This window comes from Flavobacterium melibiosi, from assembly GCF_048158545.1.
Classification (GTDB): Bacteria; Bacteroidota; Bacteroidia; order Flavobacteriales; family Flavobacteriaceae; genus Flavobacterium; species Flavobacterium melibiosi.
The window spans coordinates 115,344-230,686 of sequence record NZ_JBLNKU010000001.1 but is presented as its reverse complement, the minus strand read 5'-3'; the positions used below and the strand labels follow the sequence as shown (position 1 = coordinate 230,686).

Below are 115,343 nucleotides of genomic sequence, written 5' to 3'. Positions count from 1 at the left end.
TTCCAAGAATGGTCGCTTTTTCATTTTTAATAGTCACAAAACCAATCCCATTTCCCCAACCTCTCGAAATTCCATCAGCATAACCTATGGGAATTGTTGCAATTTTTGTTGGTTTCTCCGCCATAAATCGTCTGCCATACCCCACACTTTCACCGGCAGGAATGGTTCTGATTTGAGAAATTACTGATTTGAGTGTGCCTACATTTTCTAAATATTTCTGCTCTTCACTGTCATTTGAAACACCGTAAAGTCCAATTCCAAGGCGAACCATATCATATTGTGAATCCGGATAATTACTGATTCCCGAAGTATTTAAAATATGCCGAATGGGGTTTATTTGCAATTCTGACATTAATTTTGAGGATAATTTCTCAAACAAATCAATTTGTGAATGTGCAAAATCCTTGTGTTCTAAATCGTCACTGGTAGCCATATGAGACAAAACACTTTGCACTTTAACAGCTTGATTTCCTTTTAAAGTCGCTATTAAATCATCAATTGTATTGTTCTCAAAACCCAATCGATGCATTCCTGTATCAAGCTTAATATGAATAGGAAAATGTTTCAATTTCTTTTGCTCTGCAATTTTCAAGAAAGCACGAAGTCCTTTCAAGCTATAAATTTCGGGCTCCAATTGATGTTGTATAATTGCCGAAAAACTGGTAGTTTCCGGATTCAATACCATAATTGGCAGGTTAATCCCGCCATTTTTCAACGAGATTCCCTCATCGGCGAAAGCCACGCCCAAATAATCCACTTTATGATGTTCCAGCAATTTGGCTATTTCAAGACCACCACTACCATAACCAAAAGCTTTAACCATTACCATTATTTTAGTGTTTGCTTTCAGCTTTGATTTAAAGAAACTCAAGTTATGACTGATGGCATTCAGGTTAATTTCAAGAACGGTCTCATGTGTTTTCTCTTCTAATAAAGCTACTATTTCTTCAAAATGAAACGTGCGTGCTCCTTTAATCAAAATCGTTTCATTGTTAAAATTTAAATCATCAAAACCAGCAATAAAAGCTTCTGTATTTTTAAAAGTAACACAATTTGTAAATTTATTTTCGAATGACGAAATGGTTTCTCCAATCCCGATAATCCTTATAATTTTATTTGAGATTACCAATTCAGCGACTTTCGAGTACAATTCATCATTGGACAAACCACTTTGAAAAATATCCGATAATATTAGCGTCTTTTTTTGACGTTTATTTTGACTTTCAAGAAAATCCAAAGCGATTTTCAGCGATTGGAAATCGGAACTGTAACTGTCATCAATTATACTGCAATTGTTGATTCCGTTTTTCACTTTCAGACGCATTTCAACGGGATACAATAATTCCATTCGGTTTTGAATCGTCTTTTCGTCATATTTAAAATACAACAAAACCATCAGACACGAAATCGCATTTTCAATGGAAGCCTTATCCTGAAAAGGTATTGTCAATTCGAATGAATCTCCTTTATATTTGTATTGAATGCTTGTACTGTCGTTTTTAATTGCAGCATGAAAGACAAAAACATCAGCATCTTTAGAATCAAAACTCCATGTAAATGCTCTTGTTTTTTTTGAAATAAAGGAATCAACAGTATCATTTTTTTGATAAATGACTACTTCTGAATCTTCAAAAAGCAGCATTTTCTCTTTAACTTTTTCTTCTAAACTTGTAAAACCTTCATTGTGGGCAGAACCAATATTAGTTAAAATCCCAATCGTCGGCTTGATAATGGGTTTCAATTTTTTCATTTCTGAACCGGTAGAAATCCCAGCTTCAAAAATCCCGAGATTGTGTTGCTCATTAATTGCCAAAACAGACAAAGGAACTCCAACCTGTGAGTTGTAACTTTTTGGACTTCGAATAATATTATAATCGGGACTCAGGAGAAAGTTCAACCATTCCTTTACTATCGTTTTACCATTACTTCCAGTCAATCCGATAATAGGAAAATGGAAAAGATCACGATAGTATTCAGCCATTTTCTGCAACGCTTCGACTGTATTTTTGACAATCAGAAAATTGGCTTTGGTCTCGAAATCTTGAGGAATATGAGTAACTACAAAGTTTTGAACACCTTTTTCAATTAAATCTTTTATGTAAAAGTGCGCATCATTATTGGCCCCAACCAAAGCAAAAAACAAGGTTCGTGGACCATTTTGCAACGAGCGACTATCGATAGAAATCGCATCAATTGAAACGGTATTTTTGTTGCCTACAAATCGGGCCTGAATTTGAGGAATTATATTTTGGATTTTTAAACTCATTGATTTGCTGCGTGAATGACGCCTATTTAATTGTTGACACGAATTATTATATCGAGAAAAAGCATCGTAACTTTTGCGAAAGCGCAGCAATAAATTGATTCTCTTTCTAAAACTTGCTCAAAAATAACACTTCTTTTCAAAATGAAGACTTCGAAACGTTACAATTTACAGCTATTCCTTGTTTATTAAAACTCGAACGAAATCCCTTTTTAAAGCATTGCAAAAGTTAAAAACACTATAAACTTACACTAACTATTTTATCAGAATCGTTATATTTGTTAGTACAAACAACACTAGAAATCTTGAAAAAAATCCTGCCAATATTCTCTTATATTTTTCATCCAATATTCATACCGATAATGGCAGCCTTGGTTTACCTTTTTTTCAACCTTTCCCTTTTTGTGAATCAGGAAAAACTTTTCGTATTATTCCAAATCTTAATTGTTACGGTAATCATTCCCATTCTACTTTTTTTACTATTACGTGCTGCGGGAAGAATTGATTCAATCATGGTCGCCGAAGTATCACAGCGCAAAATCCCATTGATAATTCACTGTTTTCTCCTTATTTTACTAGTTCGAAAAAGCATCACTTTAGACCGATATCCTGAATTACATTTTTTCTTTTTGGGGGCATTGATGAGTACTTTACAGGCATTAGTATTGTCGTTTTTTAAGACAAAAGCCAGCTTTCACATGATGGGTATAAGCTCCTTAACCGTTTTTGTAATGGGATTAAGCATGCATTATCAAATCCAGAATAGCTTTATGATTACATTTCTAATACTAATGAACGGTTTTGTGGCTTCATCCCGTTTAGAAATGAAAGCCCATACCCCTTCAGAATTGATTCTTGGTTTTCTTTTAGGAAGTGTGCCTCAACTGCTTTTGTTGTATTTATGGTTATAAAATGTAGAAAATAATCCCAATATTAAAGGATTTCATATCGATGGGCTGACCATCAATTTTTGCAGATTTGAATAGTGAGTTCAAACCGTAATAGGCATATACATTAATCGTATTATAACCTGATGAAATATAAACACCATATAGAAATTTATTAAAATCCTTATTTCCCGTAACAATTATTTTACCCTGATCATCACTAAAAAGGGATCGATCATAAATCAAATAACTGAATTTAACCCCTCCATAAATTCTCCAAAACTTATAACTCTCATAGGTCGATGTTCTCCATCTGAACTCAATAGGGACATCCACTAATAGTTGTGAAAACTTATTCTTACTAAAGACTGTTTCTGCATTGATAATTGAATAAACAAAGGTTTGATCCGATTTATAAATAGCAAGATTTTGATTGTAATTATTATAAGAAAGGCCTATTCCGGATGCTATTGCAATGGTTCTATTTTTATTTATGGGCATATCCCTAAGAAAACCAGCAGAAAAACCGGTTGACAATTTACTCTGGGATAAACCATCCGGTTTGTTCGTTAAAGTATTGTAAGTAAATCCAAAATAAAACTGATCTTCTCTATAAAGGGAATCAATTTTTACTTTTGGATCATTTTCAGCAATCACATTTTCTTGGGAAAAAAGATTGAAAACGGATAAGAAAAGAAAACAACTAAGAAATAATCGCATATTGTTTTTGGGTTTAAAATTACTTAATGATTGTTCCGAACCTATTCATAGGTTTCTATTTCTCATTATGACTTTACAAATATAGGATTTTGATACTTTTCTTATACGTATTGCTGACAAATAAAGCTTATAATAAACTAAACACAGAAAAAATTAAATGAACTTATATTTCTCTTATATGTCTAGAAACATAAACCATGTAATAACCATAAGTTTATTTAAAAAATTGTGTAGTAATTAAAATCTGCTCCATCAAAAACCAATTAATTAACATATTGATTTAAGCTATTTAAATATTTCTTGAATAAATTGCTTGTTAAAAAATTAAAACCAATATTTTTACTAGAAAAATTTTTGAAAGGATACTCAAAAACAACTACAAATTACACTTAAAAATAAACAGTTATGCAAATTGGAATTATAGGATTAGGAAAAATGGGCTTCAACCTTGCCCTGAATTTACAACGAAATGGTTATGAAGTAGTAGCCCAAGACGTAAACACTGACTTTGTAAATAAAATAAGCCAGGAAGGAATTAATACTGCATATTCTGCACAAGAATTATGTCAGAAACTAAATGATCGAAAAGTGATTTGGTTAATGGTGCCTGCTGGCGAAATTGTAGATACAGTTATCACTTCATTAATTCCCTTTTTAGAAAAAAATGATATTATCATTGACGGAGGAAACTCTAACTATAAAGATTCTAAACGTCGCTATTCTCTACTCAAAGAATTGGGTATTGACTTTTTGGACTGCGGAACTTCGGGAGGAACTTCGGGAGCATTAAATGGTGCTTGTACCATGATTGGCGGAGATGCAGCCGTATTTGAATATGTGGCTAAAGTTTTCAAGGATATTTCTGTTGAAAATGGTCACTTATATACCGGTGCAGCAGGAAGTGGTCATTTTACCAAAATGGTTCACAACGGAATCGAATATGGAATGATGCAATCCATTGCCGAAGGTTTTGAGGTTTTTGAACACTCGGAATTTGATATTGATTTCGAAAAAACAGCTAAATTATTCAATCACGGTTCTGTAGTGCGCAGTTGGTTAATGGAACTCACCGAAAATGCTTTTTCGAAAGACCCAAAATTAGACAGCATCAAAGGAATCATGCATTCTTCAGGTGAAGGAAAATGGACACTCGAAACTGCATTAGACTTAGGCGTCCCAACTCCTGTAATCGCACTTTCAATCATGATGCGGTACCGTTCCCAAATGCAGGATACTTTCTCCGGAAAAGTAGTAGCAGCACTTCGTAATGAATTTGGTGGTCATGCAGTCGAGAAAAATGAGTAACCAAAAGACAGTCATTTTTAAACAACTCGAAGTGTAATTTCAAATTCAAGAATATGTCTATATTGATTTTAATTGCAAGTATACTTTTATTACTTGTCTTGATTTCCGCAGTAAAACTGAATGCTTTCATCTCATTAATAATTGCTTCTTTGTTTGTGGGAATTGCCAAAGGGATGCTCTTTCCCGATATTATTAATTCGCTCCAACTAGGAATAGGAAGCACGTTAGGATCTCTGATAGTGATTATCGCTTTTGGCGTTATTCTGGGAAATATTCTTTCGGATAGTGGTGCCGCTCAACGAATTAGTTCGGCAATGATTAATGCTTTTGGAATCAAGCATATTAAATGGGCCATGTTACTGACTGGCTTTGCGGTAGGAATTTCAATGTTCTATAATGCTGGTTTTGTGATCTTGATTCCAATGGTTTTCGCTGTCGCAAAAAGCACTAAACAGCCTATAATTTATCTTGGAATCGCCATGGCTTCGGCATTATCAGTAACGCACGGTTTTTTGCCACCTCATCCCGGACCAACTGCCATTGCCGTAATTTTTAAAGCTGACATTGGACAAACTTTACTGTACGGATTAGTAATAGCAATTCCTACTTTGCTGATTGCCGGAATTATTTTTCCTGAGTTCATTAAGAAAATCGTTGCCAATCCTCCCAAAGGATTATTCGAAAGCAAAACATTCGCTGAAAACGAAATGCCATCTTTCGGCATCAGTTTTCTAGCTGCATTAATTCCTGTAATCTTGATGGGATTAGCCACAATAAGCGAATTAAGCCTACCCGAAGCATCTACTTTACGTCATATACTTGGATTTATTGGAAATCCAACCACCTCCATGCTTATTGCAGTATTGTTTGCCATAGTTTTTTTGGGCATTAATCGCGGTCGGAAGATGCAAGATATTATGGATAAATCCAGTTCGGCGATGAGTTCCGCCACCATGATTATCATGATTATTGCAGCCGGCGGTGCTTTCAAACAATTGCTGATTGACAGTGGCATCGGTACTGATTTAGCTGTTTTTTTCGAAACATCAACACTTTCTCCTTTAGTATTGGGCTGGCTTATCGCAACAATTATTCGAATTGCATTAGGTTCAGCAACTGTCGCAGGATTAACTGCTGCAGGGATTGTACAGCCGTTAGTGGCTACTTCAGGAATAAACCCCGAACTTATGGTACTGTCTATTGGAGCAGGGAGTTTAATGTGTTCTCATGTAAATGACACTGGTTTTTGGATGTTTAAAGAATATTTTGGGATTAGCATTTCGGATACTTTCAAAACATGGACCGTGATGGAAACCATCATTGGAATCATGGGATTAATAGGCGTGTTGTTACTGAATTTATTTGTGGGATAATAATTTATCTAATTAAAAATGGAACAGTTTTACATAGGAATAGATATTGGCACCACGGCAACCAAAGCAGTGTGTTTTGACAAGACAGGAAAAGTGATTCGGGAATTTAGCCTGTCCTACCCATTGTATCATCCTGAAGTGAATTGGAGCATCCAAAAACCCAATGAAATAGTAGCTGCTGTTTTAAAATGCATTCAGCAAATCACAAAAGAAATTCAGCCTGAATTTATCAGTTTTAGTTCGGCGATGCAAAGCATCATAGCAATCGACAATGCAGGAAACCCTCTCACCGATGCAATTATTTGGGCAGATAATAGAGCCCATTCATTAGCCGAAGCGTTAAAAGAATCAGAGCAAGGTAAAAACTTCTATCAAAAAACAGGGATTCCTATTCATACTTTTTCACCCATGACCAAAATTGCTTGGCTGAAAGAACATGATGCAACAACGTTTTTAAAAGCCTTTAAATTTATCAGTCTCAAAGAATACATTTGGCACCATCTTACGGGAGAATATGTAATTGATTCTTCCATGGCATCGGGTACCGGACTAATGAATATTCATGCGCTACAATGGGAAACAGAAATCCTTGATTATTTAAAAATTGACGAGTCCCAACTATCCACAATTGTGAGTCCTATGCATCAAAGTAAAGGGTTATCCGATGGTTTTCAATATATACTTGGTGGCGGTGACGGCGTATTGGCAAATTTAGGAACCGGAGCAATGGAAGCCGGCCGCATGGCTTTATCCATTGGAACAAGCGGTGCTGTACGCTTGCCTTCTGACACGCCTTTTATTGATTCCCAAATGCGAACACAGTGTTACCATTTGATGGACAATCAATATTTGAAATTAGGCGCTGTTAATAATGGTGCAATTGTTTTGCAATGGCTGAAAGAATCCATCCTAAAAACAGACGAATCTTTTGAGGAACTTTTCGAACAAGCCAAAACAATTCCTGCCGGATCTGAAGGTTTACTTTTTGTTCCTTATTTATTAGGGGAAAGAGCTCCAATTTGGGATGCTTCCGCTCAGGGAACTCTTTTGGGAATCCGCATTATACATACTCAGGCACATTTAATTCGGGCTACACTTGAAGGTATTTTATTTGGACTATTAAGCATTACTGAAATCTTACTTCCTGATTTCGAAAAAAGACATCAAACGTCAATAATGGCGAGTGGTGGTTTTGGAAAAAGCGACCTTTGGTTACAAATAGTCGCTGATATTTTTCAAATGAAAGTAATCGTAGCCGAAACAATTGAAGCTTCTGCATGGGGCGCCGTTTTAATCGGATTTAAAGCTACCGGTATTTCCGTTCCAAAGGAATCTAAAATTGGAAAAATTTTTCTACCAAATAAAGACTCCAAAGAAATCTACGAACAGGGTTTTGAGAAATTCAAACGGGTTTATCCTTTGTTGAAAGATATTTAAAAATGAACTTTTTAAATTAATCTTAAATGTCTGCTGTAACAAAAAAGTTTGTCACACTATAGACCCTTTTCAATTAGGGATTAACTTCGTTGATCCCTAGAGGGGCGTCTCACAAAGAAATTAATGCTTGGCATTTAATTCCTGATCCTTTTTTGTTTTATACGCTTAGACAAACAAAAAGTTTGTCACGCTATAAATAGAGATTACCTACGGTGATCCCTGAAAGGGGCGTCTCACAAAGAAATCAATGCTTGGCATTTCATGCCTGATCCTTTTTTGTTTTATAGCTTAGACAAACAAAAAGTTTGTCACGCTATAAAACAAAAAATGCTCCCCTTTCAGGAAGCATTAATTTTTTTTGCAGAGAGGATGGGATTCGAACCCACGATGCAGTTACCCACATACTAGCTTTCCAGGCTAGCTCCTTCAACCACTCGGACACCTCTCTATTTTGGTTTGCAAAGAACACAAAAAAAACTGACTTAGAAAAGTAAAATCTGAATATTATACCATTTCTCCCCGTAAAGCCGTTTCAAAGATAGTTTTGAAGTCTTTTGGAGCTATTTTTTGGCTTAATAAATACATTAATTTTGTGATTGCCGCTTCGGTAGTGATGTCTTTGCCTGAAATCACTCCTATTTTTTTCATTCCTGTACTAGTTTCATAATGTCCCATGCTAACACTTCCTCCAGAACATTGGGTAACATTGACGATATACAATCCTTTTTCAATCGATTTTCTTAAAAGTGCTATAAACCATTCTTCGGTAGGAGCATTTCCGGCTCCGTAGGTTTCTAAGACAATCCCCTTAAGATTTTGAATATTAAAAATGGCTGACAGAACGGTTTCGTTTATTCCGGGAAACATTTTTATGATGACCACATTATTATCTAAAATTTTATGAACCTTTAATTTTCTGACCCTTGGTATCGGTAAAAATAATTCGGGATTCATATTTAAATGCACGCCAGATTCTACCAAAGAAGGATAATTAGGAGATGTAAATGCTTTGAAATTTTCTGCATTTATTTTTGTCGTTCTGTTACCACGGTATAATTTGTATTCAAAATAAAGACAAACTTCTCTTATGACCGATTTTCCATTTTCACGTAAAGAAGCAATTTGGATAGCCGTAATCAGATTCTCTTTAGCATCCGTACGCAAATCTCCAATAGGCAATTGTGATCCGGTAAAAATGACTGGTTTTGATAAGCTTTCGAGCATAAAACTCAATGCTGATGCCGAATATGACATGGTATCCGAACCATGGAGCACCACAAATCCATCAAATTCAGCATAATTTTCTTCGATAATCGAAGCAATTTTAGCCCACTCTTGAGGATTCATGTTGGAGGAATCGATGGGATTTTCGAAAGAAATTGTTTCGATCTCGCAATCCAATTGTTTCAATTCCGGGATTCTCTGTAATAATTTACTAAAATTGAAGGCCTTGAGCGCACCTGTTTCAAAATCTTTCCTCATACCAATGGTTCCACCAGTATAAATTAGTAGTATTTTGGCTTTAGATTGCATTTTGGTATTTCAATTTATTCACTACGGGATTTGCATACATCGCAAGAAAACCATCTAAAGCTATTGGATTATCATGGTCAATTCGCATTTCTAGTCTACGCTCAAAAAGTGATTTCTCATTTTCTGTGTACAAATGCGAATAGGTATTGACTTTATTAACAATATCATACGCGATATAATTAGTTGGCCACAACTTGTAATTACTTAATATCGCATCATCAATAACTTGTGCTAATGCAACAATTTGCTTGTTTGAATTGTCATTTTCAGCAATAATCCCATCTATTTCTGTGTCTAAAACTTTCCCTACGTGAATGTGGATTTTTTTCTTCTGTCCCAAAGCGCCACTAAGAATTGTCATGAAATCTTCATTTTTTTCCTTAATGTAAACCTCATTATTCGCTTCAGCCATCAATTGAGGCATTTTCAAAGCATCCGTTGGGTCGTATTCATAGGAAATGGAAACGGGTACGATTTTGAGTTTCTTGAAATAATCCATCAAATTCATTTCATCAGAAGCCATTCCCAGCATTTTCAAAACACCTGGATTTGTGGCATCATTACCATCTTTTGTTCTTCCTTCCCGTTGCGCAATCCAAACGGAACGGTTTTCATGAAGTAACAAATGACCTATATATTCTGACAACAGCTTTGAACTCTGTAACATTTCCCTTGGCGTTAAGCCACGTTGTACCAGAAAATTACGGTTTAATTTCGCCAAAGTCTTCAGAAAAGATTTTTTTACTAAATTATCTCCTATCGCTGATGCGGTCATCACTAATCCATGCTCAAATAAAGAAGCATTTAATAATGTTGTATCTAAAAGAATATCACGATGATTCGAAATAAACAAATACGAAGTGTTCTTATTTAACTTTTCAAAACCAGAAGTTGTTAATCCTTCAGAGCTTTTTTCTAATACTTTCTGAACGGATTGGTAAATAAAATTACATTGAAAATCACGAATAGAATGCGTTTTCCTGAGTTGCTCTTTCCAAACTTCGTCAGCAACATCCGGAAAAGAAAAATTCATTAATGCCTTCATCATTGGATGATGAATCACATCTTGAAGAGCCTCGTTTATTTCGGAATCATAAAATGGCCGAATAGCGTCAAATTTCTGCATTGTTAGTTTTCTATGTTTGTCTGGGCAAAAGAACAAAAAAAAAGTTAAAATAAAATAAATTTGTTTTAAATCCCAAAAATTGCTTTAGAATTCTCCGTTGTTATTGTCGCAATTTCTTTTGGCGTCAGACCATAAATTTCGGACAACTTATTTATAACATTTACCAGATAGCTGCTTTCGTTCCTTTTTCCTCTATAAGGAATAGGCGCTAAATAAGGGGAATCTGTTTCCAAAACGATGTGTTTCAAATCTATTTGATTCAGAAATTGATCTATTTTCCCGTTTTTGAAAGTTACCACTCCTCCTATTCCAAGTTTCATATTATACGAAATGACACGTAATGCCTGCTCATAAGTCCCCGAAAAACAATGAAAAATTCCGAATAAATCGGCTGATTTTTCTTCCTCCAAAATTTCGAATATTTCATCAAAAGCTTCCCGACAATGAATCACGATTGGTAATTTATACTGTTTTGCCAGTTGGATTTGCCTTCTGAAAGCAATTTGTTGCTGTGGCAAATGGGTTTTATCCCAATACAAATCAATTCCAATTTCGCCAATCGCATAGAATTTTCTTTTGGCTAATTCGTTTTCCACATGTTGTAATTCCTGTAGATAATTTTCTTTCACATACGTTGGATGCAAACCCATCATCAGAAAAACGTTATTTGGATATTTATTCTCTAAATCATACATAGATTCCGTACAAGTAGAATCGATTGCAGGAATAAAAAATCGGGAAACGCCCGCATCAATTGCTCTTTGAATCATTTCGTTTCTATCCTGATCAAATTCCTCAGAATATAAATGTGTGTGTGTATCGGTGATTATTGTCGTTGTTTCCAAGTGTAAAGTTTAAGGCTACAAAGTTGCGAAGTTTTTTAAAATTTAACCACAAAAGTCACAAAAGAAAAAAAGATACTCCAGAAAATTCTTTTGTTCTTTTTGTTGTGCTAATAAAGTGCTTCTTTTGTGACTTTTGTGTTAAAAAATTTAATCCAGTTCCTTCAACAATTCCTGAGCTTGGTCATAATCCTCGTAATCTGAAGGAATCGTCAGCAGGATTTCCTTACATGATTTATAGTCTTTCTGTTTTAATTTAGACAAGGCGAGATTCCAAATGGCTTTATTTTTATAGATGGAAGTTCCTGCTTTCAGTTCATTAAAAACTGCTTCAGCTTCTTGAATTTTATTGGTTTCCAACAATGAAATCCCATAAAAATATTGAATTTCAGGAGTTTTTTTCTCTTTTAGAACTGTTTCAAAAAACGGAACAGCGGCTGTATAATTTTTGGCATTGAAAGCCTCTTCTGCTTGTTTCAAATTAGCATCAATAGTGCCTCTTTCGATAAAATAAGCACCCTCATGTTGGTTGAAATCTTCAAAATTTGGATTTGGATTAAAAAGAAACAACCCCGCCAAAATAGCAACTGATGCGGCAACTAAATATATCCAAGGTTTGAATGCTATCACTTTTGCTTTCGGCTTAGAATCTTTAAAATGATTATTAGAAATCGTTTTTAAATTTTCTTTGAAAGCATCAAACGCATCAGCGTTGCCAAATTTATTTTCCAAGTGAAGATTCAATTCCTTGAAAGTGTCAAATGCTGAAGCCAATTCTGGATCTTCAGCCAATTGGTTCTCGAACTTTACTTTATCCTCGGCAGACAATTCGTCCTGAAGATATTGGTCGAATAGTATATAATGTTCCTCGTTCATGGCTAGGTGATTTTTAAAGATTTAAAACGACTCGTTTCCTGAATCCACTGGGTTAATTGCCCCGTACACAATGATTTTTTCTTGCGGACATACCCGTAAGTCACATTGAGTTTCTCGGCTACTTCTTCCATTGATTTAATGGTAAAACTCAGTTTGAGCAACTCTTGGCATTTTTCGCCCAGTTTCTGGAACATCGCATCAAAAAGCTGTTGTTTTTCCTCGAATGCTTCGGTTTCTGTAACCATCTCGGCTGTGGGTTCATTATTAGATGTAAAATCTTCATCAATTGTTACCCCTTTATTTGATGTTTTTTTCAATTCATTCAACCATTTCCTTTTACACAATAAAAAAAAGTAGGCATCAAACGGGCAGGTGAGTTGCAATTTATTGGCTTTAGCCTGATTAAAAAGCAAAATCATAATTTCCTGTACCACATCTTGAGCCTGATCTTCATCACCGGAATTATTCCTTATATAGGAAACCACTTTGGGAACAAACTTCTTATAAATAGATTGAATGATTGCCGAATTATTACTGGCAAGTCCGTCTATATACATTTGGTCTGCATGAATCGCATTGTTAGCCATAAAAAAACATTTTATGGCTAATGTAAAAAAGAATCTGAAATAAATTCAGATTAGAGGGGTAACAATTATAAAACCAATTTGATATAGCTATGTAAACGTTCTTTAAACAACTTGAAATTATCCAACCTCTGAAAAAAGTTTAAAATTTAAGGGTAACAAAATAACAAGAGAGTTGATATAAGAATGAAGCCAAAAGAATCTGAAATAAATTTAGATTAAAGAGGGGTAACAATTACAAAACAAAAAGTATCTACTAAAAAAACAATTAGAAAAAACAATTTAAAAAATTAGAAATCATGAAATCAACGATTCACGCACACCAAAAAAACAATTTGAAACTTGTAAGTAAAACAAATTTTAAAAACATCGGATTATTATTCTTAGCAACAATTTCATTAGTAAGCTGTAACAATGATGGTGACGACACCACTATTTCACCGGCATCAGCAGCAGAGTTTGCAGCTGTTAAAAAAGCGGCTTTAGACGGACAAACACAAAAATTCACTATGACAGCGGCAACAGGCATAATCACACTAACATCAGCCAAAGGCGTTAAAATAAACATTAACGGTGATTGTTTGACCAAAGCAGGAAATCCGGTAACAGGAGCTGTAGATATTGAGTTTGTAGAACTTTTTGACAAAGGTAAAATGTTAGTGACTAACAAACCTACCATGGGAATAATGGGCGATGGAAATAGAAATTTATTGATTTCCGGCGGAGAATTCTTTATCAAGGCAACACAAGGTGGAGTTGAACTGGCAACCACCTGTAACATTAATCTAATGGTTCCCGCAAGTTTAACTGACGGTATAGATGCTGCCATGACATTTTGGACTGGAGTTATAGATGCTAATGGAGACTTGGCTTGGAAAGATGCCAGAGATGCAGCTGGAACAAACGGAGGAAAAGGCGGCGTACAAGCAGAAGGAAACAACTATTATGTTTCTTTTGGGAACTTTGGATGGACCAATGTGGATAAATTCTACAGCGATCCAAGACCAAGAACCACTATTCTTGCTGATGCTCCTGACGGTTATGACAACACCAATAGTGCGATTTATTTATCTTACGATGGCGAAGGGCAAAATGCACTTGCAAAATTAGATACCTACACTGCAGCCGGCTTATTCAGCGAACATTACGGCCAAATTCCAGTAGGATTAGCGTGTCACGTAATTTTTGCAACCGAAGACAACGGACAATGGAGATACGCCATCAAAGCCGTTACCGTTCAGGCAAACGATGTGTATACGTTCACTCTTGCTGAAACTACGCTAGGTACCGAAGCTCAATTAGTAGCCGCAATCAATGCTATTCAGTAGCTTACAAATAAATTTAATAAAAAAGTGGTGATTTGCTCATCACTTTTTTTTACATTTAAAAATATTTTCAAACTTATCCTGAGTCATTGCGAGAAGGAACGACGTGGCAATCAGGAGCTAATCCTGCTATCCGTTTCAATCTTTCCAGTCCTGAACTTGTTTCAGGATCCTGAAACAAGTTCAGGACTGGAAAGGATTTTCACTGCTATCAGGGCTAAAAACCACCCCGACTATGAAACAACTTTTAGCATTCTTCATTTGCATTTCGTCAACACTACTATTTTCCCAAACAAAAGTAAAAGACACCATTACCCGAAGAGCTAATATTGGATACAATCAAAAAGGGAATCTAGTCACTTTCAAGCCTGAAACGCCACCGCTTATCCCAATCGCCGGCGCACCAAAACCCAGTTATTCCTACTTATGGGAAATGGGTGACGGACACTACAGCAAGGAAGCGGAACCCAAACACGTTTACAAAACCAAAGGAACCTATACCGCCCGACTTACCGTCACCAATAATTACGATAACGGAAAACCACCGGCAACAAGACCAAAAAAAGTAGCGATAAACGAAGTTTCAGAAGAAGTTTACAAAGACATTGCTTCCATCGAAGACCAAAACGGATTCTCCATTCAAAAAAATTGTGACCCCATTCCGGAACAGGAAATGGTTGTTATTTTAAGTTACCAAAACATGGTAAACTATGTGAGCAGTGGTAAATTGTATCTTTTCTACAATGAAAAACAATTCAAAAACAACAACTTCGAATTGGTTGATTTTAGAACACATGCCGGAGAAAGAGAAATCAAGGAAAACACCATTGCATCCATAAATGACCTGGACGCTTCTGATTCGTATTTGGCCTCCAATGAAACTTTGGCTCCAGCCAAAAAATACAAAACCACAACCACCGAAGAGGATTTAGACGCCACCCTTTTAGAAGCAAATAAAACATATAAAAACGTTTCCATTCTGGAATTTGACGACAGCAATCCAAGTGAAACCCGAAATGTTTTTTACACCTTCAAAACTACTCCAGAAATGATTAAAGATACCAGCGCAACTGTAACCATGCGAGGCATATTTGTTCCCAACCGAAGCTTCAAAAACCACAAAATAAAAAATCTGGAAATGGAAATCGTTACTTCTCACGATCCAAACAAAATGGGTTCTAACGGAAGTTTCCTGAATTACAGATTGGTGCGTTTCAAGAGAGTTAACTTCAAAACCCGCTTCCAGAACAATGGCGAAGGCCCGGCTAGAATGATTCGGCTAGAAACTGATATTCCGAATATGTTCGACAAAACAACATTTCAAGTTGAAGATATGTACCCTAAATGTCCGATTTGTCCCAAAGGCGAAATCCCAACAACAAGTTGTTTAGACACGATTATCAAGCAAAAACAGATTTTCTTTACTTTCAAAAACATTTATTTACCCGGAAGCAACCAAAAAAATGTAAAAGAAATTGACAGTACCAAAGGCTTCGTAAAATACTCCATGAAATTCAATAAAGACTTTCACAAAACAAAAACCAAAAGTAGAACTGCGATAATTTTCGACAAAAACGAACCTATTATTACCAATTATACCACTACCCGATTCTTACCCGGGATCTCCATTGGCGCCAAAGCCGGGTATAATTTGTATCCCGATTTAGAAAATTCCAAAAGCTATTTTGTTGGCGCAACCATTTCTCCCTTCAAATCCTATCGGTATTACTGGCAGGCTGAATTTGTAAACAGTCTTCATTCCTTTGACAATTCAATTGCTGCAGAGGAAACAATCGTCACAACTGCTAATGGTGTTCGACAACTGCAACGCACCACAAAAGCTACCAGCAACCAAAATGTCAATTGGGAAATCCCAGTTCTGGTTCGATACAATATCAATAATTACATTGGTATTGGAGCCGGATTACAAGCGAACATCAATATTTCGGAAAAACAGGAACAAAGACAAAAAGTCGAAACCTATGAAGGAATAACCGATAAATTTTTAATTAGCACAACCAAACAATCCAACTCGGTTTCCGACTCTTTTACCAATTTAAAAACAGGTTTGCTTTTTGATTTAACGCTAGGCGCAGCTCGAATTGGCCCAAGTCTGGGAGCTCGATATGTGATGAATTTCAAGGAGAATTTCAATTATTTTCAGTTTTATGGGATATGGAAGTTCTGAGTTAGTTTAACCATATAAGGAATTTAAGTTCATTTAAGCCTATAATTATAAACTCATAACTAAAAATCATTCTTTTTTATTTATTCAACACAAAGCTTATATGAACTTAAATTCCTTGTATGTTTTATTTTTTTTTCTTTTAAATCTAAATACTTTTGGACAAAATACTATTTCTAAAGAAGATAAAATTTACAATGCAATTGATGTTTTTGTAGCAAATCCATCCGCTGAAAACTTACAAAACCTTACCAAAAACGAAAAGGAATTTTACAAAAGTCCAAATCCAAAATCTAAGAATGAACTATTGGCGCTTGTAGTATTAAATTGCAATATCGCTTTCTATCAAAACCAATTTGGCAAAACCAATCAAGCGATTTCAAGCTACGAAAAAGCATGGCAAATATATGAGAAAAACAATCCCGACACTTCGGGACAGGATTATGACATCATCGAATATTGCCTGAAGCCATTAGGAAATTTATATACGATTTTAGGTGATTATGACAATGCCGAAAACACCATAAAACAGTATTATTTCATTGCCAATGCCGGGAAAAACCAATCGCAAAAAATAGCGGCCATTCTCAATTTATCGAACGTGTATCAAAGTTCCGGCAAGAGTGTATTGGCTATAGAATTATTAGAAAAAACCATTAAGATTGAAAAACTCTCAAACGCCCAAAAAGGAATTTTACTCAATAACTTGGGAGCCAATTATAGCATTAGCAGTCACGCAACAAGTATAAATCCTGATGCGTATCGAAAAGCTCAAAACGCATTCGAAATGTCTAAAAAATTATTAGAAAAAGAAAAAAATCAATCTGAAACACTATCTAATGTTTACCGAAACTTAGTCTCGATTTATAGTCAGCAACAAGACTTTGAACGTGCCAATTCGTATTTTGAAAAGGCAATAAAACTGTTTTTGGAAACCAACAGTAAAGAACCCAGAAAAATAGCCAAACTCGATTATGAAAACGCTTTACTGCTATTTGAACAGAAAAAATACACTGAAGCAACTGTGTTAATTTCGAATGTTTTCAGAACTCTAATTCCAAATTACTCCAATAAAAAAAACATTCTGCCCAATCAAAGTTCACTTTATTCCGAAACCGTTTTACTGGACGCGCTGGATTTACAAGCTACTATTTTTCAAAGACAAAATCAACCCAAAAAAGCATTGGAAGCCTATGCGCTTTCATTCCATATCGAAGATTTATTTGCCAATCTTTTAGTTTATGAAAACTCTAAAATTATCAATCAAACCCGAGTTAGAAACCGCACCGAAAAATGTATCGCCATTTATGATTTACTCTATCAAAAGGAGAAAAAAAGCAGCTATATAGAAAGCGCTTTCCAATTAGCTGAACGAACAAAATCAGGTGTTTTAAAAAGTTATCTTACCCAAAACAAAACCATTTCAAAGGCCGAAAAATTACATTTAGAACAATTGCAAAACTGGAGTAATGCCATCATCAAAGAACAGCAAAAAGGATCTTTAGCCGATATTTCAAAAATAAACGAAGCCATCAAAAAGCAAAATGAACTAATGCTTTCGCTTAAAAAAATTCGTTTAAAAAACCCCAAATTTATTCCGGAAAATTTAGATCTAAAAGCTTTATTTTCAAAGCTCGAAAAAGACAAAACCATTATGGTTTATTATTTCTCGGGGTTTGAAAAGATGTATTATTTTACTTTGGAAAACGAACAAATAAAATTAAACTCTTTTAGTAATAATGCACATTCCATTGTTAAAATTTGGCAATTCCTGGACTATTTTACTGATGCCAATACCATTACAAATGATATAAAAGGCTACAATAGACAGGGAAAAATCGCTTTTGATTTACTCAAATTACCCAAAAATGCAATCCATAAAAACCTACTGATTATTCCTGATGGAATCCTCAATTTCCTCTCATTTGAAGCTTTAATCACAAAAGAAACGGCCACGAGTAATTTTGCCAAAATGCGCTATTTACTGAATGATTTCAAGATTGCCTATAGCAATTCGGCTACATTTTATTTGAATGCAAAACCACTTTCGGCAGAGCAGCAAACTGTTCTAGGGATATTTCCTGTTTTTGAAAAAACTGATTATGCATTGACTTTTTCGAAGACCGAATTGCAATCCATAAAAAAGAATTTTGAGGGTCGGTTTTTTGAAAATGCAACGGCAACATTCGATAATTTTAAAAGAAATGCCAGTAACTATTCTATTTTGCATTTGTCTACGCATGCTTCCGCAGGCGATATTGAAACGCCAGCCAGCATTAAATTCTACGATCAGGAAATCTTGTATTCGGAGTTATATAATTTGAAAATCAATCCGGAATTAGTGGTATTGAGCGCCTGCGAAACTGGAATAGGAAAACTCTACAAATCCGAAGGAGCGATGAGTATTGCCAGAGGTTTTCAATTTGCCGGAGCACAAAATTTATTATTTTCATTGTGGAAGGTGAATGATTATACAACATCCGTTTTTATGGATAATTTTTATAAAAACTACAAAAAGAGTCAATCTTATTTTGAAGCTAATGCCAATACAAAACTTGATTTTTTAAAGAACAAAAGCATTTCAAATGCCAAAAAATCGCCTTATTACTGGAGTGCTTTTGTGTATTACGGCGGAATTGAAACTCCAAAAAACAATAGTTACTTAATCTATTTGTTAGTGTTTTTGGGTTGTATCGGATTATTTTTCCTGTTGAAAAAATTGTTTTCCAAAGTAAAAAAGAAGATTAGCAAAGTTCCTTAAACAACGAATCCTTCGTGTATCTTTGTAAAAACCCTTTGCCTGACATAAAACTAGATACTGAAATAAATTCAGCATAAATGAAAAACCTCCACGATATTCTTAAGAAAGAAAACTATAAAAAAGTAAAATTTAAGATTACCAAAACACAGCATTTATTAATAAAAGCAAAGATTAACGGCGTACTTGGCAACTTTATCCTTGACACAGGTGCTTCAAATAGTTGTGTAGGATTTGAGAGTATTGATTTGTTTTCATTGGAGGCCAAAAAATCTAAAACGAAAGCGTCTGGTGCGGGAGCAAACGGAATGTTCACGCAAATTGCTTTTAAAAATCAACTGCAACTGGGCAACTGGAAAGATGTAGCGTTTGATCTCGTAATTTTCGATTTATCCCATGTGAATGAAGCCCTCATCCAACACAAATCAAAACCTGTACATGGAATAATAGGTGCCGATGTTTTAATGAAAGGAAAAGCGATCGTAGACTATTTTAATTATTGCTTATATTTACAATAATAACCGTCCTTTAAACCTCAAGAAATATGAAAACTATTTTCAAAAAATTATTGATATTTATGGCACTACTTTTATTTTCTTGTTCTCCCGATAACTTAACTAACGAAAATGAAACAATAACCAATTCAGATTCCAACAATCCCAGTATTTTGAAAACCAGCACTTCAAAAATTCCAAATACTACTACTTCAAAAATTTGGAACTTCGATAATTTAACGGAATGGGTAGATGCTACCCAAGTTGGCAATCCAAATTACTGGATTGAAAATGGAAATTTGCGCATTTTTACCAATCCAAATACTTGGGAAAGATCAAAAATAAAAACGATTACAAGTTTTGCCGCAGGAACATACCGTTGGACTGTTTTTGTGCCTGAAATGGGTGTTGGCGACATGGCAAGCATTGGAGCTTTTTTATACAATAACGATACACGCGAACTTGATTTTGAGATTGGTTACGGAAAGCAGGCCATCCGAGATCAATTGGAAGCAGAACCAGACGATCTTATCGTATATATGACCTCACAGGGCTATCCGTTCCAATCTGTCCAAAAGAAGGTCAAAAGAGGACAATGGTATAATCTTACGCTACAATTAACACTAACCTCAAACGGGCGTTATAATGTAAGTTGGAAAATCAATGATGCAATTATGGCAACTGTTCAACTTAGTTATGGCAAAACCACCAAATTTAAGATCTATTGCAGTGTCGAGAATTTACAATTTATAGGCGACCACATTCCGCAAAACCAAAACTATGCTCTTTTTGATGCTGTGGAATTTAAGGAGAATTAAAAAAAATCCCGTTTAGTAAAACTAAACGGGATAGAGATTCTTCCTTCGTCAGAATGACAAAGTATAGGTATTACAATTCTAATGCTTTTTTAGGATTGTTATCCAACAATAATTCTAATGGATTTTCTAAAGCTTCTTTTACAGCTACCAAGAAACCCACAGACTCACGACCATCAATAATTCTATGATCATAAGAAAGTGCTACATACATCATAGGATGAATTTCCACTTTTCCGTTTACGGCAATAGGACGCTCAATAATGTTGTGCATTCCAAGAATTCCAGATTGTGGAGGATTGATAATTGGAGTACTCAACATACTTCCAAAAACACCACCATTAGTAATCGTGAACGTTCCACCAGTCATATCATCAACCGTAATTTGTCCGTCACGTGCTTTTAATGCTAATCTTTTAATATCTGCTTCAACACCACGGAAAGTCAAGTTTTCAGCATTACGAACTACAGGAACCATTAATCCTTTTGGTCCTGAAACCGCAATTGAAATGTCGCAAAAATCGAAAGCAATCTTATGATCACCATCCATCATTGAATTTACATCTGGGAATAATTTTAATGCTCTGGTTACTGCTTTTGTAAAGAAAGACATATATCCTAAACCAATTCCACCATGTTTTGCTTTGAACGCATCTTTGTATTCATTACGAATCAAGTTGATTGGCGTCATGTTTACCTCGTTGAAAGTAGTCAACATCGCTGTTTCATTTTTGGCAGCAACTAATCTTTCTGCTACTTTACGACGTAACATAGATAATTTAGTTCTTTCCGTTCCACGAGATCCACCTGTAGGAGTTCCCATAGATGGAACTGCATTTACGGCATCATCTTTAGTGATTCTTCCGTCTTTTCCAGTTCCTGTTACTGAAGCTGGTGCTATATTTTTCTCGTCTAATATTTTTCTTGCTGCTGGAGATGGTGTTCCTGAAGCGTAAGTTGCTGCTGGGGCTGCTGCTACTGGAGCCGCTTTTGGGGCTGCTGCTCTAACTTCAGCTTTTGGTTCTTCAACTGCTACCGCTGGTGCAGCACCAGATGGTTTAGCAGCACTAGTGTCAATTAAACAAACTACTGCTCCTACTGCAACTGCATCACCTTCTTCTGCTTTTAATGTAATGATTCCGCTTGCTTCTGCAGGCAATTCTAATGTTGCTTTATCAGAATCAACCTCAGCAATCGCTTGGTCTTTCTCTACATAGTCTCCGTCTTTTACCAACCAAGTTGCAATTTCAACTTCTTTTATAGATTCCCCTGGTGATGGGACTTTCATTTCTAAAATCATGTTCTATTATTTTAAATTATGAATTTTAAATTTTAAATTGTTCAAAAACAATCTATGTGTTTATTGTGTGAACTGTTTTTTAGCCCTGATTGCAGTGAAAATCCTTTTTATTTTTTTTTAAAATAAAAAGATTACTTCACTTAACTTTCATTTTAAGCGGAGTTCAGTGAACTTCGTTTGCAACGTAAAGCAGGTTCCTGGCTCCTAAAAATACTTATTTTAGTGAGATTGCTTCGTTCCTCGCAATGACTATCTATATAAATTTTTATCGAATACCATTCGTATCGCATCGGCCTGACGACGTTTTGCTCTTGTATAACTTCCCGCTGCTGGTGCTGAATATGCTTTTAATGAAGCCAATCTCCATTTTACTAAATCAAAATTCATCAACATATAACTGTAAGCTCCCATATTTTTTGGCTCTTCTTGTGCCCAAACATAATCATCGGCATTTGAATATTTAGCAATAATGGCGCTTAATTGCTCCACTGGCAATGGGAACAATTGTTCGATTCTTACTACGGCTACATCATTACGTCCGTTGTTCTCTCTTTCGGCTGTGATGTCATAATAGAATTTTCCGGTACAAAAAACTAATGTCTTCACATCGGCTTTATTAACTGTCTCATCATCAAATGTTTCTTGGAAACTTCCTGATGCAAAATCTTCTACAGGCGACAAGACTCTTGGATCACGCAATAAACTCTTTGGCGTAAATACAATAAGCGGTTTACGGAAAGTCGTTTTCATTTGTCTTCTCAACAAGTGGAAGAAGTTGGCAGGCGTTGTACAATCGGCAACATACATATTATGTCTGGCGCAAAGTTGTAAATAACGCTCCATTCTAGCTGACGAATGCTCCGCTCCTTGTCCTTCATATCCATGAGGCAATAATAAAACGATTCCGTTTTGATTGTTCCATTTATCTTCTCCACAAGAAATGTATTGGTCAATCATAATTTGGGCTCCATTACTGAAATCTCCAAATTGTGCTTCCCATATAGTCAATGTATTTGGATTTGTTAAAGCATAGCCATAATCAAAACCTAAAACACCATATTCAGATAAAAGGGAATTAAAAATATTGAATTTCCCTACTTTACCTTCCAAATTATTTATCAAAACTACTTCTTCTTCTGAATCTTCAACTTTTACAACGGCATGACGATGAGAAAAAGTACCTCTTTCGACATCTTGTCCAGAAATACGAACATCATATCCTTCTTTTAATAATGACCCATAAGCTAAATGTTCGGCCATTGCCCAGTCCAACTTATTGGTTTCAAAAAACATTGTTTTTCTGTCATTAATCAGTTTTTGGATTTTACTGATAAACTTTTTATCCGCTGGCAAATTACAAATTGCGTTTGCAACTTCCGTAAGTCCTGCTACAGAATAAGCAGTATCCACTTTTTCTAGCATTTGCGTATCAGTAACTTGCTCAAAACCTTTCCATTCATTTTTCATAAACGGAGTGATGATTGTCAAGTCTTTTTTACGAGACGCTTCAAGGTTTACTTCAAGATTAGATTTGTATTCTTTTTCTAATCCGTTCACATAAGTAGCATCAATAACTCCTTCAGACAATAACTTTTCAGCATAAATATCTCTTGGGTTTTGATGTTTTGCTATAATTTTATACAATACCGGCTGCGTGAAACGAGGTTCATCTCCTTCATTATGTCCGTATTTTCTATATCCTAATAAATCGATAAATACATCACGACCAAATTGCATTCTGAAATCTAAAGCGAACGACATGGCATGTACTACAGCTTCAGCATCATCTGCATTCACGTGCAATACCGGTGAAAGCGTTACTTTGGCAACATCAGTACAATAGGTTGAGGAACGGGCATCAAGGTAATTAGTTGTAAAACCTACCTGATTGTTGATTACAATGTGAATTGTACCCCCAGTTTTATAACCGTCCAATTGCGCCATTTGCACAATTTCATAAAGAATTCCCTGACCAGCAATCGCGGCATCACCGTGAACGGCGATTGGTAAAACTTTAGAAAAATCATTGGGAAAATATTTATCTTGTTTTGCTCTTGTAATTCCTTCAATTACTGCACCTACTGTTTCAAGGTGAGAAGGATTTGGAGCCAAATTAATATTTATGTTTTTTCCAGTACTTGTAATTTTATCAGCTGTAAGACCTAAATGGTACTTTACATCTCCGTCAAAATATTCCTGGTCATAATCTTTACCGTCAAATTCTCCAAAAATGTCTTGGGTAGATTTGCCAAAAATATTGGCCAAAACATTCAAACGACCTCTATGTGCCATTCCCATTACAAATTGTTCTACTCCTTTTTCAGCAGCTTTTTCAATCAAGGCATCCAAAGCAGGAATTACAGATTCCCCTCCTTCAAGAGAAAATCGTTTTTGACCAACGTATTTTGTATGTAAAAAATTCTCAAAAGAAACTGCTTCGTTTAATTTATTAAGAATCGATTTCTTTTCATCAGCAGAAAAACTAGGCTGATTGTCATTTTTTCCCAGTTTTTTCTGAATCCATTCCACCACTTCAGGTTTACGAATATACATATACTCGACCCCAATGTGCTGACAATAAATAGCATCAAGATGCATTATAATCTCCTGAAGCGTACAAGGCTGAATACCTATAACCTTTGCCGCATCAAAAACAGTATTTAAATCTGTTCCAGAAAGTCCAAAATTTACGATGTCTAAAGTAGGTGAAGAAGTTCTTCTGTCTCTCACGGGATTTGTTTTTGTAAACAAATGTCCACGGGAACGGTACCCATCAATCAATTTCAGTACGTTGAATTCTTTTTGAAGTTTATCCGAAACAATAGTACAATCAGAGTTATTAACGGCAAAATCTGCCATCTGCTCCACTTTACTTTCACCATTGTAGCTAGCCATCCCAAAGTCGAAACCTTGAAAAAAACTTCTCCAACTTGGCTCAACGCTGTCTGGATTTTCTAAATATTGATCGTATAATTGTGCGAAAAATTCGGTATGTGCTGCGTTTAAAAATGAAAACCTATCCATAATGTTAGTGAATGTACTTTTTGTTAAATAGTTTGACAAAAGTACAATAATCCAGTATATCTAAATTAATTTTTTACGTACTTTTACGTAAAAATTTGTTAAAAAAACCCTTAAAACATGAAAAAAAATCATCATTTAGTCATTTTAAGATCTTTTTTAATTTTGACAACCTTATTCTCTTCCCATTTTTTATTAGCACAACAACAAACGATTGATCCCCAATCGCAAAGTGATTTTTGGAAGAAAGTTCAATTTGGAGGCGGAATCGGATTGGGTTTTGGCTCTGGTTATACTAATATTTCACTGGCTCCTAGTGCTATTTACAACTTCAATGAATATGTAGCTTTGGGTCTTGGTGCCCAATATACTTATGCAAAGCAAAAAAATTATTACGCCTCCCATTTATATGGAGGCAGTATTATAGGACTCTTTAGTCCTATTAACGAAATTCAACTTTCGGCAGAATTAGAACAATTAAGAGTCAATGTAGATTTAGATGGTTCCAATAGCAATTCACAAGATTACTGGAACACCGGTTTGTTTCTTGGTGCCGGTTATAGATCCGGAAATGTGACGATTGGTGCTCGTTACAATGTATTAAATGACAATAACAACATTTACGGTAGCCCTTTTATGCCTTTTGTTAGGGTTTATTTTTAGAAATTAAAAGCTATCACAAAAATCGGGAAAATCGCCACCCCCTTGTCATTGCTAAAAAACATTGAAAATCTATTTTTATTTATTTTTTAACTTCAAACAAAAACGTTAGTTAGAATTAGTTTTTGATGATAATCTTCTTCAGCTTGAGTAATGATCTCCCGAAGCTTCGGGAAGAAAATTGTTCAAGAACTAGAAAATTAGCGTTAAAATGGTCTCGATACACGTCACTTCGAGTGCGAAGCGTATCGAGAAGTTTTGTTCCGTTTTATAACACAAAATCCAGAAGCGTCGGCACGAACTGGCGTTTTGAATAATTGACACAACAGGTAATTGATATAATTATTTAATGTGATTTCAAATCAAATTTTCAAGTTTTATAACTTTTTCTATATAGATTTCCTTTAAGTTACTTTTACTTACTTTAAAAACAATAATAAAAGAAGAATCATTTATAAGGGTATCTTGTTCAAAATCTCTTTTGTTTTGAATTGTTTTCCAGTTCTTACAGAAATAACTTGTAATAGCTTGTGTAGCTTTGTTTCCAATGCCACAGAAAAAATAACTATTTAATATTTCTTGGGAGAATTTTATAGGTAGTTTTATTAAGAAACCGATATCATACTGATCATTCATTTCATAGTAGTCAGTCCAACAACTTTGTTGCAATTGTTGGTTAAAATATCTAACTCTAAAACGTAATGGCTTTTCTGTAAAATCAATATATTGAGTTGCATGCTTTGTCAGAGCCCAAAGTGTAAAATAGTTAGAATAAAAACCTATAGAAAACACACAATTTGTTTTGTTTTGTTTTAAAATTGTTTCGTCAAACTTATAATTTCCATTTTCAAACGTAACAATATCTTGGTCATGAATCCGCTTAGGAAGTATTTGATTATAATCTTGGAAAAGAGTAATAAGTTCTAATACACATTCTGTATCTCTTGAATCATGCGTTTGTTCATTTGCAAGGGCAAACTTACCAATCATATCATTCATTGGAACTAGTTTATTAATCTCAAAAATAGGTTGAACAATAACCGCTTTACCTTCTGCTTTAATTCCTAAAAAATTGTTTAACGTCAGTGAATACTCATTTATATATTGATGCGTATTAGCGTAACCCAAAAATTTTATAAATACAAAGAGATAATCTTCCCTAAAATTAATAACCTCTTTTTGTTTAATTTCATTACGTTTTCTCCAGAGATACATATTGTTAAAAGTGGTAGAAAATGATGTTTGTGAAGTCTCTTCAAGAATTTGCTGAAAATAAGTCTTATTGTTTTTTGGGTTTTCTAACTTCCAAATAGATGTTTCTGAACCTCTATAAGTCATGCCACGCATCATAAATTCTTCTTGAAGTTTGTTTTTAACTTCCATATATAATTTTTCGCAGACGTATTTAGTAAGATTCATAAAGCAAAATATTTTGTTTCAAAGCATTTCAAAAGTATTCCAAAATAACGAATTATTTTTAATAAAAAAAGAATAAAAAAAATAATTAAATGCATTTCATAACTTATAAGTTTGTGGTTTATCCTCTATTTAATAATAGCATGTAAGTTTAAAATAATATAAAAATGGAAAATCAACAAAAACCTAAATTATCGCTTGGGCAAATTTGGAATATGTGTTTCGGGTTTCTCGGTATTCAGTTCGGTATGGGCTTACAATTAGCCAATATGAGTCCTATTTTTCGCTATTTGGGAGCCAATGAACACAGCTTACCGCTTCTTTGGCTGGCGGGACCCGTTACTGGACTTGTGATTCAGCCGATTATAGGGGCAATGAGCGATAATACTTGGAATCGTTTTGGTCGTCGTCGCCCTTATTTCTTGACAGGAGCTATTATTGCCAGTATCATTTTGATTTTGATGCCTTATTCTTCGGCTATTTGGATGGCGGCAGGTTTTATGTGGATTTTAGATGCGGCTGTCAATAGTTCAATGGAGCCCTTTAGAGCAATGGTGGGTGATATTTTACCCAAAGAACAACAAGCGAAAGGCTTTTCAGTTCAAGCATTTTTGATTGGTGTAGGGCAATTATTTTCTAGCATTTTACCTTATTTATTGACACTTTTAGGGCTTTCTACCCTAACAACAGGAGAAAATATACCCGATTTTGTAAAATATGCCTTTCTAATGGGAGCAGCAATTATTATAGGTTCTATACTTTGGACGAGTTACACCACCAAAGAATATCCCCCTTCAGACATGGATGCCTTCCGAAAAAAGCAAGCGGAAAGTGGTGGTCTTTTCGGGGCTTTCAAAGAAATTTTTGTGGCAGTAAAAGAAATGCCTTTGGCAATGCGTCAAATGTGGTGGGTCAAACTTGCTTGTTGGTACGGTCTGCCTTTGATGTGGCAATATTATTCACTTTCGATTGCCCGCCATGTGTATAATGCTCCAACAGTAGAGTCGGCAGGTTTTGCTGATGGGGTTAAAATGGGGGGTGTAGCTATTGCTTTTTATTGCGTTGCACCTATATTAATGTCTTTTGTGTTTACTCCTTTGATTAAGCGTATCGGCATGCGTAAGGTTTTTGCCTTATTCCTAACTATTGGAGCGATTGGTTTCATCGGCACACTATTCACCACTAATATAATGGCTGTTTTTGCACTATGTTTCTTGACAGGCATCGGTTTTTCAGCGATTTGTACCGTCCCATACATCATGCTTTCGACGACTGTGCAACCTGCAAGAATGGGTGTTTATATGGGTATTTTGAACGCTTTTATCTGTATTCCGCAAATTATCAGCATGTTAACAGTTCCTCTTTATTATGATTCTTTGTTGGCTGGCGACCCACGTAATGCGATTATTTTGGCGGGTATTTGTTGGTTAATTGCGGCAGCTTTATGTATGCGCATTACACCGACTGTTGAAAATATCGAAAGGTAAATGTACCCAATAGTGGGCATTGATGGAGAACGTTTAGAATTTAATTAAATCTTTTAAAAAATGAATAAAATAGAAAAAACATGGTGGAAAGAGGCTGTTGTCTATCAAATTTACCCACGCAGTTTTAAAGATAGTAATGGCGATGGTATCGGCGACTTACAAGGAATAATTTCAAAATTAGATTATATCAAAAGTTTAGGTATTGATGTCGTTTGGCTCAATCCTGTTTACAGTTCACCGAATGATGATAATGGCTATGATATATCGGATTATCAAAATATTATGTCGGAGTTTGGCACAATGGAAGATTTCGATGAGTTGCTTAAGGGTATGCACGAACGAGGAATAAAACTCGTCATGGATTTGGTTGTCAATCATTCGAGCGATGAACATTTTTGGTTCAAAGAATCTCGAAAATCAAGGGAAAACCCTTATCGGGATTATTATCATTGGGTTAATGCCGAGGACGGAAAACCTGCCCCTCGTTGGAGTTTTTTCGACCCCGAAGGCGATGCTTGGAAATATGATGAAGCGACAAATGCCTATTATTTACACTATTTTTCGCAAAAACAACCCGATTTGAAATGGGAAAACCCAAAATTGAGACATGAAATATATGACATGATGCACTATTGGTTCAAAAAAGGGATTGATGGTTTCCGAATGGATGTTATTACATTTATTTCAAAAGACCTTTCATACCCACCAATTCCCGAAAAATACCAAGGCAAAATGTGGGATTATTTCTATGCTTCGGGCGAGCGTTTACACGAATACTTGCATGAAATGAACCGTGAAGTATTAAGTAAATATGATATAATGTCTGTTGCTGAAGGACCTGGAACAAGCATAGAAAATGTTTTAGATTTTGTAGATGCAGACCGTAACGAATTGAATATGTCCTATCATTTCGACCATGCTTATTTGGGACTTTTACCTCGAAAAGTGGCTGCTGAGGAAGGTTGGAAATTGGTCGATTTGAAAGCAATATTTACTCGTTGGGATAAGGCTTTGGCTGAAAAAGGTTGGGGAACAATCTATTTTGGGAATCATGACCAACCACGAATGGTATCTCGTTGGGGTAATGATAGTCCCGAATGGCGTGCATTGTCTTCAAAAATGCTCACCACTTTCTTACTCTCAATGCGAGGAACGCCTTATTATTATCAAGGCGATGAAATAGGAATGTCAAATATCAAATTTGATACTATCGAAGACTATCGAGATATTGAAACCATTAATTGGTATAATTTGACTAAAAAAGAAGGGGGAGATTTAGAACAATTTTTATCTTCACATAAAATTACTGCCCGTGACAATGGACGTACTCCTATTCAGTGGGATAATTCATCTAATGGGGGATTTTCAAATACAACACCTTGGATAAAGGTAAATCCAAATTATGAAACCGTAAATGTTGCGAACCAAGAAAACGACCCTGATTCGGTTTTAAATTATTTTAGAAAAATTACAAAACTGAGAAAACTAAATCCAGTATTGATTTATGGTAAATATACCCTTTTGGACCAAGATAATCCAGACACCTATTGTTATACTAGAGAATTGGATGATACTAAAGTAGTAGTAATGTTGAATTTTAAACCAAAAAAGGCTTTAGTTGACTTGGGTATAAATATTTCAAAAACAGAAATTTTAATATCTAATTACAATGAAACTATTACTCAGAAAAGTAATGGAGAAATCGTATTGAATCCATTTCATGCAGTTATTTTAGAATTGAATTAAAATAGCTATAGCAGAGTTCTAATTTGAAAAAAAATGAATAAAAAAACTTTAAATATTGTCGCTTTTGGAGAAGTTTTATTTGATGTTTTCCTGACACATAGAAAAATTGGCGGAGCACCTTTGAATGTGGCTTCGAGATTGACTTCGTTAGGAATTAACGCCCAAATTATTAGCCGAATTGGAAAGGATGAAATCGGGAAAGAATTATTGGAATATATTCAGGCAAATAATATTCCAACTGACACGATTCAAATAGATGAGACTTATTCAACAGGTGAAGTACTCGTTCAATTAGACAAAAAAGGTTCTGCCTCTTACACCATTAATTATCCAGTAGCTTGGGATAAAATCGAAATTACCACCGAAGCAAAAAATTGTGTGGAAAATGCTGACGCTTTAGTTTTTGGAAGTTTAGCTTGCAGAGATGAAAGGTCTTATAATTCCTTGCTAAGCCTTATCCAAAAGGCAAAATACAAAATATTTGATGTCAATTTGAGAGCGCCTTTTTACGCCAAAGAATTGCTTATTAATCTAATGAGGCAGTCTGATTTCATCAAGTTTAATGATGATGAATTGTATGAAATAAGCGAATATCTAAATTCCCCTTTTCATTCAATGGAACAAAACATACTTTTTATCGCTGAACAAACCAATGCAAAAAGCATATGCGTGACAAAAGGAAGTCATGGAGCTGTTTTGTATACCCATGGAAAAATGTATTACAATAGTGGTTATAAAATTAATGTTGCCGATACAGTTGGCGCAGGAGATTCTTTTCTTGCTGGATTATTAAGCAAATTATTTATGAATAAGGAACCACAAAAAGCAATAGATTTTGCTTGTGCATTAGGCGCATTGGTTGCAAGTAATGAAGGTGCAAATCCTAAAATTACAAATGAAGTAATCACAAATTTTATGAATAATAAAGTAATCTTATAAATCATGTATTTAAAAATAAATCACATTCAACTTATTGCATTCCAGTTGCTGATTTACTAAAATTGGAATTACCACACATCTGAGTGTACTGGAATTTACATTATATCATTTGAATCCTAAATATTTTGAATTAGTTAAGCAGATATTAAAGATGAAAATAACATGAATGTTAATGTATAATTATACTCCCTTAATTTACACAAACGTAAAAGTTAAATGAATAATTGTTGTTGAATTTTGTTGTAAAAGCAGGATTTTCTATCCTGCTTTTTTATTGTAAGCAGAATTGTTAAAGAGTTTGAAATTTATCTTGCTATATGGTAAATTTTATTTCAATGTTAATTATTACATTCAACAAGTATTTAGTACTTATTCCTGAACCACACTTTTTGCCATTCTCTTTTTAGAATTAGAAAAGCTACTTGTTCAGAAAGAATTACTAAATCGGAGCCGTCCAGCTTTTTTATTTGTTCTTCAGAAACATCAATTATATAAAGTAGATTAAGATATTCGGCAAATTTATATTGAATTAATCTGTAGATTTTTTCATGTAATTGTATCTTCAATTCATTGGGAGAGATACTCAACGGAAAATCAATTCCTTCATTCGCAAGATTGAAATCCTTATTCATTTGTTCAATTAATTTCAAATATAAGTTTTCTCCTTCCGCCTCGGTAAGTAGTAAATCCGTATTTTTTGGAGCTATAAACATTTAATTTTAGATTAAGGATTAATGAATTTAGATTTTTGATTTTAAGAAACTGCTCTAAATGTTTGATTTTTTTAAATTATACTGATTTTTGAAATAAACCATTATTTATCCGAAGTAAAACTTCTGCAATCAAAAATCGTAACTCTTCAGGTTCGTTTTACCACTAAAAAATAAAACAATATTGTCGCAAAGTCACAAAGAAAAAATAAGTTTTTGAACATATTAAATAATTAAATTATCTCAAAAATAGCTTCTTTGATTTGAAATTTGTGCCTTTGCGTCTTTGTGGCAGAAATTAGCCTAGTGTTTGTACTACTGAATGGTTACCAAAAATCTAAACTTTTCGTCCCATTAAATTTTCACCAAAAGCTCTTAGCATTGCTTTTTTATCAGCACTGACATTCATTTTATCTAATGTTTGGAAAGCTTTAAATGTAAAATCCTGAATGGCGTCTTGTGTTGCTTTTGAGGCACCGGAGCTATTAAAAATCTCTTTCACCGCCTTGATTTTATCTGAATTATCATCTGGTTGAACAGAAAACAAATCCATCAATTGTTGTTGCTGTTCTTTTTCTGAAAAAGCAACGGCTTTTAGATATAAATAGGTTTTTTTGTTTTCAATAATATCACCTCCCACTTGTTTTCCAAAAGTTTCCGGATCACCAAAAGCATCTAAATAATCATCCTGCAACTGAAAAGCCAATCCTAAATTCAGACCAAAATCATAAATTAAATTCGCATTTTCCTTAGAAGTTTCGGCAATAATTGCACCCATTTTCATTGCTGCAGCAACTAAAACAGCCGTTTTATATTCGATCATTTTAAGATATTCCGGAATGGTAACGTCATTTCTAACTTCAAAATCCACATCCCATTGCTGTCCTTCGCAAACTTCGAGAGCAGTTTTGCTAAACAATTTAGCCAGTTTACGAAATATTTTTGGCCGGTATTTTTCAAAATATTGATATGCCAAAATCAACATCGCATCACCAGATAAAATTCCGGTATTTATATTCCATTTCTCATGAACCGTTTCCTTCCCTCTTCGCAAAGGCGCATCATCCATAATATCATCATGAACTAACGAAAAATTGTGAAAAACCTCAACTGCTAAAGCTGCTGGCAACGCTTTTTTATAATCTGCATCAAAAACTTCAGCACTCATAAGTGTAAGTACCGGACGCATTCTTTTTCCTCCAAGATCTAAAATATAATGTATCGGATCGTACAAATTCTTAGGCTCTTTGGCTTCATATTGTGATTGCAAATATTCCGAAATGAACTCCTGATACTGATAAATGGTATGCATAAATTAATTTTTGGCTAATTTACAGTATTCACTCTTTATTCCAAACTACGTTTCTTAATGAAATGTTAAATAATCATAAATACATTGGAAACTATTTTGGTATTCAAAGTTTCCTATCTACATTTGCATCGAAATTTAACATTTCAATTACAGTCATTTCAAACCATTATGAAATGAAAATCAAACCTAAATAAACCCAAAATATTATGACAACAACTTGGACAATTGATTCCACACAATCTGATGTTCTGATTAAAATAAGACATTCTATAATCGCCTATTTAGCAGGAACCATTAACAAATTTAAAGGACATATAGACATTCTGAATAATGAAATTGAAGATGCTTCGATCGAATTTTCTTTAAATGTAAACAACACCGATACGAAACTGGAACAAATTGATTCTCATCTAAAATTGAATGATTTTTTTGACATCAATGAATATCCAATTATAAGTTTTAAATCTACGTCTTTTCAAAAAGTGAACAAGAATATTAATTTTTTGAAAGGAAATTTAACTATCAAAAATATCACAAAAGTTGTTGAGCTTGACGCAGAATTCATTGGAATCAACGCTTATAATGGCGATCAAAAAGCTGCATTTGAAATAACGGGAGACATCAATCGCAAAGATTTTGGATTAACATCAAATGCATTTACTCAAACTGGCGGAATAACTACTGGGCAAGACATCAAACTTATTGCAAATTTAGAATTCACAGTTTAAGTCGTTTTATGTAAATGTTAAATAATTACAAAATAACTGGAAACTATTTTGGTGTTCAAAGTTTCCTTATTACATTTGCACTCGAAATTTAACCTATTTCTATAAATTAAATAAACCGTAACAGGTTAAGAATAAACAAAATGAAAGAGAAAATTATATCAAAAGCAAGTGAGATGTTCTTAAAGCTAGGTTTTAAGAGCATTACCATGGATGATATTGCCGGAGAAATGTGCATTTCTAAAAAAACGATTTACAAGTATTTTTGTAATAAGGAAATACTCATTGAGGAAAGCACTGCAACAATTCATAAAGAAATACACCAGATTATTGACGATGTTATTTTAAAAAATTACAATGCAATTCAGGAAAATTTCGAGATAAGAAAATTGTTTAAAGAAATGTTTAAATCATCGGATACTTCTCCGGTATACCAATTAAAAAAGCATTACCCAGAAATATATGAAAAGGTAATGTCCAGAGAGATTAACGAATGCAACACTATTTTCAAGCAAAATATTGAGAAAGGGATTAAACAAGGATTGTATCGCGAAAATGTAAATATTGAAAGCTATATCCGATTTTATTATCTCTTGGTTTTTAGCATTAAAGAAACCACAAGTTCTGAAAAAGAAGCTCAAAAATTAGAACTTGAAATTTTAGAATACCACACCAGAGCTTTGGCAACGCCAACTGGAATTATTGAACTTGAAAAACACATACTAAAACCTAATATATAATGAAGAATATAATTTTAACCACTTTCTTGATTTTTGCAATCACTGCAAAATCACAAGAAATTAAATCGTTAACGCTAAAAGATGCGATTACCTATGCTTTAGAAAATAAAGCAGATGCTAAAAAAGCCAAACTTAAAGTAGAAAATAGCGAATACCAGATTCAAGAAGTACGTTCCAGAGCATTGCCTGAAATTTCTGCAAACGGAGGATTGACTTACAATCCTATTTTACAAACCACTTTCCTTGATGGAGGGTCTTTTGGTGGTGAGCCCGGATCTACAGTTAAACTCAATTTTGGACAAAAATGGAATTCAACAGCTGGTGTTTCTTTGACACAAACCCTTTTTGACCAATCTGTTTTTACAGGTTTAAAAGCAGCAAGATCAACCAGAGAATTCTATCAGATAAATGATCAGTTGACAGAAGAGCAAGTAATTGAAAGAGTGGCGAATAATTATTATCAAGTATACGTTCAACGCCAAAGATTAAATGTTCTGGACAGTAATTATGTTAACACAAACAAAGTGAAAAACATAATCAAAGGACAATTTGATAACGGTCTGGCAAAAAAAATTGACTTGGATAGAATTTTAGTGAAAATTTCGAATATCAACACACAGCGTCAACAAGTTTTGAATGCAGTTCAGTTGCAGGAAAATGCTTTGAAGTTTTATATAGGAATGCCAATTGAAACAAAAATCATTATTCCCCAAACAGAATTTCAAGTTACGCCTCAAGCATTCTCTGAAGCACCAAATACAGCAAACAGAACAGAATATCTGCTTTTGAAAAAACAAGAACAATTATTAACGTATCAAAAGAAAGCAGATGAAGCGGCTTATTACCCAACGCTTTCATTTTCGGCAGGTTATAATTATATTGGTCAGGGCCCGGAAATACCTTGGGGAGGAAAACCTTCTGATGGCGTTTATTGGTCTGATTTCTCTTCTGTTGGTTTGAACTTAAAAGTTCCCATTTTTAAAGGATTTGGAACTCGAGCAAAAGTAAGACAGGCAGATGTTAATTTGAGATCATTGAAAGAAGACATAAATGATACGAAATTAAGCCTTGATTTAGCTTATGAAAACGCAAAAATACAAATTGACAACAGTGTAATTACGATCAGCAACCAAAAAACAAATGCACAATTAGCACAAGATGTTTTAGACAACACCAGAAATAATTACATACAAGGACTAGCTTCTTTAACTGATTTATTGGATGCTGAAAATTCATTGACCGAAGCTCAAAACAACTACACAACGGCAATATTAGATTACAAACTGGCAGAAATTCAATTAATCAAATCAAAAGGAGAATTAAAAACATTACTAAACAACTAAGAACATGAAAAAAAATATAATAACCGGAATAATCATTTTAGGCGCAATAGCAATCATAGCAGTAGTTTTAACAAACAACAAAAAAGAAAACGAAGCAAAAACAGCTCTTGTAGCTGAAAAAAATGCAAGTGTTTCCGTTAAAGTTGAAACGGTAAAAACAGAAGAAATTTCACTTGATTTTTCGGCAAATGGAAATTTTGAACCACTACAAGAATTGAGTTTTTCAGCAGAAAAACCAGGAAGAGTGGTACGTGTTTTAGTTGATGAAGGATCAACGGTACGTATTGGTCAAACCTTAGCCATTGTAAGAAGCGAACAAATTATATCGGACTTACAAACAGCACAAGCTTCCTATCAAAATGCATTAAGTGATTATAATCGTTTTGAAAATGCATTCAAAACAGGAGGAGTTACAAAACAACAATTAGATCAGGCAAAATTAGGGTTAGTAACTGCAAAATCAAGATTACAGCAAGCTAAAGTTAATATTGGCGATACTAATATCAAATCTACCATTAACGGCATTGTAAATAAAAAATATATTGAGCCAGGATCAGTTCTTGGTGCTGCAACACAAATGTTTGACATAGTAAATGTGTCCAGATTGAAATTAAAAGTTACAGTTAATGAAAATCAAGTAGCCAGCTTAAAATTAGGAAACAATGTGAATGTTAAAGCAAGTGTTTATCCTGATGCTAATTTTTCAGGTAAAATTACTTTTATCGCTCCAAAAGCTGATTCCCGTTTAAACTTTCCTGTAGAAATAGAAATTGCTAATAACTCCTCTAATGATTTGAAAGCAGGAATGTATGGAACAGCTGAATTCGCTTCAAACCAACAAAAACAATCGTTGATGATTGTTCCTAGAAATGCATTTGTAGGAAGTGTAAGCAGCAACCAAGTATTTGTAGCAGAAAACGGAATTGCTAAACTAAAAACGGTTACTGCAGGTAGAATACTTGGCGACAAAGTAGAAATTTTAAATGGTCTTTCTGATGGTGAAACTGTAATTGTTACAGGGCAAATCAACCTTCAAGACGGATATAAAGTAGATATTATTAAATAATTTATTAATGGAAATGGTTCGTTATAAAAAATGATTGACCTTAAAAACTACACAGACCATTAATACTTAATAATCAACAATAAAATATATGAAATTAGCAGAAATATCTATAAAGCGTCCCTCCTTAGTAATTGTATTGTTTACAATGCTAATTTTAGGCGGACTGTTTAGCTACAGTCAACTAGGATACGAATTAATTCCTAAATTCGAAACTAATGTTATTACGATAGCGACTGTATATCCTGGAGCTTCCCCGAGTGAAGTTGAGAATACGGTAACCAAAAAAATTGAAGATGCGGTCGCTTCTTTAGAAAATATCAAAAAATTAGACTCTAAATCATACGAAAGTTTGTCAACGGTTTCTATCACTTTAACCTCAGATGCTGATGTTGATATTTCCATGAATGATGCGCAACGTAAGATAAATGCCATCATTAGTGATTTACCGGATGATGCCAAAACCCCCTCTTTAAGTAAATTCTCCCTAAGTGATTTACCAATCATGACCATTGGTGCCAATGGAAAGATGGATGAAGCTGCCTTCTATGATTTAATTGATAAAAAAATAGCACCCGTTTTATCTCGTGTAGCCGGTGTAGCTCAAGTAAGTATTATCGGGGGACAAGAACGTGAAATTCAAGTCAATCTTGATGCCGTAAAAATGCAGGGATATGGACTTTCTGTTCCTCAAGTGCAACAAAACATTTTGAGTTCCAATCTTGATTTCCCAACAGGAAATATTCAAACACGTGAACAAAAAATATTAATTCGTTTAGCTGGAAAATACAAAAATGTTGAAGAATTAAAAAACCTGATTGTTTCATCAAATAATGGAATTCAAGTTCGCTTGGGTGATATTGCCGATGTTCAGGATACACAAAAAATTGCCGAAAAAGTAGCTCGTATTGATCAAAAAAGTGCGATTATTTTACAAATCGTAAAACAATCTGACGCCAATGCAGTTGCAGTAAGTGAAGAATTATTAAAAACAGTTACTAAACTGGAAAGTGATTACAAAGTAAATCAACTGAAACTAGAAGTCGCAAAAGACAGTACCGTTTTCACATTAGAAGCTGCTGATTCTGTAGTACACGATTTATTGATTGCCGTGTTTTTGGTTGCCTTTGTAATGTTGTTTTTCTTACATAGTATTAGAAACTCATTGATTGTAATGGTTTCTATACCTGCTTCGTTGATTTCAACATTTATTGGAATTTACTTGCTGGGCTATACACTAAACTTAATGAGTTTACTAGGATTATCACTTGTTGTTGGTATTTTGGTGGATGATGCAATTGTAGTATTGGAAAACATTTACCGACACATGGAAATGGGTAAAAACAGAGTACGTGCTTCTTATGATGGAACTGCCGAAATTGGAGGAACTGTAACTTCAATTACCTTAGTAATTGTTGTTGTATTCTTACCAATTGCGATGAGTTCTGGTATGGTTTCAAACATTATTACACAATTTTGTGTTACCGTAATTATCTCAACCTTACTGTCACTTTTAGCTTCGTTTACAATTATTCCTTGGTTGTCTTCCCGTTATGGAAAATTAGAACACATTGAAGGTAAAAATCTTTTTGGAAGAATTATTCTTGGGTTCGAAAGCTACTTAACTCGTTTTATCAACTGGATTACTCACTTGTTAACTTGGTGTTTAGATCATTACAAGACTACCTTAGCGATTGTATTATTGTTGTTTTTTAGTTCGATAGCACTAATTCCTGCAGGATTTATTGGTGGAGAGTTTTTTGCAGCATCAGATAGTGGCGAATTTTTAGTTCAAATAGAAATGCCAAAAGATGCGTCATTAGAACAAACCAACTTTATGACTCAAAAAGCAGAAGCCTTTTTGAAAACTGAAGAATATGTAAAAAGTCAAATCACAACCGTTGGGCAAACCAGCGAAGGTTTAGGAGCATCACAAGCTACCGCTTACAAATCAGAGATTGACGTAAAAATGGTTGATAAAAAAGATCGTTCAGATGAGGCCTCTGTATATTCAGCTAAAATAAAACGTAAATTAGAAAAAGTATTGGTTGGAGCAAAAGTAAAAACCGCCCCTGTTGGTATTTTAGGAACTGCCGAAGATGCTACCTTAGGATTAATCGTAACTGGTTCTTCACTAGAAAGCGCGATGGCTTTTGCCAAACAAGCTGAAGCTGAATTGTATAAAATCCCAGGAGCAACAGAGATCAAATTATCTGTAGAAGATGGAAATCCAGAAATCAATGTCAAAGTAGATAGAGATAAAATGGCAGCACTTGGATTGAGTCTTCAAACTGTTGGTTTAACCATGCAAACGGCGTACAGCGGAAATACAGATGGGAAATTTAGAGCAGGAGAATACGAATATGACATCAATATCAAATACAACAGTTTTGACAGAAAAAGCATTGATGATGTGAGCAACTTGATTTTTATAAATGAAAGAGGCGAACAAATCAAATTATCACAATTTGCCACTGTACAAGAAGGTTCTGGACCAAGTCAATTAGAGCGTAGAGATAAAACAGCATCGGTTACTGTAAAAGGGCAAAATATTGGTGTACCAGCAGGAACTATTGTTAATCAATGGCAAGAAAAATTGGATAAACTGAAAAAACCAACAGGTGTAAATTATATCTGGGGTGGAGATCAGGAAAACCAATCGGAAGGTTTTGGAACATTAGGAATTGCATTGTTAGCGGCTATTATATTAGTTTACCTTGTAATGGTTGGATTGTATGACAGTTTTGCGCATCCATTTGTAGTATTATTTGCTATTCCACTTTCATTTATTGGAGCCTTATTAGCTTTGGCATTGACGAACAAAACCTTGAATATATTTACCATTCTTGGTATGATTATGCTAATTGGTTTGGTTTGTAAAAATGCGATTATGCTGGTAGATTATACGAATCAAAGAAGGGCTGCGGGAGAATCGATAAGAAATGCTTTAATTCAAGCTAATCATGCGAGACTTCGTCCAATTTTGATGACGACTATTGCAATGGTATTTGGTATGTTCCCGATTGCATTAGCATCTGGAGCCGGAGCAGAATGGAAAAATGGGTTGGCTTGGGTAATTATCGGAGGATTAATTTCTTCGTTATTTTTAACCTTGATTGTCGTTCCTGTGATATACGAAATTATGGAGAAATTAATTTCCAAATTTAGTAAAGGAGAAAAAACAGATTACGAAGCTGAAATGGTTGCAGATTATGACCATAAAGAATTGAGTGAGGATGGTTTTAATCCAAAACATACATTGTAAAACTACATTGTTTTAAAACACAAAACCTGTTCAATTCGTTTGAACAGGTTTTTTTTATGGTTAAAAAATTCCTTTTTTCAAGTGAATTGTAACGGTTAAACTTTCTTTATAACATACGTTACAATTCCCCAAATAATCAATTGATTTTCTTCAGTAACTTTTATGGGAGAATAATTAGGGTTTTCAGGCATAAGAAACAAGCAATTTTTCTCTAACTGAATGCGTTTTACGGTAAATTCCCCGTCGATAAAACAAATAGCTATTTTGTTGTTTTGTGGCTCCAAGCTTCGATCCACGACCAAAACATCTTTGTCATTTATACCGGCATCAATCATTGAATTTCCTTTGACTTTGATATAAAAAGTAGCCAATGGATTTTCGCTTAACTGTTTGTTCAAATCAATACTACTTTCCATAAAATCCGCGGCCGGCGAAGGAAATCCGGCAGAAACACCTTCAGACATGAAAGGAATTTTTAAGTCACTTTCAAAGTCGGGCAGAAAGAAAGTGAGTTTTTGATTTTTGTTTAGTGGCATTTTATTTCGAGAATATGGTTGAAATTAGTGGTATATTTAGGAGATAAATGATTCTGATTCATATTCCAGGTCAAACTTAAATTTTGTGTGGCCAACTTTACTTTTTTATCTCCAATTTTGTTATTGAGACGATCCATTACTTTCATTAACTCTAAATGTTTCGGGTTTTCCTCATCAAATAACTGCAATTGTTTTCTATTTTCATCAATAAGTTCCGTAACAATAACCCCGGCTTTCTTGAATTTTATATTTTCATTTCCCTCATATATTTTTTTCAAAATATCAATTGCCGTATTTGAAATTGTCAAAGTAGAATTGGTCGCGAAAGGCAAGGTAACCGCCATATTAAAATAGTATTTGGAAGTTTGCACGGTATGTTTATCAATAACCAACATTACAATAATGGTATGACAACAAGAGTTTTGTTTTCGTAATTTCTCTGCACAAACTGATGCAAAAGTGGCAATACGTTCCCGCAACAAATCAAAATCAGAAATCTGTTTTGGAAAGCTTCTGGTAATAGCAATACTTTTCTTTTGGTCCGCAATAGGTTCTAAATCCAAAACTGATTTTCCTTCTAATTCATATTTCAACCGAAGCCCAGTTACTCCCATTTCTTTCTTAATCCAAGCTTCGTGTTGTGGTGCTATAAAATCTAAAGCAGTGGTAATATTTCGAGCTTTCATCTTTTTATTCATTCGATAACCAATACCCCAAACATCTTCAATCTTTGTCCATTTCAAAGCTTTGATTCGTTTTTCATCACTGTCTATCACATAAACACCATTGGTTCTGTCTTGAAATTTTTTGGCGATTTTATTGGCTACTTTTGATAAAGCTTTGGTTGGAGCAAAACCAATACAAACGGGAATTCCCACCCATTTTTGTATGCGGGTTTTCATTTGAATACCATAATCATGGTAATCTAAAACCTGTAAACCATTAAAATTAAGAAAAGCTTCGTCAATGCTGTAAATTTCGACATTAGGCGTAAATTGGCCTAAAATTGACATCACCCGATTACTCAAATCACCATAAAGGGCATAATTCGAAGAAAATAACGTTACCCCTTTTTCTTTTACCAGCTCCTTGATTTTAAATGCCGGCGCACCCATTGGAATTCCAGCCGCTTTAGCTTCACTGCTTCTGGAAATTACACAACCATCATTATTTGACAATATTGCAATAGGTTTTCCTGCGAATTGAGGTTGAAAAACCCTTTCGCAAGAAGCGTAGAAATTGTTACAGTCGACTAAAGCATACATCGTACAAAATTACTCAATATGCTTTTATGCGAGTAAGTAACATAAGTTAATTTTCGGATTTGTTGATAAGTAAAACAGATTGGCTTTTAAGAAATAAATTAGATTAAAACTCGAAATTGAACCCTTTTTGAGTTAATTTTTCATAAATTTCAGGGTCGAATTTATACAATTGTGCAGCTCGATGGGAAACATCTTGTTGTTTTTCATCCAATAGGACTAGTAATTTCATCTGTAGAATCTTTCTGTGGAAATTGGATTTGTCTAATGTGATTCCTAATATTTCCTCGTAAAGATGTATGAGTTGCAATAAAGTGAATTTTTCGGGCAATAAGTTAAAACCTATTGGAGCTTGACGTACTCTGTTGCGTAATTGCATCAAACTAAAGTCTAAAATTTCGTTGTGGTCAAAAATTAAATTTGGTATGTCGTTAATTTTATACCATTTAGCTTCCTTTAAGGTAAGACTGGCTTTTATATTATAATCTTCTCGGTTTACCAATGTGTAGTAGGCAATGGTTACAACCCTTCTTTCACTTACACGATTTGGATTGGTAAAAGCTTTTTATTGCTCTAAATAGATGTTGTCAAGACTAGTTAGTTCATGCAATATTCGTTGAGCAGCCTCATCTCTTCGTAACCAACCTCCAAGAAGCTCCCCATTTTCCTACACTTTCTCCTTCTGCATGTTGCACTAAAAGAATTTCAAGACTTTCTTTGTTAAATCCAAATATAACACAGTCAATAGAAATTCCATCAATAGCTGGCCAATGCTTCTAGAACGACTTTAGAAATAAAAGGCGATGAAACAACGGGTTGGTCAAAAAGCTGGCGCATCAATCTTTGGGCAAGACTTTGGGACGGCAATCATGCTTATAAAATGTTCCGTGAACTACTTCGCTATGTAGATCCTGATGGAAAGAAAACAGAGAAGTCAAGAAGAGGTGGCGGAACGTATACCAATTTATTTGATGCACATCCTCCGTTTCAGATAAACGGAAATTTTGGCGGTGCCGCTGCAGTTGCAGAAATGTTGGTTCAGTCTAATGAAAACGAAATCAGATTACTCCCTGCCCTACCCGATGCTTGGGAAAGTGGTGTCGTAAAAGGAATTTGTGCCAGAGGAGGATTTGTAATTTCGATGGAATGGAATGATAAAATTTTGAAGAAAGTAACTGTTTTTTCTAAAAAAGGTGGAAATACAACACTTATTAATGGAGACAAAAACCAAAATATTACTTTGAAAAAAGGACAGAAAACAGAATTAATCTGGTAACATTTAATTTTAAGACATTTTAACTTACTGTTGAAATTCTTTATTTAAGCACAGAACTAAGTTCCTGACGGTATTGCGAAGCACTTTTACCCGTAAACTCCTTGAATGATTTATTGAAATAGCTAAAATTATTGAAACCACTTTCAAAACAGATTTCAGTAATGCTTATGGGTTTTTCTGCCAGTAGTTTAGACGCGTGGACCAAACGATAATCATTTACAAAATGAGTAAATGTTTTATTGGTGATTTTTTTAAAATAACGGCAAAAAGAAGGTACAGTCATGCTTACCAATACAGCCACTTCTTCTAGCGTAATATGTTCCTGAAAATTATCTTTCACATAATTAAAAACCGCATTAATACGATCATTATCCTGCATCTGCATTTCCATCCTAAATCCATCAGCATTCAAAACGGTATATTCATTGGATAATTCCAGTTCATTGAGAATGCTTAACATGGTCAGCAACTTTTCAAAATGTGACTGTTTTTCCATAGATTCAATTTTCTTCCCAATATTCTTTTTAGTTTCTCCTTCAAAAGCAATTCCAGCTTTGGCTTGACTAAAAAGATTCCGAATATTCTTCATTTCGGAAATATCAAAAAAATCATTCCCCAGAAAATCCGGTTTCATCTGTATAACCGTTTCATTTTTATTCCCTGTTTCTTCATTGGTAAACCCACAATGAGGCAAGTTACTTCCTATAAGTATTAGATCTCCATCAGTATAATAGGATATATGGCTCCCTATTTGTCGCTTCCCGGATCCTCCATTTACAAAAACCAATTCGATTTCTGGATGATAATGCCATAAATGTGCCTTACTGTTGGCATTTTCAACATATTGAGAAAAGTAAAAGGAACTCCCAAAGGATGGTGCTATAATTTCAAAGGCAGGCGGTACTATTTTCATCGACTACGTATTTAGAATTAGTACAAAATTACCTAAAACAGACACACAATTATCTTTTTTAACCTTAATCGATTTCGTAAAAGGTAAAATAGCACATAAATTAGAAAATCCTGTACTACTTCATAATGAATCTCTTAGGGTAATTTAGCATCAGATAAATAATCAATTATAAATCTAAACATTTACATTATGAAAAAGATTTTAAAATTTAGTTTAGTCTTAGCCGCAGTAGCATTAACTGCCGTAGAAGCACATGCAGGGAACGCTGATTTCTCATTAGATTTAAAAAAAGAAGAAGGAAAGACTGTAAGTTTTACTTTAAGAGAGATCAAGAAAATCGACTTGTCGATTTATGACACCAGTGACAATTTAATTTATCAAGAAAATGTTACTTCTGACGACGATATTAACAGAACATATGATTTAACGGCTTTCCCTGACGGAGTATACTATTTACAAGCTGAAAGCGACCTTAAAATCTCAAAGTATAAAATTGAGGTTGTTGGTAAAGTAGCTAAATTATCTGCTGATGCTGTTTCTGAGGTTTATAAACCTTCTTTAACAACTAAAAATGGAATAATAACACTTAACATGTTAAACGTTTCTCAAACTCCAGTTACTGTTAAAATTTACAACTCAAATGATATAGAGGTATATAAAGAAACCTTACCTTCTGAAATAAATGTGGGTAAACTATTTGATGTAAGTAACATTGAAGGAGACAGATGCACTTTTGTGATAACTTCTAACGGGAAAACTTTTATAGAAACCGTTGATGCTAAATAGTGATTAAATAAATTGTAGTAATTTGAGAAGGCTGTCTTTTTGGGATAGCCTTTTTTTGTTTTGAACTATTTTAAATTGCTAAAGGTTTCCTATAATTTTATCCATAACCCAACTAGTATGAGCACCGGTTAATCCTGTTGAAGGATGTTTACTATTCCCAAGAAGATGTTCCCGCATTTGCTTTGCATGATACAACTGAATATTTTCTGGATGTTCAACAAAGACTTCGGTTTTTCCTTGCTCATTAGAAAGCACTAAAGGCTCATTTTCAAAGACAGAGAATGTAATTTTTCCTTTACTTCCAAAAATTTCGACTTTATCTTCCCGCTCATAACAACCAAAGTTCCAACTTCCAGTTCCAGTGATTCCAGATTCATGAACCCAACAAGCTGTAGCGGCATCTTTGGCAGAATACAATCCCTGTTGATTAAGACTTATACCAGAAACCTCTTTTATATTCCCTAAAAGATGAATAAACAAATCCAGTCCATGACTCGCCAAATCATCAAAGTATCCACCAGTAGCAATCTCAGAGTCAGTTCTCCAATTATATTCTCCAGATAAATCTTGAGTCGTTGTAGCTTTACTCAAATGCCATCTTATATGTCTGACTTCACCAATGCTATTATAATCTAGCCATGTTTTTATCTGTTCAAAACGAGGTAAAGTGCGCCTGTAATACGCAACGAACAAAGGTATATTTTTTGCTGCAAAGGCTTCATAAATTGCGAGACTATCCTGATAATTGGGTGCCAAAGGTTTTTCGATACAGCAAATTTTTCCGGCTTGAGCCACCTTAAGTCCGTAATATTTATGAGTATCCGGAGGTGTCGCAATGTAAATCGCATCAATTTCTGGGTCATTAATTAAGTCATCACCATTAGTGTAAAATTTATCTATTCCATGTCTTTTAGCATAATCGGAGGCTTTACCAGCATCTCTTCGCATTACTGCTTCAATTTTAAACCCATCTGTTTTCTGGTACGCAGGACCACTTTTCATTTCGGTAACATCACCACATCCTAATATTCCCCAACGAATCACTTTTGTTTTTTCAATCATACTAATCATTTTACATTGATGCTGGCCTCCCGATTTTATCGACCCAATTCCTTAATTCTGCAAGAAAACAAATTAATTAGGCTGAGAGTAAATTTAAATATTTATTGTGAAAGACAAAACCTTCATAAAGGTTATTTAACAACCATTGGAAATAAAACAACTTTTCGTTTTTGCCAAATTCATTGGTATAGTACCTATTTTGATAGTTGTATTCAGTAAAATGGTAAGAAAAAAATATCGTAAAAATAGAAATTGTATTTAAAAAATACTAAATATTCATTCTATCATAAATTATTATATTCTATTTTTAAAAATAGTAACTTACTGATTTAAAATTACTTACACTTATCCAACCAAGTAACAACCTACAAGTACAAAACCGTGATTCTAATTTTTGGCACGCTACTTGAATATCCCTAATCCAATAAGTAAAAAGCGAAAGCCGAAAAGCTCAAGAGTAGGCAAAACACAAAATAAATTCGATTATGAAAAAAATTACCCTTTTAGTAGCTAGTATCTTCCTTATTGGAGGTGGTGTAGCGAATGCAACAGAAAAAACCAATTTTTCTCTTGAGAGAAGATTGCCTGTTGATTTTAGAAATGCGGAACCAATTGTGTTCATCGAAAGAGGAATCGAATTTTTTGTATTCCCTGACGGACAATTAGATTTTAATACACGTCCTTCAACTGGCGGTTATAAGTACAATAAATCTAACAAAAGAGGCTCATTAAATAAAACGTATGGCGCACAGACAAATACCCGAAACAAAAATTACGGTGTAAAAGTGGAACACGATAATATGGGCAGAGTGAGAAGAATTGGAAATGTCTCTATCAACTATGATTCGAATGATAGAATTAAACGAGTTGGTACTGTCTATATGGCCTACAACCGTTATGCCTTGGAAAGAGTAGGTGGATTAGAAATTATCTACAACCGTCGTGGTCAGATTGTTGATATTGTTGGATCTGTAAAAGGAGGTAGAGCTTATGAATACAGCCAAAACGATTATGACAATACCGATTATGAATATGGAAATAACCAAAATTCAAATGATCAGGATGACTACTATTATAAAACTAATGGGCCTAAAGCCAAAAAAGAAAACACTAGAGTAGTAGGTAGTGTAGATATCAGAATAGATAAAAGATTTTAGTTGATTTTAAATGGTTGGTTTGAAAAATCCCGTTGGTATTCTTATCAACGGGATTTTTGTTTGAAGCTATTTCCTGCTATCCGCTGTATCTTTTTAAAAGGCTAAAAAAGCCTTATAAAAAGGATGCCACTCCTATCAGGGCTAAACCTTTAAAAATAGATATTTAGGAATCAACACAACTCCAAATAGCAGAGCTAAAATAAGAAGAATTTTTATCTATTGAACACTCCGCTCTAACTGTTTTAATTACAACCATCAACTCCACAGCTATCTCCATCAGTAGTATTCAATACAGTTACTTTCGAATCAAATTTACCTTCTTCCCATACTTTTTCAAGTGTTTTTACAAACGTTTCAACATGTTGCGCACCCGAAACTGCATATTTACTATCGAAAACAAAAAAAGGAACACCTTGAACACCGACAGATTGCGCTGCTGCAATATCCTGCTGTACATCACTTGCGTAGGCATCGGAATGCAGTACTTCATCAATCATTTCGACATTCAGCCCTACTTCCAGTCCCAATTCTTTCAATGTGTTCAAATCATTAATGTTCTTGCCATCGGTTAAATACGCTTTGAAAAGTAATTCTTCTAAGTCATTTACCAAATTATACTTTTTAGCCAAATGCAACAAGCGATGTGCATGCAATGAATTCGCCATAACTGCTTTTTCAAAATGAAAATCCAGTCCTGAATTCTTAGCATTTTGAGTCATATTATCAAGCATTTCTTGTGCCCAATCGGTATCTTTTCTATATTTTTCTGCCAAATGTTCTACCATATTGTCTTCCGGAGAAGCTACAAAGCCAGCGTCCAACTGAAAACTTTTCCATTCAATTTCAACCGCATCTTTATGTTCGAAATTTTGTAATGCATCTTCTATTCTTCTTTTTCCGATATAACAAAACGGACACATGATATCCGACCAGATTTGTATTTTTAATGTATTTGCCATCTTCCTTTATTTAGTAAACGATTAAATCATTTGTATATACAAATTTAATAAAAGTAGTTTGAAATCAATTCGACATTATGCTTTTATTAGGAATTGAGAGATTGGTTTTATTCGAAATAATTCATAAAAAAACCATCAAAATTGCTCTTGATGGTTTTCTGTATATTTTTAAAGCTTTAGTTTATGCCAATAAATCCAACACAAATGAAGGGAACAAACCTAATGCGATATTCAATACAATCGCTATAACGGCAACTGCATAAATAATAACCGGAGTTCCTTTTCGTTCTTCATTCGGTTCTTTAGTATACATCGCCAAAATCAATTTGAAGTAGTAACCAACGCTTATAATAGAATTCACAACTGCTACGATTACTAAAGCCAAATAACCGGCTTGAATCGTTTGATTGAACAAAACCAACTTAGCAAAGAATCCGGCAAAAATTGGAATACCTGCCATGGAAAGTAAAGCTGCAGTAAGAATCGCTGCTAACAATGGGTTGGTTTTTCCTAATCCGTGGAAATTCACAATATCTTCGTTGTCTCTATTTTTACAAACGTATAATATCACACTAAAAGCAGCGATTCCTGATAAAGAATACGCTGAGGCATAATACAATAAACTTCCTGCTGATGTAGACAAACTCAACAAAGTCATCAACATAAAACCGGCGTGGGAAACCCCTGAAAAAGCCAACATACGTTTTACGTTTGTTTGTCTCAATGCCATAATATTACCAACAGTCATCGAAGCCATAGAAATCACGACCACAATAATTTTGAATGACTCAGAAATATCAGCATTCATTACTGATAACAATTTGTATAAAGTCGCCATAGCAACTACTTTCGCTAAAGTGCTCATCAATGCCGTTGTCAACGCCGGAGAACCTTCGTAAACGTCCGGTGCCCAGAAATGAAATGGAACTGCAGCCACTTTAAACAACATTCCGATTGTTACCAATACAATTCCTATTGGGAACCAAACTGGCAATTCTGCTGATTGTGATAATTCACTGATTTCTGTAACATCAAAACTTCCCATGGCTCCATAAATTAAACAGATACCAAACAGAATGATTCCCGAAGCAAAAGATCCCATTAAGAAATACTTCATTCCCGCTTCGTTACTTTTTAAATTCATACGATCACTTGCCGCAAGAATATAAAGTGCAATAGACAATACTTCGATTCCTAAAAAGAACATCGCTAAGTTCCCAAAAGAAACCATCGCCACTGCTCCTGCCAATAAAAATATTTTTATGGCAATATAATCAGAGATTTTAGATTGATGATTTTCGTAAAAATTATGTCCTAAAGCCACCAAGAAAATGGTAAGCACAATAAACAATGATGAAAAAGTACTTGAAAATTTACTGACAACAATCATGTTGTTATAGTAACTCTCCGTTGAATTAAATTCAGATATGGTTAAGCCCAACACTCCCAATAATCCAAGTATTGTTATTGGAACAATGGCTTTCCTTAAATTAAATATTTCAAATAAAAGGCATAAAACACCTAATCCTATTATAGCTATTAATGTATTCATTTTTTGATTGTTTGATTTAGGATTTACGAATTAGGATTTAACAAACCGACTAATTCTTTATATCTGAAACCTAATTTATTTGTATTAATAATATATTTTTATTGTACTAATTTTTTTACTTTGAACAGAATCATTTTTAATATCTCACAAAAATCTGAAATCAAAAATCGTTAATCTTCATTCTAAAATCAAAATCCTAATTTCTATTGATAACTTTAAGAATTTCTTCCAGACTTGGGGTAATCAAATCGGTAATTGGTTTTGGATACATCCCAAAAAAGAATAAAACACCAATTATTAGTACCAAAGTTATTCCTTCATTAACTGTTACATCAATAAAAACTTTAGAATTGGTTTCTCCTAACATTGCATGTTGAAACATTTTCAACATATAATACGCTCCTAAAATTATCGTTATTCCTCCTAGAATGGCAAACCAAATATTAATTTGTGAAAGACTGTATAAAACGGTGAATTCTCCAATAAAGTTGAAAGTAGTAGGCAAAGCAACCGATGCTAATACCAAAATCAAAAACATCGAAGTGAATTTTGGTGATTGCGTACGAATACCGCCCATTTCAGCAATCGCTCTGGTTTCATATCTTCTGAAAATAATTTCAGCTGCATAAAACAATCCAACAACTACAAATCCGTGTGCAATCATTTGTAAAACTGCTCCACGCAATCCGTCTAATGTCAAAGTATACGTTCCAGCTGCTATTAATCCAACGTGAGCCAAAGAAGAATACGCTAGTAATTTCTTTAAATCTTTTTGTTTCAATGCAACAATAGATCCGTAAATCACACCCGCAACTCCAAGTCCGATAAAAATGTACATGTATTCCTTAGCAGCCAATGGCGCCAATGGCAATTGCCAACGGATAACACTGTACAATCCCATTTTTAGCATGATACCAGACAAAAGCATTGTCCCAACAGTTGGTGCTTTTTGGTACACATTTGCTTGCCAAGTATGAAAAGGAATTAATGGAATCTTAATCGCATACGCCAAGAAGAAAGCCAGGAATATCCAAAATTGTTCCGTTGCTGTTAAATTCAATTTGTATAAATCTTCTAATAAAAGACTTCCCGCTTGTTGGTACATATAAACAAAAGCCACCAACATAAATAGAGAACCTGCCAATGTGTAGATAAAGAATTTAACAACTGCTTTTTTGCGTTCTTCTGCGTCTCCGTTACCCCAAATTAAAGCGATAAAGTAAATAGGAATTAATGATAATTCCCAGAAAATATAATACAACAAACCATCTGATGCCAAGAAAGTTCCTGCCATTGCAAACGCCATAAACAAGATTAAAGCATAAAATGATTTTGAATTTTTATAGTCATTCCCAAAAGAGGAAAATATAATTATTGGAGTCAAAACTGTGGTCAATAAAAGCATTGCCATTGATAATCCGTCTGCTTTTAGAGCAAAAGAAATATTAGGTTGGGTAATCCACTGGTTGATGAAACTGATATTTTCACCTAAATTATAGTGATTTAATAATACAATAAAAGCGCCTGCAGCAGCTAACCCAAAGAACAAAGCCACTTTTGAAGCCAGTTTATCGCCTGCAAGAAAAGTTGCAAACGCACCAACCAAAAGTATAATTAATATTAGAGATACATTCATAGTGTAAGATTATTGAGCTAAAAATAAATAAGAAACAATGGCACAAAGCCCTAATACGAAAACAAAAAGATAAAGACCAATGCTTCCATTTTGTATTTTCTTTCCTTGGTAACTTATTTCGTTGGTAACTTTTGCGAATCCAAAAACTAAAGCTGACAAACCTGTTTCTATAGTATCTCTGAAAAAACGAGACAAGAAATTAATTGGTTTAACAAAAATAGCGTCATAAAATTCATCAACATAATATTTATTGTAAAGCACTTTAGAAAACCCTGTAATTTCAGCATCTTCTGTAGGAACTGTATTTTGTTTGATGTATTTAGCGTAAGCAATACCAATTCCTACTAATCCACCCACAACGGCAATAGCCATCAAGATATATTCAGTAGTGCCTAAATGGTGTTCAGCGGTTGCTAATTTTGGCAAAATAGGAGTCAAATAGCCATTCAACCAACTGTTTCCAGGCAAACTAATCAAACCACCAATAGTAGCCAAAATTGCTAAAACAATCAAAGGAATGGTAATCAAAGAAGGACTTTCGTGCAAATGGTGTTTTTGTTCTGCAGTTCCTCTAAATTCTTGAAAGAATGTCAAGAACATCAAACGGAACATATAAAAAGCAGTCATTATGGAAGCAACCGAAGCCACAACCCATAATGGAATATTATGATGGAAAGCCACTAATAAAATTTCGTCTTTCGAGAAAAACCCTGAAAACAATGGAACTCCTGAAATCGCTAAAGAAGCAATTAACATCGTGATAAAAGTAATTGGCATGGCCTTTTTCAAACCACCCATTTTACGCATATCCTGTTCCCCGTGCAAAGCGTGAATTACAGAACCTGAACCTAAGAACAAACAAGCTTTAAAGAAAGCATGTGTGATTACGTGGAAAACAGCCACTTCATAAGCCCCTAAACCTAAAGCCAAAAACATTAATCCCAATTGAGAAACAGTTGAATAAGCCAATACTTTTTTGATATCATTTTGAACCAGTCCAATTGTTGCGGCTACCAAAGCAGTAACGGCTCCAACTATCGCGATTATAGATTGAACGCTTGGAACCAAATCAAACAAGAAATTTAATCTGGTAATCATAAAAATACCAGCGGTAACCATCGTAGCTGCATGAATCAAGGCCGAAACAGGAGTTGGCCCAGCCATTGCATCCGGTAACCAAGTATACAATGGAATTTGTGCCGATTTACCACAAGCTCCAATAAACAGAGCTAAAGCAGCAACCGCAACCCAAAAGTCATTATAATCTGGCGCAGTAGTTATAACTGTTTTTAATGTTGTAAAATCTACAGTTGAAAATAAAGATCCAAGAATGAAAATACCAATTAATAATCCTAAATCCCCGATTCTGTTCATGATGAATGCTTTCTTAGCTGCATCATTAAATTCTTGGTTTTTATGCCAAAATCCAATTAACAAATACGAACAAAGACCTACGCCTTCCCATCCGATGAACATTACTAATAGGTTACTTCCTATTACCAAGGTAATCATGAAGAATATAAACAGATTCAAATACGCGAAAAACTTGTGCATATTTTCATCATCGTGCATGTAACTGATCGAATATAAATGAATCAAAGATCCAATTCCAGTTACGAAAAGCAACCACAAAATTGACAATTGGTCCAATTGAAATCCAAAATCAACTTTGAAATTACTGATTTGGATCCAGTCAAAAAGAGCAATACGAATTCCTTCCGGTTGCGCTGCAATTCCACTGAAGAAATAAGCAGTCGCAATAAAAGAAACCACAACTGATACGGTTCCAATTATTCCTGAAAGTGATTTTCCAAGGCTTTTACCAAAGAAAACATTGATTAAAAATCCTAAAAAAGGAGCAAGAACTAAAACTAAAGCTATATTGGTATTCATTTCCATTTATCCTTTTAAGTTTTTTAAATTATCGATAGTAATTGAGCCTAAATTTCTAAAAATAGAAACCAAAATTGCCAATCCTACCGCAACTTCTGCCGCAGCAACAGCCATCGAAAAGAACACAAAAACTTGTCCTTGCGCATCTTGATGATAGGTCGAAAATGCTACAAACAATAAGTTTACTGCATTCAGCATAATTTCAATTGACATAAATACGATAATGGCATTTCGTCTGTACAACACTCCGAAAACACCAATACAAAAAAGTATTACGCTCAGGAATATATAATTTTCAATACCAATGTGGTTTAAAATATTGTTCATCTTATTTTTGCAATTTTTCTTTTTTAGACAATAACACAGTTCCAATCATAGCAACCAAAAGTAATATAGAGGCAAATTCAAACGGAACCATATATTCATTCAACAGTATTTTACCCAATACTTTTATAGATTGATAATCTTCGCCGGTTGTTACATATTCTCCAACAATAGGTTTTGAATTGATGAAAATGGCAATCAAAACCAAACAAATCAAACAGAAAGAAACAATAGCTCCTAATCGCGTAATTCTAGGTCGGTGTACTTCTCTTTCTTCGTTTAAATTCATCAACATGATGGTGAACAAAAACAAAATCATAATTGCTCCAGAATACACAATAATGTGAACTATCGCCAAGAATTGAGAATTCAATAATAGATAATGACCCGCAATCGAAAAGAAACAAATCACTAAATAAATAGCGCTGTGAATCGGATTTTTGCTAAAAATTGTCAAAAATGCGGTTGCTAATGTGATAGCAGCCAATACACAAAAAATTATAAGTATCGTAGACATTAGTTAGCGTTTTTAAGTTGAGCGTTTTTCATTGCCATTTCAAGCGGCATGACCAATTTGTCTTTTCCAAAGATAAAATCTTCTCTCTCATAGCTCGAAGGAACTAAAACTTTAGAAGTTGTCAGGTAAATGGCGTCTTTTGGACAAGCCTCTTCACACAATCCACAAAAAATACAACGCAACATATTAATTTCATATATCGACGCATATTTTTCTTCCCTGTACAAATGTTTTTCATCTGCTCTGCGTTCTTCAGCCTTCATCGTAATCGCTTCTGCAGGACAAGACAACGCACATAAACCACAAGCCGTACAGTTTTCTCGACCTTCCTCATCACGCTTCAACATGTGCTGACCGCGATACACCGGACTCATCTCACGTACTTGCTCCGGATATTGAATCGTTACTTTTCTTTTAAACAAATGCTGAATCGTAATTATCAAACCTTTGACAATCGCAACAAGATACATTCTTTCCCAAAAAGTCATCTCCTTGTTAGAGACTTGCTTTTTTCTTCCCGATAAGGATATACTTTCTATTGACATTTTTTATTTTTATTTGAAGCTTAATCCTGCTATTCGCTGTATCTTTTATTTTTTAAAGAAAAAAACAAAAGGATGCCGCTACTATCAGGGCTAGGGCTTTTTCTATATAAATTATATTTAATTCTAATTTACTCCCCTTTAGGGGCTAGGAGGCTTAAAATCCTAAATAAGTAGCAATTTCTGCTCTCAAAATTACAATTCCGGTAATTATAATATTAATGATCGACAATGGAATTAATATTCTCCAACCCAAATGCATCAATTGATCGTATCTGAATCTTGGAATAGTCCAACGAACCCACATATACAAAAAGATGAATCCACATAATTTTATAAACAAAGCACCGAATCCTAAAACATTGGCAATATTTACACCCCAATTTTCAACAACCCAACTCATTCCAGGATAATTATATCCTCCAAAGAATAAAACCGCTAAAATCGTAGAAGAAATAAACATATTCGCATATTCAGCAAATAAATAGAATCCCATTTTCATCGATGAATATTCGGTGTGGTATCCTCCAATTAATTCACTTTCGCATTCCGCTAAGTCAAAAGGAGTTCTGTTCGTTTCTGCAAAAGCACAAATTAAGAATATAATAAAAGATAACGGTTGATAAAACACATTCCAATTCATTCCAGCTTGTTGCGCCGAAATCTCTCTTAAACTCAACGTTCCGGTCATCATCAACAAAGCAATCATCGAAAGTCCCATCGCAACTTCATAAGATACCATTTGCGAAGCAGCACGAACCGCACCCATCAAAGAGAACTTATTATTAGATGCCCAACCACCAATCATGATTCCGTAAACACCTACTGAAACAACTCCAAAAAAGTATAACAATCCAATGTTCAAATCAGTAGCCTGCAATAAAATATCTCTTCCAAACAAATGCAGTTTGTCTCCCCAAGGAATTACGGCACTGGTCATTAAAGCGGTACTCATTGCAATTGCCGGACCTACAAAAAACAAAAATCTGTTCGGTGTATTAGGCTCAAATTCTTCTTTCGAGAATAATTTTAAACCATCGGCAAGCGGTTGAAATAATCCAAAAGGACCCGCTCTGTTTGGTCCAACACGATCTTGAAGCCAAGCGGCAACTTTTCGTTCAGCCCAAGTCGAATACATTGCCATCAACATTGTCAAAGCAAAAACTGCAATAATAATGACACTTTTTTCTATGATAATAGTACTATCCATTATTGCCCAAGCTTTTTTGATTAATAATGTCTTCTTCGGTCAATGGAATTTCGACCATGCTTATTTTCTTACGGTCTTCTTCTCTACCTAAAAGGATATGATCTTCGGTAGCAATCTCCACTTTTTGTAATTTTCTGTTGTATTTATTTTGGTTGATAACCGAATCTTTTTCGAATGCTCTCGGTCCTTCAATAGTCCAATCTGCAATATCTTTGTGGTCAAAACGACATCCATTACAAATAAATTCGTCTACTTCATGGTACTCGTCTTTTCTTCCGGTAACACGTTGGATTTCGTCACCAAACATCCAAACTGTAGTTTTTCCAGAGCAAGTAGGGCAATTTCTGTGTGCGTTATAAGGCTTGCTGAACCAAACTCTAGATTTAAATCTGAACGTTTTGTCTGTTAAAGCTCCTACCGGACAAACATCAATCATATTCCCAGAGAACTCATTATCAACCGCTTTTGAGATACAAGTCGATATATTAGAATGATCTCCTCTATCCATTACTCCATGTACACGATCGTCAGTCAATTGGTCTGCAACCATTACACAACGGTAACAAAGAATACAACGGTTCATGTGCAATTGAATATTTAGACCAATGTTTTCTGGCTCAAATGTTCTTTTTTCTTCGATAAAACGACTTTCTGATTTTCCGTGCTCAAAGCTTAAATTTTGCAAATCACATTCTCCTGCTTGGTCACAAACTGGACAATCTAATGGGTGATTGATCAATAAAAACTCTGTTACTGATTTTCTGGCTTCGGTTACTCTTGGTGAAGATTTACTGTTCACTTCCATTCCGTCCATACAACCTGTTACACAAGATGCCATTAATTTAGGCATTGGCCTTGGATCAGCTTCACTTCCTTTTGCAACTTCCACTAAACAACAACGGCATTTTCCACCGCTACCTTTTAGTTTAGAATAATAGCACATTGCCGGCGGAACTACTTCTCCACCTATCATACGTGCTGCCTGCAGGATTGTTGTTCCTGGTTCTACTTCTATGCTTTGACCGTCTATGGTTACTTTCATTTTCTGAAATTCTTGACTTTATACGATTACTTTAGAAACTAAATGCTTTACTTTTTCAAAAGGTTCAGCAACAAAATGATCTCTATTTTTTATTTTTTCCGGGAAACGAATATGGTATTCAAATTCTTCTCTAAAGTGACGAATTGCTGCTGCGACTGGCCAAGCTGCTGCGTCACCTAAAGGACAAATTGTATTTCCTTCAATTTTACTCTGAATACTCAAAAGCAAATCGATATCTTCTTCACGACCGTGACCATTTTCGATTCGGTGCAATACTTTTTCCATCCATCCTGTTCCTTCACGACAAGGGGAACATTGCCCACAACTTTCATGGTGGTAAAAACGAGAGAAATTCCAAGTATTACGAACAATACAAGACGTATCATTGTAAACAATAAATCCACCTGACCCTAACATAGATCCAGTTGCAAATCCACCGTCACTTAACGATTCGTATGACATCAAACGATCTTCACCGTTTGCCGTTTTATAAATTAAATGGGCTGGTAAAACGGGAACAGAACTTCCTCCCGGTACAAATGCTTTCAAAGGTCTATCAGAACTCATTCCACCTAAATATTCATCAGAATTCATGAATTCGTAAACACTTAAACCCAATTCAATTTCGTAAACACCTGGGTTTTTGATATGCCCAGAAGCCGAAATTAATTTGGTTCCTGTAGAACGTCCAATACCAATTTTAGCATATTCTGCGCCTGTATTATTGATAATCCAAGGCACAGCGGCAATAGTTTCTACGTTATTTACAACCGTTGGATTTGCCCAAAGTCCTGAAATAGCAGGAAAGGGTGGCTTGATGCGAGGATTTCCTCTTTTCCCTTCCAAGGATTCAATCAATGCAGTTTCTTCACCACAAATGTAAGCTCCGGCACCACAATGAACATAAAGTTCTAAATCGTATCCTGAACCTAATATATTTTTACCCAAAAATCCAGCAGCTTTTGCTTCGTTAATGGCTCTCTCTAATATTTTATAAACCCACATATATTCTCCACGAATGTAGATGTATGAAAGGTTTGCACCCAATGCATAACTGGAAGTAATCATTCCTTCAATCAATAAATGAGGAATAAATTCCATCAAATAACGGTCTTTGAAAGTTCCTGGTTCTGATTCATCCGCATTACAAACTAAATGTCTTGGTTTTCCTGATTTTTTATCAATAAAGCTCCATTTCATTCCTGCCGGGAATCCAGCTCCACCACGACCACGCAATCCTGAAGTTTTCACTTCCTCAACCACTTCATCCGGTGTTAATGTTTTTAGGGCTTTTTCTACTGAAGCATAACCCCCGTTTTGACGGTATACTTCATACGTTTTAATTCCTGGAATATTTATTTTATCTAATAATATTTTTTGTGACATATTATTTATCGTGTAATATTATTGTATCGTTTTTGCAATCTTCAATTAACTGGTCGATTTTTGCTGCCGTCAAGTGTTCTTTGTAAAAATCGCCTAATTGCATCATTGGAGCGTAACCACAAGCACCTAAACATTCAACTCCTCTAACTTCAAAAAGACCGTCTGGAGTAGGTTCACCCACTTTTACACCTAATTTTTCACAGGTATAATCCATTAAATCCTCCACCCCATTCAAACAACAAGGAGAAGTTTGACAAAACTCGAACATGTATTTTCCAATTGGTCTTTGGTTGTACATCGTATAAAACGACACTACTTCGTAAACTTCAATTGGTTTAATCAAAAGGATTTCGGCTACTTTATTCATTAATTCAATACTCAACCAATTCTCGTGAGCATCTTGAACTTCATGCAAAACAGGCAATAACGCCGATTTTCTTTTGTCTTCAGGATAATGACTAATCAATTCATTGATGCGGGACATCAATGCTTCGGTCATATTTATTTCTTGTTTGTGATACGTTCTTTCCATTTTTATTTTTTTTGCCACGAAGGCGCAAAGTCACAAAGTTTTATTTTAAAATCTAAAATCGTTAATCAATACTCTTTATGCGTCTAATTCTCCGGCAATAACATTTAAACTTGACAAAATAACAATTGCATCCGACAGTAATGAACCTTTGATCATTTCTGGATACGCTTGATAGTAAATAAAACAAGGTCTGCGGAAATGCAATCTATAAGGCGTTCGACTTCCGTCAGTAACCAAATAAAAACCTAGCTCTCCGTTTCCACCTTCAACAGGATGGTATATTTCGGCAACTGGAACAGGAACTTCTCCCATAACAATTTTGAAATGGTAAATCAACGATTCCATACTCGTGTAAACATCTTCTTTTGGAGGAAGGTAATAATCCGGAACATCAGCATGAAAGTCATTCCCTTCGGGCATTTTTGCCAATGCTTGACGAATGATGCTCAAACTTTCCCAAACTTCGGCATTACGAACACAAAAACGATCGTAAGTATCCCCAGATTTTCCAACAGGAATAATAAAATCAAAATCTTCGTAAGAAGAATACGGTTGCGCTACACGAACATCATAATCAACACCTGCGGCACGTAAATTTGGACCAGTAAATCCGTAAGCCATTGCTTGTTCAGCTGTTATAGCTCCAACGTTTACAGTTCTGTCAATAAAGATTCTATTTCTTTCGAATAAGTTTTCAAATTCTTTCCAAGCTGCTGGAAATTCCGCTAAAAACACATCTAATTTTCTAAAAGCTTCTGGCGACCAATCTCTTTCGAACCCACCGATTCTTCCCATATTAGTAGTTAAACGGGCACCACAAATTTCTTCGTAGATTTCGTATACTTTTTCTCTAAATTGGAACACATATAAAAATCCGGTATAGGCTCCGGTATCCACCCCAAGGATTGAATTACAGATAATATGATCTGTGATTCTTGCTAATTCCATTACAATAACTCTTAAATATTGTGCTCTTTTAGGAACTTCAATATCCAACAATTTTTCTAATGTCATCCACCAACCCATATTGTTTATAGGAGATGAACAGTAGTTCATTCTATCAGTAAGAGGGGTGATTTGGTAAAAAGGACGGTTTTCAGCTATTTTTTCGAAAGCTCTGTGAATGTAACCAATGGTTGGTTCCGCTTCCAGAATTCTTTCTCCATCCATCAACAGGATATTTTGAAAAATACCGTGTGTAGCTGGGTGAGTAGGTCCTAAATTAAGAATCGAAAGCTCGCTTCCATCTTCGTTTAGTTGGGCTGCAATTCTTTTAGCATAGCGATGCTCTGGTGGTAATAATAGTTCTGACATTTAGTTAATGTGAAAAATTATAATAGTGTGTGTTTTTAATAATTGTCGGTTGTTCTTCCAAAGAAACGGTCATCTTTATCAGTTCTTCCGCTATCTTCCATTGGGAATTCTTTTCGCATTGGAAAAGAAATCATTTCATCCATATTCAAAATACGTTTCAATTGTGGATGACCAATGAAGTTTATCCCATAAAAATCATACGTTTCTCTTTCCATCCAGTTAGAACTTAAGAAAATGTTTGATATCGTTTTTATTTCTGGGTTTTCACCGTTGATAAATGCCTTAATTTTAATCCTTTTGTTTTCGTACCAATTGTGCAAATGATACACCACTGCAAATTGATGATCCACATCATTGTCAGGATAGTGAATCCCACACAAATCAGTTAAAAAATGAAAACGTAATGTCGGGTCATTTTTCAAAAAAAGAATCACCGCCGTAATTTTATCAGCAGCGACTTCAAATGAAAATATATCCTTTTCCTGCTTGAATTCAAAAACAGCCGAATCAAATGTTTCAACTAATTTTTCTTGGATTTGTATTGTTTCTAGCGCCATTATTTTATTTGATATTATAAGAAGCCAATAATTCTTGGTATTCTGGAGAACTTCTTCTTCTTACAGATTCATTTCTTACTAATTCCTGCAATTTCATAACACCATCAACAATTTGCTCTGGTCTTGGTGGACAACCCGGAACATAAACATCAACCGGAATTACTTTATCAATTCCTTGCAAAACAGAATAGGTATCAAAAATTCCACCTGAACATGCACAAGCACCAACAGCAATAACCCAACGAGGTTCCGACATTTGTTCGTAAACCTGACGTAAAATTGGCGCCATTTTTTTCGAAATAGTCCCCATTACCATCAACATATCCGCTTGACGAGGAGAAAAACTCACTCTTTCAGAACCAAATCGTGCCAAATCATAATGCGAAGCCATTGTTGCCATAAATTCAATCCCGCAACAAGACGTTGCAAAAGGCAAAGGCCACAATGAATTTGCACGAGCCAATCCCACAACATCATTCAGTTTTGTAGCAAAGAAACCTTCACCAACAACACCTTCTGGAGGGGCAACCATATTTATACTTGAATCACTCATCTTTATAAAATTGTGAATTATCAATTATGAATTATGAGTTCATAATTTAAACTTTAAAAACATTCTTTTAAATACTTTAATTGAAATTTTTACAATTCGTAATTTCTAATTAATTTTTATTCCCACTCTAATGCTTTCTTTTTGATGATGTAGAAAAACCCCACCAAAAGCAAAAGCATAAAAATTACCATTTTAACCATTCCTTCCATTCCCAATTCCTTGAAGTTGATCGCCCATGGATACAAGAAAATTACCTCAACGTCAAACAAAACAAACAAGATGGCAACAAGAAAATATTTTACTGAAAATGGTATTCTCGCATTTCCTACGGATTCTATCCCACATTCGAAGTTTTTATCTTTGATTTCAGAAGATCTTTTAGGGCCTAATTTCCCAGAAACTAATATAGTTCCTACAACAAATCCTACAGCTAGGATAAACTGCATTAAAATTGGTATATAATTTAATTGATCGGATTGCATATTATCGATTTTTTTGAATAAAAATAAGCCACAAAGATAACTTTCAAATTATTAAATAACAATAAAAACTCAAAAATACATCGCAACTACAACGTTGTAAATCTACAATTTTTATTAATTATAAATAAGAAAAAAAATTATCTTAAGATGTGTTTAACGTTTAAGAATATAACAATCTTAAACAAAGGTGTGTTAATTTCAAAAATAAGAAAGATTTAAGACCAAAAAAAAACGTTCCGAATAAATCGGAACGTTTTACCATTCGTAGGCAAAAAAAATTAATTTTTTTATGCTTAGATCACCGCTACTTTCGCAGCAACTTTTCCTTTTCTTCCTTCTTCTTCTTCATAGCTAACTCTGTCACCTTCGCGTAATTCTTCCGCGTTGATTCCTGATGCATGAACAAAAATGTCTTTTCCTGTTTCTTCGTCTGTAATGAATCCGTAACCTTTAGATTCATTGAAAAATTTAACTGTACCTGTACGCATTGTAATAGTAATAATAATTTATAATGGAGCAAATGTAATATTTAATATAATACGAAATGCTATCTTCTGTTTTTATTTTGTAAAAATATTGATATTCAACGTTTTCTAACAAATTTTATCGACAAACTACATTTAGTCAATTTTTATGTGTAGCTCTTTTAACTGCGATTCGTCAATTGTAGATGGCGCATCAATCATAACATCTCTTCCAGAATTATTTTTTGGGAAAGCAATGAAGTCACGAATCGTTTCCTGACCCCCAAGAATTGCCACTAATCTATCCAATCCAAAAGCCAGACCTCCGTGTGGTGGCGCACCAAACTGGAATGCATCCATCAAGAATCCGAACTGCGCCTTAGCTTCTTCTTCAGTAAAACCTAAATATTTAAACATCAATTGTTGTGTCGCTTTATCGTGAATACGAATTGAACCTCCACCAATTTCATTTCCATTCAAAACCATATCATACGCATTAGCACGAACTTTCCCTGGATTAGTTTCCAATAAGTGCATGTCCTCTGGTTTTGGAGATGTAAACGGATGATGCATCGCATGGTAACGACCACTATCCTCATCAAATTCCAATAATGGAAAATCAACAACCCAAAGCGGAGCAAATTCAGTCGGGATTCTCAATCCTAAACGAGTTGCTAATTCCATACGCAAAGCACTTAACTGCCCACGAGTTTTATCAGCTGGACCAGAAAGCACAAAAATCATATCGCCCGGCTGAGCACCGGTGGTTTTTGCCCAATTGCTCAAATCATTTTGATCATAGAATTTATCTACGGATGATTTATAGGTTCCGTCTTCATTGCATTTCACATACACCATTCCCGATGCTCCAACCTGAGGACGTTTAACCCAGTCAATCAAAGCGTCAATTTCTTTACGAGTATAATTTCCTACTCCGGGAGCAGCAATACCTACTACTAATTCCGCAGCATTAAAAACTGGGAATTCTTTGCTTTTTGCCACTTCGTTTAACTCTCCAAATTCCATCCCAAAACGAATGTCCGGTTTGTCATTTCCGTATGTTTTCATCGCATGTTCATAGGTCATTCTAGGGAATTTCTCTACTTCGATGCCTTTTATTTCTTTCAATAAATGTCTTGTCAATCCTTCGAAAACATTCAAAATATCTTCTTGTTCCACAAAAGCCATTTCGCAATCGATTTGTGTGAATTCTGGCTGTCTGTCTGCACGTAAATCTTCATCACGGAAACATTTCACGATTTGGAAATATTTATCCATTCCACCCACCATCAACAATTGCTTAAAAGTTTGAGGTGATTGTGGTAAAGCGTAAAATTGCCCTTCATTCATTCGGGAAGGAACAACAAAATCTCTAGCTCCTTCTGGAGTAGATTTAATCAAATAAGGTGTTTCTACTTCGCAAAAATCCAAATCCGAAAGATACTTGCGCACTTCCATGGCTACTTTATGACGAAAAAGCAAGCTGTTTTTCACAGGATTTCTTCGAATGTCAAGGTAACGGTATTTCATTCTGATATCTTCTCCACCATCTGTTTCATCTTCAATTGTGAAAGGAGGTGTAAGCGAAGCATTAAGAATATTCAGTTCAGTAACTAAAATTTCTATCTCGCCTGTAGGAATATTTTTATTTTTGGCTTCACGCTCAATAACAGTACCTTTTACCTGAATTACAAATTCACGACCAAGCGTTTTCGCTAATTCGAAAACTGTTTTATCAGAACGACCTTCGTCAAAAATTAATTGCGTAATTCCATAACGATCACGTAAATCAACCCAATTCATAAATCCTTTATCACGTGATTTCTGAACCCAACCAGCAAGTGTAACTTCAGTATTAATATGTGAGGCGTTCAATTCGCCACAATTATGACTTCTATACATGATCCAAATTTTAGATTATTTAGCCCTTTGGGCCCGGGTGCAAATTTAGGACTAATTATGAATAATGAATTGAGAATAGTAAATTTTTACACTATTGTTTTTTATCGCAATTTATTTCCCAATGTTAAGCTTTTGTCCAATGTTACTAAATTGTTACCAAAAAGTTTTTTTAATGTAAAGTATTTGTTAATTTTGATGAAGAAATACGAAACATTAATAACTCAAGATATGAAAAAGTGTATTATTTTAGTTGCAATATTGTTCTCAGGGATAATTTTTGCACAAAAAGGGGAACCAGTATTGGAGCCTTTTGGTAAAAAGGTTAAAGCAACTTATTTTTTTGAAAACGGTCAAGTGCAGCAAGAAGGTTTTTTCGAAAATGGAAAATTAGAAGGAGTTTGGGTTTCTTTTGACGAAAAAGGAAACAAAACTTCATCTGGTGAATACCAAAATGGTCGTAAAACCGGAAAATGGTTTTTTTGGTCTGAAAAAAGCGACAATGGCTTTAGTAATTTAAGTGAAGTTGATTATTCCAACAACAGAATAGCTTCAGTTAAAAACTGGAAACAAGAAGTAGTAGTTAGTATAGACTAAAGACTATTCTTTACTTTATAAAAAAAGCTTTCGCCTAAAACGAAAGCTTTTTTAGCTTTTTTCTCTTTTCACAAAAATATTATTCATTACTATATTGACTGGAAACAAAATTTAAAAAGGTTTTAAACCAGCACTATATTTTTTTAAATTTACAGTGTAATAAAACGCTCCTTTTTTGTGAATTGAGCATATCTTTATCTTCCAACTTCTCCAACAATTTTGTAGACAACAACTTCCTATTGAAATTTCCTTGATTAAATTCCATATTATAAACAGCCTCATAAAGGCTCTGTAATTGTGGCATGGTAAACTTATCCGGCAACAATTCAAACAATCCATGGATGTCGCGCCACCTGTAACACAATTTTTACTTGGCTAGTTCGGCAATAGCCGAATGGTCAAAAATTAATTCGGGTAATTGATTGATAGAAAACCAAGCGGGATGATAATCTTCATTGATTTGTTGATTGTATTTTTGAATATCAATCAAAGTAAAGAATGTAACAGAAATGATTCGCTCCACACCACCTCTTTTGGGGTCTGAAAAACAATCCAGCTGCTCCATATAAAGCCATCCAAACCGGTAAGTCCTTTAAGTACCGAACCGCCGCTTCTTCGGCACTTTCATCATCTTCTAAAAACCTCCTACTAAACTCCATTTCCCTTTAAATGGCTCAAAACTTCGCTTTATGACCAACAATTTCAAATCCTGTCCATCATATCCGAATATGATACAATCAACCGCAAATGAAAAATTATTATTTTTTTTAAATTCCACTCCATACCAATTAAACTTTACATATACCTCTTTAAAATCAAAAGCCCTTTAGTTAAACATTTCAATTAATTAATCACTAACTGAAAAAGCTTAACTAAACGGCATTGATCTGATTACAATAGTAATCAAAAAAACTAGGTTTTTTTTAAAATAATATTACCAAAACTTAGCGTACAAAGCAAAAATAATCAATAATGTGATTACGATTAATACTGTTGTTTGAGGTTTTACCTTGAACATTTCAGTATCTAACTCAAAGGCTTTTGGATTCACTTTTGGTCCAGCAAAACTCACTGCAATCATAATAAGCATGGTGAACATAAATGACAATCCCATACAGATGTGAAATGGTATTTCATATCCGCCTTTTCCATTGGTGTAAGCGGTGTATAATAATGTTTCCGTTCCAAATAATGCTGGTGCAAATTCGTTAAACAAAACCGACAATAAGAAACCGGAAATCACCCCTATTATTGCAGCAGTACCTGTAGTTCTTTTCCAGAACATCCCAAGGAAAAACATAGCAAAAACTCCAGGACTAATAAACCCTGTATATTTTTGGATATAGGTAAATCCACCTACACCACCAATTCCTAATATATCATTCCAAGTAAATAAAACAGCAAGAAGCATGGCTGCAAAAACAGCATATCTTCCTATGTTCACCTGACTTCTGTCACTCGCATCTTTTTGAATGTATTTTTTATGCACATCTAATGTATAAATAGTAGAAATACTATTCACTTTTCCAGCCAAAGAAGCAACAATTGCAGCAGTTAAAGCCGCTACAGACAACCCTTTTAAACCAGTTGGCAAGAACGTTAACACCGCAGAATAAGCACCATCTTTACCACCTACCAATTGAGGTAAATGTCCATTTTCATATAAAACATAAGCAGCAATACCTGGCAACATAACAATAAGCGGCATTAATAATTTCAAAATACCTGCAAACAAAATACCGGTACGCGCCGTTTGTAAATCGGCACCCAAAGCTCTCTGCGTAATGTATTGGTTACAACCCCAATAATTAAGATTAATAATCCAGATACCCGCCAAATAGGACATCATTCCTGGAAACGTTAAGTATTTATTAATATCATTTTGAGAAGAAGTTGCCGTTGGTTCCGGGATAATCATTTTGAAATGCTCCGGAGCTTCTCTCATTAATACCTTGAAACCTGCAATAGCATTTTCGCCAACTCCAAAATATTGTCCAACTGTAGTCAAAGCAATGTAAGACGTAACCAGTCCACCGATTATTAAAACAGCAACCTGAATTACATCCGTATAAGCAACCACTTTCATACCCCCTAAAGAGATCACTAAAGCAAAAACGGCAAGCCCGATCATAATAGCGTGTAAATATTCACCGCCAGCTAATCCATTAATGGCAACAGCACCTAAATATAAAATAGAAGTCAGGTTTACAAATACATATAAGAACAACCAGAAAACGGCCATAATTAAAGCAGTTGATTCGTTATACCTTGTTTTTAAAAACTGAGGCATCGTGTAAATCTTGTTTTTTAAATAAACAGGAATAAACCAAACGGCTACAATAATCAAAGCAATAGCAGCAATCCACTCATAAGCGGCAACTGCAATTCCTAAAAAGAATCCTTCCCCACTCATTCCAATAAACTGTTCAGCGGAAATATTAGAAGCAATCAAAGAGGCTCCAATAGCCCACCATGTCAATGTTCCCTCAGCAAGGAAATAAGCTTTGGCATCATGTTCGTTTTTCTCACGTTTGCGATAAACGGTATATCCGTAAGTGGATACCACGATAAAATAGATAATAAATACTGCGTAATCAGCAAAAGCAAGGTTCTGGTTCATGAGTAATTTGTTTTTTAGAAATTAATATAAATGAATGAGATTATTGTCTTGTATTATATATTGTTTTTATAAGTGTAATTATACTGCTTTTTTTAAATAAATCACACTTAACTTAGCTTAAAATCATTTAATTCCATTAAAGAATGGATTATAAAATATGATATGTATTTTAATTTTATTGTTTTTTTATGAATTATGAAAGTCAAAAGTAAAATAAAAATATTTATTTACATCATTTATAAATGTATTTTTTACATTTATTATTATCATATAAGTTAAGTCTTATAAAAATAACCTTTAACCTACCTATTTTACAACCCAATTTTATAAGCATTTCATAACAAAAATTGATTTAAAAAATTTTAACGACTGTTTCTGACCTTCTGCTCCCATTTCCATGCACTGGCAATAGCTTCTTCGAGTGTTGATTGAGTTTTCCAATCAAGAATGGTATTCGCTTTATCCGTATTGGCATAAGCCGAAGTCACATCTCCTTCTCTTCTAGGAACAATCGTGTAAGGTAATTTTTGTCCGCTTACTTTTTCGAAAGCTTGAATCACTTCCAAAACAGAACTTCCTGTCCCGGTTCCCAGATTAAAAGTTTCTAATTTATCTGAATTCTTTTTGTTTACTAATCGTTGTAAAGCAATAACATGGGCTTTCGCCAAATCGACTACATGTATATAATCGCGAACACAGGTTCCGTCAACAGTAGGGTAATCATTCCCATAAACCGATAATACTGCACGTAATCCCATTCCGGTTTGGGTAATAAAAGGAACCAAATTTTGTGGTACTCCCATAGGCAATTCTCCAATTTCAGCTGATGGATGCGAACCAATAGGATTAAAATAACGCAACAAAATAGCGTTTATACTACTTACTTTTGTAACATCAGCAATGATTTCTTCGCCAATTTGTTTGGTATTCCCATAAGGTGACATTGCCGTTTGAACAGGTGTAGTTTCGGCAATTGGCATCACTTCGGCTTGACCATAAACAGTGCAAGAAGAACTGAAAATAAAATGAGCATCTGGTTTTTGTTGTAATTCCTGAAGCAAATAAACCAATGTATTAATGTTATTTTCATAATATAATAATGGATTCCCCACACTCTCTCCAACTGCCTTAGAAGCTGCAAAATGAATTACACCAGAAACATCAGAATGTCTTTTGAAAAAATCCTGTACCGAAGCTTTCTCTCTCAAATCCAGCTTTTCAAAAACAGGCGTTTTTCCTGTTATAGCAGCTATTCCTTTTAAAACTTCTTCAGAAGAATTAGAAAGATTATCAATAATTACAACCTCAAAACCTTCATTTTGTAATTCAACTACCGTGTGCGAACCTATAAAACCTAGACCGCCCGTAACTAGTATTTTCATATTTTATAATTTTTACAATGTGCTTAATGTGCTTTTTGAAACTTTATTTCACCTCCGTTATTTCAAGTACCACACTAGTTCTCAACAAATTTACATTCGGATTAATTCCTACCTTCATAAGAAAATCACCTGAAAAAACATCTTCAGAAGACATCGTAGAACTGGCTCCTGGATATATATTTAATTCTTTTACTGCATATTTTTTATTTGGATCTAATCCTTTCAAAACGACCGGAAGTGGAGTTGCTGTCAACATAAATCGATTGTTAACCAAATAATTAAAAACAACTGCCTTACTCTTGTCTTTATCAACATACATTAATGCCGAAATATCATTTTCATGCGGATTCACTAAACGATACAAATCACCATGCCAAACAATATCTTTGAATGAACTATAATTTTTTATCGCTTCTTTGCAGAACAACTTATCCTTATCGCTTAAATGACTAACCACAATATCAAACCCTAATTTCCCCATACTCGCTACATCAACTCTGAATTTCAACGGCTGTTTTCCCCAGTCAGTGACATGGTTATCCGTTGTAATGGAAGGGAAGAAATAAGAATAATCCCATTGCATAAATATTCTTTCAATAGGCTCCGTATCATCACTCGGCCAGAATTCTGTAAAGTATTTTAATAGTTCATAATCTCCACGTCCTCCTCCACCTGAGCATAACATCATAGGAACTTTAGGATATTTAACCCGAATTCTTTCCAGTACTTTATACAAACCTCTTATATAATCAACATATAAATTAGATTGTGGAATGCCTTTTTTATTAAGATAGGCTGAATACGCGTTGTAAATAACCGCATTACAATCCCATTTTATAAATGCCAATTCCGGATTTTTCACAAAAAGGTCGTCTACAATTCCAAATACAAAATCCTGCACTTCTGGATTTGACAAATCAAGCACTAATTGGTTTCTATAATATACTTCCGGTCTTTCCGGTTGGCGAATTACCCAGTCCAAGTGCTTTTCATATAACTCACTTTTAGGATTTACCATTTCAGGTTCAATCCAAATTCCAAATTTAACTCCTTCTTTTTTGGCTTCTTTTACTAAATAACCTAATCCATGAGGCAACTTCTTTGCATTTTCTTTCCAATCTCCAAGACCCGCTTTATCATCATTTCTAGGATATTTATTTCCAAACCATCCATCATCTAACAAGAACATATCTACTCCAATGTCTTTAGCATCTTTAAATAAATCAGCAATTTTATTTTCATCAAAATCAAAATAAGTTGCTTCCCAGTTATTTAACAAAGTAAGACGTTCTCCTTCGCCATCTAAAACTCTATATTTTCTTGCCCAATCATGAAGATTTCTACTTGCTTCACCAGTACCATTATTAGACAAAGCATATATCAAAGACGGTGTTTTAAAAACTTGATTCGCAGGCAAAAGATATTCAGAAGCAAATGGATTAACTCCTGCAATAAGACGAAGATTCTTATACGAGTCAACCTCAAAATCTAATTTAAAATTACTACTCCAAGCCAATTGTCCAAGCATAACTGTACCTTCAGTTTCTGAAGCAGGCTTCCCAAAAGATAAAATAAAATTAGGATTTTGAAGCAACATCGCTCTTGTGCCCAGTTTAGAATCTACTGTTCTAATTCCCTGCAAAAGCTTTGACTCAATAGGCTGCATTTCCTTTAAATACTGCCCTTGAAAACTAGTCAAGTAAAAATCTTTATTGGTGAAATACAAATTGGCCGAAGCAAATTTCTGTAACAGAACTGCCTTTTTTTCATTATGCTTTATTTCTGACCATTGTTCGATTACATTCTCCTTTGCCCAAATTTTATAAAACAAAGTTACCTCAAATGGGTAAACAGGATCTTTTAAAACGATACTTGTAAGGGATGAATTAGCGTCAACCTTTTCTGTTTTATGACTTACATATTTAAGTTCCAAAGATGGATTTCCGTCAGCATGCTTTACTTGAATAGCTGGTTCCGAAAGATTCCAAGTTCCCGCAGGAGTATAGACTCCATTATAAATTCCGGCATTTTCATCCTTGAAATTATAAGCCCCAGAAGCTGATGGATATTCACTGACATTTGTCAGAGGTTTCCCAAAATAGACTGTCATCAAACGATTATTACTATCTGTCTGCAACAACATCATATTGCTATTGGTTACAATAGGTATTGTAACTTTTTGCGCCCATAAACTGATTACACTAAACATAAAAAACAATGTAAAAACACCCTTTTTATTGAAACAGAATTTTAGTTTTTCTTTCATAATAATTAATTTTAACAGCTTCATTTGTATCAGCTCAATTTATTTCACCCCTATTTATAAATAATAAAAAGGAGTGAAATTTTAATTTTTTATTTCTTTTTAGGTTTAATAACAAAGCCATAACTATACTCTTTGTCTTTCAATTGGTACTGTTCGTGCGGCATAGCACCCCAACTATTGTCTCCACCAACTCCTCTTTGCGCTAAATCGACACAAATCACTACTTCATTTCGTGGTGTAATATCACTAGTATGACGGTACTTTTTTGTCAAACCTGGATCAAAATCTTCAGGATAATTATGTAATGCACTTACTCCTAATGGCTGTAAACCTTCTATTTCAATTCCATTTCCTGAATTATTTGTAAGTGTTAACCAACGAACATCTGTTTTATATCCATTCTCTTGAGGACGTGTGTAAGGAACATATTGATCAGCAACCTTACTTTGGTAAATTCCCTTCAGAGATGATGTGTTTCTATCTTGATAATTCTCCCAAGGTCCTCTTCCGTAGTAACTAAAATTATCCAACTCTTTTTTGAGAGAGAACAACATTCCAAAACGAGGCATTTCGGCCAATGGATTGTTTCCTGCTTTGAATGAATTCTGTACTGTTAAACTACCGTCAGAGTCCATTGTGTAAGTAATGGTATAATAAGACGCTACATCTTTTAAGAAAAGGTGAGCTACTACTATTGTTTTACCTGCTACTTCTTTAACCTCCATAGTATCCAAACTACTAAATCTTCCTACTGTTCTCCATACATTACTGCTTACTTGCATATAATTCCCAAAATCATTATCCGTAGGTGCTCGCCAAAAATTAGGAACCGGCATTTGATTAAAAAAATACTCCCCATTAGATTTATATTGTTGCATCAAACCCGTTTTCTTATTTATTGTCACCTCAACACCTGCAGCGCTAAGGGTGATAGCATCTTTAGTTTCTTTAACAACAGGACTTATCCCTTTTGCTGCTGATTTAACAAAATAGTTACTCTCGCTAATTGAAAACTGTTCTCTGGCAACTTCAAAATTTTGCGGTAAAACTTCGGTACCCTCTTTTGTGTAAGCGTAAATATTCAAAAGATATTCAACTCCATCTATTGATGCTAATTTTGGTAATTCAAGTTGTATTTGTTTCTTGGATTGTGGCACAAGATTTATATCAACTGCACCCGTCTTAATGACCAACCCGTTTTCTAAAACCTCATATTTGAAAAGGTATTTATCCAAATTTGTATAACCAAATCCGTTTTCTACCTGAATAAGACCTTGTTTCAAATCAACCCCTGTGAACAGAATATCCTGATACACTTTTTTTACTTCAAAAGCACCTGGGTGTGGCGTACGATCTGGCCAAACTAATCCGTTATGACAGAAATTTTCATCGTTGGTGTAATTTTGGCTTCCCATATCTCCACCATACGACCAATATTTGCGTCCTACTTCATCTGTCATCTCGAATCCCTGATCTACCCAATCCCAGATAAATCCTCCCTGCATGTTATTGCTGCTGCGAATAATATCCCAGTATTCCTGAAAATTACCACTACTATTCCCCATGGCATGTGAGTATTCACACATAATAAACGGACGTTTCACCTCTTTGCGTTTAGCATACTCTTTCATATAATCCATACTAGGATACATAGGACAAACTACATCGGTATTTTCTTCTTCACCAGCTTGCTCAAATTGAACCAATTGCGTTTTATCCCTGTTTTTTATCCAATTATAAGCCTCTTGAAAAACAGGTCCGTTTCCACACTCATTACCCAAAGACCAAAGAATAACAGAAGGTTGGTTTTTGTCTCGTTCTACCAAACTGTAAATACGATCCATGTGAGCTGCTTTCCACTCTGGCAGATAAGCAGGATGCTTTGTTTTATCGAAAGAACCTTGCAATTCAGCACCCATACCATGAGTTTCAATGTTAGCCTCATCTACCAAGAACAAACCATATTGATTACACAACTTCACCCATTCCAGATTAGAGGGATAATGACTACTTCGCACCGCATTGATGTTTAATTGCTTCATCATGCGAATGTCCTTCATCATGGTTTCTTTATTTTGATAATGACCCGTTTTAGGATTATGTTCATGGATATTTACACCATGCACCATGATTCGGATGCCGTTAACCAATAACTGTCCGTTCTTTAATTCTACTTTTCGGAAACCGATTTGAGTAGAAACCGTTTCCACGGACTTTCCAGTATCATCTTTAAGCGTAAGCAATAAAGTATATAAATAAGGATTTTCATTGTTCCATAAAAGTGGTGCATCTACTTTTTCATTAAAGCTAGCTGATTCCGTTGAATTTGCTTTTAAATTTATTTTTATCGTTTTTGTAAAAACTTCCTTTCCTGTTGCATCCACCAATTTAGCCTCTACAGTTTGGTTGTTTTTTGCAACCTTGTTCATGTTCTTAAGTTTAACATCAACGGAGAGACTTCCGTTTTTATAAGAATCATCAAGATCAGGACGAGCAAAGAAATCTGCAATACGAGTATTAGCCGTACTATAAAGATAAACGTCACGATCTATTCCTGACAAACGCCAAAAATCTTGATCTTCTAAATAAGAACCATCACTCCAACGATACACCTCAACAGCTACCTGATTTTTACCGGCTTTTACATATTTAGTAATATCAAATTCTGTTGGACTTTTCGTATTTTCACTATACCCTACTTTTTCTCCATTTACCCAAATATACATCGCTGAAGTTCCTGCTTCAAAATGAAGGTAAACACGACGTCCGTTCCAGTTTTCTGGCAACTCGAAAGCACGTCGGTAAGACCCTACTGGATTATCTGCATGATCAATGAACGGTGGATTTTTAACGAATGGATAGATTATATTAGTGTAAATAGGAATTCCATACCCACCTAATTCCCAGTTTGAAGGCACAGAAATTTCTTTCCAGTTGGTTGTATTAAAATCTGTTTTGAAGAAATCTTTAGGACGCTGATCGGGTGTTGGTGCCCAATTAAATTTCCATTTTCCGTCTAAGGTAAGAAACCAAGGAGAACGGGTATAATCATCAGCAATAGCAGATGATTCATCAGCATAAGGTAAAAATGCAGCTCTTGCAGGTTCTCTATTAATCTGAAATATTGCTGGATTTTCCCAATCATTAGTCATTGGCTTTTCTTGTGCGAACACAACCAAAGAAATAATGGTAAAAATGCAGGATAAAATTGTTGCTTTTTTCATGTTTAATGAATTTTTAAGATCGAAATACTTTTATCTGATAAACTTAAAGCTATCGGATGTTTTTATAAGAGATGACAAATGATTAATTCACTATGATATAGCTCATTAACCATTTGTCAAATTCTTATTTTAACCTTTTATTAATTAAAATGTATGGACCTTATTACCAATTGGCATTTTGTGTCATTTTTGGGTTGTTATTCAACTCACTTTCCGGAATAGGAAAGTAGTTGTATTTAGCCGAGTAATTAAGATAACCGCCAACTTGACTTTCTTTAATTACTTTTTCTAAAGTACCCCATCTTCTTAAATCATACCAGTGAATCCCTTCACGAGCAAATTCAACATTTCTTTGATGCATAATCTCATCCATCATTTGGGTTTGACTCCACCCTGTCATTGTGATAGTAGCCAACTTCGCTCTGTCTCTTATTCTTTTAACTAAAGGTATTGCTTCACCAACTTTTCCTTGCATCGTTTTTGCTTCAGCAAGCATTAAAAGAACATCAGCATAACGCATTGCATATTCATTCAATTCTGATTTCCAATCCCCTTCGTCATTATTCCACCAGTTTTGATTTTTTCTTATCCATATATCAGTCGCCTTAAATTTAGTTGTGAAATTATAATTATAATAAACACTTCCCGGATAATCCCATGCCAAAGTAGCAAGTGCTCTTGGATCAAAACTACCATCCGTAGTTTTCTCTTTAGTCATCGCATCTAATAATTTTTTAGTAGGCAACAGCTCAAACCATCCTCCAACTTCTCCTGGCGCTAATTCTTGAGCCATAGTAGTTGCTCTTGTTCTTTCGGATGGATTTCCACCCCAAATAGTAGCACCACCTTGTCTGCTGAATTGAATTTCAAACACTGATTCCTTACTATTTTCATGCTTACCATCAAATAATTGTGCGTAATCATCCAAAAGACCAAACCCATTTGCGGTTTCGTTATTTACCAGTTTAGAAAATTGCTCTTCGGCTTTTGCCCAATCTTTTAAATACAAATACGATTTTCCAAGGTAAGCGATTGCAGTATTTTTTGTCACTCTGCCTTTTAAAGCTGAAGGATAAATTTCAGGTAGCGGACTTGTTGCTGCAGACTCAAAATCAGCAATAACTTGTTTCCATACCTCTTCTTCTGTCGATTTTTCTTTGAAATAATCTGCTGATTCCTTTACTAAATCTGTAAAAATCGGAACACTACCAAATTCATTCACTAAATTAAAATAATTCAATCCTCTAAGAAAAGTAGCTTCAGCAACTATTTGTGCTCTTTTTGTTTCATCAATATTTTTGATTTGAGGAGCATAATTGATTACTTGATTCGCACGAAATATCCCAATATACATTGCTTTATACATTCCAGTAGTTTCATTTGTACTAGGTGTATTCTTATAGGTAGAAACAGCATAACGACCAGGGACATCATTTCTTGCAACGAAATTTTCTGTTCTGTTTTCTTTCAACTGCATTGCTTGTATTTCCCAATAACCTGCGTTATTGTTATCTACTAAAACATTGTAAACAGTCGCTAATCCAGACTCCAAATCCTCAGGAGTTTGCCAGAAAGAACCGGTTGTTACTTTACTAGGGTTTTGTAATTCTAAGTTATCAGAACAAGAACTTAGCAAAGCCAGTCCTCCCATAAAATATAATATAATTAATTTCTTTTTCATTTTTCGTTGATTTAAAAGTTAAGTTGCATACCAAAAATAATAGTCTTGCTTAATGGATACGATTTATAATCTATTCCTCTACCTCCAAGTCCATCAGCCGAAACATCAGGATTGTATCCTGTATATTTAGTAGAAGTGAAAAGATTATCTCCTGCAACATAGAATCGACATCTGTCAATTGCTATTTTTTTACTTAAGTCATTAGGAAACGTATATCCTAATTGAATCGTTTTTATTCTCAGATAAGAACCATTTTCAAGAAAACGGTCTGAATAATCAGCTCCATTATCATTTGGATCATCAATATTTAATCTTGGGAAATTAGAGTTTGAATTAAAAGTAAATGAATCTAAAGTTGAAGCAGCATAATTCGTATTTGCTTTTACTGTTGCTAAATCCGTATTATTTCCATTATATATTTCATTCCCTTGAACCCCTTGAGCGGCAACTGTCAAATCAATTCCTTTCCAATCTGCTTGAATACGTAGCCCATATTCGAAATCAGGAAAAGCACTTCCTCTAAATTGTCTGTCTCCAGCATCAATTTTTCCATCTCCATTAAAATCAACATATCTTATGTCTCCTATTTGTGCTCTAGGTTGAATAGGACTTCCATTTACATTATGCGCATCCAGTTCTTCTTGTGTTCTGAATAATCCATCAGTCTTAACAAGGAAAAAAGAATAAATAGGATACCCTACCTTACTGTAAGTAACAGCAGACCCGTGAAATGACCCACTAGAACCTGCAAGAATCTGACTTCCTGTGCTCAATTCTTCAACACGGTTTTTTACACTTGAAATATTAGAAGTTATAGAGAAATTAACATCTCCTACTTTTTGATTAAGCGTTAACCCCATCTCAAAACCTTTATTTGAAACCTTACCTGCATTAGTATAAGGGTCATTACTAGAACCAACTGACAAAGGAATTGGCACACGTAAAAGTAAATCTGATGTGTTTTTTTGAAAGTAGTCAAAAGTATAATCTAATTTACCATTCCATAAACCTAAATCAAAACCAACATTGGCAGTTGTAGTTGATTCCCATTTTAATCCAATCGCAGGATATTCTGTTTGAATATTACCGATCCAAAGTGTATTTGGTTCTCCTGTACCATAGCTTATTCCTGATGTAATCGATCCAAGATATTGGTAATCTCCAATTTCTTGATTTCCTAATATACCATAACTTGTACGTAACTTGAATTCAGATACAGGTAAGTCTAGGTTTTTAAAAAATTCTTCTTTTCCTATTCCCCATGCTGCAGAAATTGACGGGAAATTCCCCCATTTATTTTCTGGACTAAAACGAGAGGAACCATCACGTCTAAAAGTTGCCGTAAGGATGTATTTATTATCGTAAGAATATATCGCACGTCCAAGATAAGAAATCAATTTACTCTCAGTAGCAATCCCTGAAATAGCGGGTTGTTCAGCACCAGCCAGAACAAATATACCATCTGGCATTCCTTGTACAGAACCTAAAATAGAACGAAAATTATTTTGATAAACAGTATGCCCTGCTAATAAATTTACAGAATGCTTACCGAATTTTTTTGAGTAATTTAAAGTATTTTCGATTTGATAATACTGGTTTAAATCACTTCCTTCCGCTAAAGTATTTTTTAAATTCTTGAAGAATCCACCTACTTCATAACGTGGCGTATAGTTATAACTCTTATGCTCAGAAAGCGTTACCCCTACATTTAATTTATATTTAAAGCCATCAAAGAAACTTGCCTCAGCATAGGTATTAATCAATGCTTGGTAGTAATCATTTTTAACATCAAAAAGATTCAAAGCCGCTACTGGATTGAATATATCGGTAACCGCACCTGACGCTCCACCATATCCGCCTATAGCATCTTCATTATAAATTGCAAATCCAGGAATCATAGATATAGCAGCCCCAAGAATATTTCTTCCTTGACCTGGCATGCCTGGCAAATCATTTCTTTTTTCTTTGGTCAACATTACTGTTTCTCCAATTTTAAAAATCCCTTTTTTGTAATCCGATTTAACTCTTAAGTTAACACGGTCATAATTTGTTTCTTTTATAACTCCTTCTTGATTAAAGTAGCTTAATGACATATTATATTTTAAATTATCCGATCCTCCAGAAAGCCCTAATGAATAATTTTGTGTTGGGGCATCTCTAAATATTTCATTCTGCCAATTAATTCCCGCTCCAGGAACTTGAGGATTTAGCGCAATGTCTAATGGTGCTTTTCCTGCTGCACTATATGCAGCATTACTTACTTTTGCCCATTGTTCTTGATTTAATAAATCTAGTTTTTTAGTCACACTGGCAACACCATAAAAAGAATCAAAGGTAACTTTCATTTCTCCCTTTTTTCCGCTTTTTGTAGTAATCAAAATTACACCGTTTGCAGCTCTTGAACCATAAATTGCAGCTGCAGAAGCATCTTTCAAAACTTGAATTGATTCGATGTCACTTGGATTTAGGTTATTCATTGATGCAACAGCAATATCATCAACTAATATCAAAGGATTGTTATTGTTTAATGATCCGGCACCTCTAATCTGAATTCTAGTTCCAGAACCAGGAGCACCACCTGCAGACTCTACAGTAACACCGGCAATTTTACCTTGTATTGCACTTCCTAAATTTGTATTACTTTGAGAATCTAATTGTGCCGCTTTTAATCCTGCAACGGCTCCTGTCAAATCACTTTTTTTAACAGTACCATATCCAATTACAACTACTTCTTCTAATGTATTATTTTCTTCTTGGAGTGAAACATTTACTACATTTCTACCAGCAATAGCTTCTTCAACTGTAACATATCCAATGTAGGAAAAAACTAGTCTAGCATTAGGGTCAGCTACGTTTAATTTATAATTCCCATCACCGTCAGTCATGGTTGCATTTGTCGTTCCTTTGACTACTACAGAAGCGCCAATAACAGTTTGAGATGTTTTTTGATCTACAACAGACCCTGTAATAACATTTTGAGCCTGTAAACTAATACACGAGGTCATAATGATTATTGACAAAGTGAGTTTAGATGTTAAGAATGCTTTAATCCTTAACAACTGATTTACGTTCTTAATGGTTTTCATAAATTCATGGTTTTAAAAATTGGTTGGTTAATAAATTTTTTTTTTTGTGTGTTTATTTAATTATCCTTTTAAAAAGAGACAAAAGATTAGTAGACTTCCTTGAAAAAGAAAGAAATTGAAATTGAGCTCGAAATCAATTTATTCGGAATTTTTACTGTCTTTTGTTTCGTTTACGAGGAATGCTTATAATGAAGTTCTGATAATTTTTTTAAAATTTCAGCACTTTTCTCAGGGGTAATATCTCTTTGCGATTCGCCTAGCATTTCATACCCAACCATGAATTTTTTTACGGTTGCGGAACGTAACAATGGCGGATAAAAATGCATATGAAATTGCCATTCCGGATGCGGTTCCCCATCAGTTGGCGACTGATGAATTCCTGACGAATACGGAAATGACGTTTTAAAAAGATTATCATATTTTGCAGTTAATTGTTTTAAAATCGTCGCAAAAGCCGTTTTTTCTGCTTCGGCAAAATCGGTAATTTTTCCAAAATGACGTTTGCTGATTATCATCGTTTCATAAGGCCAAATTGCCCAAAAAGGAACTAACGCTACAAAATGATCATTCTCAATTACAATACGTTCGTTTAGTTTTAATTCTTCTTGCAAATAATCCTGCAGCAACGTACTTCCATGTTTTTCATAATACGCTTTCAGATTATTTTGCGTTTTTTCCACTTCGGTCGGCAATGAAGATTGTGCCCAGATTTGTCCATGCGGATGCGGATTGCTGCATCCCATCACACTTCCTTTATTTTCAAAAATTTGGACGTGATTGATGTAATCTACATTGCCCAAATCAGTATATTCTTTTTGCCATGTATTAATAATGTCTTCAATAGCAACAACAGACATTTCCGGCAAAGTCAGATTGTGTTTTGGTGAAAAACATACCACTCTGGAAATTCCTCTTTCTGGTTGTGCTTTGAAAAACGTTTCTTTTTTATTATCCTCAAAAACAATCTCCTCTTGCTTTAAAGCAGCAAAGTCATTTTCAAAAACAAAAGAGTTTTCATATGCTGGATTTACCTCACCATTCGCTCTAACATTTCCTGGACATAAGTAACAAGTTGCATCATATTCCGGTAAAGAATCCGAGCTAACTGTTTCATTTTGTCCCTGCCAAGGTCTTTTTGAACGATGTGGAGAAACCAAAACCCATTCGTTGATTAACGGATTATAGCGTCTGTGCGGATCTTCGTTGATGTCAAAATTTTTCATCCTAATTATTGTTATAAAGTGATGTACCGTTTCCGATTTTAACATCATAAATTTTTAATTCTATTCCAAAAGCATCAAAATAAAGTGCCGAAAGTTGTTGTTTAATTCGCTCTTCATGTCCTTTTTTTATCAAGTTGATGGTACAACCTCCGAAACCACCACCCATTAATCGGGAACCAACTACAGCTGTTTCTTTTTTTAGCGTATCAACAATCATGTCTAATTCTGTACAACTTACTTCATAATCCTTGGACAATCCTTCGTGGGTTTCAAACATTAATTGTCCTAAAACTTCAATTTTTCCATTATCTAAGGCTTCACAGGCTAGTTTTACTCGATTGATTTCTTTTACAACAAAAAGACACCTTTTGAAAACATTGGCACTCATTAAATTTTGCAATCCTAAAATATGTTGTTCATTACAATCTCTAAAACTAGTTATCTCAGGAAAATTATTTTTTACAATAGCGATACCTTCTTCACACTGCTCTCTTCTTTCATTATAGGCCGATGTCATCAATGAATGTTTTACATTTGAATCGAATAAAATCAACGAATAATCATTAAAATCCGCATTATGGTATTCATATTCCAATGTTTTGCAATCAATTTTTATGACTTTATTTTCTAAACCCATAACACTTGAAAACTGATCCATTATCCCGCAATTGATTCCTACCCAATGTTCGGCGCTTTGCCCCATTAATGCAATATCAATTGGTTTTATATTCAAATTAAAAAGTTCATTTATTCCAAACAAAAAACCACATTCTAAAGCTGCCGAAGAAGATAAACCAGAACCAACAGGAATATTACTGCTAAAAACACAGTTGAACCCTTCAAATTCAAAACCATTTATTTTCAATTGATTAACAACACCACGGATATAATTTGTCCAAACATTATCCGTTAGTTCCATTGAACCGGTAACATCAATTTCAAATTCATCATCAAGATCTATCGCGATTATTCTTGCTGTATTAGAATTACTTTTTTCGAAAGCAAAACAAATAATTTTATCAATCGCTGCAGGCAAAACATATCCGTCATTATAATCAACATGTTCACCGATAATATTAATTCTTCCTGGAGAAAGCACTATTTTTTGTGGCTCGGCACCAAATGTCTCTTTAAAAAAAGCAGTCGTTTTTTTAATCAAAATATCATTCATTATTTAGAAATTGTAAGCGTTCCATTTTGCAATCGTTCGGAACTTGACGTTATTTTTATTGATTTTTTTAAGCTAGTTGTTTTAAGAATAATAGTAGCAATTCCTGCCTCGGCTTTTACTGGATTTTCACCTACTAATTCCGCATCACCTTCGCTTAAAGCAAAAGTCACTTCATTAATTACATCAGGAATAACCGTTCCGTTCTCATCTGTAATTTTGGCATAAACAAACACCATGTCGGGAAAATCCGGATTAATTGCTTTTGATGAAACATCGTAACTCAATTCGATTTTAGTAGCACTTTCTGGTGTTTTCACAATAGTAGAAACTACCTTTTCACCTTTAACAAAACCTTCGGCACGTAATGTTCCCGGAATGAATTTTTCAACTTTAAAAATAAATGGTGCATGCTTTAATTCATCATTGTTTTGATTTATTGTTGGTTTTTGTCTATCCACCAAAACATCATTCAAATACAAAGAAACTTCATCACAATTACTGTAAACGGTCACATCCAATGGAGAATTTTTCGTCCAATAATTAGCAATTTGCACCATTGGACCCGAAACTAATTTCTTGTCCAAAGCAATGTTAGCATCACGCTGACTTTGGTAAAAATGATAGGCAAATTTTGGGATTCTAAAAATATCGCTTATTCCTGAACTCTCTAAATCATTGCTATATCCACGATTGTAATCAAACATCACCCAGTTTGCTTCGCCAATAGTCTGTGTTCCTTTTCTATTCGAATTTGCCGCTTCCTGAAAATTATAGGCTTGTTGCAATAATCGCTTTTCACCATTACTACGCAACTGACGAGAAGTTCTTTCCTCTTCTTTCAAATTCGAAAATTCCTTTTGATTGAATCCTGCATTTTGTGCATAATATTCCCAATCACCGTATTCAGCTATGAAAATTTTTCTGTTTCCTTTATTGTATTTTGTCCAATAATCCGGTGCTTTCCCATGTTGACGCGCAGGAATAAAAATATCGTAATTCGAATTATCAATCCAACAGGCGCTGTAATTATTAGGAAAAGGCAATTCTTCTTTTAAGGCTTTAGTCGCTTCAGTCATGAAACTTTCGCTCATTTCAGTTTCATTCAAAGAGGCTTCCCAAAAAATAATACTCGGATGGTTTCTGTCTCTTCTTGCCATATCCCGGATATCTTTAATAGCATTTTTTTGGAAGGTTTCATTTCCAAAAAACTGCCAACCCGTCAAACTGTTCATCACCAAAATTCCCAGTTCATCACAAGCATTTAGGAATGCTTCAGCGTGTGGATAATGTGACAATCGTACAAAATCAAAGCCTGCATTTTTAATTTTTACCGCATCACGGTACTGCGATTCATCAGAAATAGCGTATCCTAAATATGGATATTCCTGATGTTCATTTGTTCCTGTGATGTATAATTTCTCATCATTGAGATAATATCCATCGTCTTTTATTTCGGATTTTCGGATTCCTACTTTTTCCGAATAACTATCAATCATTTTATTATTTGAAATGACCTGAACTTCTAGATTATATAAATTTGGATTTGAAATTGACCATAATTTAGGATTCTTAACCACAATTTTTTGTGTAATTCCTTTATCTGAATTGGATTTTATCGCAAATACTTCCGATTTGAATTCCAGTTTTTCCCCTTTTTTATTTGTCAAAATAAATTGCAATGAAATATCTTTTGCAACAGCAAATTCATTTTTTAAATGAACCTGTACCGTTCCTAAAGCACTATTTTTATTGACATCATTAAAGTTTACATAAATTCCACCACTTGCTTTTTTATCCGCTTGAACTGCATTAGTTATGTATAGTTTATCTGTTTTAATGAGATAGACATTTCTGTAAATTCCACCATAATAATTAAAGTCTAAATCTTTCAAAGGTTTTCCCGGCAAGAATTCCGGATTGTCTTCATTGTTGACTTTAACTTTGATGATGTTGTCTTTTTTTGGTTTCAAAAAAGCAGTAACATCAGCCATAAATGGCAAATAACCCCCTTTGTGATTGGTCACTTTTTGGTCGTTTACCCAAACATCCGCTTCTTGCATCACCCCTTCAAAATAAAGAAAGACTTTCTTGTTTTTGAAATTCCCGACTTTGAACTTTTTTTGATACCAAGACGTTCCCTGAAACTGGTTGTTGACTACCAAAGGTTCAATCTTTGCCGTATGAGGAATCGTTATTTTCTCCCAATCGGAAGCTGTTTTTTCTTCCCTTTTGAATTCCCAATCAAAACCAAAGTTCACTTTAGTTCTAGATTGCGCCTGTACTTTTCCAAAAGAAAAATTCAGTACAATTAGCAACAGAAAAATAATAGGTTTCGAAATCGATTTCATTTTTTGAATATGATAAAAGTTTTAAACAAATAAAAAACAGCAATTATTATAATTATTCTTTGTTAGAAGGATTGGAACTTATAAATCGTTTTATGATGATAAGTCTCCTCTTTTTTCAAAACCGAATTTGGAAAATGTTCATGATTGGGTGCATCAGGAAAATTTTGTGTTTCGAAACAAATACCGCTCAACGAATGATAATCCGCATTTTCTTTTCCTTTTATAGCATTGAAACAATTGCCGCCAACATAAATGTGAACTCCGGGTTGATTCGTATAAACTGCCATTTTTAGATTATTCTTTTTATTAAAAAGCGAAGCCGAAAATTCATTTTCTTTTTCTAAAACAAACGTGGTATCAATTTTTGAAGGACATTTTTTTGGCTGACTAAAATCAAAAGAAGAATTAGCAGTGTTTAAGAACCTTCCAGTTGGAATATTTTCATTTGTCGTCTCCAACATTTTTTCGGAATTCACAATCAATTCCTGTTCTGAGATATCGGACTGGTGGCCATCAAGATTAAAATAACTGTGATGCGTTAAATTGACAATAGTATCCTCAGTAGTATTTGCTTTGTATTCTATAATCAATTCGTTTTCCTCAGATAAAGTATAAGTTAACTCAACTGATAATTCTCCTGGATAATTCTCTTCATTATTTGGACTGAAATAGGAGAAAGTTACTGATGGGTTTTTACCTTCAGTAACATTTTCAATCTTCCAAACCTTTTGGCTGAAATTCCCGTTTCCGCCATGTAATGAATGATTATTGTTGTTTTTATTTAATTGAAAATTTTTACCATTCAAACTAAAAGTACCATCCTTTATTCTCCCGGCAAATCTCCCCACTGTTGCTCCAAAATAAGGAGCACTTTCTAAATTAAACGATTCTATATATGCTTCTAAAGTATCAAATCCCAAAACTACATCCACAATCTCTCCGTTTTTCAATGGCATTTTCAATGATGTAATTGTAGCACCATAATTGATAACATTCAATTGCATTCCATTTTTGTTAAGCAATTCACAAGAATCGATAACCTCACCACTAGGCATTAAACCAAATAATTCCATTGTATAATTAGACATAAAATATGATATATGTTTTATTTTTATTCTTTTTTTACGAAATATTAAATTCAAAATTATACGATTAATCTACATTAGCATACCAGTACCTACCAGTTTTTCGTATATTGCGCAAAAAATGTTTTTTTATGAAAATTATTTCGATTCAAAATAATCTTGGTTTACCAAAATATAAGCAGATAATTCTTTCAGTTGAAAAGGCAATAGAAGAAGAAAAATTAAAAAAAGGAGACCGACTTCCCTCCGTAAATAAAGTTTGTTTAGCCTCTTCATTATCACGTGATACTGTTCTACAGGCATACGATGAATTGAAAAAAAGAGGTATTGTATACGCCATTCCCGGTAAAGGTTACTACATTAAAAGTGTTGAAATCACTATAAAACAAAGGATTTTTTTACTTTTTGATGAGTTAAACATTTTCAAGGAGGACACCTACAACTCATTTGTAAAAAATATTGGAAAAAATGCACAAGTGGATATCTTCTTCCATTATTTTAATGTGCAGGTTTTTAAAAAATTAATAAATGACAATAATGGAAATTACACGAAGTACATTATAATGCCAACGAACTTAATCGATGTAGCAGAATTTATAAAAACCCTACCAGTAAATGAAGTTTTTATACTAGATCAGACCAATATTGAACTACAATCCTATCCCGCAATTTACCAGAATCATAAGAAAGACATCTTTGATGGGTTATGCAAAGGAAAATCTAGGTTAAATAAATATAAAAAACTCATTATGATTTTTCCGGGATTTAGAGAACCGCCGGGAATGAAAGAAGGTTTTTTGAATTTTTGTGATGATCATTCATTTGATTATGAAGTAATTACTGAATTTACCGATAGAGAAATAAGCATCGGTGAAGTATATATAATCCCAAACGACAGGGATCTGGTTCGTGTGATCGAAAAATCAAAGCTTCAAAACTTAAAGTTAGGCAGTGATTTTGGCATTATTTCCTATAACGAAACTCCTCTCAAAAAAGTAGTAGCAAATGGAATTACAACAATTTCAACGAATTTTGAAGCCATGGGAAAAATTTTGGCACAGATGATTTTAAAAGGAAAAAAAGAGCAAATAGAAAACAAATGTGCTTTGATCATTAGGAATTCATTATAAAATACAATTCCCTTATTTGCATTCATAATTTTAAAAAAATAGAGATACTATCCTTTATTAGTAAAGAAAATGAGATTACCGTTTTAAAAGAACAACAAAAATAATTTATTTGTTATTGTGAAATAAATTTACATATATTTGCAAATGTGTTTTTTACACTTATTATTAATTTTATGTTATTCACTCAAAAAAACCATCATATTTGACTGATTTAAAACCATATAATAAAATAATTAAATACAGCAATACGTTTTTAAAGCAATTAGCACATTTAATTTGGAACCAATCATTTCAAAACAAAACCATTTGAAATGGATTTAGAAACTTTAAAATTTCTACGTTAAACGCCTATACTAAAAACGAATCCTTTACTTTTTCTATTTAACACAAATTATTATAATTAAATTATGAATAAAGAAATTGACCAATTAGCAGCCGATAACATAAGAGCACTCGCCATTTCCATGGTAGAAAAAGCAAAATCAGGACATCCCGGTGGCGCCATGGGAGGTGCTGATTTTATGCACATTTTGTATACAGAATATCTAAATTTTGATCCTACAGAAATGGACTGGACTTTTAGAGATCGTTTCTTTATGGATGCCGGGCATTTATCCGCATTAATGTATTCTCAATATTATTTATTAGGCAATTATAAAAAAGAAGACCTTCAAAATTTTAGACAATGGGGTTCTGTTACACCTGGCCACCCAGAAGTAGATGTACGCAGAGGTATCGAGAATACATCAGGACCTCTTGGTCAAGGACACGCTATGGGTGTTGGAGCAGCAATTGCAGCTAAATTTTTAGACGCCAGATTTAAAGGACTCTTCAATCATAAAATATACGGTTTCATCACTGACGGTGGTGTACAGGAAGAAATTTCTCAAGGAGCCGGAAGAATCGCGGGACATTTAGGATTGAATAATTTTATCATGTTTTATGATTCTAATGATGTGCAGCTTTCTTCCATGACCGATGAAGTTACCTCGGAAGATACCGCGATGAAATATGAAGCTTGGGGATGGAATGTAATAACGATTGACGGTCATGACCATACTCAAATTAGAAAAGCGCTGAATGAAGCTCAAGAAGAATCCGAAAAACCTACTTTAATAATTGGAAAAACAATTATGGGAAAAGGTACTGTTACCGCAACTGGTGCCATGTATGAAGGAGAATGTGAATTGCATGGAAAACCAATTGGTGAAACCAAGGCAGATTATGCAAAAACACTTATCAATCTAAAAGCAAATCCTGAAAATCCGTTTGCCATTTTTGAAGAAGTGGAAACGCATTATGCGAAAATACTAGCGATAAAAGCGGAGAAATCAGCCTATAAAAAGCTTCAAATAGCCAATTGGAAAAAAGAAAACACAGAACTGTCTCAAAAGATGGATTTGTTTTTATCTGGAAAACTACCCGAATTAGATTTAAGCGCCGTTATCCAAAAACCCAACGCAGCCACTAGAGATGCTTCATCTGCAGTATTGGCCTATTTAGCGGAACATGTGGAAAACATGATTGTTTCTTCGGCAGATTTGTCAAACAGTGATAAGACAGACGGGTTTTTAAAAAAATCATCTGTTTTACAAAAAAATGATTTCAGCGGAGCCTTTTTACAAGCTGGAGTTGCGGAACTGACCATGACCGCTATTGCAAATGGAATTGCACTTCATGGAGGCATTATTCCTGTAGTGGCAACGTTTTTTGTATTTTCGGATTACATGAAACCTGCCATTAGATTAGCAGCGATTCAAGAACTTCCTGTAAAATATATTTGGACACACGATTCTTTCCGAGTGGGTGAAGACGGACCAACACACCAACCTATTGAACAGGAAGCACAAATTCGTTTAATGGAAAAAATAAAAAACCATTCTGGAGATCAAAGTTTACTCGCACTTCGCCCTGCAGATGCTATAGAAACTTCAGTAGCCTGGAATATGGCGTTAAACAATACAAAAACACCAACAGGTTTAATCCTTTCGAGACAAAACATCAAAGACATACCTGCACAAGGAACTTCAAGATATGAAGAGGCAACTGCCGCCACTAAAGGAGGTTATTTGGTAAAATCAACAGAAAATCCTGACATCACTTTAATTGCAAATGGATCAGAAGTGGCAACACTTTTGGAAGCGGCTCTTATTTTAGAAAAAGAAAAAAATCTAAAAATAAACGTAGCTTCAATTATATCTGAAGGCTTGTTCAAACAACAATCAAAAGCATACCAAGAAAGCATCATTCCAAAAGGGAAATTAGTATTTGGATTGACTGCCGGGCTTCCGGTTAATCTTGAAGGCTTGATTGGTGATAGTGGAAAAGTGATTGGATTGGATCATTTTGGTTATTCTGCTCCAGCAAGTGTATTGGACGAAAAATTTGGATTTACCAGTGAACACGCTTGCGAGGAAATCCTAAACTACATTGAAGAAAGTAAATAAACATTTAAATAAATAAAGACATGAAATTTTTTATCGATACAGCAAATTTAAAAGACATAAAAGAAGCCAATGATCTGGGAATCCTAGACGGCGTAACCACAAACCCATCGCTAATGGCGAAGGAAGGAATTACGGGAGCTGAAAGTATTATAGCGCATTATGTAAAAATATGCGAACTGGTTGATGGTGATGTAAGTGCCGAAGTAATTTCGACAGACTTTGCAGGTATGGTTGCCGAAGGAGAAAAACTGGCTGCTTTACATCCTCAAATCGTGGTAAAAATTCCAATGATTAAAGATGGTATAAAAGCGATAAAATACTTTTCGAATAAAGGAATCAGAACCAACTGTACATTGGTGTTTTCTGCGGGACAAGCATTACTTGCTGCCAAAGCCGGAGCCACTTATGTATCCCCCTTCATAGGAAGATTAGATGATATTTCTACTGATGGGATGGCATTAATTGCCGAAATTAAATTGATTTACGATAATTACGGTTATGAAACACAAATTTTGGCTGCATCAGTTCGTCACGTCATGCACATTTTAAATTGTGCAAAAATTGGAGCCGATGTAATAACAGGCCCATTAAGCGCTATTGAAGGATTACTAAAACACCCACTTACAGATAGTGGCTTAGCTACTTTCTTAGCAGATTATAACAAAGGGAATAGTTAAATGCAAAAACCTTTAATCATTTAGAACTTCCCGATTTTTAGCCATTTATATAGTAAGGCAGTTTTAATTCATTAAGAAATAATCTGAAATCATTGAGATTGTAGTAATTCAAGGGAATACGATTATTTCTGTTCATTTTTCTTAATTACAAAAAAAAGGAAGTCTCGTAATGAGAGGCCACTGAAAAACTTCGCTTATTTTGATTAGAGTCGTTTTTTAGACAATAAAAAAACGCTTGTAACAGGATTTTTAAACATCCGTTATAAGCGTTTTTCTTTTTGTAACTGTTTTTTATTATAGGTTGTATGAGTCTAATTTTGACTTATATAGATTCATTTTGAATAATGCGCGTGTAGCTTGCGATTTTCTACATTAATTTCAGTATTCGTTTTAAGTTGACGGCAAAAATTGCTATTGCACCTTGCATTTGCATATTGGTAATGCCATACGATATTGCTCTATCATATCCATGTACATTTTTTAACTCACTGTTTTTCGCTTCTATTTTGTATCGATGTTTTGCTTTTTCTTTAAAATAATCAGTTTCTTGAAAGGCGATTTGTTCTTGGTGTAAGTCTGATTTTATCGTTACAGAATACGTCTTTGTCTTTGCCCCCTCTTTATAACAACCCTCTTTTAAAGGGCAACACTTGCATTTTTCAACATCAAAAAAGTACGTGTCTTGTTGATTCTCTCCAACATTTTTTTTACCCTGACGAGCCTTTCGTATGGCCATGTGACCAGCAGGACAAACAAATCTATCGGCATCTTTATTGTAATCAAATTTATCGTCGTCTTTTCTATATCCTTGTGCTATTGAACGGTTTAACTTTGCTATTACTTTAATGTTTTGCTCACTTGTGAGTTTAAGATTTTCTTTTCCTGAATAAGCTCCATCGCCAATAATTGTATCAACATTAATTCCGTTTTCTTTACTAATTTCTAAAAGTTTAGGTAATTCTGGCCCATCTCCTTTTTCGCCTGATGTCACTACTGCTGCTGTAATGATGCGCTCTTCGGTCATCGCTAAATGAGTCTTGTATCCAAAGAAGGAACTATCAGCGGATTTATGACCAATTTTAGCATCTTTATCTTTTGATAACGTAAAATTTTCCTGAGTGTCTTCTATCGTTTCTTTAAGCAAGTTTAATTTTTCTTTCACCGCAGGTATGGAACTTAAAGCTGGCTCTTTTTCTATACGTCTCTCCAACTCTTTACAATAGGTCAATTCCTTTTCCAACTCATTGGAGTTGTTCTTCTCTGGCATACGTTCTTTCCATTGGTCATCAAATAAATATACCGTTTTTCGTAGTAGTTTTGAACGTTCTCTCAATACTTCAATTGCTGAAAATGGATTCGATCTCGATAAAGTATGAGTGGCATCAACTATAATAGACTTGGAACGGATGATGCCCTTTTCAACGGCTATAGATACTGTTTTGCCAATCAATAGATTTAATAAATCGGTATCTTTCAAACGTAGTTTTCTAAATTTTGTCAACGAACTAGAATTAATGACATCTTCCTCTGGTGCCATTTCCAAAAAATACTTAAAGGACATATCAAAACGGGAACGCTCAACTACATCAACATCTGAAACGGTATAAATTGTTTTCAGAAGTAAATACTTGAACATACGTACAGGACTTTCTGCTGTGCGACCATTATTTGTACAATATTTATTTAGCAACTCATCGTAGATAAATGAAAAATCGATCAATTCATTGATTTTTCTTAGCAAATTATCTTGGGGAACGATTAAATCGTATAACGAAGAATACGGACTGAACTGAATTTTTTGTTGTTGAACTAACATCTAAAAAGCCATATAATTACAGTTAAAAATAAGAAAAAAGGAGCAGAAATCAAAGATTTCTGCCCCTTTTTATTAAAAATTAATTCTCAAAAAAGACTTTTTCAGTGGCCTCCGTAATGAGGCTTCCTTTTTTTATTCATTGAAATTCTAAACAATTTTGTTAATCCAAATGTTGACTTCAAATTCAGAATCTAAAACCATTTATAAATTCAAAACAAAATCATTCAATAGTTTTGCGTCGTATTTTTCTTTGTCAAAAGTATAGAGATAAGATCCTTTTCTGGACGACATCATATCTTTCTCTTCTAATTTTATCAGAATATCCAATGAGTTTATTTTGCTGATGAAATTTCTTTTATCCAATTCTTTGCTAAGAATCGCTTCGTACAATTCCAAAAGTTGGCGCATGGTGAATTTTTCCGGTAAAAGTTCAAATCCAACAGGTTTTATAGAGGTTCGATAACGCAATCTTCTAATGGCATGTTCTACCATAGAATCATGGTCAAAAATTAATTTAGGAGCCTGAGCAATACTAAACCATTGTGCATGATAGTTTTGAGTTAATTCTGCGTTGTGATTCTCAATATTAATTAATGCATAATAAGCAACCGATATCGTTCTTTCGACAGGGTCACGATTTATTTCACTGTAGGCATATAGTTGTTCCATATAGATATCCTGAAGACCTGTATACCGATCAAGAATTCTAATTGCGGCAGTATCTAATACTTCTTCTTTTTTAAGAAACCCCCCTATTAAAGACCATTTCCCTTTTTCAGGTTCAAAATCTCTTTTAATCAAAAGTATTTTTAAACCCTCATCATCAAAACCAAAAATGATACAATCTACCGCCAATAAAACTTTATCCGCAGAACTATAACTATTAAGCATACTACTTTTTTTAGGGTAAATATATAAACTTCCTTAAAGGTTTCATAATTTTATTAATGTAGATTTTACACTTAGTAAGCTTAAAAGAAAAAAATGACAACCTTAAATCGGTATAAAATAAGATGTTAGAAACTTTATTAAAAACAACAATTTGCGTTATTCTAAATGCTTTTATAAGGAGCAAAATAGATTAATAAAAATAAATTTTTCATCTATTTTAATCGATTGCGATGATTAGTAGCGATTTATTGGTTTGAAATCCGGTTCATTTACTGAAAATCACAAGCTATAAACAAGACTTTTTTTACAATATCACTCTGATTTATAGGTAAAAAAGTTTAAAAAGTAACTATTCAAATCTTTTTTTGAAATAATTAACATAGGTAGTTTTTTATAGAATTGCTTGTTATTTGATTAAAAGTGTATATTTTACACAAATTAATTATATAAATGCATGTTTTTTTCACAAAACCACAATATTTAAATATTGTTTTTACACTTAATTTACAAAATGTCTTTTTTTTGCTGTTTTTTTTATCAGATTAATTTGTTTTTGTAGATTTTTTTTAACTAAATTTACAAATGTAAAACACACACTTATAAAATTAAAAAAACTATGCCCTCTTATGAAAAAACAAGTATTAGTATACGGACTTTTTCTTTTCTTGACTGCGGTTTCGGTATCAGCTCAAAAAACAACCTGGATTTCGACTACTGAAAGTGCTCCTTGGCAAACATTTGATATTCAATCAAATTCTGGGACAAATGCAACTCAGATTGAAATTTTCCCTAATAAAGTTTTGCAGCAAATCGATGGTTTCGGAAGTTGTTTTAATGAATTGGGATGGACATCACTGAATGAACTAAAACCTAAAGACCGTAAAAAAATATTTCAGGAATTATTCGAACCTGGTTATGGTGCAGGATTTACTATTTGCAGAATGCCAATTGGTGCCAATGATTTCTCAAGAGACTGGTATTCCTATGATGAAACAGAAGGTGATTTTGGACTTAAAAATTTCAGCATCAAGAATGACCTTGAAACTTTAATTCCTTTCATTAAAAGTGCTCAAAAATACAATCCGAAATTACAATTGTGGGCATCCCCTTGGAGTCCGCCGTCATGGATGAAATACAATAAACATTACGCCCTTGCAAAGGTGCCATCGGTATTTGGAACTGCAGAAAATGGTATTAGTGACAATCAACTTGGCAAGGAAGGAGAAGATATGTTTATTCAGGAAGATGCTTATTTTAAAGCATATGCTATCTATTTCCGAAAATTCATCGAAGCGTATAAAAAGAAAAATATTACAATCGGGATGGTGATGCCGCAAAATGAATTCAACTCTGCCCAATGGTATCCGAGTTGTACATGGACGCCAGGAGGACTTTCGAAATTTCTAAAATTTCTGGGACCAGAAATGGCAAAAACCAAAACGGATATCTTTTTCGGCACTTTTGAAAGACCAAGTGAGCAACTGTTCAAAGGAGCCTATTCCAAAGAAGTTTCCAGTTATATCAAAGGAGTTGGTTTTCAGTGGGGCGGAAAAGATGCTGTTGGGAAAATTCATCAGGAATATCCTCAACTTAAGATTTACCAAAGTGAACATGAATGTGGAGACGGACAAAATTCATGGGAATATTGCGAATATGGTTGGGATTTAATCAAGCATTATTTTCAGAATGGCGTAAATGCGTACCTATATTGGAATACTGCGCTGAATGAAGGTGGCGTGAGCCGTTGGGGCTGGAAACAGAATTCACTGATTACAGTCAATAAAAAAACCAAAACCTATACGTATAATCCGGAATATTATATGATGAAACATCTCAGTCATTTTGTAAAACCAGGAGCACATCTGATTGAAAGCAGTAGCGTAAAGACAAAACTTGACCGTGATGACGTACTCTTTAAAAACAAAGTCAATCTGGATAGTAATACGGATAATCTACTTGCTTTTAAAAATCCAGATAGCAGCATTGTGGTTGTAATTTATAATCCTGATGCCGCTGACAAAGCAATTACTTTGAGATCTGGGAAAACAGTCTTGAACCCGATATTAAAATCTAAATCTTTCAATACATTTCTTATAAAATAACTTTGAGAGAATTTTAAATCTAAATTTCTTGTTTAAAAGCGAGAGCCTTGAACAAGATTTTTTTACAATTTCAAGTTAAAATAAGTTCGAAATATCAATATTTTAATGTTTTATCAAAATAATTAATCTGTGTGATTTTTTTAAAGAATTATTCATTTTTTCGATTAAATGCGTCAATTTGACACAAATAAATAATAAAACAGGCATTTACATTACAAAATCACAATATTTAAAACTCACTTTTGCATTAAAATTATGGAATATTCTTTTTTCTTAATATTTTTTTATATTATCAATTTGTTTTTATAATAATTTTTTAATTAAATTTACAAATGTTAAATACACACTTAATAAAATTATTCTATTCAAATACTTTTGTATTACCAAGAAAAGAATGATTGTTAACAATAGTATTCCTATTATTTTTTCTTTTACTCTTTATACTTGAAAGGCTAAAATTATAAAAGAAAGTAATGTATTTAGGATTCGAATAAAGATTAAAAAATAAAATTGAGCATTGCTCCAAAAGAATATAAAAATATAAGCTGAAAGAATTGCAACATCTTCTTTTGAAGATATATTCAACAATGAACTGTTGATTTTTTTCGTCTTATTTATGTTTTACGACTATTAAGGTCAAACGTATTGTAGTGTTCTACAAATTAATAATTATTAACCAAAACCAAAAAAAAAAATGAAATTAACGAAATTACTTATTTTTTGTTTTTCGTCTATCTTATTCTCAGTTTATGGACAAGCACAGGATGCTACTGTTAAGGGGAAAATATATGATGAAAACGGGATGTCCATCCCAGGAGCAACGATTTTAATAAAAGGAACCACCAAGGCCACGGCTTCGGATTTTGATGGGAATTATGAAATAAAAACGCCAACAAATGGTACTTTGACCATTAGTTTTGTAGGGTATAATACGGTACAAGAAACTATAAAAGGAAGAACTCAAATTGACATTAAACTTAAACCTCAATCTCAGGATTTGAATGAAGTTATTGTTGTAGGTTATGGTACTCAAAAGAAAAGTGTTGTAACCGGTGCAATATCCAGTGTAAGAGCCAAAGATCTTGAAAAAGTACCTAATGGTCGTATTGAGCAAGCTTTACAAGGTAGAGTTTCTGGTGTTACAATTGCTGCAAGTTCTGGTCAACCAGGTTCTGCTTCAACGATCCGTGTTAGAGGGGTAACTACTTTCGGAGAAGGTGGAAACGATCCTCTTTGGGTTGTGGACGGTGTAGTTGTAGATTCTGGAGGAATAGGATTTTTGAATCAGTCCGATATTGAGTCTATGGAAGTCTTAAAAGATGCTGCTTCAGCTGCAATTTACGGGACACGTGCTGCTACGGGAGTAATATTAGTTACTACCAAAAAAGGAAAAGCCGGAAAAATAACTGTAAACTACAATGGATTTGTAGGGACTTCAGCACCAGAAAAGACTTTAAATTTATTAAATGCTACTCAATATGGTACCATTTTGAACGAAAAGTTAATTAATGCTGGTCAACCTGCTAGATTCTCAAATGTAGCTGCTTTAGGAGTTGGTACGGATTGGCAAAAAGCAATTTTTAATAACAGTGCTATGCGTTACTCTCATGAATTGAGTATCAGTGGTGGAAATGATGTTTCTAATTTTTATGCATCTTTTGGAATTCAAGATCAAGAAGGAATTGTTGCTACAGAAATTTCAAACTATACCAAAAAGAATTTCCGTTTAAATTCTACACACAAAATATCTAAAATATTTACTTTGGGACAAACTTTTGGTTTTTCTCATCAAAAATCAGTAGGTATTGGTAATACTAATAGCGAATTCGGAGGACCATTAAGTTCTGCACTTAACTTAGATCCTATTACTCCTTTAGTTGAGATGGATCCTGCAAAAGCTAATTCAGCTCCTTATAGCACAAATCCAGTAATGCGCGATGCAAACGGAAATCCTTACGGAATTTCAAGTATTGTAGGTCAACAAATGACTAATCCTTTGGCTTATGTTAAAACAAGACTTGGGAATTTTGGATGGTCTGATAATCTTGTAGGGAATGCTTATTTAGAAGCTGCTGTTACAAGTCATATCAAAATTAGATCTACTGTTGGGGGTAAATTAACGTATTGGGGAGATCAAGGATTTACTCCTGTTAATTATTTAAGTGCCACTGCAAACACACTTAAAAACAGTTACGCTAAAACTGAAAATAAAAGTTTTGCATGGAATATTGAAAATATAGCGACGTATTCTAATCAATTTGGGAATCATAACTTAACTGTATTATTGGGTCAGGGATCTTATGTAGACAATATTGGTGGTGGTTCTGGAGCTACAATGTTTGGGTTGCCTATTACAGATTATCGTGATGCGTCTTTCAACTTTGATATACCTCAAACAGACAGAAGCAGTACTACATATGATTTGGTAGAACATAAATTGTCTTCTTTATTCTCTCGTGTGAATTATGATTATAAAGAAAAGTATTTGTTTACTGGAATTATACGTCGTGATGGTTCTTCTCGTTTTGGAGCCAATAATAAATTTGGTGTATTCCCATCGTTTAATTTAGGATGGAATATTACCAAAGAGGACTTTTGGAAAGAAAACAAAGTCATTAGTAATTTAAAAATCAGAGGGGGTTATGGTGTTGTGGGAAATGATGCGATACCAAACTTTAGATATCTTTCATTAGTGGTAGGTGGTCAAAACTATTCTGTTGGAAACTCAGGAGCAATAACTACAGGTTATGCTAACCTTACTCTTGACAACCCTGATTTGAAATGGGAACAAACTTCTCAAGGGAATATTGGTTTCGAATCCAAATTTTTCAATACTATAAATCTTACTGTAGATGTATACAAAAAAACAACTAACGGTATTTTACGTCCAATAACTATTCCAGGTTATGTAGGTGTTGTTGCAAATCCTACAGGGAACATTGCTGACATGGATAATAAAGGTATTGAGGTAGAGTTAGGCTATAAAAAGAAATTTGGCGAAGTAAATTTCTCTGCAAATGGGAACGTTGCTTATTTGAAAAATGAAGTTACTTATGTGGCTTCTAGTTCAAATTTTATTATTGGAGATGCCACTTTTCAAAGTTATGGACCTGTAACTAGAACTCAAGTAGGACAATCTTACAATGCATTCTACGGGTTGAAAACAGCTGGAATTTTTCAAAACCAAGCTGAAATAAATGCTTATACAAATGCTTCTGGTGGATTAATTCAGCCTAGGGCAAAACCAGGAGATTTCCGTTGGGTTGATTATGATGGTAATGGTTCAATCGATGATAATGACAAACATATTTTAGGAAGCAGTATTCCAAAATACACATTTGGTATAACTTTAAATGTTGATTATAAAAACTTCGATTTAATGGCTTTTGCTCAAGGAGCAGCCGGAAATAAAATCTTCCAAGGATTGAGAAGATTAGATATTTTGGAAGCAAACTATCTAACAGAAGCAATGGGACGTTGGACAGGCGAAGGAACATCTAATAATTACCCTAGATTAACCAATGATGACAGCAATGGAAATTTTGGTCAGATGTCTGATTTCTACTTAGAAAAAGGAGATTACCTACGTTTGAAAGTAGTGCAATTAGGCTATACTTTACCTACTCATTTAGTTTCAAAAATAGGAGCGAGTAAATTACGCCTTTACCTAACGGCTGAAAACTTATTGACAATTACAAAATACACAGGATTTGACCCTGAAATTGGAGGAAGTGTATTTGGTATTGACAAAGGTGTTTATCCACAAGCAAGAACATTCATGTTTGGAGCGAACTTACAATTTTAATAAAAACAAGAATTATGAAAACAACAAAATTTAAATATATATTTATTGCAACAGCAATGATCTCCTTAGGATCATCATGCTCCGAGGAGTTTGTAAATTTGGAACCAAAAGGTTCATTTGTTACCGAGAATTATTATGAAAACCAAGAACAAGCTACAGCTGCTTTAATGGGAGTTTATGATATTCTTGGTAGAAACACGGGCGCTTTTTTTAATATGATTGGTATGATGAACGCAGGTTCAGATGATCATTACGCCGGTGGTGGTGGAGAAACTGACGGTGAAGGAATTCAATATATTTCCAGACACGCCCTTACTGCTACAACTGTACCGGAAGGTTTATGGAACTGGCCTTACCAAGGAATTTTTAGAGCTAATACCTTACTTTCAAAATTAGAGGGTGTTGACATGTCAGATAATTTAAAAGCCAGATTTACTGCTGAGTCAAAAGCATTACGCGCTATTTATTATTTCAATTTGGTGCGAATATTTAAGAATATTCCATTGACATTAGACCCTTTAACAGCAACTAATATGTATGATTTAGAGCAAGCAACTCCAGAAGCTGTTTATGCTCAAATAGAGAAAGATTTGATAGAGGCAGCAGCAGATTTACCTGCAAGCGTTGATGCTACTACTGAATCTGGTCGTCTTACAAAATGTGCTGCTCAAGCCATGCTTGGAAAGGTGTATTTATACGAAGGAAAAAAGACCGAAGCTGCCGCTATTTTGGCGCAAGTAAACGGCACGCCAGGTTCTGCGAATCAGTATGGAAACAAATTGTTAGCTAACTTTAATGATTTATGGGTAGTTTCCAATAAATTTAATACAGAATCAATTCTAGAATCATCCCACACAAGTGCAGGTAATACTGAATTTGCAACTTGGATGACTGGTAATGATGAAGGGAATACATTGAATGTTATGGTAGGTCCTAGAAGTTATTCTAGACCAGTTGGTTCCACAGCTCCAGATTTAGCGTCTGGGTGGAGTTTTAATGTGATTACACAAGACTTATATGATGCCATGAAATTAGACCCAAGATTCGGAGCTACAATATTGGATATCAAAGCTTTAAAAGCAGCTGGACAAGCAGATTATATAGCTGGATATCAAGACACTGGATATTTCTTAAATAAATTTCTTCCAAGAAAATCAGATATACGTACTGGAGGTGGTGCCGCTGAGATAAATTACAAGCAAGATTCTTATATAATTAGATTGGCGGATACTTATTTAATGGAAGCGGAAGCATTAGGTTCAGGAGCAAGAGCACAAGCATTGATCGATGCTGTGAGAGCAAGAGTTGGTTTACCATCTGTACCTGTTACACTTGCTGCTATTAAAAACGAAAGAAGAATGGAACTTGCAGGTGAAGGACATAGATTCTTTGACTTAGTAAGATGGGGAGATGCAGCCAGTAAACTAGCAAACAGAGGTTTTGATGCGGGTAAAGATGAAATTTTCCCTCTTCCAACAAGGGAACTTCAGGGCACCAAATTAAAACAAAACCCTGGGTATAATTAAAATAGTATAATACAGTTGCGCTTACTTAATGTTTCTAAAGTAAACATTAAGTAGACCAACTGGTTTCAAAATGAGCCAAATGCAAGAAATGGTTTATTAGATTCGAATACAGAGACTACCTTTACAATTTTCAATTGTTGATAAATAGTACAAATATAGAAATCAAGGTAGTACTAAAATAAGTTGGTTTGAAATTAGGTTGGTAAATAGCCCATATTCTTATGTTTATGGGCTATTTTTAAATTAACAAATGCATTAAATTAATTTTGAGAAAGTACAGTATATTCGCAAAATTCCAAACACAATAATTAGAAAAACAGCATAAAAATCATTCATTAGAAATAAGTAATTAATTTTAAATCCTAAAACTGAAATGAATAAAATAATTTTTTTCTTCCTTTTCATTTTCTGCCTGCAAACAGTTGTATTCGGGCAAAAAATCAAAATGGACAAACTTCTTTTTGGAGTTGCTTATTATGATGAGTATATGCCTTACGACCGGTTGGACAAGGACGTTCAAATGATGAAAGAGGCAGGAATAAATGTAGTCCGTATTGCTGAATCAACCTGGAGTACGGTTGAACCGCAAGATGGTGTATTCAATTTTACCCATATTGACCGAGTACTAAATGCCATGCACAAGGCCGGAATAAGTGTAATTGTAGGCACACCAACCTACGCAGTTCCTACGTGGTTAGTACGAAAATATCCTGATATATTAGCGATAACTCCAGATGGGCCTAATCGATATGGAGCGCGTCAGAATATGGATATTTCTAATCCAAATTTTCGTAAACATGCTGAAATTGTAATTCGGAAAATTATGGAGCACGTAAAGGATCATCCTGCCATAATAGGCTACCAAGTAGATAATGAAACTAAAGCATACAATACTGCCGGTCCTGAAGTGCAAAAACTTTTTGTGAAATACATGCAGGAAAAGTTCAAATCACTGGACGTGATTAACAAAGAATTTGGTCTGGATTATTGGAGCAACCGGATCAATAACTGGGATGATTTCCCTTCAACAGTTGGAACAATAAATGCAAGTCTTGGTTCTGAATTTTCGAAGTTTCAGCGTAAACTGGTAACTGATTATTTGACCTGGCAAGCATCAATAGTAAAAGAATACAAACGACCTAATCAGTTTGTAACACAAAACTTTGATTTAGACTGGAGAGGATATTCGTATGGCATTCAACCTGATGTGGATCATTTTGCCGCTGCAAAAGCAATGGATATTGCAGGAGTGGATATTTACCATCCTACACAGGACAAACTTACCGGTATCGAAATCTCTCTTGGAGGAGATTTAACCCGTTCCATGAAAGGCGGGAAAAACTATCTGGTTATTGAAACCGAAGCGCAAGGGTTTGCACAATGGGTACCTTATACCGGGCAATTAAGATTACAGGCATTTAGCCATCTGGCATCAGGAGCAAATATGGTCGAGTATTGGCATTGGCATTCCATTCACAATTCTGCCGAAACGTATTGGAAAGGCTTACTCAGCCATGATTTTGAACCTAATCCAACGTATGATGAAGCCAAAACCATCGGTAAGGATTTTGAAAGACTAAGTTCTCATTTAGTCAATCTTAAGAAAAAAAATAAAGTAGCTGTTCTTTTTAGCAACGAAGCATTAACCGCATTCAAGTGGTTTGGATTCGGTTGGGGCTCTAAGGAAAGTTATAATGACATTCTTCGTCCTTTGTATGATGCCTTATATCGTATGAATGTTGGAGTAGATTTTGTTGATCCTTCAAGTGATAATTTAGAAGACTACAAATTGATTGTTGTTCCCGCTTTATATGCTGCACCCGATAGTTTATTGCAACGCTTAAATCTCTTTGTGAAAAATGGAGGCCATGTTATCTATACCTTTAAAAGTGGATTTTCGGATGAAAATGTTAAAGTCAGAACGTCTAAGCAACCCGGTATTATTGATGAAGCCTGCGGTATTAATTATAGTCAATTTACTATTCCTGAAAATGTTTCTTTGAAAGGGGATCCATTTAACGTTGGTGCCGAAAAGAATAAAGTAAGTACATGGATGGAATTGATTACACCTACTACAGCAAAAGTTTTAGCTTACTATGACCATCCGGTTTGGGCGAAATACGCAGCAATAACTGAAAATAGTTATGGTAAAGGTTTTGCAACTTACATTGGTTGTTCGACAAGTACCGCTGTTACTGAAAAAATAGTAGAAGACGCATTAAAGAAAGCAGAGCTGTGGGGATTAGATCAACAACTATCTTTTCCTTTGATTACAAAGTCAGGAGTAAATGAAAAAGGCAAAATAATTCATTATTATTTTAATTACTCATCAATTGCAAATACATTTAGTTACCCATACAAAGAAGGTAAAGAATTACTTTCTGCAGAAAGTGTAATAAAAAACAAAGAGGTTCAATTAGAACCATGGGGAGTAAAGATTATTGAGGAAAATTAGTTAGTGAAAAAACTAATCATATTTAAAATATGATTAGTTTATAGAGTTGCAATTTGGTTAATTGCAACTCTATTTTTATGTAATTTATGATAAATATTACTTCTATAGACTATTGATTTACCGCTCGTATTACATGGACCATTTTATTGAATCTATCGTCAATATCCTTTCTTTTTAAAAATCAAAAGTGATTCAAAATTTACAATTATGAAAAATATTTTATTTATAATGCTTTCAGTTTTCGCAAGTACAAATTTATTCGCCCAAGTTGATCTAAATCCGAAGAAACTAAATTTATTTGATAAAAATACGGTCAAGCCGAGAATGCGCATAATTATAGACAATGATTTTGGTGGAGATCCTGACGGATTATTTGAACTGGTTCAACATTTACTTTCTCCTTCAGTTGAGATTAAAGGAATCATTGGGTCACACCTTAAACCCGGAGATGGTTTTGATAATTCGAATAGTACAGCTCTAAATGCCAAGAATAAAGTGTTGGAACTCTTAAAAATTATGCAGTTACAACATAATTATAATGTATATCAAGGATCTAATGAGGGGTTAAAAGATTTAAACACACCGCAACAATCAGCAGCAGCATCTTTCATTATCAAAGAAGCAATGAGAGAAGACACCAAACTGCCACTATATATGGTTTGTGGTGCCGGACTAACGGATTTAGCAAGCGCCTATTTATTAGAACCAAAAATTGCTGATCGATTAACATTGATATGGATTGGCGGACCTGAATATTCGGATATTGCTTCGCCACCTCCAGGGTATACAAGTTTAGAGTATAATTTGGGTATTGATATAAAAGCGGGACAGGTAATCTTCAATAATTCACAAATACCAATATGGCAAGTTCCTCGTGATGCTTATCGCCAAGTATTATTACCATATTCTTCTTTACTACTTAAAGTTAAAAATCAGGGTGAAACTGGAGACTTCTTAGGTAAATCTGTTGAAAAAATTATGAGTTATCTAACATCTGTAAATTACCCTATAGGTGAAACATACATATTAGGCGATAGTCCCTTGGTGTTGTTAACTGCTCTGCAATCTTCATTTGAAGCCGATCCTTCGTCAAGTCAATATGTTTTACGCCCTTCTCCATTGATTAATGAACAGGGACTTTATGAGGTAAATACAAAAGGACGAAATATCAGGGTTTACAAGAAACTTGATGTCGGACTTTTAATGGACGATTTTTATTCAAAACTTACTCTTTTTCAACAAAATAAAAAGTAGTTCTAAATAACAAATTATTAAAATTACTGGTGTGTTGAATTGACAGAATAACAAGATCCACTAAAGGATAAAATCGTTTAGCAGTCTTGTTAATTTTCTTAAGGTTCTACTTTTACAACGCCCCCTCAGGCATATGGGACTTTTATTTTTTTAAAGAAAGCCATAATTCAAGTAGGTGCCGATTTTTTCAACAGATTAATTTGTTTTTATAGTTTTTTTTTAATTACATTTACAAATGTAAAACACACACTTATTAATAGTCAAAAACAAATTAGTATGAAAACAAACCAACGCATATCTTCTATTGCAATTTTGCATTGCCAAAAAAAGAATGGCTATTAGTAATAATAGTTATTTTCTTCTTACACTCTTTGATAAGATTTTAAAAGGGGGTTGTCAAATTTACTAAAGATGAAATACCAGTACCTAGAGTAAATGTTTTAGTAAAAGGAACCAATACGGTTACGGTTACTTAACTAAATGGGAATATTCGATAAAATCACTATCGATGCAAATAAAACCTTCGAAGTTAAAAAAGAATCTAATCTTCTATAAAGTGTGAATACCATTCAAAACAAAAAAATTAAAAGCTATTAATTATTATTCTTGGTCTAATAGAGACATTGGAAAATAAAAGTTTGGATTGATTATAAAAACTAAAAAATAGTACAATCATTAAAGTTCAATTCAACAACTTTAAAAAAATTTTAAAAAAATGAAAACAAATTTAATTACCAAAATTACCCTTTGCGGCCTATTACTAAATGGTATATATGCCAATGCCCAAAAAACAAATCTAGAAGTAAATTCTAGCAAAACAATTACTAAAATCCAACCTACAATGTATGGTGCTTTTTTTGAAGACATCAACTTTGCTGCCGATGGTGGATTGTATGCTGAAATGATAAAAAACCGTTCTTTTGAATTTGAAGTTCCGCTTATGGGCTGGGAACAACCTAATACTGATAAATATGCATTAAATAAACAATCGGGCTCTGCTACAATTATCAAAGCATTAGAAAACAAAACAAATCCTAGATTTTGTAGAGTTCTTGTAAATAATGACAAGGTATTTGAAATGATTAATGAAGGATTTAGAGGTATGGGAATTAAGAAAGATGCTAAATACAATCTTTCGCTAAAAGCAGCGAATCACAATGGCGCTATCAAAAAAATCATCATCCAATTTATTGATAAAAACAAAAAAGTTTTAGGTGAAACCAGCATTGTTCCAACATCAACCGATTGGAAAGGCTATACTGCGCAATTTACAGCTACCCAAACAGAAGCTAAAGCAAAGTTAAAAATTACTTTTGAAGGAACAGGAACAATCGATTTAGATATGATTTCGCTATTCCCGGAAGACACTTGGAAAAACAGAAAAAATGGTTTGCGTAAAGATATTGTGCAACTTTTGTATGATATGAAACCGGGATTTTTGAGATTTCCTGGAGGTTGTATTGTTGAAGGGAGAACTTTGGCACAACGCTACCAATGGAAAAAAACGGTGGGTGATGTGGAGAACAGAGAAACCTTAATTAACCGTTGGAACACGGAATTTACACACAAACCAGCACCGGATTATTTCCAAACTTTTGGATTGGGATTTTTTGAATATTTCCAACTTTCCGAAGATCTTGGTGCACAACCCTTACCTATTTTAAGTTGTGGAATGGCGTGTCAATTTAATACTGGGGAATTAGTTCCGATGGATGAATTAGATCCCTATGTGCAAGATGCGTTGGATTTAATCGAATTTGCTAATGGTGGCACAGAAACTCCTTGGGGTAGAATCCGTTCAGAAATGGGGCATCCAAAACCTTTCAACTTAAAACTTATTGGTGTTGGAAATGAGCAATGGGGTCCTCAATACATCGAAAGATTTAAAGTATTTGAAAAAGCCATAAAATCAAAATATCCAAAAATGACTATTGTTTCAGGTGCAGGTCCATTTCCAGAAGGAGAATTTTTTGACTATGGCATGCAGGAGCTTAAAAAGTTAAATGCCGAAATTATAGATGAGCATTATTACAACAGCCCGAAATGGTTTAGAGAAAATGCAACTCGTTATGACAAATATGATAGAAAAGGACCTAAAGTTTTTGCAGGAGAATATGCAGCACAAAGTGTCGCTATTACAAGTCCTGATAATAAAAACAACTGGGAATGTGCGTTTTCTGAAGCCGCTTTTATGACTGGTTTAGAACGAAATGCCGAGGTCGTTAATTTAACTTCTTACGCACCATTGATGGCTCACGAAGAAGCTTGGCAATGGACACCAGATTTACTTTGGTTCAACAATCTGGAAGCGTATGGTTCTGCTAATTATTATGTCCAAAAATTATTTGCCACCAATAGAGGAACCGATTTAATAGCGATTACAAAAGATGGAAAACCGGTAACCGGACAAAATAATCTGTTTGCATCAGCGGTGAAAGATAGCAACTCTAAAGAAGTAATTGTAAAATTAGTAAACACATCTGCGGCTGCACAAGAAGTAAATGTAGCTTTAAAAGGAACCAAATTACAAGCTAAAGGAACTATAATAACCCTTACAAGTCCAAACTTACAAGACGAGAATTCTTTTGCAAATCCTAAGAAAATAAGCCCCACAGAAAACGGATTTAATTTAAAAGGGGACAAAGCGCAAACGAGCCTTCCGCCCTATTCTGTTACTGTTTTGAAGTTAAAAATGAAATAATCGCAACAGAATAAATGTATATAATAAGTTTATTTTTTATTTTACTCGTAAAATGCTGTTTTTATGCGTTTTTGATAAAAATTATAATACTAAATTGAATTAAGTGTTTATTATACACTTATAAAATAAATATATTTATATTTGTAATTCTTTAAAAGATTTTGGGATGAAAAATTATGTTATAGGATTAGATTACGGAACAGATTCTGTTCGAGCCATGTTAATAGACACTGAAAATGGACAAGAGTTAGCATCAAATGTTTGTCAATACAAGCGATGGGCAACCAAAGAATATTGTAATGCATCCATAAATCAGTTTCGTCAGCATCCATTAGATCACATCGAAGGATTAGAAGCGACCATAAAATATGTTGTTCAAAATAGTAATGTAGATCCTTCCCTAATACGAAGCATTTGCATTGACACCACCGGATCCTCTCCAGTCCCAGTTACTGAAGATGGAATTCCTTTGGCTTTGACTGAAGGTTTTGAACACAATCCGAATGCCATGATGGTGTTGTGGAAAGATCATACTTCTATCAATGAAGCAAACGAAATCAATGAACTTGCCGAAAATTGGGGTGGAGAAAATTTCACCAAATATGTAGGTGGAATTTATTCATCAGAATGGTTTTGGGCAAAAATCTTACATATTGCAAAAGTAGATACAGCTGTCAAAGACGCAGCGTATACTTGGATGGAACATTGCGATTTGATGACGTATTTATTGATTGACAATAAAGATTTAAAAACATTCAAAAGAAGTCGTTGTGCAGCAGGTCATAAAGCCATGTGGCATGAAGACTGGAACGGTTTACCTCCAGAAGAATTTCTGGGAAAACTGCATCCGTATCTTGCGGCACTTCGCGGAAGACTATACGATGAAACCTATACATCAGATCTTGTAGCCGGAAACTTAAGCCAAGAATGGGCTACACGATTAGGACTTACAACCGCTACTGTAATTGCGGTGGGAACATTCGATGCACATTCTGGAGCGGTAGGAGCAAAAATTGAAGAAAACACTTTGGTTCGCGTGATGGGAACCTCAACCTGTGATATTATTATTGATTCAAAAGAGTCAATTGGAACAAAAACGGTTCGTGGTATCTGCGGACAAGTTGATGGTTCAGTAATACCAGGATTTATAGGCTTGGAAGCGGGACAATCTGCTTTTGGGGATTTATTGGCTTGGTACAAAGAGTTACTACTTTGGCCAACAGAACATTTATTGGCTACTTCTACCCTTTTGACTGAAGAACAAAAAAAGCAGTTAAAAGAAGAAATCAGCGATAATTTAATTATAAAATTAACGGCAGAAGCAGAGAAAATTCCTTTATCCGAAAGTGTGCCAATTGCTCTAGATTGGATTAACGGAAGAAGAACTCCAGATGCCAATCAGGAAATAAAAAGTGCTATTTCAAATTTATCATTAGGAACCAAAGCGCCCCATTTATTCAAATCTTTGGTGAACGCCATCTGTTTTGGTTCTAAGAAAATAGTAGACCGTTTTGAAGAAGAAGGTGTAAAAATAAACAGCGTCATCGGAATTGGTGGTGTAGCGAGAAAATCGCCTTACATCATGCAGACCTTGGCAAATGTGTTGAATAAACCAATCAAGATTGCGGCTTCAGACCAAACACCCGCTTTAGGCGCAGCGATTTATGCAGCAGTTGCAGCAGGAATTTATCCGAATGTGATTGAAGCCAGCCAAAAAATGGGAAGTGATTTTGATGGTGAATATTTTCCACAATTAGACAAAGTTGCTGCCTATAACAAATTGCTTTTGGCGTATGACCAACTAAGTTCTTTTGCCGATCCATCTATTAAAAAACTACACCATGAGCAGTATGTATAGTGATTTAAAACAAGAATGTTACGACGCAAACATGCAATTGAATGCATTAAATTTAGTAGTCTATACTTTTGGGAATGTAAGTGCCGTTGATAGAAAAAATGGTGTTTTTGCCATAAAACCCAGCGGTGTTCCTTACGAAGATTTGAAACCGGAAGATATTGTTATTGTAGATTTTGACAATAACATCATCGAAGGCAATATGCGTCCGTCATCGGATACAAAAACACACGCTTATTTATATAAAAACTGGCCAAACATTGGTGGTGTTGCACACACTCACGCCACGTATTCTGTAGCTTGGGCACAGTCGCAAAGAGATATTCCAATTTTTGGTACGACTCACGCCGACCATTTAACCACTGATATTCCTTGTGCTGCGCCAATGGCGGACGCACTTATCGAAGGGAATTACGAACACAATACCGGAATTCAGATTTTGGATTGTTTCAAAGAAAAAAATCTTTCGTACGAGGAAGTAGAGATGATTCTCATTGGAAATCACGGTCCTTTTGCTTGGGGAAAGAACGCAGCAAAAGCAGTTTATAATAGTAAAGTTTTAGAGGTAATCGCCGAAATGGCGCACTTGACTTTGCAAATAAACCCGAACGCGCCAAGATTAAAAGATTCCTTAATAAAAAAACACTTCGAACGCAAACACGGAAAAGATTCGTATTACGGACAATAATAGATTTTTGAATGATGATTAACAATTTTTGATTTCAGATTTCACAGCACTAGATTTCTCGTTTTATACGAGTCCAAACTTCTGAAATCAAAAATCTTAAATCATTTTATAACTCAATGTTATTTCCCAGAATAGGTAAAATAATGTTATTCAATAATATATAAAATAATAAAATAATGATCGATATATCTCAAAAAGAAGTTTGGTTTGTAGTAGGCAGCCAAGAATTATACGGCGAAGAAACGCTAAGAAAAGTAGCAGAGCATTCGCAACACATTGCAAAAGGGTTACACGCTTCGTCTCATATACCAGTGAAAATTGTATATAAAGATGTCGTAAAATCTCCAGCACAAATCACGAATGTATGTTTAGAAGCCAATTCGAATAAAAACTGTATTGGTATTATTGCTTGGATGCATACCTTCTCCCCTGCCAAAATGTGGATTGGCGGTTTGAGTATTCTAAAAAAACCATTATGTCACTTACACACCCAATTCAACGCTGAAATTCCATGGGCTTCTATGGATATGGATTTTATGAATTTAAACCAATCCGCTCACGGAGACAGAGAGTTTGGTTTTATTATGTCCAGAATGCGTAAAAAACGTAAAGTCGTTGTAGGACATTGGGAAGATGAACGCGTACAAAAGAAATTAGCTATTTGGTCCAGAGTCGTTTTAGGTTGGGATGAGTTCCAAAACCTAAAAGTGGCAAGATTTGGAGACAATATGCGTGAAGTTGCTGTAACCGAAGGAGATAAAGTCGAGGCCCAAATCCGTTTTGGTTTTTCGGTAAATGGTTTCGACTCTTCGGATATAACTAAAAAAACTGATGCCGTTTCTGATGCTGATACGAATGCATTAGTTGCAGTATATGAAGCCTCTTATACTTTGGCTCCAGCCCTTCAAAAAGGAGGAGAAAAAAGAGATTCATTACTAGAAGCTGCCCGAATAGAATTAGGATTAAGAGCGTTCCTTGAAGAAGGTGGTTTTGGTGCTTTTACGGATACTTTCGAAAATCTTGGTTCATTAAAACAACTTCCCGGAATTGCTGTACAACGCCTTATGGCCGATGGATACGGTTTTGGTGGAGAAGGCGACTGGAAAACTGCCGCTTTACTCCGTGCAATGAAAGTAATGAATGTAGGTCTTGAAGGCGGAACTTCTTTCATGGAAGATTACACGTATCATTTCACGCCTGAAAAATCGTATGTTTTAGGTTCTCACATGCTAGAAATCTGTTCTTCAATTGCCGATGCAAAACCTTCTTGTGAAGTTCACCCATTAGGAATTGGAGGAAAAGAAGATCCGGTTCGTTTGGTATTTAATGTTGCTGCCGGGAATGCAATCAACGCTTCGTTGATTGACATGGGGAACCGTTTCCGATTGATTGTAAACGAAGTAGAAGCAGTTGCGCCTATGGCTGATTTGCCTAAACTTCCTGTTGCTCGTGTATTGTGGGATTGTAAACCAGACCTTGATATTGCTGCTACAACATGGATATTAGCGGGTGGAGCACATCATACGGTATACAGCCAAGTCTTGACAACTGAATATATGGAAGATTTTGCCGATATTGCAGGTATAGAATTGCTTGTTATCGATGAAAGAACAACCGTTAGAGACTTTAAGGATAAAATTAATGCTAACGAAGCGTATTATCATTTGTTTCAGCACGGTCTATAATAACTAAAAACGAGTAATTATGAATGTATTAAAACGTTGCATTTATGGAATTTCCATAATAAGTTTGGCCAGTATAAATATTCAATGCAAAAGCGATAAAAAAGTGGAAGAAACTACTACAGAAGCAAAAGCTACAGCTGCGGTAACTATCGAAAAATCAGCTTATGGAACGACTCCAAAAGGCGAAAAAATTGACAGTTACAAACTTAAAAACCAAAAAGGAATGGAAGTGGACATTATCACTTATGGTGGTATTATCTCTTCTTTAAAAGTGCCTAACAAAGCCGGAAAATCAGAAGAGGTAGTGCTTGGTTTTAATTCATTGGAACAATACATGAAACCAAATCCGTATTTTGGAGCCCTTATCGGAAGATACGGAAACCGAATTGCAAAGGGAAAATTTGCTTTGGACGGAAAAGAATATGCTTTGGCTGTCAACAACGATCCTAATGCATTACATGGCGGACCAGAAGGTTTTCACAGAGTGGTTTGGACTGCCGAAGAAGCAAAATCCGGAGACAATGCCTCTCTAAAATTGAAGTATGTGAGTAAAGATATGGAAGAAGGATATCCTGGAAACTTAACTGTTTTCGTAACCTACACGTTGAACAATGACAACTCATTGGACGTGGTTTATGAAGCGACTACAGATAAGAAAACGGTGGTAAACTTAACACAACATTCGTATTTTAACCTGTCTTCTGATTTTTCTAAACCAATTTTAGATCATGAAATCACTATCGATGCGGACAAATTAGTTCCGGTTGCGGCAACACTGATTCCAACAGGAAAATTAACAGATGTAACCAATACGCCTTTCGATTTCAGAAAACCGAAAAAAGTGGGTGCAGAAATCGAAGCCAAAGACGAACAATTGAAAAACGGATTGGGTTACGACCATTGCTGGGTGCTGAACAATCAAGACAAAGGAGAGCGTTTTGCGGCCTCGGCATATGATGCAGGAAGCGGAAGATTATTGGAAGTATATACAGACCAACCGGGAATACAGTTCTATTCCGGTAACTTCTTAGACGGTACTTTACCCATGAGAAATGGCGGAACGTATGCTCGCAGAACTGGTTTTTGTTTAGAAACACAACACTATCCGGATTCACCAAATCAAAAATATTTTCCAACCACGGTCTTGAATCCAGGTGAAAATTACAAAACAAAAACAAGCTTTAAATTCTCAGTTAAATAACAACACACTAACTACTATAGATTAGTTTCTATCCTCATAAATAAGTTGAATGGTTTGGTTTAAATATGGAACTAGTTAGTAACCCCGAAAGTAAAACTTTCGGGGTTTTTTTATGCTTGTTTATTCCGTTTTAGGTTTCTTTATAAAGCAATAAATTAAAGTGATCTTTACAATAATAACAAATTTCAATATACAAATTTACAATATGATAAACCTCTTCCTCTAGCCTACAAATAGAATCCAATAATACCAAGTAGGCTTTGAATTTACTGGGATTAATCCTTATTATTTGTCATTTCGACGAAGGAAAAATCACATTAGTTGCTCTCGTTATGTGATTTCTCCTTCGTCGAAATGACAAATTTACAAATTCCTTATTCTAGTAAATTCTATACTAAAATAGTATGACAATACCTTAAACTAAACTAACACCCACAAAAAACCTCGAAAGCACAAACTAACGAGGTTTTTTTAGAATTAATAAGGTCCTTTTAAAAAACTAAATCTTCACGACAAAACCACCATGAGGTTTCATAGTTACTTTTAGTTTTGTACTTTTTGATACTGCTTTCTGCTGAAATCCGTTCTCGTCTTCAGCAATACTAAAACCTTTGGAATTAGTCACAAAAGACAAATCAATCTCTATTTCTTTGGTGGTGGCTTCCCCGTTAATTCCAATGATATGCCATATATTGTCTTTCTTTCTGGCCATGATAATGTACTTTCCCGGATAACCATCAATAAATTTAGAATCATCCCAATTAGTTGGAATATCTTTTAAATAATCAACTACATAAGCAGGCATTTTAGCCATTCCATCAGGCGTTTCGGCCATGTGTTGAATTCCGGATAAGAATAAAACAGGCAAAGCTAATTCAAATGCTGGAGTTGTTTTTCGGGTGATATTTGGAATAGAATCCAAAACCATTGGTGTAAAATCCATTGGATCAAAAACATTTCGGGCAAAAGGAAGCATGGCACAATGTGTTGGGGCTAAATCAGCAATATCTTGGAAAAAAGTAATGTATTCATATCCTTTAACCGCTTCAGTCGTCAACAAATTTGGATACGTGCGTTGCCAACCTCTAGGCAAAGTCGCTCCGTGTAAATTAATCACTAATTTATGCGCCGCAGCATCGGTCAGCATATCATGGTAATACGCAATCATCGATTGTCCGTCGCCACCAAAAAAATCAACTTTGACTCCTGCAATTCCCATTTCGTTAAGTCTGGTAAACTCCCGCACTCTGTCAGCATGGGTAATCAATTTACTTTTTGGATGGTATTCAGTACTGTTCCATGCTCCTGATGAATTGTACCAAACGAGTAATTTTACATTTTTACCTTTGGCGTAAGCCGACAATTCTTTCATTTTCTCATCGCCAATTCGAGTATCCCAATCGGCATCTATCAAGCAATACGGCCAATTCATAGCAGCGGCATAATCAATAAATTTATGGGTTGTTTCGTAATTAACCGATTCATCTTTCAGCAAAACCCAGCTCCAAGACGCAATTCCGCTTTTTATAAACGAAGTGTCGGCAACCGTTGACGGATCGGCTAGATCTGTTCCCATAGTACTTTCGGTGATGGTTTTAAGTGACCCAATAGTAATGATGCGCCAAGGCGTGTACCAAGGCAAAACAGATTCCGGATTCAATGCTCCGTTAGGGAAAATTTCTTCTTTTTGAGGAAAAGTTACCTGCATTGCTTTGGCAGTATCATTATAAACCAATCGGCTGCCGCAATAATTGGCTTGCAATCCTGTTTCGGAAATCAAAACCCAAGTATCATTGGCATGAAATAAAGCAGGATACACCCAACCTTCTCCTATGGCGGGTTTTGTATTTGCGGGAACGCCCATCGCATAATGCTCTTCATAGGAAGGATTGGTTTCTTTCCATCCGGTTTTCGCTTTTGACATGGGTTGCAACCACGCTTTTGTCGTTGTCTCAAAATTATAAGTGGTTTTCTCTTCGGCTATTTTTTTAATTGCTGTCGAAGTTTCTGGAAAATGGTATCGCAACGCAATTCCATCGTGGGATACTTGAAAAATAATATTCATTGTTTCCCCTTTATTGTTTTGCAAGCTAACCGTATATTGATTTGCGGCATAAGCGATTTTTTTTCGTTTCCCTTGCAGCATCGAATAGTTGGATTGAATTGGTTTCGATTTAGAAACGGTTACAATCTTTAAATCCGTATAAAAATTGGCATCTTCTCTTATAATCCCCAAATCAGAAGTATTGACAACCAATTTATCTTTAAAGAAAACTTTGTAAGAAGGGGTTTTCTTTGGGTTTAGACTAAATTCAATTTTTATTGTTTTATCCGAGTTGACAAAAAAATAACGGGTTGGTTTCCCTACAAATGAAGTCAATGACAGCGCCAAAAAAGCTAGCAAAACTATTTTTTTCATAATTAAGTGTTTTATTTACACTTACAAGAATACAAAAATAAAATTGTATAAATAACGATATCGTTAAAATTTTCTGACTCTATTTAGAATATCACAAAAAAAACGTTTTTGGGTATAAAACTGCTACAAGTGAAGCGATAATCAAGTGATTAACGCCATGAGAATGGATATTTTCGGAGAAAAAAAACCATCTAAAACCAAAAAAACCGCTTCTTTCGAAGCGGTTTTTGTACCCGGAGCCGGAGTCGAACCGGCACGGTTTCCCACAGGTGTTTGAGACCAGCGCGTCTACCAATTCCGCCATCCGGGCTTAGCTAGACATGAAATAACGACAGTTATTTCAACGCAATAAAAGATGTAATTGTGTTTAAATCAACCATCAATTCCTTTAACACGGTGCAAATGTAAAAAATAATATTAAATGTTCAACTAAAAATACTTAAAATTTTCCTTTCAGAGTTGAATAAATTTTATAAATTTGCACCTCGCTTAAAACGGAACACACAACTAACTACACCCGAGGCAAATACAAACATAAGGCTTTATTCGAATGACAAAGCCGAACTGTATGTAGAGCAGCGGAATAAAAACAACAAATTAAATGTCACACCTAGAACCAGAAGCTAAAATTTTTGCTTGTTCACAAAGTGTCTATCTTGCAGAAAAAATAGCAGAGCAATACGGAATTCCATTAGGAAAAATCACTATGTCAAAGTACAGCGACGGTGAATTTCAACCTTCTTATGAGGAGTCTATCAGGGGTTTACGCGTATTTATCGTTTGTTCAACTTTTCCAACTGCAGACAATTTAATGGAAATGTTGCTGATGATTGATGCTGCAAAACGTGCTTCGGCAAGACACATTACTGCAGTAATTCCTTACTTTGGTTGGGCAAGACAAGATAGAAAAGACAAGCCAAGAGTTCCGATAGGAGCTAAATTAGTAGCTAATTTATTAGATGCTGCAGGCGCAACAAGAGTAATGACCATGGATTTGCATGCTGATCAAATTCAAGGATTCTTTGAAAAACCAGTAGATCATCTTTTTGCATCGACTATTTTCATACCGTATATAGAAAGTTTAGGTTTAGACAATTTAACGATTGCTTCTCCAGATATGGGAGGTTCTAAAAGAGCGTATGCTTATTCTAAATTTTTAAATTCAGATGTAGTTATTTGCTACAAACAAAGAAAAGAAGCAAACATTATCGACACCATGGAATTAATTGGTGAGGTAAAAGGTAGAAATGTAATCTTAGTAGATGACATGATTGATACCGGAGGCACTTTGGCGAAAGCGGCAGATTTAATGATAGAAAAAGGAGCATTGAGCGTAAGAGCGATTTGTACACACGCCATTTTATCAGGTAGCGCTTACGAAAAAATAGAAAACTCGCAATTGAGCGAATTGATAGTCACTGATTCTATTCCATTAAAGAAAGAATCAAACAAAATAAAAGTGTTGAGTTGTGCACCACTTTTTGCCGAAGTTATGCACATGGTACACCACAACAATTCCATTAGTGGAAAGTTTATAATGTAAACCCCTAACCCCTAAAGGGGAATTAGCAAGGTTAACTAAAAAAACACAAACAAGTAATATTATTTAATAACTATATTTTTTTTACAATGAAATCGATTACAATTAAAGGATCAGAAAGAGAAAGCGTGGGCAAAGTAGCAACTAAAGCCTTACGTAATGCTGGATTGGTTCCTTGCGTATTATACGGAGGAAATCAGGCAGTTCATTTCTCAGCAGAAGTTATGGCTTTCAAAAACTTGGTTTACACTCCAAACGCTCACACAGTTGAGATCGATCTTGGAAAAGGAAAATCATTTAACGCTATTTTACAAGACATTCAGGTTCACCCGGTGTCTGACAAGGTTTTACATATTGACTTCTT

85 protein-coding genes, 2 tRNA genes and 1 pseudogene (2 of these 88 cut by a window edge) are annotated in these 115,343 nt (G+C 34.5%); 37 read left to right on the top strand and 51 right to left on the bottom strand.

Going from position 1 to position 115,343, the window contains the following annotated elements:
* Positions 1-2,266, bottom strand: the 5' portion of a protein-coding gene (locus ACM55F_RS00950; RefSeq protein WP_416851807.1) for a bifunctional UDP-N-acetylmuramoyl-tripeptide:D-alanyl-D-alanine ligase/alanine racemase. 182 nt of this gene lie to the left of the window's left edge; the window shows 2,266 of its 2,448 coding nt (coding positions 1-2,266); the start codon lies at positions 2,264-2,266; its stop codon lies beyond the left edge, outside the window.
* 302 nt (positions 2,267-2,568) lie between these two features.
* Here ACM55F_RS00950 and ACM55F_RS00945 point away from each other — a divergent pair, with 302 nt between their 5' ends.
* Positions 2,569-3,174: a hypothetical protein gene (locus tag ACM55F_RS00945; RefSeq protein WP_416851806.1), complete on the top strand. Its 606-nt coding sequence runs from the start codon at positions 2,569-2,571 to the stop codon at positions 3,172-3,174.
* Here the strand turns inward: ACM55F_RS00945 and ACM55F_RS00940 are convergent.
* Entirely contained in the window at positions 3,169-3,870 is a 702-nt protein-coding gene (locus ACM55F_RS00940; protein WP_416851805.1) for a porin family protein, read from the bottom strand. The genes ACM55F_RS00945 and ACM55F_RS00940 overlap by 6 nt on opposite strands.
* Before the next feature lie 405 nt (positions 3,871-4,275).
* On the opposite strand from ACM55F_RS00940, the gene gnd reads away from it, so the two are divergent.
* From gnd to ACM55F_RS00925, 3 genes are read left to right on the top strand one after another with little or no spacing between them, the layout of a single operon-like run.
* The gene (gene gnd / locus ACM55F_RS00935) at positions 4,276-5,175 is read left to right on the top strand and encodes a phosphogluconate dehydrogenase (NAD(+)-dependent, decarboxylating) (protein WP_416851804.1); all 900 of its coding nucleotides are present in this window, start codon (positions 4,276-4,278) and stop codon (positions 5,173-5,175) included.
* Positions 5,176-5,228: 53 nt separating this feature from the next.
* Positions 5,229-6,548 carry a gluconate:H+ symporter gene (locus ACM55F_RS00930; RefSeq protein WP_416851803.1) on the top strand — a complete coding sequence of 440 codons (1,320 nt, stop codon included), beginning with the start codon at positions 5,229-5,231 and terminating at the stop codon, positions 6,546-6,548.
* A gap of 18 nt (positions 6,549-6,566) precedes the next feature.
* On the top strand, positions 6,567-7,985 hold the full coding sequence (locus ACM55F_RS00925; protein WP_416851801.1) for a gluconokinase: 1,419 nt from the start codon (positions 6,567-6,569) through the stop codon (positions 7,983-7,985).
* A gap of 361 nt (positions 7,986-8,346) precedes the next feature.
* Here the strand turns inward: ACM55F_RS00925 and ACM55F_RS00920 are convergent.
* The 6 genes from ACM55F_RS00920 to ACM55F_RS00895 form a co-directional block, all read right to left on the bottom strand.
* Positions 8,347-8,433: transfer RNA gene (locus ACM55F_RS00920), tRNA-Ser, on the bottom strand.
* A gap of 56 nt (positions 8,434-8,489) precedes the next feature.
* Positions 8,490-9,518: an asparaginase gene (locus tag ACM55F_RS00915; protein ID WP_416851800.1), complete on the bottom strand. Its 1,029-nt coding sequence runs from the start codon at positions 9,516-9,518 to the stop codon at positions 8,490-8,492.
* Positions 9,508-10,644 (bottom strand): 1-acyl-sn-glycerol-3-phosphate acyltransferase, encoded by a 1,137-nt coding sequence (locus ACM55F_RS00910; RefSeq protein ID WP_416851799.1) that lies wholly within the window; start codon positions 10,642-10,644, stop codon positions 9,508-9,510. The genes ACM55F_RS00915 and ACM55F_RS00910 overlap by 11 nt, the downstream gene beginning before the upstream one ends.
* A 65-nt stretch (positions 10,645-10,709) precedes the next feature.
* Positions 10,710-11,489, bottom strand: a complete 780-nt coding sequence (locus tag ACM55F_RS00905) for a TatD family hydrolase (RefSeq protein WP_416851798.1) — start codon at positions 11,487-11,489, stop codon at positions 10,710-10,712.
* 147 nt (positions 11,490-11,636) lie between these two features.
* Positions 11,637-12,362, bottom strand: coding sequence for a tetratricopeptide repeat protein (locus ACM55F_RS00900; RefSeq protein WP_416851796.1), 726 nt, complete (start codon positions 12,360-12,362; stop codon positions 11,637-11,639).
* Positions 12,363-12,364: 2 nt separating this feature from the next.
* Positions 12,365-12,949 carry an RNA polymerase sigma factor gene (locus tag ACM55F_RS00895; protein ID WP_416851794.1) on the bottom strand — a complete coding sequence of 195 codons (585 nt, stop codon included), beginning with the start codon at positions 12,947-12,949 and terminating at the stop codon, positions 12,365-12,367.
* Between the two features lie 296 nt (positions 12,950-13,245).
* Here ACM55F_RS00895 and ACM55F_RS00890 point away from each other — a divergent pair, with 296 nt between their 5' ends.
* The 5 genes from ACM55F_RS00890 (at position 13,246) to ACM55F_RS00870 (ending at position 20,526) form a co-directional block, all read left to right on the top strand.
* Positions 13,246-14,274 (top strand): hypothetical protein, encoded by a 1,029-nt coding sequence (locus tag ACM55F_RS00890; RefSeq protein ID WP_416851792.1) that lies wholly within the window; start codon positions 13,246-13,248, stop codon positions 14,272-14,274.
* A gap of 232 nt (positions 14,275-14,506) precedes the next feature.
* Entirely contained in the window at positions 14,507-16,459 is a 1,953-nt protein-coding gene (locus ACM55F_RS00885) for a PKD domain-containing protein (RefSeq protein ID WP_416851790.1), read from the top strand.
* A gap of 100 nt (positions 16,460-16,559) precedes the next feature.
* Positions 16,560-19,217, top strand: coding sequence for a CHAT domain-containing protein (locus ACM55F_RS00880; protein ID WP_416851788.1), 2,658 nt, complete (start codon positions 16,560-16,562; stop codon positions 19,215-19,217).
* Between the two features lie 77 nt (positions 19,218-19,294).
* Complete coding sequence (locus ACM55F_RS00875; RefSeq protein WP_416851787.1) at positions 19,295-19,732, top strand: retropepsin-like aspartic protease; 438 nt, start codon at positions 19,295-19,297, stop codon at positions 19,730-19,732.
* Positions 19,733-19,758: 26 nt separating this feature from the next.
* Positions 19,759-20,526: a hypothetical protein gene (locus ACM55F_RS00870; RefSeq protein ID WP_416851785.1), complete on the top strand. Its 768-nt coding sequence runs from the start codon at positions 19,759-19,761 to the stop codon at positions 20,524-20,526.
* 70 nt (positions 20,527-20,596) lie between these two features.
* On the opposite strand, the gene odhB is transcribed toward ACM55F_RS00870, so the two are convergent.
* Together odhB and ACM55F_RS00860 are read right to left on the bottom strand one after the other, a co-directional pair.
* Entirely contained in the window at positions 20,597-21,823 is a 1,227-nt protein-coding gene (odhB, locus tag ACM55F_RS00865; protein WP_416851784.1) for a 2-oxoglutarate dehydrogenase complex dihydrolipoyllysine-residue succinyltransferase, read from the bottom strand.
* A 249-nt stretch (positions 21,824-22,072) separates the two neighbouring features.
* Positions 22,073-24,847, bottom strand: coding sequence for a 2-oxoglutarate dehydrogenase E1 component (locus tag ACM55F_RS00860; RefSeq protein WP_416851783.1), 2,775 nt, complete (start codon positions 24,845-24,847; stop codon positions 22,073-22,075).
* A gap of 117 nt (positions 24,848-24,964) precedes the next feature.
* Between ACM55F_RS00860 and ACM55F_RS00855 the strand changes: the two genes are divergently transcribed.
* Positions 24,965-25,507, top strand: a complete 543-nt coding sequence (locus tag ACM55F_RS00855) for a hypothetical protein (RefSeq protein ID WP_416851782.1) — start codon at positions 24,965-24,967, stop codon at positions 25,505-25,507.
* Between the two features lie 354 nt (positions 25,508-25,861).
* Here the strand turns inward: ACM55F_RS00855 and ACM55F_RS00850 are convergent, their stop codons facing one another.
* Positions 25,862-26,887: a hypothetical protein gene (locus ACM55F_RS00850; RefSeq protein WP_416851781.1), complete on the bottom strand. Its 1,026-nt coding sequence runs from the start codon at positions 26,885-26,887 to the stop codon at positions 25,862-25,864.
* A gap of 200 nt (positions 26,888-27,087) precedes the next feature.
* Here ACM55F_RS00850 and ACM55F_RS00845 point away from each other — a divergent pair, with 200 nt between their 5' ends.
* From ACM55F_RS00845 to ACM55F_RS00835, 3 genes are read left to right on the top strand one after another with little or no spacing between them, the layout of a single operon-like run.
* Positions 27,088-28,407: an MFS transporter gene (locus ACM55F_RS00845; protein ID WP_416851780.1), complete on the top strand. Its 1,320-nt coding sequence runs from the start codon at positions 27,088-27,090 to the stop codon at positions 28,405-28,407.
* A 60-nt stretch (positions 28,408-28,467) separates the two neighbouring features.
* Positions 28,468-30,153: a glycoside hydrolase family 13 protein gene (locus ACM55F_RS00840; protein WP_416851779.1), complete on the top strand. Its 1,686-nt coding sequence runs from the start codon at positions 28,468-28,470 to the stop codon at positions 30,151-30,153.
* 33 nt (positions 30,154-30,186) lie between these two features.
* The gene (locus ACM55F_RS00835; protein WP_416851778.1) at positions 30,187-31,092 is read left to right on the top strand and encodes a carbohydrate kinase family protein; all 906 of its coding nucleotides are present in this window, start codon (positions 30,187-30,189) and stop codon (positions 31,090-31,092) included.
* Positions 31,093-31,454: 362 nt separating this feature from the next.
* Here the strand turns inward: ACM55F_RS00835 and ACM55F_RS00830 are convergent, their stop codons facing one another.
* Both ACM55F_RS00830 and ACM55F_RS00825 read right to left on the bottom strand, forming a co-directional pair.
* Positions 31,455-31,805, bottom strand: coding sequence for a hypothetical protein (locus ACM55F_RS00830; RefSeq protein WP_416851777.1), 351 nt, complete (start codon positions 31,803-31,805; stop codon positions 31,455-31,457).
* Positions 31,806-32,139: 334 nt separating this feature from the next.
* Positions 32,140-33,114, bottom strand: coding sequence for a polyprenyl synthetase family protein (locus ACM55F_RS00825; protein WP_416851775.1), 975 nt, complete (start codon positions 33,112-33,114; stop codon positions 32,140-32,142).
* Between the two features lie 206 nt (positions 33,115-33,320).
* Between ACM55F_RS00825 and ACM55F_RS00820 the strand changes: the two genes are divergently transcribed.
* The 5 genes from ACM55F_RS00820 (at position 33,321) to ACM55F_RS00800 (ending at position 40,250) form a co-directional block, all read left to right on the top strand.
* Positions 33,321-33,842: a YceI family protein gene (locus tag ACM55F_RS00820; RefSeq protein ID WP_416851773.1), complete on the top strand. Its 522-nt coding sequence runs from the start codon at positions 33,321-33,323 to the stop codon at positions 33,840-33,842.
* 140 nt (positions 33,843-33,982) lie between these two features.
* The gene (locus ACM55F_RS00815; protein ID WP_416851772.1) at positions 33,983-34,579 is read left to right on the top strand and encodes a TetR/AcrR family transcriptional regulator; all 597 of its coding nucleotides are present in this window, start codon (positions 33,983-33,985) and stop codon (positions 34,577-34,579) included.
* Positions 34,579-35,922, top strand: a complete 1,344-nt coding sequence (locus ACM55F_RS00810; protein WP_416851771.1) for a TolC family protein — start codon at positions 34,579-34,581, stop codon at positions 35,920-35,922. The genes ACM55F_RS00815 and ACM55F_RS00810 overlap by 1 nt, the downstream gene beginning before the upstream one ends.
* Positions 35,923-35,926: 4 nt before the next feature.
* Entirely contained in the window at positions 35,927-36,988 is a 1,062-nt protein-coding gene (locus tag ACM55F_RS00805) for an efflux RND transporter periplasmic adaptor subunit (RefSeq protein ID WP_416851769.1), read from the top strand.
* Between the two features lie 88 nt (positions 36,989-37,076).
* The gene (locus ACM55F_RS00800; protein ID WP_416851768.1) at positions 37,077-40,250 is read left to right on the top strand and encodes an efflux RND transporter permease subunit; all 3,174 of its coding nucleotides are present in this window, start codon (positions 37,077-37,079) and stop codon (positions 40,248-40,250) included.
* 95 nt (positions 40,251-40,345) lie between these two features.
* Here the strand turns inward: ACM55F_RS00800 and ACM55F_RS00795 are convergent, their stop codons facing one another.
* The 3 genes and pseudogenes from ACM55F_RS00795 to ACM55F_RS00785 form a co-directional block, all read right to left on the bottom strand.
* Complete coding sequence (locus ACM55F_RS00795) at positions 40,346-40,786, bottom strand: LexA family protein (RefSeq protein WP_416851767.1); 441 nt, start codon at positions 40,784-40,786, stop codon at positions 40,346-40,348.
* Positions 40,777-42,051: a Y-family DNA polymerase gene (locus ACM55F_RS00790; protein WP_416851766.1), complete on the bottom strand. Its 1,275-nt coding sequence runs from the start codon at positions 42,049-42,051 to the stop codon at positions 40,777-40,779. The genes ACM55F_RS00795 and ACM55F_RS00790 overlap by 10 nt, the downstream gene beginning before the upstream one ends.
* Before the next feature lie 103 nt (positions 42,052-42,154).
* Positions 42,155-42,809 (bottom strand): annotated as a pseudogene (locus tag ACM55F_RS00785) (NUDIX hydrolase).
* Between the two features lie 2 nt (positions 42,810-42,811).
* Between ACM55F_RS00785 and ACM55F_RS00780 the strand changes: the two are divergent.
* A complete protein-coding gene (locus tag ACM55F_RS00780) occupies positions 42,812-43,324 on the top strand; it encodes a glycosyl hydrolase family 95 catalytic domain-containing protein (protein ID WP_416852041.1) in 513 nt (170 codons plus the stop codon).
* A gap of 40 nt (positions 43,325-43,364) precedes the next feature.
* Here the strand turns inward: ACM55F_RS00780 and ACM55F_RS00775 are convergent, their stop codons facing one another.
* A complete protein-coding gene (locus ACM55F_RS00775; RefSeq protein ID WP_416851765.1) occupies positions 43,365-44,237 on the bottom strand; it encodes an AraC family transcriptional regulator in 873 nt (290 codons plus the stop codon).
* 189 nt (positions 44,238-44,426) lie between these two features.
* Between ACM55F_RS00775 and ACM55F_RS00770 the strand changes: the two genes are divergently transcribed.
* A complete protein-coding gene (locus tag ACM55F_RS00770) occupies positions 44,427-45,023 on the top strand; it encodes a hypothetical protein (RefSeq protein WP_416851764.1) in 597 nt (198 codons plus the stop codon).
* A 78-nt stretch (positions 45,024-45,101) separates the two neighbouring features.
* Here the strand turns inward: ACM55F_RS00770 and ACM55F_RS00765 are convergent, their stop codons facing one another.
* Positions 45,102-46,085: a Gfo/Idh/MocA family protein gene (locus ACM55F_RS00765; protein ID WP_416851763.1), complete on the bottom strand. Its 984-nt coding sequence runs from the start codon at positions 46,083-46,085 to the stop codon at positions 45,102-45,104.
* A 485-nt stretch (positions 46,086-46,570) separates the two neighbouring features.
* On the opposite strand from ACM55F_RS00765, the gene ACM55F_RS00760 reads away from it, so the two are divergent.
* Positions 46,571-47,242, top strand: a complete 672-nt coding sequence (locus tag ACM55F_RS00760; protein ID WP_416851762.1) for a hypothetical protein — start codon at positions 46,571-46,573, stop codon at positions 47,240-47,242.
* A gap of 242 nt (positions 47,243-47,484) precedes the next feature.
* Here ACM55F_RS00760 and ACM55F_RS00755 read toward each other — a convergent pair whose 3' ends face one another.
* From ACM55F_RS00755 to aspS, 17 genes are all read right to left on the bottom strand, one after another.
* Complete coding sequence (locus ACM55F_RS00755) at positions 47,485-48,201, bottom strand: DsbA family oxidoreductase (protein WP_416851761.1); 717 nt, start codon at positions 48,199-48,201, stop codon at positions 47,485-47,487.
* 181 nt (positions 48,202-48,382) lie between these two features.
* Positions 48,383-49,753, bottom strand: coding sequence for an NADH-quinone oxidoreductase subunit N (locus ACM55F_RS00750; RefSeq protein ID WP_416851760.1), 1,371 nt, complete (start codon positions 49,751-49,753; stop codon positions 48,383-48,385).
* A gap of 196 nt (positions 49,754-49,949) precedes the next feature.
* The gene (locus ACM55F_RS00745) at positions 49,950-51,389 is read right to left on the bottom strand and encodes a complex I subunit 4 family protein (protein ID WP_416851759.1); all 1,440 of its coding nucleotides are present in this window, start codon (positions 51,387-51,389) and stop codon (positions 49,950-49,952) included.
* Between the two features lie 9 nt (positions 51,390-51,398).
* Positions 51,399-53,282, bottom strand: coding sequence for an NADH-quinone oxidoreductase subunit L (gene nuoL, locus ACM55F_RS00740; RefSeq protein ID WP_416851758.1), 1,884 nt, complete (start codon positions 53,280-53,282; stop codon positions 51,399-51,401).
* A gap of 6 nt (positions 53,283-53,288) precedes the next feature.
* Positions 53,289-53,609, bottom strand: a complete 321-nt coding sequence (gene nuoK / locus ACM55F_RS00735) for an NADH-quinone oxidoreductase subunit NuoK (protein WP_066079401.1) — start codon at positions 53,607-53,609, stop codon at positions 53,289-53,291.
* A gap of 1 nt (position 53,610) precedes the next feature.
* Entirely contained in the window at positions 53,611-54,123 is a 513-nt protein-coding gene (locus ACM55F_RS00730) for an NADH-quinone oxidoreductase subunit J family protein (protein ID WP_091172454.1), read from the bottom strand.
* On the bottom strand, positions 54,123-54,668 hold the full coding sequence (locus tag ACM55F_RS00725; RefSeq protein ID WP_416851757.1) for a NuoI/complex I 23 kDa subunit family protein: 546 nt from the start codon (positions 54,666-54,668) through the stop codon (positions 54,123-54,125). Before ACM55F_RS00725 ends, ACM55F_RS00730 begins: the two co-directional genes overlap by 1 nt.
* A gap of 154 nt (positions 54,669-54,822) precedes the next feature.
* Complete coding sequence (gene nuoH / locus ACM55F_RS00720) at positions 54,823-55,875, bottom strand: NADH-quinone oxidoreductase subunit NuoH (RefSeq protein WP_416851756.1); 1,053 nt, start codon at positions 55,873-55,875, stop codon at positions 54,823-54,825.
* The gene (locus ACM55F_RS00715) at positions 55,868-56,917 is read right to left on the bottom strand and encodes an NADH-quinone oxidoreductase subunit G (protein WP_416851754.1); all 1,050 of its coding nucleotides are present in this window, start codon (positions 56,915-56,917) and stop codon (positions 55,868-55,870) included. Before ACM55F_RS00715 ends, nuoH begins: the two co-directional genes overlap by 8 nt.
* Positions 56,918-56,935: 18 nt before the next feature.
* Positions 56,936-58,303, bottom strand: coding sequence for an NADH-quinone oxidoreductase subunit NuoF (gene nuoF / locus ACM55F_RS00710; protein WP_113636420.1), 1,368 nt, complete (start codon positions 58,301-58,303; stop codon positions 56,936-56,938).
* Between the two features lies 1 nt (position 58,304).
* Positions 58,305-58,835 carry a complex I 24 kDa subunit family protein gene (locus tag ACM55F_RS00705; protein WP_196852689.1) on the bottom strand — a complete coding sequence of 177 codons (531 nt, stop codon included), beginning with the start codon at positions 58,833-58,835 and terminating at the stop codon, positions 58,305-58,307.
* Positions 58,836-58,910: 75 nt separating this feature from the next.
* Positions 58,911-60,149: an NADH-quinone oxidoreductase subunit D gene (locus tag ACM55F_RS00700; RefSeq protein ID WP_291248377.1), complete on the bottom strand. Its 1,239-nt coding sequence runs from the start codon at positions 60,147-60,149 to the stop codon at positions 58,911-58,913.
* A gap of 35 nt (positions 60,150-60,184) precedes the next feature.
* Complete coding sequence (locus ACM55F_RS00695; RefSeq protein ID WP_416851753.1) at positions 60,185-60,706, bottom strand: NADH-quinone oxidoreductase subunit C; 522 nt, start codon at positions 60,704-60,706, stop codon at positions 60,185-60,187.
* Positions 60,707-60,710: 4 nt separating this feature from the next.
* A complete protein-coding gene (locus tag ACM55F_RS00690) occupies positions 60,711-61,259 on the bottom strand; it encodes an NADH-quinone oxidoreductase subunit B (protein ID WP_416851752.1) in 549 nt (182 codons plus the stop codon).
* Positions 61,260-61,375: 116 nt separating this feature from the next.
* Positions 61,376-61,741: an NADH-quinone oxidoreductase subunit A gene (locus tag ACM55F_RS00685; protein ID WP_143387186.1), complete on the bottom strand. Its 366-nt coding sequence runs from the start codon at positions 61,739-61,741 to the stop codon at positions 61,376-61,378.
* Between the two features lie 293 nt (positions 61,742-62,034).
* Positions 62,035-62,229, bottom strand: coding sequence for a cold-shock protein (locus ACM55F_RS00680; RefSeq protein WP_007137066.1), 195 nt, complete (start codon positions 62,227-62,229; stop codon positions 62,035-62,037).
* A gap of 132 nt (positions 62,230-62,361) precedes the next feature.
* On the bottom strand, positions 62,362-64,107 hold the full coding sequence (gene aspS / locus ACM55F_RS00675) for an aspartate--tRNA ligase (protein WP_416851751.1): 1,746 nt from the start codon (positions 64,105-64,107) through the stop codon (positions 62,362-62,364).
* Between the two features lie 228 nt (positions 64,108-64,335).
* On the opposite strand from aspS, the gene ACM55F_RS00670 reads away from it, so the two are divergent.
* The gene (locus ACM55F_RS00670; protein WP_416851750.1) at positions 64,336-64,701 is read left to right on the top strand and encodes a toxin-antitoxin system YwqK family antitoxin; all 366 of its coding nucleotides are present in this window, start codon (positions 64,336-64,338) and stop codon (positions 64,699-64,701) included.
* A gap of 133 nt (positions 64,702-64,834) precedes the next feature.
* Here ACM55F_RS00670 and ACM55F_RS00665 read toward each other — a convergent pair whose 3' ends face one another.
* The 12 genes from ACM55F_RS00665 to ACM55F_RS00610 form a co-directional block, all read right to left on the bottom strand.
* Positions 64,835-65,005 carry an NrtR DNA-binding winged helix domain-containing protein gene (locus ACM55F_RS00665; RefSeq protein ID WP_416851749.1) on the bottom strand — a complete coding sequence of 57 codons (171 nt, stop codon included), beginning with the start codon at positions 65,003-65,005 and terminating at the stop codon, positions 64,835-64,837.
* A 63-nt stretch (positions 65,006-65,068) separates the two neighbouring features.
* The gene (locus ACM55F_RS00660; protein ID WP_416851748.1) at positions 65,069-65,266 is read right to left on the bottom strand and encodes a hypothetical protein; all 198 of its coding nucleotides are present in this window, start codon (positions 65,264-65,266) and stop codon (positions 65,069-65,071) included.
* A 369-nt stretch (positions 65,267-65,635) separates the two neighbouring features.
* The gene (locus ACM55F_RS00655) at positions 65,636-67,321 is read right to left on the bottom strand and encodes a sodium/sugar symporter (RefSeq protein ID WP_282713497.1); all 1,686 of its coding nucleotides are present in this window, start codon (positions 67,319-67,321) and stop codon (positions 65,636-65,638) included.
* Positions 67,322-67,683: 362 nt separating this feature from the next.
* Positions 67,684-68,703 (bottom strand): UDP-glucose 4-epimerase GalE, encoded by a 1,020-nt coding sequence (gene galE / locus ACM55F_RS00650; protein ID WP_416851747.1) that lies wholly within the window; start codon positions 68,701-68,703, stop codon positions 67,684-67,686.
* 43 nt (positions 68,704-68,746) lie between these two features.
* Positions 68,747-70,969, bottom strand: coding sequence for an alpha-galactosidase (locus ACM55F_RS00645; protein WP_416851746.1), 2,223 nt, complete (start codon positions 70,967-70,969; stop codon positions 68,747-68,749).
* 89 nt (positions 70,970-71,058) lie between these two features.
* Complete coding sequence (gene lacZ, locus ACM55F_RS00640) at positions 71,059-74,193, bottom strand: beta-galactosidase, LacZ type (protein ID WP_416851745.1); 3,135 nt, start codon at positions 74,191-74,193, stop codon at positions 71,059-71,061.
* A gap of 163 nt (positions 74,194-74,356) precedes the next feature.
* Positions 74,357-75,874 carry a RagB/SusD family nutrient uptake outer membrane protein gene (locus ACM55F_RS00635; RefSeq protein WP_416851744.1) on the bottom strand — a complete coding sequence of 506 codons (1,518 nt, stop codon included), beginning with the start codon at positions 75,872-75,874 and terminating at the stop codon, positions 74,357-74,359.
* An 11-nt stretch (positions 75,875-75,885) separates the two neighbouring features.
* Complete coding sequence (locus ACM55F_RS00630; RefSeq protein WP_416851743.1) at positions 75,886-78,960, bottom strand: SusC/RagA family TonB-linked outer membrane protein; 3,075 nt, start codon at positions 78,958-78,960, stop codon at positions 75,886-75,888.
* A gap of 170 nt (positions 78,961-79,130) precedes the next feature.
* A complete protein-coding gene (locus ACM55F_RS00625) occupies positions 79,131-80,183 on the bottom strand; it encodes a UDP-glucose--hexose-1-phosphate uridylyltransferase (RefSeq protein ID WP_416851742.1) in 1,053 nt (350 codons plus the stop codon).
* 1 nt (position 80,184) lies between these two features.
* Positions 80,185-81,354, bottom strand: a complete 1,170-nt coding sequence (gene galK / locus ACM55F_RS00620; RefSeq protein WP_416851741.1) for a galactokinase — start codon at positions 81,352-81,354, stop codon at positions 80,185-80,187.
* A complete protein-coding gene (locus ACM55F_RS00615; RefSeq protein WP_416851740.1) occupies positions 81,354-83,702 on the bottom strand; it encodes a glycoside hydrolase family 2 TIM barrel-domain containing protein in 2,349 nt (782 codons plus the stop codon). Before ACM55F_RS00615 ends, galK begins: the two co-directional genes overlap by 1 nt.
* Positions 83,703-83,764: 62 nt before the next feature.
* Positions 83,765-84,790, bottom strand: coding sequence for an aldose epimerase family protein (locus ACM55F_RS00610; protein WP_416851739.1), 1,026 nt, complete (start codon positions 84,788-84,790; stop codon positions 83,765-83,767).
* Between the two features lie 128 nt (positions 84,791-84,918).
* Between ACM55F_RS00610 and ACM55F_RS00605 the strand changes: the two genes are divergently transcribed.
* The 3 genes from ACM55F_RS00605 to fsa all read left to right on the top strand — a co-directional run bounded on the left by ACM55F_RS00605 (position 84,919) and on the right by fsa (position 89,041).
* Positions 84,919-85,917 (top strand): GntR family transcriptional regulator, encoded by a 999-nt coding sequence (locus ACM55F_RS00605; protein ID WP_416851738.1) that lies wholly within the window; start codon positions 84,919-84,921, stop codon positions 85,915-85,917.
* Between the two features lie 407 nt (positions 85,918-86,324).
* Positions 86,325-88,364 (top strand): transketolase family protein, encoded by a 2,040-nt coding sequence (locus ACM55F_RS00600; protein ID WP_416851737.1) that lies wholly within the window; start codon positions 86,325-86,327, stop codon positions 88,362-88,364.
* A 20-nt stretch (positions 88,365-88,384) separates the two neighbouring features.
* Complete coding sequence (fsa, locus tag ACM55F_RS00595; protein ID WP_416851736.1) at positions 88,385-89,041, top strand: fructose-6-phosphate aldolase; 657 nt, start codon at positions 88,385-88,387, stop codon at positions 89,039-89,041.
* Positions 89,042-89,408: 367 nt separating this feature from the next.
* Here fsa and ACM55F_RS00590 read toward each other — a convergent pair whose 3' ends face one another.
* Positions 89,409-90,857 carry an IS1182 family transposase gene (locus ACM55F_RS00590; protein WP_416851735.1) on the bottom strand — a complete coding sequence of 483 codons (1,449 nt, stop codon included), beginning with the start codon at positions 90,855-90,857 and terminating at the stop codon, positions 89,409-89,411.
* Positions 90,858-91,058: 201 nt separating this feature from the next.
* A complete protein-coding gene (locus ACM55F_RS00585; RefSeq protein ID WP_416851734.1) occupies positions 91,059-91,748 on the bottom strand; it encodes an NUDIX hydrolase in 690 nt (229 codons plus the stop codon).
* A gap of 626 nt (positions 91,749-92,374) precedes the next feature.
* Between ACM55F_RS00585 and ACM55F_RS00580 the strand changes: the two genes are divergently transcribed.
* The 10 genes from ACM55F_RS00580 (at position 92,375) to ACM55F_RS00535 (ending at position 111,020) form a co-directional block, all read left to right on the top strand.
* The gene (locus tag ACM55F_RS00580; RefSeq protein ID WP_416851733.1) at positions 92,375-93,850 is read left to right on the top strand and encodes a glycoside hydrolase family 30 protein; all 1,476 of its coding nucleotides are present in this window, start codon (positions 92,375-92,377) and stop codon (positions 93,848-93,850) included.
* A 694-nt stretch (positions 93,851-94,544) separates the two neighbouring features.
* Positions 94,545-97,655 (top strand): SusC/RagA family TonB-linked outer membrane protein, encoded by a 3,111-nt coding sequence (locus tag ACM55F_RS00575; protein ID WP_416851732.1) that lies wholly within the window; start codon positions 94,545-94,547, stop codon positions 97,653-97,655.
* Positions 97,656-97,669: 14 nt separating this feature from the next.
* Complete coding sequence (locus tag ACM55F_RS00570) at positions 97,670-99,181, top strand: RagB/SusD family nutrient uptake outer membrane protein (RefSeq protein WP_416851731.1); 1,512 nt, start codon at positions 97,670-97,672, stop codon at positions 99,179-99,181.
* A gap of 445 nt (positions 99,182-99,626) precedes the next feature.
* Positions 99,627-101,636 (top strand): beta-galactosidase, encoded by a 2,010-nt coding sequence (locus ACM55F_RS00565; protein ID WP_416851730.1) that lies wholly within the window; start codon positions 99,627-99,629, stop codon positions 101,634-101,636.
* Positions 101,637-101,864: 228 nt separating this feature from the next.
* Positions 101,865-102,890 carry a nucleoside hydrolase gene (locus tag ACM55F_RS00560; protein WP_416851729.1) on the top strand — a complete coding sequence of 342 codons (1,026 nt, stop codon included), beginning with the start codon at positions 101,865-101,867 and terminating at the stop codon, positions 102,888-102,890.
* A 715-nt stretch (positions 102,891-103,605) separates the two neighbouring features.
* Complete coding sequence (locus ACM55F_RS00555; RefSeq protein ID WP_416851728.1) at positions 103,606-105,591, top strand: alpha-L-arabinofuranosidase C-terminal domain-containing protein; 1,986 nt, start codon at positions 103,606-103,608, stop codon at positions 105,589-105,591.
* A 166-nt stretch (positions 105,592-105,757) separates the two neighbouring features.
* Positions 105,758-107,449 (top strand): ribulokinase, encoded by a 1,692-nt coding sequence (locus ACM55F_RS00550; protein ID WP_416851727.1) that lies wholly within the window; start codon positions 105,758-105,760, stop codon positions 107,447-107,449.
* Complete coding sequence (locus tag ACM55F_RS00545; protein WP_416851726.1) at positions 107,433-108,134, top strand: L-ribulose-5-phosphate 4-epimerase; 702 nt, start codon at positions 107,433-107,435, stop codon at positions 108,132-108,134. The genes ACM55F_RS00550 and ACM55F_RS00545 overlap by 17 nt, the downstream gene beginning before the upstream one ends.
* Positions 108,135-108,310: 176 nt before the next feature.
* Positions 108,311-109,819, top strand: a complete 1,509-nt coding sequence (gene araA, locus ACM55F_RS00540; protein WP_416851725.1) for an L-arabinose isomerase — start codon at positions 108,311-108,313, stop codon at positions 109,817-109,819.
* A 19-nt stretch (positions 109,820-109,838) separates the two neighbouring features.
* A complete protein-coding gene (locus tag ACM55F_RS00535; protein WP_416851724.1) occupies positions 109,839-111,020 on the top strand; it encodes an aldose epimerase family protein in 1,182 nt (393 codons plus the stop codon).
* Between the two features lie 499 nt (positions 111,021-111,519).
* On the opposite strand, the gene ACM55F_RS00530 is transcribed toward ACM55F_RS00535, so the two are convergent.
* Together ACM55F_RS00530 and ACM55F_RS00525 are read right to left on the bottom strand one after the other, a co-directional pair.
* A complete protein-coding gene (locus ACM55F_RS00530) occupies positions 111,520-113,439 on the bottom strand; it encodes a glycoside hydrolase family 97 protein (protein WP_416851723.1) in 1,920 nt (639 codons plus the stop codon).
* Between the two features lie 230 nt (positions 113,440-113,669).
* Positions 113,670-113,749, bottom strand: a tRNA-Leu gene (locus ACM55F_RS00525).
* Between the two features lie 291 nt (positions 113,750-114,040).
* On the opposite strand from ACM55F_RS00525, the gene ACM55F_RS00520 reads away from it, so the two are divergent.
* Both ACM55F_RS00520 and ACM55F_RS00515 read left to right on the top strand, forming a co-directional pair.
* Positions 114,041-114,982: a ribose-phosphate pyrophosphokinase gene (locus ACM55F_RS00520; protein ID WP_416851722.1), complete on the top strand. Its 942-nt coding sequence runs from the start codon at positions 114,041-114,043 to the stop codon at positions 114,980-114,982.
* Positions 114,983-115,068: 86 nt separating this feature from the next.
* A protein-coding gene (locus ACM55F_RS00515) for a 50S ribosomal protein L25/general stress protein Ctc (RefSeq protein WP_416851721.1) crosses the window boundary here: on the top strand, positions 115,069-115,343 show its 5' end (the start). The gene runs 337 nt beyond the window's last position; only the first 275 of its 612 coding nucleotides appear in the window; it begins with the start codon at positions 115,069-115,071; its stop codon lies beyond the right edge, outside the window.

Bases quoted from the DNA above. Each gene is read 5' to 3' on its own strand.
- ACM55F_RS00790 (WP_416851766.1), bottom strand. From the start codon at position 42,051: ATGTATGCTTTAGTCGACTGTAACAATTTCTACGCTTCTTGCGAAAGG.
- gnd (WP_416851804.1), top strand. From the start codon at position 4,276: ATGCAAATTGGAATTATAGGATTAGGAAAAATGGGCTTCAACCTTGCC.
- ACM55F_RS00845 (WP_416851780.1), top strand. From the start codon at position 27,088: ATGGAAAATCAACAAAAACCTAAATTATCGCTTGGGCAAATTTGGAAT.
- ACM55F_RS00860 (WP_416851783.1), bottom strand. From the start codon at position 24,847: ATGGATAGGTTTTCATTTTTAAACGCAGCACATACCGAATTTTTCGCA.
- ACM55F_RS00575 (WP_416851732.1), top strand. From the start codon at position 94,545: ATGAAATTAACGAAATTACTTATTTTTTGTTTTTCGTCTATCTTATTC.
- ACM55F_RS00800 (WP_416851768.1), top strand. From the start codon at position 37,077: ATGAAATTAGCAGAAATATCTATAAAGCGTCCCTCCTTAGTAATTGTA.
- ACM55F_RS00585 (WP_416851734.1), bottom strand. From the start codon at position 91,748: ATGCTTAATAGTTATAGTTCTGCGGATAAAGTTTTATTGGCGGTAGAT.
- ACM55F_RS00560 (WP_416851729.1), top strand. From the start codon at position 101,865: ATGCTTTCAGTTTTCGCAAGTACAAATTTATTCGCCCAAGTTGATCTA.
- ACM55F_RS00880 (WP_416851788.1), top strand. From the start codon at position 16,560: ATGAACTTAAATTCCTTGTATGTTTTATTTTTTTTTCTTTTAAATCTA.
- ACM55F_RS00915 (WP_416851800.1), bottom strand. From the start codon at position 9,518: ATGCAATCTAAAGCCAAAATACTACTAATTTATACTGGTGGAACCATT.
- ACM55F_RS00775 (WP_416851765.1), bottom strand. From the start codon at position 44,237: ATGAAAATAGTACCGCCTGCCTTTGAAATTATAGCACCATCCTTTGGG.
- ACM55F_RS00655 (WP_282713497.1), bottom strand. From the start codon at position 67,321: ATGAACCAGAACCTTGCTTTTGCTGATTACGCAGTATTTATTATCTAT.
- ACM55F_RS00795 (WP_416851767.1), bottom strand. From the start codon at position 40,786: ATGCCACTAAACAAAAATCAAAAACTCACTTTCTTTCTGCCCGACTTT.
- ACM55F_RS00925 (WP_416851801.1), top strand. From the start codon at position 6,567: ATGGAACAGTTTTACATAGGAATAGATATTGGCACCACGGCAACCAAA.
- ACM55F_RS00940 (WP_416851805.1), bottom strand. From the start codon at position 3,870: ATGCGATTATTTCTTAGTTGTTTTCTTTTCTTATCCGTTTTCAATCTT.
- ACM55F_RS00750 (WP_416851760.1), bottom strand. From the start codon at position 49,753: ATGAATACATTAATAGCTATAATAGGATTAGGTGTTTTATGCCTTTTA.
- ACM55F_RS00840 (WP_416851779.1), top strand. From the start codon at position 28,468: ATGAATAAAATAGAAAAAACATGGTGGAAAGAGGCTGTTGTCTATCAA.
- ACM55F_RS00830 (WP_416851777.1), bottom strand. From the start codon at position 31,805: ATGTTTATAGCTCCAAAAAATACGGATTTACTACTTACCGAGGCGGAA.
- ACM55F_RS00930 (WP_416851803.1), top strand. From the start codon at position 5,229: ATGTCTATATTGATTTTAATTGCAAGTATACTTTTATTACTTGTCTTG.
- ACM55F_RS00805 (WP_416851769.1), top strand. From the start codon at position 35,927: ATGAAAAAAAATATAATAACCGGAATAATCATTTTAGGCGCAATAGCA.
- ACM55F_RS00815 (WP_416851772.1), top strand. From the start codon at position 33,983: ATGAAAGAGAAAATTATATCAAAAGCAAGTGAGATGTTCTTAAAGCTA.
- ACM55F_RS00730 (WP_091172454.1), bottom strand. From the start codon at position 54,123: ATGTCTACGATACTTATAATTTTTTGTGTATTGGCTGCTATCACATTA.
- ACM55F_RS00670 (WP_416851750.1), top strand. From the start codon at position 64,336: ATGAAAAAGTGTATTATTTTAGTTGCAATATTGTTCTCAGGGATAATT.
- ACM55F_RS00910 (WP_416851799.1), bottom strand. From the start codon at position 10,644: ATGCAGAAATTTGACGCTATTCGGCCATTTTATGATTCCGAAATAAAC.
- ACM55F_RS00690 (WP_416851752.1), bottom strand. From the start codon at position 61,259: ATGAGTGATTCAAGTATAAATATGGTTGCCCCTCCAGAAGGTGTTGTT.
- ACM55F_RS00580 (WP_416851733.1), top strand. From the start codon at position 92,375: ATGAAAAAACAAGTATTAGTATACGGACTTTTTCTTTTCTTGACTGCG.
- ACM55F_RS00725 (WP_416851757.1), bottom strand. From the start codon at position 54,668: ATGTCAATAGAAAGTATATCCTTATCGGGAAGAAAAAAGCAAGTCTCT.
- ACM55F_RS00870 (WP_416851785.1), top strand. From the start codon at position 19,759: ATGAAAACTATTTTCAAAAAATTATTGATATTTATGGCACTACTTTTA.
- ACM55F_RS00755 (WP_416851761.1), bottom strand. From the start codon at position 48,201: ATGGCAAATACATTAAAAATACAAATCTGGTCGGATATCATGTGTCCG.
- lacZ (WP_416851745.1), bottom strand. From the start codon at position 74,193: ATGAAAAAAGCAACAATTTTATCCTGCATTTTTACCATTATTTCTTTG.
- ACM55F_RS00765 (WP_416851763.1), bottom strand. From the start codon at position 46,085: ATGATTGAAAAAACAAAAGTGATTCGTTGGGGAATATTAGGATGTGGT.
- ACM55F_RS00715 (WP_416851754.1), bottom strand. From the start codon at position 56,917: ATGAAAGTAACCATAGACGGTCAAAGCATAGAAGTAGAACCAGGAACA.
- ACM55F_RS00760 (WP_416851762.1), top strand. From the start codon at position 46,571: ATGAAAAAAATTACCCTTTTAGTAGCTAGTATCTTCCTTATTGGAGGT.
- ACM55F_RS00660 (WP_416851748.1), bottom strand. From the start codon at position 65,266: ATGGAGCAGCTGGATTGTTTTTCAGACCCCAAAAGAGGTGGTGTGGAG.
- ACM55F_RS00820 (WP_416851773.1), top strand. From the start codon at position 33,321: ATGACAACAACTTGGACAATTGATTCCACACAATCTGATGTTCTGATT.
- ACM55F_RS00615 (WP_416851740.1), bottom strand. From the start codon at position 83,702: ATGAAATCGATTTCGAAACCTATTATTTTTCTGTTGCTAATTGTACTG.
- ACM55F_RS00630 (WP_416851743.1), bottom strand. From the start codon at position 78,960: ATGAAAACCATTAAGAACGTAAATCAGTTGTTAAGGATTAAAGCATTC.
- nuoH (WP_416851756.1), bottom strand. From the start codon at position 55,875: ATGGATAGTACTATTATCATAGAAAAAAGTGTCATTATTATTGCAGTT.
- ACM55F_RS00665 (WP_416851749.1), bottom strand. From the start codon at position 65,005: ATGCCACAATTACAGAGCCTTTATGAGGCTGTTTATAATATGGAATTT.
- ACM55F_RS00900 (WP_416851796.1), bottom strand. From the start codon at position 12,362: ATGAACGAGGAACATTATATACTATTCGACCAATATCTTCAGGACGAA.
- ACM55F_RS00695 (WP_416851753.1), bottom strand. From the start codon at position 60,706: ATGGCGCTAGAAACAATACAAATCCAAGAAAAATTAGTTGAAACATTT.
- ACM55F_RS00535 (WP_416851724.1), top strand. From the start codon at position 109,839: ATGAATGTATTAAAACGTTGCATTTATGGAATTTCCATAATAAGTTTG.
- ACM55F_RS00885 (WP_416851790.1), top strand. From the start codon at position 14,507: ATGAAACAACTTTTAGCATTCTTCATTTGCATTTCGTCAACACTACTA.
- ACM55F_RS00745 (WP_416851759.1), bottom strand. From the start codon at position 51,389: ATGAATGTATCTCTAATATTAATTATACTTTTGGTTGGTGCGTTTGCA.
- ACM55F_RS00625 (WP_416851742.1), bottom strand. From the start codon at position 80,183: ATGAAAAATTTTGACATCAACGAAGATCCGCACAGACGCTATAATCCG.
- ACM55F_RS00520 (WP_416851722.1), top strand. From the start codon at position 114,041: ATGTCACACCTAGAACCAGAAGCTAAAATTTTTGCTTGTTCACAAAGT.
- aspS (WP_416851751.1), bottom strand. From the start codon at position 64,107: ATGTATAGAAGTCATAATTGTGGCGAATTGAACGCCTCACATATTAAT.
- ACM55F_RS00875 (WP_416851787.1), top strand. From the start codon at position 19,295: ATGAAAAACCTCCACGATATTCTTAAGAAAGAAAACTATAAAAAAGTA.
- ACM55F_RS00555 (WP_416851728.1), top strand. From the start codon at position 103,606: ATGAAAACAAATTTAATTACCAAAATTACCCTTTGCGGCCTATTACTA.
- ACM55F_RS00530 (WP_416851723.1), bottom strand. From the start codon at position 113,439: ATGAAAAAAATAGTTTTGCTAGCTTTTTTGGCGCTGTCATTGACTTCA.
- ACM55F_RS00810 (WP_416851771.1), top strand. From the start codon at position 34,579: ATGAAGAATATAATTTTAACCACTTTCTTGATTTTTGCAATCACTGCA.
- galK (WP_416851741.1), bottom strand. From the start codon at position 81,354: ATGAATGATATTTTGATTAAAAAAACGACTGCTTTTTTTAAAGAGACA.
- ACM55F_RS00645 (WP_416851746.1), bottom strand. From the start codon at position 70,969: ATGAAAGAAAAACTAAAATTCTGTTTCAATAAAAAGGGTGTTTTTACA.
- ACM55F_RS00705 (WP_196852689.1), bottom strand. From the start codon at position 58,835: ATGGAAAGAACGTATCACAAACAAGAAATAAATATGACCGAAGCATTG.
- ACM55F_RS00855 (WP_416851782.1), top strand. From the start codon at position 24,965: ATGAAAAAAAATCATCATTTAGTCATTTTAAGATCTTTTTTAATTTTG.
- ACM55F_RS00600 (WP_416851737.1), top strand. From the start codon at position 86,325: ATGAATAAAGAAATTGACCAATTAGCAGCCGATAACATAAGAGCACTC.
- ACM55F_RS00770 (WP_416851764.1), top strand. From the start codon at position 44,427: ATGAAAAAGATTTTAAAATTTAGTTTAGTCTTAGCCGCAGTAGCATTA.
- ACM55F_RS00895 (WP_416851794.1), bottom strand. From the start codon at position 12,949: ATGGCTAACAATGCGATTCATGCAGACCAAATGTATATAGACGGACTT.
- nuoK (WP_066079401.1), bottom strand. From the start codon at position 53,609: ATGAACAATATTTTAAACCACATTGGTATTGAAAATTATATATTCCTG.
- ACM55F_RS00850 (WP_416851781.1), bottom strand. From the start codon at position 26,887: ATGGAAGTTAAAAACAAACTTCAAGAAGAATTTATGATGCGTGGCATG.
- ACM55F_RS00890 (WP_416851792.1), top strand. From the start codon at position 13,246: ATGAAATCAACGATTCACGCACACCAAAAAAACAATTTGAAACTTGTA.
- odhB (WP_416851784.1), bottom strand. From the start codon at position 21,823: ATGATTTTAGAAATGAAAGTCCCATCACCAGGGGAATCTATAAAAGAA.
- ACM55F_RS00545 (WP_416851726.1), top strand. From the start codon at position 107,433: ATGAGCAGTATGTATAGTGATTTAAAACAAGAATGTTACGACGCAAAC.
- ACM55F_RS00685 (WP_143387186.1), bottom strand. From the start codon at position 61,741: ATGCAATCCGATCAATTAAATTATATACCAATTTTAATGCAGTTTATC.
- ACM55F_RS00590 (WP_416851735.1), bottom strand. From the start codon at position 90,857: ATGTTAGTTCAACAACAAAAAATTCAGTTCAGTCCGTATTCTTCGTTA.
- araA (WP_416851725.1), top strand. From the start codon at position 108,311: ATGATCGATATATCTCAAAAAGAAGTTTGGTTTGTAGTAGGCAGCCAA.
- ACM55F_RS00835 (WP_416851778.1), top strand. From the start codon at position 30,187: ATGAATAAAAAAACTTTAAATATTGTCGCTTTTGGAGAAGTTTTATTT.
- nuoF (WP_113636420.1), bottom strand. From the start codon at position 58,303: ATGTCACAAAAAATATTATTAGATAAAATAAATATTCCAGGAATTAAA.
- ACM55F_RS00550 (WP_416851727.1), top strand. From the start codon at position 105,758: ATGAAAAATTATGTTATAGGATTAGATTACGGAACAGATTCTGTTCGA.
- ACM55F_RS00825 (WP_416851775.1), bottom strand. From the start codon at position 33,114: ATGCATACCATTTATCAGTATCAGGAGTTCATTTCGGAATATTTGCAA.
- ACM55F_RS00680 (WP_007137066.1), bottom strand. From the start codon at position 62,229: ATGCGTACAGGTACAGTTAAATTTTTCAATGAATCTAAAGGTTACGGA.
- galE (WP_416851747.1), bottom strand. From the start codon at position 68,703: ATGAAAATACTAGTTACGGGCGGTCTAGGTTTTATAGGTTCGCACACG.
- ACM55F_RS00605 (WP_416851738.1), top strand. From the start codon at position 84,919: ATGAAAATTATTTCGATTCAAAATAATCTTGGTTTACCAAAATATAAG.
- ACM55F_RS00610 (WP_416851739.1), bottom strand. From the start codon at position 84,790: ATGTCTAATTATACAATGGAATTATTTGGTTTAATGCCTAGTGGTGAG.
- ACM55F_RS00700 (WP_291248377.1), bottom strand. From the start codon at position 60,149: ATGTCAGAACTATTATTACCACCAGAGCATCGCTATGCTAAAAGAATT.
- ACM55F_RS00635 (WP_416851744.1), bottom strand. From the start codon at position 75,874: ATGAAAAAGAAATTAATTATATTATATTTTATGGGAGGACTGGCTTTG.
- nuoL (WP_416851758.1), bottom strand. From the start codon at position 53,282: ATGAATACCAATATAGCTTTAGTTTTAGTTCTTGCTCCTTTTTTAGGA.
- ACM55F_RS00570 (WP_416851731.1), top strand. From the start codon at position 97,670: ATGAAAACAACAAAATTTAAATATATATTTATTGCAACAGCAATGATC.
- fsa (WP_416851736.1), top strand. From the start codon at position 88,385: ATGAAATTTTTTATCGATACAGCAAATTTAAAAGACATAAAAGAAGCC.
- ACM55F_RS00565 (WP_416851730.1), top strand. From the start codon at position 99,627: ATGGACAAACTTCTTTTTGGAGTTGCTTATTATGATGAGTATATGCCT.